Here is a 113,996-nt window from a genome sequence, read left to right as displayed (position 1 = left end):
GTGCTCGGCCAGCAGCTCGCCGGCCGGGCGGACGGCACCGTCCGGTCCTTCCGCCTCTCCCTCGCCCATGAGCGTGAGGGCGCAGTGGGACAGGGGCGCGAGGTCGCCGGAGCAGCCGAGCGAGCCGTACTCGTGCACGACCGGGGTGATCCCGGCGTTGAGCACGTCGGCCATGGTCTGCGCGACCTCGGGCCGCACGCCCGTGTGCCCCGAGCAGACGGTCTTGAGCCGCAGGAACATCAGGGCCCGTACGACTTCCCGCTCCACCCGCGGCCCGAGGCCGGCGGCGTGCGAGCGGACGATGTTGCGCTGCAGCTGAGCGCGGAGTTCCGGGCTGATGTGCCGGGTCGCCAGGGCACCGAAGCCGGTGCTGACGCCGTAGACCGGCTCGGGCTTGGCCGCCAGCGCCTCCACGATCTCCCGGGCGGCGGCAAGGGCCGCCACCGCCTCCGCGGAGAGCTCGACCCGGGCGCCGCCGCGCGCCACGGCGAGAACGTCGGACGCGGTCACCCCGGACGTCCCCACCACCACAGTGTGCATATCCATATTCAGGAGCGTACGCAGTGAAGACGAAGATGTCACTACCGGGTTGCGGGTACGCCCCTTACGCATGGGTCACTTGTAATGCGCCGGCCGGCATCCCTCAGCCCGTCGTGGGGGTCCCCCCGCTCGAGCGAAGCCGAGAGTGGGGGAGTTTGAGGACGAGGCCGTTCGGGCCGATACGGGGGCCTGGGGGCGGAGCCCCCAGCGTCACCCCGGCCGCCCCCGGAACCGCCGCCGCTCCGCGGCAACCTGCGGCGACGGCTCGTCGGCCAACCGCACGACCGGGTCGTCGGGCCCCGCCCGCCCCGCCACCACGGGAGTGCTCGCGCGGAGCGCCTTGGCCCGGTACTGCGCGGCGTCCGCCAGCCGGAACAGCCGCCGGGCGGACCGCACGGGCCCGATGGGATCCTCAGTGGAAGCGACCCCGCAGGCGACCCCGTCGCCGAGCTCCAACTCGGCGGCGCGGCGGCAGAGTTCGTCGGCCGCCTTCACGGCCTCGTCGGCGGACGGGCCGACGGACAGCAGACAGAACTCGTCGCCGCCGAGGCGGGCCGCGAGCGTGCCGGGGAGCATCGCGCCGCACAGGGAGAGGACGGAGCTGAAACGCTCCAGGAGGCGGTCGCCGACGGCGTGCCCCTGGGTGTCGTTGACGCGCTTGAGGCCGTTGAGGTCGCAGACGACGAGGCTGACGACCGTGCCGTCCGCGCGGTGCCGCTCGACGGCCTCGTCCAGCTTCGCATCGACGGCACGGCGGTTGGCGAGGCCGGTGAGAGCGTCGGTGTAGGCGAGCCGCCTCACCTCCTCCAGCCGCTCGGCCTGGGCGATCCCGGCGGCGACGACGGCGGCCAGCACGGTGGCGAAGTCGGCGTCTCCCCGGTCGAAGACGGGAGCACCTGCAGGGCGGGCGACATAGAGCTCGCCCCACGCGCGCCCGTGCAGCACGATCGGGGCGACGACACAGCACCCGCGGCCCCGGCGGCGCAGGGCGGCGACGCGCTGGTGGACGTAACCGGGGCGGCCGCCCGCCGCGGGACCGTGCGCCGTCTCGACCCAGGCGTCGGGCTCGCCGCCGCCGGCCCATCGCTCGTGCAGGAACTCGGTGATCTCGGGGAACTGGTGCACGGGGTACGACTCGTCCTCCGGGAACTCCTCCTCCCCCTCGGTCCGCTCCCCCACGTTCGCGAGGACCCGCAGCCGGCCGAGCTCCCGCTCCCACACCGACAACGCGGCGAAGCTCCCGCCCAGCGCACGGCACCCCCCGGCCGCCGCCGCCCGCCACGCCTCGCGCGAGCCGTGGGCTGCCGCCATGCCCTGCGCCAGCGCGACGACTGCTGCGAGCCGTTTGTCCTCACCCATTACTCCAGGTTAGGGAGGTTTTGGGGGTTTCGGCAGATTGGTGCGGCGGTGGGGTGACCGACCTCTGGGGCTCCGCCCCCAGACGCCCGTGTCGGCCTGGACGGCCTCGTCCTCAAACTCCCCCACTCTCGGCTTCGCTCGAGCGGGGGGACCCCCACGACGGGCTGAAAAACAAAGACCCGACCGGCGCTCACAAGGAGCTACTCCCCCGGCCACTCCGGCTTCCGCTTCTCATTGAACGCCGCCACGCCCTCCGCCCGGTCCCCCGAGAACGCCACCGACCGCCACGCCGCATCCTCGACCTCCAGACCGGCCCGCAGGTCGAGCCCGTGGCCGAGGCGCAGCGCGCGCTTGGCGGCCCGCAGGCCGACCGGCGAGTTCGCGGCGATGCGTGCGGCCAGGTCCAGTGCCGCCTCACGGTCCCGGCCCTCCTCCACCAGCTCGTCCACGAGCCCCAACTCCCGTGCCTCCGCGGCCTGCAGACGCCGTGCGGTGAAGATGAGCTCGGCCGCCCGCGCGGCCCCCACCCGCCGCGGCAGCAGCTGCGTACCGCCGCCGCCCGGGATGACGCCCACGGACACCTCCGGCAGCCCCACCACGGCCGTACGGTCGGCCACGATCAGGTCGCACGACAGCGCCAGCTCGAAGCCCCCGCCCAGGGCGAACCCGTGCACCGCCGCGATCGTCGGCACCGGCAGCTCCAGGACCCCGGTGTACGCGGCCCGGGCGACCGGCCGCTGCCGGAGCAGATCGGCGTCGGTGAAGGAGTTCCGCTCCTTGAGGTCCGCCCCGACGCAGAACGCCCGCTCGTGCGTGGACGTCACCACGACCACCCGTACGTCACGGTCCGCGGCGAGCGCCGTGCAGGCCCCGGCGATCGACCGCGCCATCTCGCTCGACACGGCGTTCATGGCCTTGGGCCGGTCGAGGACGAGCTCCGCGACATGCCCGACATCCCCGTCGCCGTGCCGCCGCACCACCACGAACTCGCCGAACCGCTCCTCGCCCATGACACCCTCCAGTTAACGCGGGTTAACAACCGTCGGCCCGATCATTGCAGGGTTCTGTTCCGTTGTCCCCGTTCGGGTGACATCCCGCCCAACTCCCGCCACACCGCCCACGGGAGCGCATACGGTGCGTCCGCGACGGCGCACAGGGGAGCGCGGGCGCAAGGGGGAGGGGACATGATGACGGTGACGGCGGAGACATCGGTGAGGCGCGGCCGCCATCGCAGGCCCCGCCCGCGCAAGGTGCTGTTCGCGGTGGGCGGGCTGGCGCTGGCCGCCGGCGCGCTGAGCCTCGTACGGATGGCACCCGATTCAGGCAGCAGCGGGGTCGGCACCGCGGAGGCCGAGGCACGTCAGGACCCTGGCACCGATACCACCGCCGACGCATCGGACCATGCCGTCGCCGCCGTCGCGGCCGCACCCCGGGTGAGCCCGTCATCGACCTCCGCAATGGGCGGGGAAAGCACGACACCGGCCCTACTTACGAGCCCCGTCCCCCTGCACACCGCAACCACGTCGCCGGGCCTCCCGACCACCCCCGGCACCACGACCATCCCGGTCGCCCCGAATACCCCGGCGCCCGCGGCCACCAACCAGCCGCCCACACCGACGGCCTCCACCCCCCGACCGACTCCGACCACACCCTCACCCGCCCCGAAGCCGAGCGAGACCGAACTGTGCGTACCGGCAATCGGCCTGTGCGTGGACCCACTCACCACCGGCTGAGAGCCGCGCCCCAAAGGGGCGCGGGTCTGTATCGATATGCGGCTCCGCCGCGTGGGCGCGACCAGCCACAACGAATCCGCAGCCGAAAGATGCGCCTACCGCCCCCGCGGCGGAGGCCGCAGAACGGCATACCCGGCGGGGCGCTAACCCCGCCGCGTGAGGAGCCACGGCTCCACCACACCAAGCCCCCGCACCGGCCGCTGCCACATCGGCTGCAGAGCAAACCGGTACACCGGAGGCTCCTCGCCCTCCTTCTCCGCCGCCGCGGCGGCTTCGGCCGCCTCGGCCTCGGAGGCCGGTGCCTCCCCGGTGCGAATGAGCTCCTGCGCGAAGTCGGTGTCGACGAGGACGGCATCGCGAGGAGCTATGGACGTCAGCCGGGAGGCGAGGTTCACCGTCGTACCGAAGACATCGCCCATACGAGTGGTCACCGTGCCGAAGGCGATGCCGACGCGCAGTTCCGGCATCGTCTCGTCGTGCGCCATGGTCTCTATGAGACGCAGCGCGATCTCGGCGGCGATCCCGGCGTCGTCGGCCGCGTAGAGCACTTCGTCGCCCAGCGTCTTGACCAGCCGGCCGCCGTGCGCGGCGACCAGGTCGGCGGCGGTGGTCTCGAAGGCCTCGACGAGTTCGCCGAGTTCCTCCTCCTCCATACGGCGGGTGAGGCGGGTGAAGCCGACCAGGTCCGCGAAGCCGACGGCCAGGCGCCGGTCGACCATCTCCTCGTCGTCGGCGGCCTGCACGACCCGCCCGGCCGAGGCGGCGAGCTGGCGCCGCCAGACGTAGACGAGGAACTCCTCCAGCTCGGGCAGGAGCAGTTCGACGATCGGGTACGTCACCTCGGTGCGCGTCATCCCGGGTTCCGGGGGCTCGGTCAGGCCCTCCAGGAAGGAGTCGATCTGCCACTCGGCGAGGCGGGCCGTGGTCTGGCCGGTGGAGCGGGCCACCTGCACCGCCATCGCCTCGCTCAGCAGCCCGGCCTCGACGAGGCCGGACAGGCGGCGCAGCGCGAGTACGTCGGCCTCGGTGAGCGCCTTGGCCTGCCCGATGTCGGCGAAGCCCATGGCCCGCCAGAAGCGGGTGGCCAGCTCCACCGAGACGCCCGCACTGCGAGCCGCCTGAAAGGGGGTGTAGCGTCGCTCCGCGCCGAGGATCAGGTGTTCCAGACGCAGGGCGAGCGGGTCCTCGCCGGGATCGGCGGCATGGGGGTCCACCCGGCCGTCCGCGCCCGTGCCGGAGCCCGTGTCGTCGACGGTCACGCCTGCTGCCCTTCCGATCTGCCACGGTCAGGTATCGACCGGCCTCAACTGTACGGCAGGTGTGCCCTAGCTCACTCCCGGGAGTCGTGCACAGCTGCAGGCAGCCGTGCATCCACCCTCGGTCAGAGGGGCCTCAGGTGCACGATGTCCCCGGCACCCACCGGCTCCTGAACCCCGTCCTCCGTCGCGATCACCAGCCTTCCGTCGCCGTCGACCGCCACCGCCTCCCCGGTGATCGACCGGTCCCCCGGCAGCTCCGCCCGCACCGTCCTGCCCAGCGTCGCGCAGCCCGCCGCGTACGTCTCCTGCAGGTCGCTCGCCGACGGATCGCCGCCCGCCTCGCGCCAGCGGCCGTACCACTCCTCCAGGGAGCGCAGCACAGCCCTGAGCAGGGGATCGCGGTCCGTGCTCACCGCCCCCGCCAGCGCCAGCGAACCGGCCGTCGGCACCGGCAGTTCACCCTCCCGCAGCGTGACATTGATGCCCACTCCGATGACGACCCCGTCGTCCCCGGCCCGCTCGGCGAGGATGCCGCCGGCCTTGCGTTCCTCGCCGCCGATGGAAACAAGCAGGTCGTTGGGCCACTTGAGTGCCGTGTCGACGCCCGCCGAGCGGGACAGTCCGGTCGCCACGGCGACCCCGGTGAGCAGCGGCAGCCAGCCCCAGCGGGCGACCGGCACCTCGGCCGGTTTCAGCAGCACGGAGAAGAAGAGGCCGGAACGGGCCGGTGCCGTCCACTGGCGGTCCAGGCGGCCCCGCCCGGAGGTCTGCTCCTCGGCCACGAGGACGTACCCCTCGCCCGCCTTGCCCGCGCCCGCCAGGGCGACCAGGTCGGAGTTGGTGGAGCCGGTGCTCTGCACCACCTCCACCTCGCGCCACAGCCCGCTCTCCTGCACGAGCCCGCGACGCAGCGCGGCGGCGTTGAGCGGAGGCCGGTCCAGGTCGGACCAGCGGCTGTCGTCTGAAGCATCTCGCGGCGTCATGCAAGCCACCCTAGGTGTGTGAAACGCCGCACTGCTGATTCGTAGCGCCCCCACTACTCTACGGATGAGTAACCGTCCCCCCTTTTGAGCAGGCAGGGAGCCGCGATCCCGATGTCCGAGCCGGAAGAGATCGATATCCACACCACCGCGGGCAAGCTCGCGGATCTCCAGCGTCGTATCGAGGAAGCGACGCACGCCGGCTCCGCACGCGCCGTCGAAAAACAGCACGCCAAGGGCAAGTTGACGGCCCGTGAGCGGATCGAGCTGCTGCTCGACGAGGGTTCCTTCGTCGAGCTGGACGAGTTCGCCCGGCACCGGTCGACGAACTTCGGGCTTGAGCAGAACCGCCCGTACGGGGATGGCGTGGTGACCGGTTACGGCACCGTCGACGGCCGCCCCGTCGCGGTCTTCTCCCAGGATTTCACCGTCTTCGGCGGCGCGCTGGGCGAGGTCTACGGCCAGAAGATCGTCAAGGTCATGGACTTCGCGCTGAAGACCGGCTGTCCGGTCATCGGCATCAACGACTCCGGCGGCGCCCGCATCCAGGAAGGCGTCGCCTCGCTCGGCGCCTACGGCGAGATCTTCCGCCGCAACACGCACGCGAGCGGTGTCATCCCGCAGATCTCCCTGGTCGTCGGCCCCTGCGCGGGCGGCGCGGTCTACTCCCCCGCGATCACCGACTTCACGGTCATGGTCGACCAGACCTCGCACATGTTCATCACCGGCCCGGACGTCATCAAGACGGTCACCGGCGAGGACGTCGGCTTCGAGGAGCTGGGCGGCGCCCGCACCCACAACTCCGCGTCCGGCGTGGCCCATCACATGGCCGGCGACGAGAAGGACGCCATCGAGTACGTCAAGCAGCTGCTGTCGTACCTGCCGTCCAACAACCTCTCCGAGGCCCCGGTCTTCGCCGAGGAGGCGGACCTGGCGGTCACCGCCGAGGACCTCGAGCTGGACACGATCGTGCCGGACAGCGCGAACCAGCCGTACGACATGCACACGGTGATCGAACACGTCCTGGACGACGCCGAGTTCTTCGAGACGCAGCCGCTGTTCGCGCCGAACATCCTCACCGGGTTCGGGCGGGTGGAGGGCCACCCGGTCGGCATCGTCGCCAACCAGCCCATGCAGTTCGCGGGCTGCCTCGACATCGACGCGAGCGAGAAGGCGGCGCGCTTCGTGCGTACCTGCGACGCCTTCAACATCCCGGTGATCACATTCGTCGACGTGCCGGGCTTCCTCCCGGGCGTCGACCAGGAGCACACCGGCATCATCCGCCGCGGCGCCAAGCTGATCTACGCCTACGCCGAGGCGACCGTCCCGCTGATCACGGTGATCACCCGCAAGGCCTTCGGCGGTGCCTACGACGTCATGGGCTCCAAGCACCTCGGCGCGGACATCAACCTCGCCTGGCCGACCGCCCAGATCGCCGTCATGGGCGCCCAGGGCGCGGTCAACATCCTGCACCGCCGCACCATCGCGGAGGCGGAGGCCGCCGGAGACGTGGAGGCCACTCGCGCCCGTCTGATCCAGGAGTACGAGGACGCCCTCCTCAACCCCTACATCGCGGCCGAGCGCGGCTACATCGACTCGGTGATCATGCCGTCCGAGACGCGCCGGCACGTCGTCCGCGGCCTGCGTCAGCTGCGCACCAAGCGGGAATCCCTGCCTCCGAAGAAGCACGGCAACATCCCCCTCTAGGAGCCGCCATGACGATCAAGGTCGTACGGGGCAACCCGACCCCGGAGGAGCTGGCCGCCGCCCTGGCGGTGGTCCGCGCCCGCGCCGCGGCGGAAGCCTCCATCCCGCCGGGCGCGAAACGAGACAGGGACTCCTGGTCCGACCCGGCCAGGATCGCCTCCCACCGCCTGCCCCAGCCAGGCCCGACGGCATGGACCCGCACCTACTGGCCGGGCTGAGCAGAGCTCTTCAGGGGCGCGAGAAACCGCGCATCTTCAGGGGCGCCGGGCCGCCCGCCTTCAGGGGCGCGGGGAACTGCGCGTTCAGGGGCGCGGGGCTGTATCGATTTGCGGCTCCGCCGCGTGGGCGCGACAAGCCCCCACCGGGCCCGCAGCCAAAACCGAACCGCTGCGGGCCCCAAACCTGAGTACCCGTACTCAGGCGCACGCCTCCAGCCCAGCGCACGCTGGACGTATGTTGTGGTCCGACCCTGAGAACGAGCCGCCCAAAGAACTCCGCGACATGCAGGAGATGCTGCGGCGGCTCGGCCTCCTCATGGCGTTGGCCATGATCCTCGCGATGATCGTGATCGGCCTGAGGTGATCCCCGCCGCTGCATCGATCTGCGGCTCCGCCACGTGGCGCTCGCGGCTACCCTGACCGCATGACAGACGCGCCCCGCCGCCGCCTCATCCTCGCCTCCCAGTCCCCCGCCCGGCTGAACCTCCTGCGCCAGGCAGGCCTCACACCGGAGGTGATCGTCAGCGGTGTGGACGAGGACGCCGTGACCGCCCCCACCCCGTCCGAACTCGCCCTCGCCCTGGCGGAGGCCAAGGCTTCCGTCGTCGCCGCCAGGCCGGAGGCACACGGCGCTCTGGTGATCGGCTGCGACTCCGTCCTGGAGCTGGACGGTGAGGCCCTGGGCAAGCCCGCGGACGCCGAGGAGGCGACGGCCCGCTGGAAGTCGATGCGCGGCCGGGCGGGCATCCTGCAGACGGGGCACTGCGTCTGGGACACGGCCAACAAGCGGTACGCGTCCGGCACCGCCTCCACCGTCGTCCGCTTCGGCGACCCCACGGACGAGGAGATCGCCGCCTACGTCGCCTCGGGCGAACCCCTCCACGTCGCGGGCGCGTTCACGCTCGACGGCCGCAGCGCGCCGTTCATCGAGGGAATCGACGGCGACCACGGCAATGTGATCGGCATCAGCCTGCCCCTGGTCCGCCGGCTGCTCGCCCAGCTGGGCGTCGGCATCACGGAGTTGTGGGCGCCGGCGGAGATGTGACGGGGGAACCCCCTTCGTCCTTGCTGCCGCCGTCCCTGCCCCCGTCGTCAGTGCCGCCGTCGTTCTCGGGACCGGGTGCCGCGGGCGGGACCGCGTCGGTGGGTTCGGCCGGGCTGTCGTACGTCATCAGAAGCAGCACGATGAGGGCGAGCACGACCACCATGAACAGGAACGCGGTCCAGCCCACCAGCCCCCACACGAACGCCCCCAGCAGCCCGTGCACGACCGCGGCGCTGATCAGCAGGATGCGCCCGAAGCCGGCCGGCGGGCGGTTGCGGACCGCCACGAGGAGCGCGACGAGGCCGCACAGGGCGTAGTAGAGGCCGAAGACGATGCCGCCGATCTTCGACGACGCCGACATCGTGTCGGGGTCGAGGCCCGCCAGCGACATGTCCTGCCGGCCGACGACGATCCCCAGGAACCAGTTCAGCGCCGCGACGCCGAACGCCTCCACGAAGAGCACGACCGCCACGACCCACGCCACCGGTCTGCGCACCACCGGTCCCCACCCACTCTCGACTGCCGCCCGAGCGGGTCGGCCAAGGATGCTGCTGTCTCGACTGCGTACTAGACATCGCGAACGCTACTAACGGGTAAACCCCGGGACAAGGGTTCTGCGGGCGGCAAAGATTCGTTGGGCCATTCGTAGGGACTCCACAAAGAAACCGAGTGGCCCGCAGCACGCTCTCACAGAGACCTTGACCACATGGGAGAGCTAGGGTTTCCGGGAGGAGTCCTGCGTACCGAGGTGCGACAAGGGATTTCGCGGGTCGAGCAAGCCTCGCATCACGCTCCGTGTGGGCAAGCTCACCACTGGGGACGGGTCGTAGTGCCGTGTAGCCAGTCCCTAAACTCGGCTTGTTTCAAGGAGGGAGCCTCAATCGTGCGCAAGGTGCTCATCGCCAACCGTGGCGAAATCGCTGTCCGCGTGGCCCGGGCCTGCCGGGACGCCGGGATCGCGAGCGTGGCCGTCTACGCGGACCCGGACCGCGACGCTCTGCATGTCCGCGCCGCGGACGAGGCGTTCGCCCTGGGCGGTGACACCCCGGCGACCAGTTACCTGGTGATCGACAAGATCCTGAACGCGGCGAGCGAATCCGGCGCGGACGCCATCCACCCCGGATACGGCTTCCTCTCCGAGAACGCCGACTTCGCGCAGGCGGTCCTGGACGCCGGGCTGATCTGGATCGGCCCGCCGCCGCAGGCCATCCGCGACCTGGGTGACAAGGTCGCCGCCCGGCACATCGCCCAGCGGGCCGGCGCCCCGCTGGTGGCCGGCACGCCCGACCCGGTTTCCGGTGCGGACGAGGTCGTCGCCTTCGCCGAGGAGCACGGCCTGCCGATCGCCATCAAGGCCGCCTTCGGCGGTGGCGGCCGCGGCCTGAAGGTCGCCCGCACCCTCGAAGAGGTGCCCGAGCTCTACGAGTCCGCGGTCCGTGAGGCCGTGGCCGCCTTCGGCCGCGGCGAGTGCTTCGTCGAGCGCTACCTGGACAAGCCGCGGCACGTGGAGACCCAGTGCCTGGCCGACCAGCACGGCAACGTGGTCGTCGTCTCCACCCGTGACTGCTCGCTGCAGCGCCGCCACCAGAAGCTGGTCGAGGAGGCCCCGGCGCCGTTCCTCTCGGACGCGCAGGTCGAGGAGCTGTACTCCTCCTCCAAGGCCATCCTCAAGGAGGCCGGCTACGTCGGCGCCGGCACCGTGGAGTTCCTCGTCGGCGTCGACGGGACGATCTCCTTCCTCGAGGTCAACACCCGCCTCCAGGTCGAGCACCCGGTCACCGAGGAGGTCGCCGGCATCGACCTGGTCCGCGAGATGTTCCGCATCGCCGACGGCGAGGAACTCGGCTACGGCGACCCCGAACTGCGTGGCCATTCCTTCGAGTTCCGCATCAACGGCGAGGATCCGGGCCGCAACTTCCTCCCGGCCCCCGGCACCGTCACCACCTTCGCCCCGCCGTCCGGCCCGGGCGTCCGCCTGGACGCGGGCGTCGAGTCCGGCTCGGTGATCGGCCCGGCCTGGGACTCCCTGCTCGCCAAGCTGATCGTCACGGGCGCCACCCGTGAGCAGGCCCTGCAGCGTGCCGCCCGCGCGCTGGAGGAGTTCCAGGTCGAGGGCATGGCGACCGCGATCCCGTTCCACCGCGCGGTGGTCAAGGACCCGGCCTTCGCCCCCGAACTCACCGGCAGCGCCGAGCCGTTCACGGTCCACACCCGCTGGATCGAGACCGAGTTCGTCAACGAGATCCCCGCCTTCGCCGCCCCGGCCGAGGCCGAGGCCGAGGAGGACGCGGACCGCGAGACGATCGTCGTCGAGGTCGGCGGCAAGCGCCTCGAGGTCTCCCTGCCGTCCTCGCTGGGCATGTCCCTGGCCCGCACCGGCCTCGCGGCCGGCGCCAAGCCGAAGCGCCGCGCCGCCAAGAAGTCCGGCCCGGTGGCCTCCGGCGACACCCTCGCCTCGCCGATGCAGGGCACGATCGTCAAGGTCGCCGTCGAGGAGGGCCAGGAGGTCAAGGAGGGCGACCTGGTCGTCGTCCTCGAGGCGATGAAGATGGAACAGCCGCTGAACGCCCACAAGTCCGGCACCATCAAGGGCCTGGGCGCGGAGGTCGGCGCGTCCATCAGCTCCGGCGCCGCGATCTGCGAGATCAAGGACTGACCGGGAGCAAGCGCTGACCGAGATGTAGCACTGACACGGCACGGTCGTCCCGTACGACATCCCGAGGCGCCCGGCGGACTGGAGCAGTCAGTCCGCCGGGCGCCTCGTTTTTCGCCCGTTCCCCGGCTCCCGCGTCGGTGGGCCACGGCCCGCGGACGGTCCGGTCCGCCCGGTCGCGCATCCTCGATGGCATGCTGGAGCCAGACGGGGGCGCGCGCGAGGGCAGGTGGGAGGCATGGTGGGCACGACATCGGCGGGGACTGCGGCGAACGGCGGCTCAGAGGTGACGCCGGCGCCCCCGCGCGTCATGCGTGCCGACGCCCGCCGCAACTACGAACGGCTGCTCACCGAGGCCCGCGCCGCCTTCGCCGCGCACGGCACGGACGCGTCCCTGGAGGACGTGGCCCGGCGCGCGGGCGTCGGGATCGGCACCCTGTACCGCCACTTCCCCAACCGTCATGCCCTGTTGAGCGCCGTCTTCGAGGAAGCGGTGAGCGACCTCCTGGACCGCTCCCACGAACTCCTGGGCGCCCCCGAGCCGTGCACGGCCCTGGTGACCTGGCTCCGCGAGATCGTCACCCACGCCGGCGAGTACCGCGGCCTGGCCCTGGCCCTCATGTCCGTCTCCTCCGACAACACCTCACCGCTGGCCAACTGCAGCGGCCCGATGCGCGAGGCGGGCGCCGCCCTGCTCGACCGCGCTCAACAGTCAGGCAAGGTCCGCAAGGACGTCACCATCACCGACCTCCTCCAACTGACCAACGCAATCGCCCTGGCAGCGGAGGAATCACCAGCAGACCCACAACTGGCAGACCGCTTGCTGACCCTCACCCTTCGGGGCCTGAAGACCGGTTGAGAGATATACCCGCCCTCAGGGCAGCGCCCCTCTAGGGGCGCGGGGCTGTATCGATATGCGGCTCCGCCGCGTGGGCGCGACAAGCCACAACGAACCCGCAGTCGCCCGACAATGCGAACCCCTACGGCGAACAGGCAATGAGCCTAACGCCGCCGCAAATCCGCCACCCGAGCCCGCTCCCGCTCAACCCCGGAGGAATCAAGCACGGCCGCCGTCCGAAGGCCGGACCCCGGCTGCCCGCGCCGCGGCCCCGGCAGGGCGACGTCCCGACGCGGCCCCCTCGGGGGGACGGATTCACCGCCCGAATTCCCCGAGGCCCCGGCCACGGCAATCTGCACGCCCTGATCGGCAAGAGCCTGCAACTCGGTGCCGGCCCGGTCGTCATGCGCCGGCGGCTCATCGGTCACCAGCCGGGTGATCACATCCGTCGGCACGGTCTGGAACATCGTGTCCGTACCGAGCTTGGTGTGATCGGCGAGCACGACGACCTCCGCGGCCGCCTGCACCAGCGCCCGGTCGACGGACGCCGACAGCATGTTGGACGTGGACAGCCCGCGCTCGGCGGTGAGCCCGCTCCCGGACAGGAAGGCACGGGACACCCGCAACCCCTGCAGGGACTGCTCGGCGCCACTGCCCACCAGGGCGTAGTTGGAGCCGCGCAAAGTGCCGCCGGTCATCACGACCTCCACGCGGTTGGCATGGGCCAACGCCTGGGCGACCAGCAGGGAGTTGGTGACGACGGTCAGTCCGGGGATTCGCGCGAGCCGACGGGCCAGCTCCTGTGTGGTGGTACCCGCCCCGACCACGATGGCCTCGCCCTCTTCCACGAAGTTGGCAGCGAGGTCGGCGATGGCCGTCTTCTCGGCGGTCGCGAGATGTGACTTCTGCGGAAAGCCGGACTCCCGCGTGAACCCGCCCGGCAGTACCGCACCGCCATGCCGGCGGTCGAGGAGTCCTTCTGCCTCCAGTGCGCGCACGTCCCGCCGTACGGTCACTTCGGAGGTCTGGACGACGCGGGCGAGCTCACGGAGCGACACGGCCCCGTTCGCTCGCACCATTTCGAGGATCAATTGGCGACGTTCTGCAGCGAACACGAAACTGACAGTAACCCCAACGACCGTCTGCTTTCAGCTGTTTGCGCCGAATAGCAGAAGTTGTTCGCACAGAAGCGCGGGAAGTGGTATAGGGCCTACTCGCCCCGCCTATGCCGTACGCATGCTCGACAACTCCCTGTGACCAGCGAGGAGTCGGTTTCGGCCGTCAGACTTCGCCGCCGGTCTTGCGCGTGTGGAGCTGCCGGGCGACCTCCGCGATCGACCCCGAAAGGGAGGGATACACGGTGAACGCGTTCGCGATCTGTTCGACCGTCAGATTGTTGTCGACGGCGATCGAGATCGGATGGATCAGTTCCGAGGCGCGCGGGGACACGACCACACCGCCGACCACAATGCCCGTACCGGGGCGGCAGAAGAGCTTCACGAAGCCGTCGCGGATGCCCTGCATCTTGGCGCGCGGGTTGCGCAGGAGCGGGAGTTTGACCACTCGGGCGTCGATCTTGCCCCCGTCGACGTCGGCCTGCGTGTAGCCGACGGTGGCGATCTCCGGGTCGGTGAAGACGTTGGACGAGACGGTCTTCAGATTCAGCGGGGCCACCGCGTCGCCGAGGAAGTGGTACATGGCGATACGTCCCTGCATGGCGGCCACGGAGGCGAGGGCGAAGACGCCCGTCACGTCACCGGCGGCGTACACACCGGGAGCGGTCGTCCGCGAGACCTTGTCGGTCCAGATGTGCCCGGACTCGCGCAGCTTGACGCCGGCCTCCTCCAGGCCCATGCCCTCGCTGTTGGGGATGGCGCCGACCGCCATCAGGCAGTGCGTGCCCGTGATGACACGGCCGTCGGAGAGGGTGACCTCGACGCGGTCGCCGACCCGCTTGGCGGCGGCGGCGCGGGAGCGGGCCATGACGTTCATGCCGCGGCGGCGGAAGACGTCCTCGAGGACGGCGGCGGCATCCGGGTCCTCGCCCGGCAGCACGCGGTCCCGGGAGGAGACCAGGGTGACCTTCGACCCCAGGGCCTGGTAGGCACCGGCGAACTCGGCGCCGGTCACACCCGACCCGACCACGATGAGCTCCTCGGGGAGCTCGTTCAGGTCGTACACCTGCGTCCAGTTGAGGATCCGCTCGCCGTCGGGCTGGGCGTCGGGCACCTCGCGCGGGTGGCCGCCGGTGGCGATCAGTACGGCGTCGGCGATGAGGGTCTCCTCGGTGCCGTCGGCGGCGGAGACGATCACCTTGCGGGAGCCGTCGAGGGCCTGCATTCCCTCCAGCCGTCCGCGGCCGCGCATGACCCGGGCGCCGGCGCGGGTGACTGAGGCGGTGATGTCGTGCGACTGGGCGAGGGCGAGCCGCTTCACACGGCGGTTGACCTTGCCCAGGTCCACGCCGACCACCCGGGCCGCCTGCTCCAGCGGCGGGGTGTCGTCGGCGACGATGATGCCGAGCTCCTCGTACGACGAGTCGAAGGTGGTCATCACCTCGGCCGTGGCGATAAGGGTCTTCGACGGTACGCAGTCGGTCAGCACCGACGCCCCGCCCAGACCGTCGCAGTCGACGACGGTCACCTCCGCGCCGAGCTGGGCGGCCACCAGGGCCGCCTCGTATCCGCCGGGTCCGCCACCGATGATCACGATCCGAGTCACGTACCCCATTGTCCCGCACCGCTCAAGGTGCTACTGCCCGGGGGGCGGGGCAATGGGTCGGCAAGGGCCTCCCGTCGGATTCCCGTCGTCCGCCCGGAGGGCGGGCATGGCGGCGTCCGGCGCCTTGCGAGCGCACGCACCAGGCGTCGCCAGGCAGGCGGGAATCCGACGGCAGGGCCTCCGGGGCCGCTGATACGTCAGGGGTGCGTGGGTCGGCTGCCGTACTCTCGACCCATGTCGCTCTACGCCGCGTACGCCGGCAACCTCGACGCGCGGCTGATGACCCGCCGCGCCCCGCACTCGCCGATGCGCGCCACGGGCTGGCTGAACGAGTGGCGGCTGACGTTCGGCGGCGAGCACATGGGCTGGGAGGGGGCGCTGGCGACGATCGTCGAGGACCCGTTCTCGCAGGTCTTCGTCGCGCTGTACGACATCGCGCCGCCGGACGAGGAGTCCATGGACCGCTGGGAGGGCGTCGGCCTGGGCGTCTACCGCCGGATGCGGGTGCGGGTGCACACGCTGGAGGGCGAGGAGTCGGCGTGGACGTACGTCCTCGACGGGTACGAGGGCGGTCTGCCGTCGGCCCGGTATCTCGGCGAGATCGCCGATGCCGCAGAGTCCGCGGGCGCGCCGCACGACTATGTGATGGAGCTGCGGAAACGGCCCTGCTGAGGCACGTCAGGTTCACAGTTGGACCACAGGGGTCGCAAAGGTCCCGTTGTGTCACGGCGTTCGTTGGAAACGACAAGACAACGATCGCCATCCCGTGAGCTCTGCCATCTACGCGCGTAGGCATTGAGCGGCTACCCTCGACGCGTGAACGCATCTCTTCTTCCGGACGACATCCAGGGCGACCCGCACGCCGCCGCCGACGCCGCCGCCGCGCGTCTGCGCGAACTGACCGGCGCCGAGACCCACGACGTCGCCCTCGTGATGGGCTCCGGCTGGGCACCGGCCGTGGACGCCCTCGGCGCACCCGACGCCGAGCTCCACGTCACCGAGCTGCCCGGTTTCCCGCCGCCGGCGGTGGAGGGTCACGGCGGCAAGATCCGCTCGTACAAGATCGGCGAGAAGCGGGCCCTGGTCTTCCTGGGCCGTACGCACTTCTACGAGGGCCGCGGTGTCGCCGCCGTCGCGCACGGCGTCCGCACCGCCGTCGCCGCCGGCTGCAAGACCGTGGTGCTGACCAACGGCTGCGGCGGGCTGCGCGAGGGCATGCGGCCCGGGCAGCCGGTGCTGATCAGCGACCACATCAACCTGACGGCGACCTCGCCGATCGTCGGCGCGAACTTCGTCGACCTGACGGACCTGTACTCCCCGCGGCTGCGCGCCCTGTGCAAGGAGATCGACCCCAGCCTGGAGGAGGGCGTCTACGCCCAGTTCCCCGGCCCGCACTACGAGACGCCGGCCGAGATCCGGATGGCCCGGGTGATCGGGGCGGACCTGGTGGGCATGTCGACGGTCCTGGAAGCCATCGCGGCGCGGGAGGCGGGGGCCGAGGTGCTGGGTATTTCCCTCGTGACGAACCTGGCTGCCGGGATGACGGGTGAGCCGTTGAACCACGAGGAGGTTCTGCAGGCGGGGCGGGACTCGGCGACTCGGATGGGGTCGTTGATCGCTCAGGTGCTCGGCCGGCTGTAGGCGCCGTTGCTGGGGGCTGCCGCCCCCAGACCCCCGCTTCGGCCTGAACGGCCTCGCCCTCAAACGCCGGACGGGCTGAGACTGCCGACCGGCGCTGGAAAGCACAGCCCCGGAATCCCCCGGACCACAACGAGAGGCTGACCGACCGTGCACGACGATCTCATCGCCCGGGCCTCGACCTGGCTCGCCGAGGACCCCGACCCCGAGACCCGCGACGAGCTCGCCAAGCTCATCGAGGCCGGTGACGTCGCGGAGCTCGAAGAGCGATTCAGCGGCACCCTCCAGTTCGGCACCGCAGGTCTGCGCGGTGAGCTCGGTGCCGGCCCGATGCGGATGAACCGTGCGGTCGTCATCCGTGCCGCCGCCGGTCTGGCCGCGTATCTCAACGCCAAGGGAGAGCGCGGCGGGCTCGTCGTCATCGGCTACGACGCCCGGCACAAGTCCGCCGACTTCGCGCGCGACACGGCGGCCGTGATGACGGGCGCGGGCTTGCGGGCCGCGGTGCTCCCCCGCCCGCTGCCCACCCCCGTGCTCGCCTACGCGATAAGGCACCTCGGCGCGGTCGCGGGCGTGGAGGTCACGGCCAGCCACAACCCGCCCCGTGACAACGGCTACAAGGTCTATCTCGGCGACGGTTCGCAGATCGTGCCGCCGGCCGACGCGGAGATCGCCGCCGAGATCGACGCGATCGTCTCCCTGGACGACGTACCGCGTCCCGAAGCCGGCTGGGAGACCCTCGACGACAGCGTCCTGAACTCCTATCTGGCCCGCACGGACGCGGTGCTCGCCACTGGCTCCCCGCGCACCGCGCGCACCGTCTACACGGCCATGCACGGCGTCGGCAAGGACGTCCTGCTCGCCGCGTTCGCGCGCGCCGGTTTCCCGGAGCCCGTCCTCGTCGCCGAGCAGGCCGAGCCCGACCCGGACTTCCCGACCGTCGCCTTCCCCAACCCGGAAGAGCCGGGCGCCATGGACCTCGCCTTCGCACAGGCCCGTGCGACCGACCCGGACCTGATCATCGCCAACGACCCCGACGCCGACCGCTGCGCCGTGGCGGTCAAGGACGGCGGCGACTGGCGGATGCTGCGCGGCGACGAGGTCGGCGCGCTGCTCGCCGCCCACCTGGTCAGGCGCGGCGCCCAGGGCACCTTCGCCGAGTCGATCGTCTCCTCCTCCCTCCTCGGCCGTATCGCCGAGAAGGCGGGTCTGCCGTACGAGGAGACCCTGACCGGCTTCAAGTGGATCGCCCGCGTCGAGGGGCTGCGCTACGGCTACGAGGAGGCCCTCGGCTACTGCGTGGACCCGGACGGGGTGCGCGACAAGGACGGCATCACCGCCGCGCTGCTGATCACCGAGCTGGCCTCCGAGCTCAAGGAGGAGGGGCGGACCCTGCCGGACCTCCTCGACGACCTCGCCGTGGAGCACGGTCTGCACGCCACCGACCAGCTCTCGGTCCGGGTGGAGGACCTGTCGGTCATCGCGCGCGCCATGCAGCAGCTGCGGGAGCAGCCGCCGACCGAGCTTGCGGGCCTCGCCATCACCAGGGCCGAGGACCTCACCCGGGGCACCGACAAGCTGCCCCCCACCGACGGGCTGCGGTACACGCTCGACGGCGCCCGCGTCATCGTCCGCCCGAGCGGCACGGAGCCCAAGCTGAAGTGCTACCTGGAGGTCGTGGTCCCCGTCGCCACGCACGCCGGCCTCCCGGCTGCCCACGCCACCGCGGGCGGCCTCCTCGCGGCGATCAAGCGGGACCTGTCGGCGGCGGCCGGCATCTGAGCCGTACCGCTCACTGCGCTTTCCCGGGGGCAACCCCCGGACCCCGTGCAGAAAGGCAGGTAGGCCGGGATGACCGGTGCGGCCATCACGAGGCAATCCCGAGTCAACCTGCCGTACCGCTCGAACTTGAAGGGGTGCCCCCGGCCACCGCCCGGGGCTCCCCTTCGAGTGTTTTACCCAGGGCTGTTGACCCGGCCGCACCACCCCGCCCGGACGCCCGGACACCGGTGGACCGGAAGCGCACCGCCGAGCCGGTCCCGGAGCCCCCTGTCCACGACCGTATTCCGGCCGACACCCGGAGCGACGACCGCGCCCGCCGGCCGAGAGCCGCAGCCCCATGGCGTGCGGTCCGCGTCCTGTCGGCGATCGTCCTGGGCAGCGGCGGCGTCTGCTTACGCCGGCACCGAGCGCGAGCGGGGTCGTGTCGTCGGCGGAGGTTCCCGCGCGCCCGCGTCCCCTGCCGGGCTTCCCGCTCCTGCTGCCGGTGGCCCTGCACCTGACCCGCGCCTCCGGCCGCTGCCGCACCCTCTTCTGACGGCTGCCGTGCCCGGCTCGGCGTGCCTCAGCGCGCACAGGGTCCTGCTGTGGCCGAGCGCGCCGGGAGCCGGACCTACGCCAGGATCAGACCCGCGGCCCAGACGAGCGCCACGAGCAGGGCCACCGGCCACAGCAGACGCCTGCGCTCCCGCTCACCGGCCGCGGCGAACGGCCGGTAGGCGGGCTCCCGCCACATCGCCGGCCGCGGTGATCCGTACGATCTCGGGCCGCACCAGCGGCCACACCACGTGCAGCGCGAGGAACGCGTCGGCGAAGGGGTGCACCCGTCAGTCGGCGAGCCCGCAAGCGGCGAGCAGGGCGCACAGGTTCACCAGCAGGATCACGCGCAGGGGCACCCGCACCGGCACCCAGCGAGGCACCGACGCCTGCGTCCAGCGGCGCGTGGACATGCCTTCCCAGGGCGGGCAGCCGTCGGGTATCGCGGCAGCGGGCAGCTGCCGGGGAGGCGCGCTCATGGTTTTCCGGACACTCAGGACCACCGAGGTGGCAGCGGTACTCGGTTCCGTCCGGGTGGGGGGATGGCCGTCGTGGCCGAGGTGTGAGGCGAGCATGCCGAAGAAAGCGGTGAAGCGGTAGCCCTGAGATCACGGCCAGGCCTGCCCGGCGGCGCAGGTGCAGGTCAGCCCGTCGCCACCAGAATCGCCAGCAGCACCGCCCCGGCCAGCGCCGGACCCGCGATCTCGTACGCCCAGCGCACCGTCACCTCGCCCTGCGCCGTCTCCACCTGCTCATGGGCCTCGAGCAGCGCGCGCAGGTCGTCCATGACCTTGTCGCTCTCGGCGCGCACGGGCCCCTCGGGGACGGCGGCGCCGGTCGGGAGCCCGCCGCGCCCGAAGACACCGCTCAGACGGCCCCCCGCGGCCACGCGGCTCGCCCCGCCGGACCGGTCCATCGCCCCCCTGGCCTCCTGCCGTGCCGCCTTCTTCCGCGCCCGCAGCGAGACGGGGACGGCCCACAGCTGGTACTTGCCGCCGGACTTCACGACCACCTCGTTGGAGTAGCCGGACCGCAGCAGGAGGACCTCCCCCCAGGGCACGACGACGATGCGGAAGGGGTTGCGGATGCGCAGCCGCTCCTCGTTGGCGTGGACGGCGGGGCGGAGTGTGAAGGCCACGATCAGCGGCGCGACGAGGATCATTGTGGCGAGCGCCAGCCAGGGGGTGCGGCCGTGCCCCGAGACGATCGCGTCGATGCCCAGCCAGCCCGCGATGGCAAGCAGCAGGACGCCGCCGGCGATACCCCCGGACGACCGGTAGGCCCGGTCCTTGAACTCGGAGGCCGGTGGCTGCGGTGCTGGGGACTCGTGGTCCGGGGTCGTCATGGTGCCGATTCTGCCTCAGCCTGCCGGCGGGAGCGGATGCGCCTGAGCGCCGTGGGGGATCTGTCCGTCTGCGGGTGCTGGTCGTGGGTGGCTTGTCGCGCCCACGCGGCGGAGCCGCATATTGATACAGCCTCGCGTCCCTCGAGGTCGGATTCGTCCCCTGCGGTTCACAGAGCCGCTCTTCCGGGGTGTACAGCCGCTACGCGCGTAGATATGCTCGTCTGGTGACCATGCCCACCACTGCACCCACAGCACACGCTCTCGCTGACGTCGCCGCGTCCGACAGCACGCTGCGCCGCTTCCTCCACGGGCTGCCCGGCGTCGACGCGGTCGGCCTGGAGGCGCGCGCCGCCTCGCTCGGCACCCGTTCCATCAAGACGACCGCGAAGGCGTACGCCATCGACCTCGCCATCTCGATGGTCGACCTGACGACGCTGGAAGGCGCGGACACCCCGGGCAAGGTCCGGGCGCTCGGCGCCAAGGCGGTCCACCCCGACCCCACGGACCCTGCGACCCCCGCGACCGCGGCCGTCTGCGTCTACCCCGACATGGTGCCCGCCGCGAAGGAGGCCGTCGCCGGCTCCTCCGTGAAGGTCGCCTCGGTCGCCACCGCCTTCCCGGCGGGCCGCGCGCCGATCGCCGTGAAGCTGGCCGACGTGCGCGAGGCCGTGTCCGCGGGCGCCGACGAGATCGACATGGTCATCGACCGCGGGGCGTTCCTCGCGGGCAACTTCATGAAGGTGTACGACGAGATCGTCGCCGTGAAGGAGGCCTGCGGGACGTCGGCCCGCCTCAAGGTCATCTTCGAGACCGGCGAGCTGTCGACGTACGACAACATCCGCCGCGCGAGCTGGCTCGGCATGCTGGCGGGGGCGGACTTCATCAAGACGTCCACCGGCAAGGTCGCGGTCAACGCCACCCCCGCCAACACCCTGTTGATGCTGGAGGCCGTGCGCGACTTCCGCGCGCAGACCGGCATCCAGGTCGGCGTGAAGCCCGCCGGCGGTATCCGCACCTCCAAGGACGCCATCAAGTTTCTCGTCCTGGTCAACGAGACCGCGGGCGAGGACTGGCTGGACAACCACTGGTTCCGCTTCGGCGCCTCCTCGCTCCTGAACGACCTGCTGATGCAGCGTCAGAAGCTGGCCACCGGCCGCTACTCCGGCCCCGACTACGTGACGGTGGACTGATCACCATGGCATCCGCATTCGAATACGCCCCGGCACCCGAGTCCCGCTCGATCGTCGACATCGCGCCGTCCTACGGCCTGTTCATCGACGGCGAGTTCACGGACGCGGCCGACGGCAAGGTCTTCAAGACGGTCTCCCCGAGCACCGAGGAGGTGCTGTCGGAGGTCGCCCAGGCCGGTTCAGAGGACGTCGACCGCGCGGTGAAGGCCGCCCGCAAGGCGTTCGAGAAGTGGTCGGCGCTGCCCGGCGCCGAGCGCGCCAAGTACCTGTTCCGCATCGCCCGGATCATCCAGGAGCGCAGCCGTGAGCTGGCGGTCCTGGAGACGCTGGACAACGGCAAGCCGATCAAGGAGACCCGCGACGCCGACCTCCCTCTGGTCGCCGCGCACTTCTTCTACTACGCGGGCTGGGCCGACAAGCTCGACCACGCCGGGTTCGGAGCGAACCCGCGACCGCTGGGCGTCGCCGGCCAGGTCATCCCCTGGAACTTCCCGCTCCTGATGCTGGCGTGGAAGATCGCGCCCGCGCTGGCGACGGGCAACACGGTGGTGCTGAAGCCGGCCGAGACCACCCCGCTGTCGGCGTTGTTCTTCGCGGACATCTGCCGCCAGGCCGGCCTCCCCAAGGGCGTCGTCAACATCCTTCCCGGCTACGGCGACACGGGCGCCGCGCTCGTCGCGCACCCTGACGTCAACAAGGTCGCGTTCACGGGGTCGACGGCGGTCGGCAAGGAGATCGCCCGCACGGTGGCGGGCTCGCGCAAGAAGCTCACCCTCGAACTGGGCGGCAAGGGCGCCAACATCGTCTTCGACGACGCCCCGATCGACCAGGCCGTCGAGGGCATCGTCAACGGCATCTTCTTCAACCAGGGCCAGGTCTGCTGCGCGGGCAGCCGCCTCCTCGTCCAGGAGTCGATCCAGGACGAGCTCCTGGATTCGCTCAAGCGCCGCCTCTCCACCCTCCGGCTCGGCGACCCGCTCGACAAGAACACGGACATCGGCGCGATCAACTCCGAGGAGCAGCTCTCCCGCATCACCACCCTCGTCGAACAGGGCGAGGCGGAAGGCGCCGAGCGCTGGTCCCCGGCCTGCGAAATCCCGTCCTCCGGCTACTGGTTCGCCCCGACGCTCTTCACGAACGTCACCCAGGCGCACCGGATCGCCCGCGACGAGATCTTCGGCCCGGTGCTGTCCGTCCTCACCTTCCGCACCCCGGACGAGGCGGTCGCGAAGGCCAACAACACCCCGTACGGCCTGTCGGCGGGCATCTGGACGGAGAAGGGTTCGCGGATCCTCGCCGTCGCGAACAAGCTCCGTGCGGGCGTCGTCTGGTCCAACACGTTCAACAAGTTCGACCCGACCTCGCCGTTCGGCGGCTACAAGGAGTCGGGCTTCGGCCGCGAGGGCGGCCGCCACGGCCTGGAGGCGTACCTCGATGTCTGAGAAGACCGAAAAGACCGAGCGTTTCGACCGTCTGTCGGTCTTCAAGACCTACAAGCTGTACGTCGGCGGGAAGTTCCCGCGTTCCGAGAGCGGCCGGGTGTACGAGGTGACGGACTCCAAGGACAACTGGCTGGCCAACGTGCCCCTTTCCTCCCGCAAGGACGCCCGTGACGCCGTGGTCGCCGCGCGCAAGGCGTTCGGCGCGTGGTCGGGCGCGACGGCGTACAACCGCGGTCAGATCCTCTACCGCATCGCCGAGATGCTGGAGGGCCGTCGCGAGCAGTTCGTGCGTGAAGTGGCCGACTCGGAGGGCCTGTCGAAGTCGAAGGCGGCCGCTGTCGTCGACGCGGCGATCGACCGCTGGGTCTGGTACGCGGGCTGGACCGACAAGATCGCCCAGGTCGTCGGCGGCGGAAACCCGGTCGCGGGCCCGTACTTCAACCTGTCCTCCCCCGAGCCGACGGGCGTGGTCGCGGTCCTGGCCCCCCAGGAGTCGTCGTTCCTCGGCCTGGTCTCGGTGATCGCCCCGGTGATCGCGACGGGCAACACGGCGGTCGTGGTGGCCTCCGAGCAGTCCCCGCTCCCCGCGCTGTCCCTGGGCGAGGTCCTGGCCACCTCCGACCTTCCCGGCGGCGTCGTCAACGTCCTCTCCGGCCGTACGGCGGAGATCGCGGCACCGCTGGCCGCGCACCAGGACGTCAACGCGATCGACCTCGCCGGCGCCGACGACGTACAGGCGAAGGAACTGGAGATCGCGGCGGCGGACAACCTGAAGCGGGTTCTCCGTCCACAGCCTGTGGATGAAGCCGACTGGTCGGCGACTCCGGGCACCGAGCGCATGACGGCGTTCCTGGAGACGAAGACGGTCTGGCACCCGACGGGTTCGCTGGGCGCGTCGGGCTCGGCGTACTGAGCCCACTGCAAAGCCGAGAGCCGCGTCCTCCCTCCGTCCGGGGAAGACGCGGCTCTCTCATGCGCGGGCCGGGTTCAGACCAGGCGGGGTCCGCCCAGCAGCATGGCGGCCGTCGTCAGCGCCGCCGGAACCGTACCGACCGGGCTCGTCTCGGCGAGGTAGCTCAGCCCGGAGAGCGGGCCGGCGATGTGGTTGTCCGTCGGGTTGACGGTGTTACGGGTGAGGGCGCCCCGCTTGAGGCCCTGGACGGAGCCGGTGACGGACCGCACCTGGCCGGTCGGCGCCTGCAGGCTCTTCTGCGGGTCGAGCTTGCCGAGCGCGTTGGCCGCGGTGGCCGGCGACAACGGCACCTTCACGGCGGCCGTGGAGTCCGCGGACGCCGTCGCCGCGCTCGCACCCAGGGCCGCCGAGACGGTCGCGAGGGCGATCAGGACGCGCCGGGCGTGGGGCTTGGAGGGGGAAGCGTGTCGTGCCATGGCAGTAGTCACCTTGTATTCACTGGATTCGCTGAGTAATCAGGTCGACACGAAGGGTAGTTGAGATGTGATGCGCACTCCAAAGCCGACCCGCGGGGTCGGCAGCGCGTACGGAATACGTCAAACTGGTGTCCCGTGAGCATCCATCTCCCCTCCCCCGCCCGCGTCGTGCTGCTCTGCGGCCCCTCGGGCTCGGGCAAGTCCCTTGTCGCCGCCCGCTCGGGCCTCCCCGTACTGCGCCTCGACGACTTCTACAAGGAGGGCGAGGACCCGACGCTGCCGCTGGTGACGGGAAGCTCCGACATCGACTGGGACCACCCGGACTCCTGGGACGCGGACACGGCCGTCGCCGCGATCGCGGAGCTGTGCCGCACCGGCCGTACGAAGATCCCCGTCTACGACATCTCCCGCTCCGCCCGCACCGGCGAGGAGACCGTCGACATAGGGCGGACCCCGCTGTTCATCGCGGAGGGCATCTTCGCGGCCGAGATAGTCGAGCGCTGCCGGGAGTTGGGGCTGCTGGCCGACGCCCTGTGCCTGAACCGCGGCGCGGTCCGCACGTTCCGCCGCCGCTTCCTGCGCGATCTCAAGGAGGGCCGCAAGTCGGTCCCGTTCCTGCTGCGCCGCGGCTGGCGCCTGATGCGCCAGGAACGCTCGATCATCGCCCGCCAGACGGCCCTCGGCGCCCACGCCTGCGACCGGGACGAGGCCCTGGGCCGGCTGGCCGCGGCCGCGGTGGGCCGGCGCCCGGCGGCGACCCCCACACGCTGACCGCACACACAAAAGCGGGAGCACACAAAAGCGGGAGCACAAGCAAAAGCGGGACTGGACGGACCCCCCGGCCCTCCAGTCCCGCTTCCCCCGTTCCCCCGTGGTGCTTCCCCCATGAACCCCGTTGGTCCCCCGTGGGTCCCCCCGGTTACTGCTCCCCCGTACTTCCCCCGTTACTTACTGTTCCCCCCAACCCTCAGGCGACGAGCTCCCCGAAGGCGTCCTCCTCGTCACGGCCGAAGCTGAGGACCTCGTCCTCGCGCAGCCGGCGGAGCGACCGCCAGATGCTGGACTTCACCGTGCCGACACTGATGTCGAGGATCTCCGCGATCTCCGGGTCCGTGCGGCCCTCGTAGTAGCGCAGGACCAGCATGGTGCGCTGGAGTTCGGGGAGGCGGGCGAGCGCCTGCCACAGGACCGCACGCAGCTCCGTGCCGCGCATCGCGTCCGTGTCGCCGGGCGTCTCCGGCAGTTCCTCGGTCGGGTATTCGTTCAGCTTGCGGCGGCGCCACGCGCTGATGTGCAGGTTCGTCATGGTGCGGCGGAGGTAGCCCCCGACCGCGGCCTTGTCGCTGATCCGGTCCCAGGCCTTGTACGTCGAGAACAGCGCGCTCTGCAGCAGGTCCTCGGCCTCGAAGCGGTCACCGGTCAGGTGGTAGGCGGTGGCGTACAGGGAGGCGCGGCGCTCCTGGACGTAGGCGGTGAACTCCGCCTCCGACAGCGACCGACGCTCCCCCGTGTCCTCCCTGTACGCGCTTCCCCCGTGCGTTTCCCCCGTGAAGGTGTCAACCACCGTCATGTACGCGGTGTGCTGACGCCCGGCGCCGCGAGCGCACCCCCGCCCGCTCACGGCACCGGACTTCTCGGAACCCCGGCCCCCGTTCACGTCGTGCAGGCGCGTGATCACTGCGCTGGTGCTGGTGCTGTGCAGCATGTTCATCTCGCGCCCCCCGTCGTGGACTTCCGGTGTTCGGCTTGCTCAGGCGGTGGATCTCTGCGGTGCTTCCTTGCCTGTGCCGAGAAGCTTGCCCTCGCACCTTCATGGCCGTGTCCGCCGACTGTCACAGACCTGTCACAGGGGTCGGCCGCAGGGAAGGCACAGCACGGTCACAGAGAAGAGCGGTACGGGCACGCAGGCGTACAGGTCCGCAGCAGGAGTCGAAACCCCGCCCCACCATGGGCCAGAATGAGCGCGTGCCTACCCTGTTGCTGATCGAGGATGACGACGCCATCCGTACGGCCCTGGAGCTGTCCCTTACGCGCCAGGGTCACCGGGTTGCCACCGCTGCCACCGGTGAGGACGGTCTGAAGCTCCTGCGCGAGCAGCGGCCGGACCTGATCGTGCTGGATGTGATGCTGCCCGGCATCGACGGGTTCGAGGTGTGCCGGCGCATCCGGCGCACGGACCAGCTGCCGATCATTCTGCTCACCGCGCGCAGTGACGACATCGATGTGGTCGTGGGCCTGGAGTCCGGCGCGGACGACTATGTGGTCAAGCCGATCCAGGGGCGGGTGCTCGACGCCCGGATCCGGGCCGTGCTGCGGCGCGGGGATCGCGAGTCGACCGACGCGGCGAGCTTCGGCAGCCTGGTCATCGACCGCGCGGCCATGACCGTGACCAAGAACGGCGAGGACCTGCAGCTCACGCCGACCGAGCTCAGGCTGCTCCTGGAGCTGAGCCGGCGGCCCGGCCAGGCGCTGTCCCGGCAGCAGTTGCTGCGGCTGGTGTGGGAACACGACTATCTGGGCGACTCCCGGCTGGTGGACGCGTGCGTCCAGCGGCTGCGTGCCAAGGTCGAGGACGTGCCGTCGTCCCCGACGCTGATCCGTACCGTGCGGGGCGTGGGCTACCGGCTGGACACGCCTCAGTGACCGAAGCGCAAGGGGGGGTTCGCGGCTGGGCCGCGACCCGCAAGGGACATCTTTCACGGCTGCGCTTCACCAGTCTCCGGCTCCGCCTGGTCGTCGTGTTCGGCCTGGTGGCGCTCACCGCGGCCGTCTCCGCGTCCGGGATCGCGTACTGGCTCAACCGCGAGGCCGTGCTCACCCGCACCCAGGACGCGGTGCTCGGCGACTTCCGGCAGGCGATGCAGACCCGGGCGGGCACCCTGACCGCGCACCCCTCGCAGGACGAACTGCAGCACACCGCGGGGCAGATGGCGAACAGCAGCCAGCGCTTCAGCGTGCTGCTCGTCGCGCAGGACGCCGACGGCAAGACGGTCTACGGCAGTTCGGGCGGCCTGGACGGCTTCTCGCTGCAGGACGTGCCCAAGTCGCTGCGCGCGGCCGTGACCAGGAAGCAGCAGGTCGACTCCGACAACAAGTACGCCTACCACCTGTACTGGCAGCGTGTCGTCGACCACGGCACGCCGTACCTGGTGGCGGGCACGAGGGTGATCAACGGCGGGGCGACCGGCTACATGCTCAAGTCTCTGGAGCCGGAGGCCAAGGACCTCAACTCCCTGGCCTGGTCGCTGGGGATCGCCACCGGGCTCGCGCTGGTCGGCTCGGCGCTGCTCGCGCAGGCCGCCGCCTCGACCGTGCTCAAGCCCGTGCAGCGGCTCGGGGTCGCCGCGCGCAGACTCGGCGAGGGCAAGCTGGACACCCGGCTCAGGGTGTCGGGGACCGACGAACTCGCCGATCTGTCACGGACGTTCAACTACGCGGCCGAGGCGCTGGAGAAGCGGGTCGAGGACATGGCCGCGCGGGACGATGCGTCCCGGCGGTTCGTCGCCGACATGAGTCATGAGCTCCGTACTCCGCTCACCGCGATCACCGCCGTGACGGAGATCCTGGAGGAGGAGCTGGAGGCCGAGTCCGGGTCGATGGACCCGATGATCGAGCCTGCCGTACGGCTCGTCGTCAGCGAGACCCGGCGGCTCAACGACCTCGTCGAGAACCTCATGGAGGTCACCCGCTTCGACGCGGGCACCGCCCGGCTGGTCCTGGACGACGTCGACCTCGCCGACCAGATCACGGCGTGCATCGACGCCCGGGCCTGGCTGGACGCGGTGGACCTGGACGCCGAGCGCGGCCTCCACGCCCGTCTCGACCCGCGCCGCCTGGACGTGATACTCGCCAACCTGATCGGCAACGCGCTCAAGCACGGCGGGTCGCCGGTGCGGGTCTCGGTACGGCCCGAGGACGACCGGATCGTCATCGCGGTGCGCGACCACGGGCCCGGCATCCCCGAGGACGTCCTGCCGCACGTCTTCGACCGCTTCTACAAGGCGAGCGCCTCCCGCCCGCGCTCCGAGGGCAGCGGACTCGGACTGTCCATCGCCCTGGAGAACGCCCACATCCACGGCGGTGAGATCACCGCCGCCAACTCCCCCGACGGAGGTGCGGTGTTCACGCTGCGGCTGCCGCGGGACGCGTCGGCGCTGACGGAGGAGGCCGAGAAGGACACGGGGAAGAACGGGAACGCCTCATGACCGTACGACGCCGCCTGCCGGCGCTCCCCGTCCTCGCCGCCCTGGCCGCTCTGCTCACCGGCTGCGGCATCCGGCCCACCGAGGTGCCCACGGACTTCGGGGCGGCGCCCTCCCAGGTGCAGTGCTCGCCGGCCCAGCCGCAGGTCTCGACCCAGGCCTCGCGCGGGCTGCCCGTGCAGGTGTTCCTGCTGTGCGGCTCCTCGCTGGTCGCCGTGGACCGGACGGTACGGGTCCCGGACGGCTCCCCGGACTCGAAGCGGCGGGTGCTGGTGGCGCAGGGACTCCTCGACCAGCTCGCGGCGACGCCGTCGCCCGCCGAGAAGGAGGCCGGGTACACCACGGACGTCCGTGGCGGCATGACCGTGAGCGGCCCCCGCTCCGGTGACCCCGACGACACGCTCCGGCTGAGCAACCCGCCCGGCGACCTCACGTCCTTCGCGCTCGCCCAGGTCGTCTGCACGTTCTCCGACTCGGCGGCGGCCGAGGGCGACGGCTCGGTCATCCTCGGGGGCCCCGGCAAGGAGCCGCTGCGCCGCTACGAGTGCACGGACGAGGTCCGCTCCCGCCCGGGCACCGAGCAGCCGCCGTCGAGCGAGGTTACGGGCGGCTGACATACGGGTGTGGTGGAGGCCTCATACAGGTACCTGCGGACGACCCGGAACCGATCCCGCCGCAGGCGGCGTCTAGGGGGGCGTGCAGCATCAAGGCGGGACCGGTGAGACCCGGTGGACTACCGCGCCCCCCAGGGGGCGCGGGGAACTGCGCGACCAGCCACAACCGACCCGCGGATTGGAGACCGGCCTCCGCGCGGAGCGCTTCCGCATCCGTGTGACAGGGGGTGTCCTCCTCGTCGCGCACCTCGCGTTCGTCGCCTGGCTCACGCTGCGCCCGCTGGATGTGCCCTGGGTGATGCCCCCCAACCTGCATCCGTTCGCCGGCATACGCGCCGACCTGGCCCTGGGCCGGCCGGCGGCGGCCCGCCGCATCGGCGAGGGCGTCGGCCTCCTCGCGCCGCTCGGCGTACTGCTCCCGATGGCACACGGCAGGCTGTGGGCCTTCCCGTTCGCCTCGTTCGTCCGTACGGTCGCCGCGGGCGCGCTGGTCTCCCTGGGCATCCTGCTGCTGCAGACCGGGGTCCCGGGCCGCGTCCCGGACGTGGACTCGGTACTCATGAACACCGTGGGCGTGGCCCTCGCCCACCTCGCGATCGTCCCCGCGGCCCGCTCCTGGCTCCGCCGCAGGTCCGAGCGGGAGGAACGGGCGGCCGTCCGCCAGGAGGAAGCGGTTCAGGGTCGAACCCCGACGTTTCCCAGGGTCGGGATCGCACCGTAGAGCGACGCTTTGCCCCCTTCGTCTCCGTAGCGTTGAAGACAGATGAGGAAGCCGCCAAGAGGCCCTCACCCCGACGCTCACGAAGGAGCCGCACATGTCCGCCCTCGTCCGCCCCACCCACGGCCGCATGATCGGCGGCGTGTGCGCCGGTCTGGCGCGGCGCTTCGGCACCTCCGCGACCACCATGCGCGTGATCTTCCTGCTCTCCTGCCTGCTGCCGGGCCCGCAGTTCCTGCTCTACATAGCGCTGTGGATCCTGCTGCCCTCGGAGGAGAAGGCGGCCCGCACCGCCTGGTGAGCCCCTTCTCGCAGGTACGCCGATGGGGCGCACCCCGTGCCCGGGGGTGCGCCCCATCGGCGCGTTCAGAGGCGGGTCAGCCGATCGGCAGACCGTTCACGGGCAGGCCGTGCGTGGGCAGGCTCGACTGCACCGGCATACCGCCGAGCAGCCCGGCGACCGGCGCGGACGGGCCGTCGGCGAGCGCACGGGCGGACGGCTGCACGGAGGACAGACCGCGTTCGAGGGCGGGCTTGCCCTGGGCCACCGCCGCCTGGGCACCCGGCAGCGCCTGGGAGACGTTCTGCGCCGGGAGCGCGCTGGTGACGGACCCCAGCGTGCCGGTGGCGTCCGGGACCGCCGGGGCCGCGTTCGCGGCGCCCGCGCCCGTGGCGGCGAAGGCGGCACCGAGAGCGGCGACACCGAGGGTCTTGGCAGCAGACTGCTTCATGAAATGCGTCCTCGAAATGGGGTTGGGGAAATGTGAGCGGTGTCCACGACCGTAAACACGGGCACCCGCTTGCCGCAAACATCGAAATGCGAACGGGTTGTGAATACCCGTCCCCATTCCACACACCCCAATATCCCCAGTCACCCCTCCGAGGGCACAGAACCGCTGGTGGAAGCGGTCTGCTGGAACAGCCATTCGGACTTCAGCTCGGCATATCCGGGCTTGATCACGTCATTGATCATCGCCAGTCGTTCATCGAAAGGAATGAACGCTGATTTCATCGCATTGACGGAGAACCACTGCATGTCGTCGAGCGAATAACCGAAGGCGTCGACAAGGTGCTCGAATTCCCGGCTCATACTCGTGCCGGACATGAGTCGATTGTCCGTATTCACGGTCGCACGGAAGTGCAGTCGCCGCAGCAGCCCGATCGGGTGTTCGGCGTACGACTCCGCCGCCCCGGTCTGGAGGTTGGAGCTGGGGCACAGTTCGAGCGGGATGCGCTTGTCCCGTACGTACGAGGCGAGCCGCCCGAGCTTCACCGAGCCGTCGGCGTGCACCTGGATGTCGTCGATGATGCGCACTCCGTGCCCGAGCCGGTCGGCGCCGCACCACTGCAGGGCCTGCCAGATGGACGGCAGCCCGAAGGCCTCACCGGCGTGGATGGTGAAGTGGTTGTTCTCGCGCTTCAGATACTCGAAGGCGTCGAGGTGCCGGGTGGGCGGGTAACCGGCCTCGGCACCCGCGATGTCGAAGCCCACCACACCCAGGTCCCGGTAACGGTTGGCGAGTTCGGCGATCTCCAGGGCGCGCGCGGCGTGCCGCATGGCGGTGAGCAGGGCGCCGACGCGGATCCGGTGACCGCTCTGGCGCGCGAGCCGCTCCCCTTCCCGGAAGCCCTCGTTGACGGCCTCGACGACCTCCTCGAGGCTGAGCCCGCCCTCCAGATGTTGCTCGGGGGCGTACCGCACCTCGGCGTACACGACCCCGTCCTCGGCGAGATCCTCGGCACACTCGCGCGCGACCCGCACCAGCGCGTCCCGGGTCTGCATCACGCCGACGGTGTGGGAGAAGGTCTCCAGGTACCGCTCCAGAGAACCGGAGTCGGCGGCCTCCCGGAACCAGACGCCGAGCTTGTCGGAGTCGGTCTCGGGGAGGCGGTCATAGCCCGCGTCGCGGGCGAGTTCGACGATCGTCCCCGGGCGGAGACCGCCGTCGAGGTGGTCGTGCAGCAGAACCTTCGGCGCCCGGCGGATCTGCTCCGGCGTCGGGGTGTTCGAGATGGTCTGGCTCGTCATTTCCGCACTCTACCTCCTACGCGCGTAGATCGCGCCTTGTACAACTCCGTCGATACGTAACGGTGACCGCAAGGACGGGACACGTACACCCGCGCTTCTGACACTGTTCTGTCATGGCACACCAAGCGACGCCGGTTCGACGGGCCCGACTGGGGAGGGCACTCGGCCCGGAGCCGACGGCGGTGAGCGGAGTGGTTCTGCTGCTCCCCGGCGGCGACGAGGAGTCGGCCCGCAGACCGTCCCCCATGCTGGCGACCGCCTCCGTACGCGCACTGGGCCGCCGCCTGGCCCGCGCGGGGCGGCAGGAGGGCCTGGCCACGCATGTCGTCCACTACCGCTACCGCGGCTGGAACGGCAGCGAGGCACATCTGGCACGGGACGCCTCCTGGGCCGCGGACGAAGCCGTACGGCGCTACGGGGACGTCCCCGTCTGCCTCGCCGGCCTCGGCATGGGCGGCCGCGCCGCACTGCGCGCGGGCGGGCACGAGGCCGTCAACTCCGTACTGGCGATGGCGCCTTGGCTGCCCGAGGAGGACGTCGCGGCTTCGCCTGAACCGGTGAAGCAGCTCGCCGGGCGGCGTGTGCTGATTGTTCATGGCACGAATGACGACGTCTCCGACCCGGAGCTCTCCTTCCGGCTGGCGGCGCGGGCGAAGAAGGCGAACCGGGACGTGTGCCGGTTCGAAGTGCACTCCGACGGTCATGGGTTGCACCAGTACCGGAGTGAAGTGCAGGCGCTGGCCGAGGACTTCGTGATGGGGGCGTTGTTCGGGCGGTCGTTCTCGCGGCCGGTGGAGGATGCACTGGCGGCTCCGCCTCCTTTGGGGTTGCGGATGCCCTTGGCTGCGGGGTTTGGTAAGTCTCTGCGCCGGTGAGAGCTCGGGGGTTCGGGTTCGTTGCGGGGTGCGGGGTGCGTGTGCTTGCTCGCGCCCACGCGGCGGAGCCGCATATCGGCTGTGACATCAGCCGCTGCCGCGGCGGGGTCCCGCGCCCCTTGAGGGGCGCTGCCCGCTCAGGTCGGCAGCAAGTTGCCCCTTCTTGAGAGCAGGAACTTCTTGAAGGCGGCCACGGGGGGTGTGTCCGGGTGGCCGTCCAGCCAGGCGACGCCGATTTCGCGGGCCGCTCTTGGGGCTGTGACCGTGAGTTCCACAACTCCTGGACGGGGAAAGGCGGGTGGGGGCAGGAGGGCCACCCCGAGGCCTGCTGCCACCAGGCCGCGCAGGGTCTCCGCCTCCTCGCCCTCGAAGGCGATGCGGGGCTTGAAGCCCGCTTCCTTGCAGAGGTCGTCCGTGATGAGGCGCATGCCGTAGCCCGGTTCGAGGGTCACGAAGGTCTCGTCGGCAGCTTCTGCCAGGCGGATGCGGCGGCGGGACGCGAGGGGGTGGTCGGCGGGGACGACCAGGCGGAGTTTCTGTTCGTCGAGGCGGCGGGCCACCAGGTCTGGGGCGTCGGGGACCGGGGAGGTCAGACAGAGGTCGAGTTCGCCCGCGCGCAGCTTCTCCAGCATCGCCTCGCCGTAGTTCTGGACGAGGCTGAAGCGGACGCGGGGATGGTCGACGCGGAAGGCCTGGATGAGACCCGGGACCGTCTCCGCGCCCATGGTGTGCAGGAAGCCGAAGGCGACCTTGCCGGTGGCCGGGTCGGCATCGGCTCGGACCTCCTCGGCGGCGCGCTCGATCTCGGCGAGGGCGCGTTCGACGGAGCCGAGGAAGGTACGGCCGGCCGGGGTGAGGGAGACGGTGCGGCCGCGGCGGGCGAACAGGTCGACGCCCAGGTCCTGTTCGAGGCGGACCATGGCCCTGGAGAGGGTGGACTGCGGGACCTGCATCTCCTGGGCGGCGCGCGTGACGTGCTCGGTGCGGGCGACGCCGGCGAAGTGGGCGAGGCGCGGGGCGAGCAGCGAGACGATGTCCTCGGTGTCTTTTGTGTCACTGGACGGTGACAGGCGAGCTTGTGACCTCTGCTGATGCACCATGGGAACGATTATGGCGATTCCATGCATTGGACGGATGAGCGGGGTCGTACGTAGCTTCGAGGCATGTCTCCCGCCAGTACCGGGGCGTCCACCATCGTGGGCGCCGAATCCGTTGTCCCCGTCGTCCCCGTCGTCCCTGTCGTCGATTCCCGTATGACGCCGGGTGGGCCCGGCTACCGCCGCATGAGCTTCGCGCTCTTCCTCGCCGGGGTCGCGACCTTCGCGCTGCTGTACTCCACTCAGGCCCTGCTGCCGCTGATCTCGGGCGAGTTCGGGGTGGCGGCGAGTGAGGCGAGCTGGACGGTGGCGGCGGCGACCGGTGGTCTGGCGGTGTTCGTCCTTCCGATGAGTGCGCTGTCGGAGCGGTTCGGGCGTCGTACGGTGATGACGGGCTCGCTGGCGGTCGCGGTGACGGTGGGGCTCCTGGTCCCGTTCGCGCCGTCGCTGGGCGTACTGGTCGTGCTGCGGGCACTGCAGGGTGCGGCGCTGGCCGGACTGCCTGCCTCGGCGACCGCGTATCTCGCGGAGGAGGTCCGCCCGAAGGCGCTGGTCACGGCGATCGGGCTGTTCGTCGCGGGCAACAGCGTCGGCGGGATGAGCGGCCGGGTCATCACGGGGTGGGTCGCGCAGGAGTGGGGCTGGCGGGCCGCGGTCGGTGTGATCGGGGCGATCGCGGTGGTGTGTGCGGTGGCATTCCGGTTGCTGCTGCCCGCTCCGCGCCATTTCAGGGCGGGCTCGCTGCGGCCACGGGTCCTGGCCGGGACGGTGCGCGACCACCTGTCGAACCCGCTGCTGCGCCGGCTGTACGCGATCGGTGCGCTGTTCATGACGGTGTTCGGCGGGGTGTACACGGTGATCGGTTACCGCCTGACGGAGGCGCCGTTCTCGCTCCCGCAGGGCGTCATCGGGTCGATCTTCCTGGTGTACCTGGTGGGTACGGTGTCCGCCTCGACCGCGGGCCGGTTGGTGGGGCGGCTGGGCCGCCGCGGAGCCCTTTATCTGGCGGGCGGTACGACGGCGACGGGCCTGGCCCTGACCCTCGCGGGGTCGCTGGTGCCGGTGCTGCTGGGGCTGGTGCTGATCACCGCGGGGTTCTTCGCCGGGCATGCGGTCGCGTCGTCGGCCGTGAGCAAGACGGCGACGGCGGGGCGGGCGCAGGCCTCCGCCCTGTACCAGTCGGCGTACTACATCGGGTCCAGCGCAGGCAGCACGATCGGGGCCATGGCGTTCCACGCCGGCGGCTGGTCCGGGACAGTGGGGGTCGGGCTGCTGGCGGTGCTGGGGGTCGTGACGATCACGGTGTTCGGGTCGCGGGCGGCACGGGTCGCTGCGCGGCGGGCCCCGGTGCCGGTGCACTGAACTTCCTCGCCCCCGCCGCCCCTACCCGTCCGGACCCGGGGGCCAGCCCCCGGACCCCCGCTCCTCAAACGCCGGAGGGGCTGGATTTGGCTCAGCCAATCTCAGCCCGTCCGGCGTTTGAGGACGAGGCCGTTCAGGCCGAAGCGGGGGTCTGGGGGCGCAGCCCCCAGGTACGGGACGGGTAGGGGCGGCGGGGGGGACAACCTTCTGACCTGCACCTTCCTCCACTCCGGACGCCATTGTCAGTGCCCTGCGCTAGCTTCGGACGTGCTGGGCGCAAAGGCGCGCGACAGGAATGCCACAGGGGTGGGTGGACCATGAGCGACGGTACGGCGACGACGACAACAGACCTCGACGTCAGGCTGGAAAAGCACCGCGTCGAGCTGACCGGCTACTGCTACCGCATGCTCGGCTCCTCCTTCGAGGCCGAGGACGCGGTACAGGACACGATGGTCCGCGCCTGGCGCAGTTACGAGAAGTTCGAGGGCCGCTCCAGCCTCCGCTCCTGGCTCTACCGCATCGCGACGAACGTCTGCCTGGACATGCTGACCGCCGGCAACAAGCGCGCCCGCCCGATGGACCTGAGCGAGTCGACGCCCCTCGCCCGGGCCGCCCTCTCCCCCCGCCCGGACAACACCTGGCTGGAGCCGATGCCGGACGCCCGCGTGCTGCCGACCGTCGAGGACCCGGCGGAAGCCGCCGTCGCCAAGGAGTCCGTGCGGCTCGCCTTCATGGCGGCCCTGCAGCAACTGCCGCCCAAGCAGCGGGCGGTGCTGATCCTCCGCGAGGTCCTGGCCTGGAAGGCGAGCGAGGTCGCCGAGCTGCTCGGCACCTCGGTCGCGTCCGTCAACAGCGCCCTGCAGCGGGCGCGGGCGACGCTCGCCGAGCGCGAGCAGGGCGACAAGGCGGCAGCCGCGGCCGTCTCCGACCCTCTCGACGAGGAGCAGCGCAAGCTCCTGGACCGCTATGTGGCGGCCTTCGAGGGGTACGACATGACCGCACTGACGGCGTTGCTGCACGAGGACGCCGTGATGACGATGCCGCCGTTCGACCTGTGGCTGACGGGCCACGACGACATCACGGGCTTCATGACGACCCTGGGCTCCGCCTGCGAGGGCTCCCGGCTGCTTCCGGTCCAGGTCAACGGCCTGCCGGGGTTCGCCCAGTACAAGCCGGACCCGGAGAAGGGCGGCTTCACCCCGTGGGCGGTGCAGGTGCTGGAGATATCAGACGGCGGGCTCTCCGGGTTCCACTTCTTCCTCGACACGGAGCGCTGGTTCCCGCTGTTCGGCCTGCCCCTCCACCTCGAAGCGGAGCCCGACCAGGTCGAGGAGGGCGTGTAGGGACGGGGCGGGATCGCGCAGCCGTATCCGGCCCCCGGCCCGCCGGGCGGCCAGCTCCAGCCGCGCCAGCAGATCCACGGCACCCAGCCCCGGCGGCCCGATCGCGGCGACGTCGACGACCACGACCGCGGCCCCGGTGGACCCCAGCAGCGCGCGCACGTCCTCGCACAGCCCGGCCGCCTCGTCACGGGTGACGGGGCCGGGCAGCACGAGTACGGCGGGTGTCATTTCGTCCACGAGCGGTAGACCGGGCGGGCGGGCAGAACTCATCGGCGGCGCCCGCCTACGCGGCGTGTCCGCCGACCGGGATCACATTGACCCGGTGGCCTCGTGCCCCAGAGGGTTGGGTGTATGCCCCAAGCATCAGCACCGCCCTGGATACCCGACGGTCTCCTCCCCGCCGAGGGGGCGTCGTGCAGGGAGTGCTGACGGGCTTCGCGGTCATCGCGGTCGTCATCGGGGTGGGCTACGTCATCGGACGGCAGGGCCACCTCGGCGAGCACGGACGCGAGGTGCTGACCAAGCTGGCCTTCCACGTGGCGTCCCCGGCCCTCCTGTTCACCACGCTCGCCCGGGCCGACCTGTCGGTGATCTTCTCCAGCCGGCTGCTGGTGACGGCGATGAGCACGGCAGCGGCGGCGGGCGTCTTCGTCGCGATGGGTGTCGTACGGGGCTGGGGCGTGGGGCGTACGACGATCGGCGCCCTGTGCTCCAGTTACGTCAACTCGGGCAACCTCGGCATCCCGATCGCGGTGTATGTGCTGGGCGACGCCTCGCTGGTGGCGCCGGTGCTGCTGTTCCAGATCATCGCGGTCACGCCGATCGCCCTGACGATCCTGGACCTGTCGGGGAAGGGCGAGAAGGGTCCGCTGTGGCTTCGGCTGCTCACGCCCCTGCGCAACCCGATCGCGGTCGGTTCACTGGCCGGCGTCGCGGTGGCCGCGACCGGCGTTCATGTCCCGGGCCCGGTCATGGACCCGGTGACCCTGATCGGCAACATGTCGGTGCCCGCGGTCCTGCTGGCTTTCGGCATCTCCCTGTGCGGCAGCACGATGCCGGGGCGGGGCGCTGACCGGTTCCCCGTGTTCCTGTCGGTCGCACTGAAGGCGGTGGGCCAGCCGGTGGCCGCGTGGGCCTTGGCGGTGGGGGTGTTCGGGCTGCACGGCCACCAGCTCCTCGACGTGGTGGTGACGTCGGCGCTGCCGGCCGCACAGAACCTGTACACGTACGCGAGCCGTTATCGGGTGGCGGAGGGGCTGGCGAGGGACTCGATCCTGTTGTCGACGGTGTTGTCGGTGCCGGTGCTCGTGGTGGTGGCGGCGTTGCTGGGCTGAGGATCTCAGTTCAGCGGGAAGATGCCGGTGTCCAGAACCAACTTGAAGGGTGCGGGCAGCGTCAGCTCCTCGCCGTATTCCACCGAAGTGAGGACTCGATATGTGCCGCTCTGCGGTTCTCCGTAGAGCGTCGCCGTGGGACGCCCCGACTGCCAGGCGTCCAAGAGAAGGTAGAGCGGCACACCCGCCACGGCGTAGCCATGGGCCTTCTTGATGCGATCGTGGTTCGCATTGCTCTGGGATGTGACCTCGACGACCAGTTCCGCCTCGCCGGCGTGCACGCGCGTTCCGCGGCGCAAGGCAGCTCTCGGTACCACGCACAGGTCGGGAACGAAGAGGCTGCCGGTCTCTGGGCACGTCAGCCCGAGCGTCTGATAGATACCCCACTCGCAGCCGGCAGGTCGTGCGCCGTACAGGAGCTCGTGAAGCAGCTCAGCAGTGTCGTTGTGCTCTTCGGACGGCGGCGGCGGCACGGTGACGACCCCTTCGATGATCTCCACCTTGCTGCCCTCGGGAGCGTCCGTCTCTTCCCAGACACGGACGATCTCGTCCCAGCCCGTTCCCCTGGGGGACCCGGACTCGGCGGCGAGTGCGCTCATGGCGGTCTCCAATCGGTCGTCACCGCTCCCAGCATGCCGAACGGGACCGGCGGCGGTCCACCGATCCCGTTCACCCGAACGAGGAAACCCCCAGGTCAGGCGATTCGTTCCAGCACGATGGGCGAAGCCGTGAAGGCCGTAGCTTCCACCCCGATGTCGTAAGACCCCTCCACCGCCTGCAGCGCGTACTCGAAGCGCTCGGGGGTGTCCGTGTGCAGGGTCAGCAGGGGCTGGCCCTCCGTCACCGTGTCGCCCGGCTTGGCGTGCATCTCGACGCCCGCGCCCGCCTGCACCGGGTCCTCCTTGCGGGCGCGGCCCGCGCCGAGGCGCCAGGCGGCGACGCCGATGTCGTAGGCGTCGAGGCGGGTCAGGACGCCGGACGACGGCGCCTTGATGACGTGCTGCTCCTTCGACGTGGGGAGGGTCGCGTCCGGGTCGCCGCCCTGGGCCGCGATCATGCGGCGCCAGACGTCCATCGCGGACCCGTCGGCCAGGGCCTTCGCCGGGTCGGCGTCCTTCACACCGGCCGCGTCCAGCATTTCGCGGGCGAGGGCGATGGTCAGTTCCACGACGTCCGAGGGGCCGCCGCCCGCCAGGACCTCGACCGACTCGCGGACCTCCAGCGCGTTGCCGGCGGTGAGGCCGAGCGGGGTCGACATGTCCGTCAGCAGCGCGACCGTCTTCACGCCGTGGTCCGTACCCAGGCCCACCATGGTGGACGCCAGCTCCCGCGCGTCCTCGATGGTCTTCATGAAGGCGCCCGTGCCCACCTTCACGTCCAGGACCAGGGAGCCGGTGCCCTCGGCGATCTTCTTGGACATGATCGAGGAGGCGATCAGCGGGATCGCCTCGACCGTGCCGGTCACGTCCCGCAGCGCGTAGAGCTTCTTGTCCGCGGGGGCCAGGCCGTCGCCCGCCGCGCAGATCACCGCGCCGGTCGTGTCGAGGACGTTCAGCATCTCCTCGTTCGACAGCAGCGCGCGCCAGCCGGGGATCGACTCCAGCTTGTCCAGGGTGCCGCCGGTGTGGCCGAGGCCGCGTCCCGACAGCTGCGGAACGGCCGCTCCGCAGGCCGCGACCAGGGGCGCCAGCGGGAGGGTGATCTTGTCGCCGACGCCGCCCGTCGAGTGCTTGTCGGCCGTCGGGCGGGACAGGGACGAGAAGTCCATGCGCTCGCCGGAGGCGATCATCGCGGCGGTCCAGCGGGCGATCTCACGGCGGTTCATGCCGTTGAGGAGGATGGCCATGGCGAGCGCGGACATCTGCTCGTCGGCGACCTCCCCGCGGGTGTACGCGTCGATGACCCAGTCGATCTGCTCGTCGCTGAGCTCACCGCGGTTCCGCTTGGTGCGGATGACGGAGATGGCGTCCATGGCCATGGGGTGGGTTCCTTCCGAGGTTCATGGAAGTGTGCGGCCCCTCCGCTCGAAGGGTTCAAGCCGGAGGGGCCGCACGGGAGTTACTTGGCGAGATGGCCCGGCCCGAAGGCCTGCGGCAGCATCTCCGAGAGGGGGAGGATTCCCGCCGGGGTCTCCACCAGGAGGTCCGGGCCCCCGAACTCGTACAGCAGCTGACGGCAGCGGCCGCACGGGACGAGGATCTCGCCCCGCCCGTCCACACATGTGAAGTGCGTCAGCCGGCCGCCGCCCGTGCGCTGCAGCTCCGAGACCAGCCCGCATTCGGCGCACAGGCCGAGGCCGTAGGAGGCGTTCTCGACGTTGCAGCCGGAGACCGTACGGCCGTCGTCGACCAGGGCGGCCACTCCGACCGGGAAGCCCGAGTAGGGGGCGTACGCGTGGGACATGGCCTCGCGGGCCAGGTCCCGGAGCGCCTCCCAGTCGACGGCGGCCGGCGGGGTCACTTGCCCTGGCCCTTCCGGTAACGCATACCGTCCGCCTTGGGCATCCTGAGGCGCTGCGCGGACAGCGACAGCACCAGCAGGGTGACGACGTACGGGGTGGCGCCCACGAAGTCGCTCGGGACCTCGTCGGTGACCAGGTACCAGACCAGGACACCCGCGCCCACCATGAGGCTGATGCCGCCCTGCCAGAGCGCCTTCTTGTACAGCTTCCAGCCCGCCATCGCCGCCAGCAGCACCACCAGCAGGAGCAGCAGCGCGTGGACGGTCGCACCGCCGTTGCGCAGCTGCAGCGCGTCGGAGTAGCCGAACAGGCCCGCGCCCATGGCGAGGCCGCCGACTCGCCAGTTGCCGAAGATCATGGCCGCGAGACCGATGAAGCCGCGCCCGCCGGTCTGGGCCTCCAGGTAGGTGTGCGAGGTGACCAGCGCGAGGAAGGCGCCGCCGAGGCCCGCGAGACCGCCGGAGACGGCGACGGCCGCGTACTTGTACTTGTAGACGTTGACGCCGAGGGACTCCGCGGCGATCGGGTTCTCACCGCAGGAGCGCAGCCGCAGACCGAACGGCGTGCGCCACAGCAGCCACCAGCTGCCGACGAACAGCAGGATGGCGAAGATCGTCACCACGGACAGGTCGGTGACCAGGCCGCCGAGGATGCCGGCGATGTCGGAGATCAGGAACCAGTGGTGGTTCTCGAGGGACTTCAGACCGTCCGACAGGCCCGGCACGTCGATGTTGGGCAGCGAGTCCACCGGCGGGGACTGCTTGGGGTTGCCGCCCGCGTCGGCCGCCTTGCCGTCGGCGAAGAAGATCTTGGCGAGGTACTGGGTGGTGCCCAGCGCGAGGAGGTTGACCGCGACACCGGAGACGATGTGGTCGACGCCGAAGGTGATGGTCGCCACCGCGTGCACCAGGCCGCCGAGGACACCGAAGCCGATGCCGCACAGCAGGCCGAGCCACGGGTTGGACTGCCAGCCGATCCAGCCGGCGCCGAAGGTGCCGAGGATCATCATGCCCTCGAGGCCGATGTTGACCACGCCGGACCGCTCGGACCACAGGCCGGCGAGACCCGCGAGGCCGATGGGCACGGCGAGGCTGAGCGCGGCGGAGACCTGGCCCTCGGAGGTGAGCTGGTCCGAGCCGGAGATGACGCGGACCGCGGCGACGAGCAGCAGCGCACCGGCGACGATCATCAGGATCTGGCCGAGCGAGCGGCCCGAGCGGCCGCGTTGGGTGTCCGCCTTGGGAGCCGCGGGGGGCGGCGTGTCGGTCATCGTGGCAGTCATCACGCCACCTCCTGCTTCTTCGTCGTGGCGGCGGCCTGGGCGGCGAGCTCGGCGCCCACCCGCTGCTGCTGGCGCCTCAGGCCGTAGCGGCGTACGAGCTCGTAGGCGATGACGACGCACAGGACGATGACGCCCTGGATGACGCCGAGGATCTCCTTGTCGTAGCCCTCGAACTCGAGGTGGTTGGTGGTGCGCTCCAGGAAGCCCCACAGGAGCGCGCCGAGCGCGATGCCGACCGGGTTGTTGCGGCCGAGCAGGGCGATGGCGATGCCGGTGAAGCCGATGCCCGTCGGGAAGTCGTTGCTGAACTGGTGGCTGTCGTTGAGCAGGGTCGGCATGCCGATCAGACCGGCCACCGCGCCCGAGATGACCATGCTGGTGGCGATCATCTTCTTGACGGAGACACCGCTCGCGGCGGCCGCGCTCTCGGACTGGCCGACGGTGCGCAGGTCGAAGCCGAAGCGGGTGCGCCCGAGCACGAACCAGTAGGCGACGCCGACGACCACGGCGATGACGATGAAGCCCCACAGCTCGCCCGCCGCGCCGGTGTCGATCTGGAAGAAGTACGAGGACTGGGGCAGCGGCTTGGTGGAGATCACCGTGCCGCCGCTCTGGAGCTCGGCGAGCTTCCCCGGCTGCAGCAGATAGGCGATGATCGCGGTGGCGATCGAGTTCAGCATGATCGTCGAGATGACCTCGCTGACACCCCGGGTCACCTTGAGGACGCCCGCGATGGCCGCCCACAGGGCACCGGTCGCCATGGCGCACAGGATGATCAGCGGGATGGAGATCCAGCCGGGCGTGGTCAGCGCGCCGCCGAGGACCGCGGCGAAGAACGCGGCGATCCGGTACTGGCCGTCGACGCCGATGTTGAACAGGTTCATCCGGAAGCCGATGGCCACCGAGACGCCCGCCAGGTAGTACGTCGTCGCCTTGTTGAGGATGTAGACCTGGCTGTCGCTGGCGGTGCCGTAGCTCACCATGTCGCTGAAGGCGGAGCCCGGGTTCTTGCCGGTGGCGAGGATGACCAGGGCGGTGACGACGAGCGCGGCAACGATCGCCAGCAGCGGCGCCGCGATGCCGAGGAGCAGCCGCTCCTTGTCGATGCGTTTGGTCAGCTTGTTCATCGGGCGTCGTCCTCGTGGTCCTCGGCGGAGTCCTCTGTGTGCTCCAGGTGGCCGGTGGCCGCACCCGTCATGGCGGAGCCCAGCTCCTCGGGGGTGATCGTGGCGGGGTCGGCGTCGGCGACCAGGCGGCCGCGGTACATCACCCGCAGGGTGTCGGACAGGCCGATGAGCTCGTCCAGGTCGGCGGAGATCAGCAGCACGGCCAGGCCCTCGCGGCGGGCCTCGCGGATGTGGTCCCAGATCGCTGCCTGCGCGCCGACGTCCACACCGCGGGTGGGGTGGGCGGCGATCAGCAGCTTGGGCGCGTGGCTCATCTCGCGGCCGACGATCAGCTTCTGCTGGTTGCCGCCGGAGAGGGAGGCGGCGGTGACGTCGATGCCCGGGGTGCGGACGTCGTACGCCTGGATGATGCGCTGGGTGTCGGTGCGGGCGGCCTTGATGTCGAGCAGCTGGCCGCGGGAGTTGGGCCGCTCGCTGACATGGCCGAGGATGCGGTTCTCCCACAGCGGCGCCTCGAGGAGCAGGCCGTGGCGGTGGCGGTCCTCGGGGATGTAGCCGACGCCGGCCTCGCGGCGGTCGCGCGTCGGGGCGTGGGAGATGTCGGTGCCGTCGAGGGTGATGACGCCCGCGTCGGGGTCGCGGATGCCCATGATCGCCTCGACCAGCTCGGACTGGCCGTTGCCCTCCACGCCGGCGATGCCGAGGACCTCGCCCTTGTGGATGGTGAAGGAGATGTCGTCGAGGATGACCCGCTCGATGCCGTCGAGGTCGGTCTGGGCCAGGCGCAGGCCGTCCAGCTTCAGCAGCGGGACGTCCGTGACCGTGGACTCCTCGGTCTCCGGCGTGGGCAGTTCGCTGCCGACCATCAGCTCGGCGAGCTGCTTGGGGGTGGTACCGGCGGGCTCGACCGTGCCGACGGTGGTGCCGCGGCGGATCACGGTGATCTCGTCGGCCACGGAGAGGACTTCGCCCAGCTTGTGGGAGATGAAGATGACCGTGAGGCCCTCGGCCTTCAGCTCGCGCAGGTTGTCGAAGAGGGCGTCGACCTCCTGCGGCACGAGCACGGCGGTGGGCTCGTCGAGGATGAGGGTCTTGGCGCCGCGGTAGAGGACCTTGAGGATCTCCACGCGCTGGCGGTCGGCGACGCCGAGCTCCTCCAGGAGGACGTCCGGCCGCACGTTCAGGCCGTAGGCGTCGGAGATCTCCTTGATCTTCGTACGGGCCTTGGCGCCGATCCCGTGGAGCTTCTCCGCGCCCAGGACGACGTTCTCCAGGACGGTGAGGTTGTCGGCGAGCATGAAGTGCTGGTGCACCATGCCGATGCCGCGGGCGATGGCGTCGGCGGGGTTGTTGAAGGTGACCGTCTCGCCGTTCACCGTGATGGTGCCCTCGTCCGGCTGCTGCATGCCGTAGAGGATCTTCATCAGGGTGGACTTGCCGGCGCCGTTCTCACCGCACAGGGCGTGGACGGTGCCCGTACGGACGGTGATGTCGATGTCCTTGTTGGCCACGACACCGGGGAATCGCTTGGTGATGCCGCGCAGTTCGACGGCAGCGGGAGGGCTGGACGCGTTGATGGCGCACTCTCCTCGGGGGACAAAGGGGCTGAGGGGGAGGGCAGGCGTCGGCGACGCTAGCGCGGCAACTCCATGCTACACGCGTAGAGTTGACACATTGTTATGGCTCGGCGAGGGGCTGTGGGAACCAGCCCTCGCCGAGCCGGGGTTCGGCGGGAACCGTCAGGTCACGGGGCGGTCTTGACCTTGACGGTGCCGTCGACGATCTTCTTCTTCGCGGCGTCCAGCTGGGCCTTGATGTCGTCGATGAAGCCACCGCTGGTGGCCAGGCCGACACCGTCCTTGGCGAGCGAGTAGGACTGGTTGCCGGTCAGCGGCTTGCCGTCGTGCACGGACTTGATGAAGTCGTAGACACCGACGTCCACGTTCTTGACCATCGAGGTCAGGATCGAGCTCTTGTACTTGGCCAGACCCGGGATGTTGTACTGGTCCGAGTCCACGCCGATGGCCCAGGCGCCCTTGACGCCGTTGACGGCCTCGATCGAGCCGTTGCCGGAGGAGCCGGCCGCGGCGTAGACCACGTCGGCGCCGTTGTCGAGCATGCCGGACGCGGCCTCCTTGCCCTTGTCGGGGCTGGAGAAGCCGGACAGGTCCGAGCCGTGGGTCAGGTACTGGACGTCGACCTTGACGCTCGGCTTGGTGTCCTTGACGCCCTGGACGTAGCCCGCCTCGAACTTCTTGATCAGCGGGGTGTCGACACCGCCGATGAAGCCGACGTGGTTCTTCTTGGTCTTCAGCGCCGCGGCGACACCGGCCAGGTAGGAGCCCTGCTCCTCGGTGAACGTGATGCTGTCGACGTTCTTGGCGGTCGCGACCGAGTCGATGAGGCCGAAGTTGACCTTCGGGTACTTCGCGGCGACCTTGTCGACCGAGGTGGCGTAGGAGAAGCCGACAGCCACGATCGGGTTGTAGCCGGCGTCCGCCAGGTCGGTGAGGCGCTGCTCGCGGTCGGCCTCGGTGTCGGAGTTCTTGGCGGTCAGCTCCTTGATCGAGCCACCGAACTCGTCCTTGGCCTTGTCGGCACCGCGCGCGGCGGAGTCGTTGAAGGAACGGTCACCACGGCCGCCGACGTCGTAGGCGAGACCGATCTTGATGCCCTTGCCGCCGCCGGAGGAAGCGGAGGAGGACGAGTTGTCCTTCTCGGACGAGGTGCTGCCACAGGCTGTGGCAGTCAGTGCAAGAGCTGCGGTGGCGATACACGCAGCGGAAAGCTTGGCTACCCGGCGCACGGGAGGCTCCTTCACCTGACCTGAGCGCCATGTCGGCGCTTCATGTGAGCACCTTGCCAGTGCTCGGGCCCGGACGCCCCTGCGGCGTCGGCTTCGCGGCATCGTAACGCGCGTAGATGTCAGAAAAACACCCCTCCCGAAGCCGTTATCGATTCGAGGCAAACGCTGTCTGAACTCAGGCTCTTACGCCGTCGCACACCCTGATTTCGATGCGTGCACGATTGGCTTACGAGCATGTTGCGCCGGTCGGCGGAACGGCCCCCGAGGGGGCCGCCCGGCACGCTCGGATCACTCAGCCGCGTCCAGCAGGGCTGCCGCCGTGAACAGTTCGACACCGACCGTGATCGCCGACTCGTCGGCGTCGAAGTCGCCCTGGTGCAGGTCGCGCACCGTGCGCTCGCCCGGGGTGCGGACACCGAGGCGGGCCATGGAGCCGGGGACGTGCTCCAGGTACCAGGAGAAGTCCTCGCCTCCGAGGCTCTGGTCGGTGTCCTCGACGGAGTGGGCGCCGCGGCGGGCGGTCATGGCGTCGCGCAGCAGGTCGGTCACGTCCGCGTCGTTGACCACGGGCGGGACGCCGCGCACGTAGTTGATTTCCGACTTGGCGCCGTGCAGGTTGGCGACCTCGTCGATGGCGGCGACCACGAGGTCCGGCGCCTGCCGCCAGGCATCGAGGTCGAGGCAGCGGACGGTTCCGGAGAGCTCGGCGTGCTGCGGGATGACGTTCGGGGCGTGCCCCGACTCGATGCGGCCCCAGGTGATGGCGAGCCCGCTGCGGGTGTCCATGCGCCGGCCGGCCAGGGCGGGCACGTCGATGGCGACGCGGGCGGCGGCGGTGACCAGGTCGGTGGTGAGGTGCGGGCGGGCGGTGTGCCCGCCGGGACCGTCCAGGGCGACCTCGAGCCGGTCGCAGGCGGAGGTGATGGCGCCCTGCCTGAGGCCGATGCGCCCGGCGTCCACCCGGGGGTCGCAGTGCACGGCGATCATCCGTCCCACCCCGTCGAGCACCCCGCACTCGATGGCGTCGGCGGCGCCGCCGGGCAGTACCTCCTCGGCCGGCTGGAAGACCAGCCGCACGGGCCGCGGAAGCTTGCCCTGCTTGTGCAGCTCGGCCAGGACCAGGCCGGCGCCGAGCACCACGGTCGTGTGCACGTCGTGACCGCAGGCGTGCGCACGGTCGGGCACGGTCGAGCGGTACGCGCACTCACTCTTCGTGTCCGGGATGGGCAGGCCGTCGATGTCGGCGCGCATGCCGAGCATGGGCCGCCCGCCGTCCCACTCCCCGATGTCACAGACGAGCCCGGTACCGGTGGCGAGCACACGGGGCCGCAGGCCTGCCGCCTCGAGCCGCTCCTTGATCGCCGCGGTGGTACGGAACTCCTGGTTGCCGAGCTCGGGGTGCATGTGCAAGTCGCGCCGGAAGGCCACGAGTTCGGCACGCAGCGCCTCGGGCAGCGTGCCGGGGAGCACGGCTGCCCCGGGATGATCGACCTCGGACTCTGGTGACATCAGTTGCTTCACCCTCTAAAGCGTAGGACGCCGGGGTGGCCGACCGCCCCTCGATCAACAAAAATTCAACCCGTCAGGGGGAGAAAACCTGGCCGCTCGACGCATGGGCAAGGGTTGAGATGGGTATACCTTGCTTTTCTCTACGCATACCACGCCCCGCGCCTGTCGGGTGGTTCCGTTCCACCTGTCGGGACCGCACTGTGGGAGATACCGGCCGGGATCCCGGAATCATCACCACCGCGCGACGTTTCCGCCACGCAGCGCACACGGCGGGTGGGCCGCGGGCATCCTGCGCCCATGGAGGCGTGCGGCTGCGGTGAGGAACACATCCCCTGGATGCTGGCGAAATTCGGTCTGCTCGGCGCGGCCGGCCTGTTCCTGGGCCTGCTGGTCGCGATGATCCTGGCGGGCTGGCTGCTGGTGCTGGCGGTCTCGCTGTACCGGCGGTGGCGGTACCCGCCGTTGTCGGAAGAGGTCGGCGAGACATCCGGGGAGGGCCTCGGGGAGAGGTCCGGGGAAAGGTTCGAGCAGTCGTCGCAGGACTCTCTCGGCGGTTTCACCTGGACGACGGACGACCGCTAGTAGGGTGCGGGCCCGTGAGCTCCGCGATACCGGGCAGCCCGGATTTCCTGCATGCCACCCGAACCTCGTACGACGCGATCGCCCGCCCGTACAGCGAGCAGTTCGCCGACCATCTGAGCGGCAGACCGCTGGACCTGGCCCTGGTCACCGCCTTCGCCGAGCTCGTCCGTGCGGCCGGTACGGCCCCTGTCGCCGATGTCGGCAGCGGGCCCGGTCATGTCACCGCCCGGCTCGACGCGCTCGGGGTGCCGGCCTTCGGGGTCGACGTGTCGCCCGGCATGGTGGCGCTGGCCCGGCAGGCGCATCCCGGGCTGCGGTTCCACGTGGGTTCGATGACCTCGCTGGACCTGCCGGACGAGACGCTGGGCGGTGTGCTCGCCCTCTACTCGATCATCCACGTCCCGGACGACCACTTGCCGGCCGTCTTCGACGAGTTCCGGCGCGTGCTGGTGCCCGGGGGGCATGTGCTGCTGTGCTTCCAGAGCGGTGAGGAGGACGGGCGTCTGCACCTGGACGAGCGCTTCGGGCACGAGATCTCGCTGGACTACTACTTCCGTACGGCGGACGCCGTGGCCGAGCAGCTGGTCAAGGCGGGCCTGCGGCTGCACGCACGCGTCCTGCGGGAGCCGGACGGCGAGGAGACGCGGCCGCGGGCGTTTCTGCTGGCGCGGAAGCGCTCCGCCGGGGAGTGCGGCGATTAGGAAGTGCCGCGATATGCCGTCGATCGTCTGCCGGGCCGTCGTGGCTTGTCGCGCCCGCGCGGCGGAGCCGCAAATGGACACAGCCCCGCGCCCCTGAAGGGGCGCGGCCGAACCCCGCGGGTTACGCCGCCGTGACTGCCGACAGGCGGGTTACGTCCCGTGCCGTTCCCGTTACCCCCGACAGGAAGCCCTGCGCTCGCGGTGAGGCGTTCCGGGTCAGCCAGGCCGGGTCGATGTCGCAGACGGCGACTCGGACCTCGGTGCCTATCAGGGCGAGGGGGAGGGTGTGGACGACGGTGGAGGGGAAGCTCAGGATGGTGCGGCCGATGGGGCCGCGGCGGGCGATCAGCTCCAGGGGGAGGTCGGGGCGGACGATCTCCAGGCCCGTCTCGGCGGCCAGCCGGTGGAGCTTGTCCGTGCTCTCGCGGCGGTGGGCGAAGTAGCGGGCGGCGCCGTGCGTCTTCGCCAGGCTGCGGACGGCCTCCAGGTAGCGGTCGCCGTCCACCACGCCGGTCTCCACCAGCGAGGTGCCCACCATGTCGGCGCCCTTGGTGATGCGGGGCGGGCCGAAGCGGGCCCGGGTCCAGGCGAAGTCGTTCGCCGTCACCGTCACGCCGTCCGGCCTCTCGTCCATCGGCATGGAGGAGAAGATCTCCACGTGCCGCTTTGCACTGGGGGTGAGCCGGCGGCGGGCCGAGGAGGAGACCGGGGCGAAGATCAGGTCCCGGGCGCCGGGGCGGCCGCCCTTGCGGTGCCAGCGGACGAGGCGTTCGCCGCGGGCCAGCTGGGCGACGAACTCCATGGTCGCCGTGCCGTCGTCCACGACGACGAGATCACGGGCCTTGGTGATCGTCAGCAGGAGTTGTACGTAGCGGGAGAAAGGATCGCCCATCACGACCCGGCGGGCCCTGCGCAGCAGCGGGGTGAGGCCGCCGATGGTGTGGAAGGGGGCGCCCGGACCGCCGCGCGCCTCCTCCCAGCGGACCTCGTACCCCTCGTCCCGGGCCAGCTCGGCCATCCGGCGCAGCTGGCCGCGGGTCATGGGGTCGTTCGGGGACAGGACGACGAGGGTGAGTCCCCCTCCGGGTGCCTCCGGGTCCCTGAGGGCATGGAGGTGCGCCCACTCCAGCACGTTCAGCAGCTGTACCGGGCTCTCGACGAACGCGAGAGTGTGGGAGCCGGCTGACCCGGCGCGGGGGCTCATCCTACGTACGACCGTCCCGTCGTAGAGCGTTACAGGTGTGAGGCGTTACAGGGGTGCGGATCGTTCGGATCAGACCGAGACCGGCTCGCCCGCAGCCGCGGCGATCTCCGCCTCGGCGACGACGCCCGCGACGCGGCGCAGCTTCTTCATGGGGCCGAGCTCGGACTCGTAGACCTTCTTGACGCCGTCGCCGAGGGAGGCCTCGATGGTGCGGATGTCGCGGACGAGGCGGGTCAGGCCCTGCGGCTCGACGGAGGCGGCCTGGTCGGAGCCCCACATCGCGCGGTCCAGGGTGATGTGGCGCTCGACGAAGGTGGCGCCGAGGGCGACCGCGGCGAGGGTGGTCTGCAGGCCGGTCTCGTGGCCGGAGTAGCCGATCGGGACGTTCGGGTACTCGGCCTGCAGGGTGTTGATGACGCGGAGGTTGAGCTCCTCGGCCTTCGCCGGGTACGTCGAAGTGGCGTGGCAGAGCAGGATGTTGTCCGAGCCGAGGACCTCGACGGCGTGACGGATCTGCTTCGGCGTCGACATGCCGGTGGAGAGGATGACCGTGCGGCCGGTGGCGCGCAGGGAGCGCAGCAGCTCGTCGTCGGTGAGGGAGGCGGAGGCCACCTTGTGGGCCGGGACGTCGAACTTCTCCAGGAAGGCGACGGCCTCGGTGTCCCACGGGGAGGCGAACCAGGCGATGCCCTTCTCCTTGGAGTACTCGTCGATCTGGCGGTACTCGTCCTCGCCGAACTCCACGCGGTGGCGGTAGTCGATGTACGTCATCCGGCCCCAGGGGGTGTCGCGCTCGATGTCCCACTGGTCGCGCGGGGTGCAGATCTCGGGGGTGCGCTTCTGGAACTTGACCGCGTCGCAGCCGGCCTCGGCGGCGGCGTCGATCAGCTTGAAGGCGTTCTCGAGCTCGCCGTTGTGGTTGATGCCGATCTCGCCGACGACATAGACGGGCTGACCCGGGCCGGCGGTCTTCGAACCGAACGTGCGCAGACGGGAGTTGGTGCTCATGGCAGGAACTGTCCTTACTTGGTTAGGGAATCGAGAGAGGGGCCGAGGATCCAGCTGGCGATCTCTCGGATCGCGCCGTCGCCACCGGGGACGGTGGTGACCGCACGGGCGGCGCCGCGTACCACGTCGTGGGCGCTCGCGACCGCCACGGGCCAGCCCACGAGGGCGAAGCACGGGAGGTCGTTGACGTCGTTGCCGACGTAGAGCACGCGCTCGGGCGCGATGCCCTGCTCCTCGCACCACTGCTTCAGCGCGAGGTCCTTCCGGTCGATGCCGTGCAGGACCGGGATCTGCAGCTTCCGGGCCCGGGCGGCGACGACCGGGTTCTGCTCCGTGGAGAGGATCAGCATCTTCAGGCTGCTCTTGCGCAGCGCGGCGATGCCGAGCCCGTCTCCGCGGTGCACGGAGACGAACTCCTTTCCATCGGCGTCGATCAGCACCCTGTCGTCGGTCTGGGTGCCGTCGAAGTCGAGTACGACCGCGTCGATGTCGTCCGCGGTCGGCAGCGAACCGGGGCGGTCCGCGTCGAAGAGGGGGGCCAGCGCCCGGGCGCGGGCCAGGTCGTGCGGGTCGTCGATCTCCAGGACCCGGGCGGGGTCGGTGCGGACGAGCTCCGTACGGCCGAAGAAGCGGTGCTGGTGCTTGCGGAAGCCGGGGGCGTCCATCGCGTAGGCGGCGCCGGTCTCCAGGAGGTCCTGGGGGCGGTCCTGGCGGCGGGGTCGGAAGGACTTGTCGTGGTTGACGCCGTAGCCGCCGCCGGTGGCCGCGTCGCCCTCGGCGACGGTGCCCGCGGCGACCTCGTCCTCGGCGTCCCGCCAGATGAAGCCGTGGAAGGGAGCCACGGTGACGGCGGTGTCGGCGCCGTTCTCGGCGACCGCGGCCGCCACTCCGTCGATGTCCTCGCGGATGATGAACGGGCTGGTGCACTGCACGAACACCACGACGTCGACGGCCGCGCCGTGCAGGGCCTCGTGGGCGTCCATGGCGTGCAGGACGGCGGCCTCCGAGGTCGCGGTGTCCCCGGCGATGGCGGCGGGGCGCAGCACTACCTCGGCGCCGGCCTCGCGGGCGGCGGCTGCGATGGCCTGGTCGTCGGTGGACACGACGACGTCCGTCACCAGCCGGGTGGCGAGACACTCGCGCACGGCACGGGCCACCAGCGGGACACCACCGACGGGGGCGAGGTTCTTCGCGGGCACGCCCTTGGAGCCGCCGCGCGCGGGAATCACCGCGAGCACACGGCGCACCGAAGCGCCTTGGCCTGCTTCCGGGTTGGACATGGGGACTACTCCTTGGGCTCCTTGCGGAGTTATCGGGGCGAACGCGGCGGGGCGCTCCGCGGGCTGGGCCGATGTGCGGCTCGGCCGCGGGGCCGCGCTGGGACGTCGGTCGTCTGCGGCGCCGTCGTGGTTGGTCGCGCCCGGCGGCGGAGCCGCATCTCGATACGGCCCGGCGCCCCTTCGGGGCGCGGCCGAACCGGAGCGGACTTCGCCGGGCCTGCTTGGCGTGCCTGAGATGTCCGGGGCGGGCACCGCTCGCGCCGCAGCGTGTGCGGCAGGCACGACCCGCCCTCCCTCCTTGCGGGCGGCGGACACTGCTCGCGCGACCGCCGCCTCCGCGGCCCCTGCGGCCTGCACGCCGGTCGTCCGGTGGGTGCTCACAGCTCCCCCATCCGCCGGATCACCGGAGCCACCCGCTGCACCCCGTGCCGATAGGCACCGCGCGCGGCGCGGCGCACGATCTGCCGGACCGGGCCCGGCTCCCTGTCGGCGGCCGGGGCGCCGGGCAGCGGAGTGCCGTCAGGACCGAGGTGGTGGCGGGCGAGGATGCCGGGCAGGTAGCCGGGGGCGGTCGCCGGTGTGTAGTACGGGGTGAGGGGGGCCGGGCCGCGGTCGAGCAGCTTGGCGATGCGTTCGCGGGCCGCGTCGAAGGCGGTGGCGTAGGAGCCGTCCGCGACGACGCCCTGCCGGGCCACCCACTCCTCGTCGGCGGTCGGCCGGTGCCCGGCGTCCAGCTGGTCCCAGGAGGCGAGGCATCCGGAGCCCACGAAGTGGTGGTTGCCGAGCACCTCGCGCACACCCAGGTCGGTCAGGACGACCGTCGGGATCCGTCGGTGCAGCGACTCCAGTGCGGCTGTCGAGCTGATGGTGACCAGCAGGTCGGTGCGGTCGAGGACCTCGCCCATGTTCCCGTACACCAGGCGGAAGTTGGCCGGCGGATCGAGCCGCTGTACCAGCTTCTGGTAGGGCTGCTCCTCGATGTGCGTGGTGTGCTCGCCCGGCTTGGAGCGCAGCTTCAGCAGCACCTCGCGCTCGGGGTGCAGCCGGGCATGCTGGATCAGCCGGTTGAGCAGGTAGGTGCGGTCCTTGCGGCTGTCCGGGACGGACGGCTGGACGGCGAACACCACGGTGTAGGGGTCGTGTTCACCTTCGTAGGCCGCTCCGCCGAGGAACGGGAGTGCCACCTCGGTCACCGACGAGGCGTCGGCGCCCACCCCCTCGTACACGGCCCGGAAACGCTCCGCGTCCTGGCGGGAGTTGGCGAGGACGAGGTCCGCGCCGTGCCGCAGCAGGAGGCCGTCGGCGAGCTTCTCGTAGACGACGCCGACATATCCGGTGACGACGACGGGACGCCGCTCGCGGCCCTCCCACAACCGCCGCAGCCCGTGCAGCATCGCCTGGACGCCGCCGCCGACGAGGGCGAGCACGACGACGTCGTACTCCTCCTCGCCCATGGCGCGCAGGAACTCGACGGCCGTGACCTCCCGGAGGGAGTCGGCGCGCACACCGACCTCCGCCAGCTGGCGGGGGGTCGGGGTCGCCCGCCCGCGCAGCAGGAATCCGCTCAGCTCGAGACCGACTTGCGCGTCCTCGCGGGGTGCGGCTTCCATGGACGGGCCCGGGGCGATACGAGCCGCGGTCAGCGCACCCCATTTCCAGCGGGTGTCGGAGTCCGCGAGTACGGCGATTCGCGTGGGCTTCGAGGTACTTGGTGGCACGACGAAGACGCTAGGAAGCAATTCCGAGGCGCGGCCCAACCGCACCTCAACAAAAAGTTAACAACACCCCGCCGACAGCCGAACTGGCCCGCCAAATCCCCGGAGCTACAGTCGATGCACCGTTCCGACACATTGAGTTCACCCTCTGTACGGGCACCGGAAAGTTACGCCGCCGGACCGCCTCCTACGATTTCTCGTGTGCCAAAGCTTTCCGTGATCGTGCCGTTCTACAACGTGCAGCAATACGCCCCGGACACCCTCAAAAGCCTTCGCTTGAACGCGCAACGGGATTTCGAGTTCGTACTGGTCGACGACCACTCGAAGGACGAAACCCCGGCGATTCTCGAACGCGCGGCCGAGGAGCTCTCCGACGTGGCGCAGGTGCGGTATATCCGCCATGAGAAGAACGGGGGACTCGCCACCGCCCGCAACACCGGCCTGGACGCGGCGCAGGGCGAGTACCTGACGTTCCTGGACGGCGACGACTGGCTGGCTCCCGGCTACTTCGCCGAACTGGTCGCGGCCATCGAGGGGTTGGGCGTCGACTTCGTGCGCACCGACCATGTGCAGGCGACCGCCCGCGCGCGCAGCGTGAGCAGGGTCCCCATCGGGCGCCGCTGGGAGGCACTGAACCCGCGCGAGGCGATCCTACCCGCCGACCGTTCGACCTCCGTGGACTACGCCTTCGCGTGGGCCGGCGCCTACCACCGCCGGCTCCTCGACAAGGGCCTGCTGCACTTCACCGACGGGCTGCGCACGGCCGAGGACCGGCCGTGGATCTGGAAGCTGCACCGCGAGGCGGAGTCGTTCGCCGTGGTGAGCCTGCTCGGCGTCTTCTACCGGCGCGGGGTGGCGTCCTCCCTGACGCAGATCGGCGACGTCCGCCAGCTCGACTTCATCCGCGCCTTCGACCAGGTCATCGAGGAGACGGCGAAGGACCCGGACGCGGACCGGCTGCTGCCGAAGGCGGTGCGCACGTACTGCGCGATCATCGCCCACCACGTCTCGGACGAGGACAAGTGGGAGCCGTCGGTGTACCGGCAGCTGCGCGCGAGGAGCGCGGCGGCCATCCAGCGCCTGCCGCAGGACATGCTCGGCGACGTGCTCGAAACGATGGACATGCACCGTTCCTCCAAGCTGCGGCGGCTGCGGCGCAGGATCACGACAGCGAAGGCGGCTGCCTGATGCCCCGTACCACCCGCATCTACTGCGTCTCGACCCTGTACGGCGCCGCCACCCTGGCCGCCGCGCTGGACTCGGACTGCTTCGAGGACGAGGACCGCAGTCTGCTGCTGGTCTTCAACAACTCGGCGACCCCGGAGACGACGCCGCCCGTCGACGAGATGCCGGGCTTCGAGCCGCTGCGCGACCACTTCGACGAGGTCCTGTCCTGGAACGAGGCCATCCGCCCCTTCCATCCCGGTGCCTGGACCCCGCGCCAGGACGACATCCCGCTCTTCGAGCGCTATCTGCGGCTGCTCTGGGGCCTGGGCGACGACCGGGTGGAGCTGGTCGTGGAGTCCATCCAGGTCGCCCCGGCGCTGACGGTGGCCCAGCTGTTCACCGACGCGCCCGTGCACGTCTACGCCGACGGCCTGATGAGCTACGGCCCCACCCGCAACAAGATCGACCCGCTGGTCGGCACGCGCGTGCGGCGCCTGCTCCACCTCGACCTGGTGCCGGGCCTGACCCCGCGCCTGCTGACCGAGTTCGACGTCCCGGCGGAGCTCGTACCGACCGAGGCGTTCCTGAAGGTGATGGGCGAACTCACCTCCTCCGTCCAGGACTTGCCGGTGCTGCCCGACAACTCGGCGCTGCTGCTCGGCCAGTACCTGTCCGCGCTGGGCATCCTCTCCCCCGAGGAGGAGGAGGACCTGCACGTGCGGATGATGCGCGGAGCGGTCGAGCGCGGGCACCGCTCGATCGTCTTCAAACCGCACCCCACCGCGCCGGCCCGCTACAGCCGCGCCCTGGAGACCGAGGCCGGGAAGCTGGGCGTGGAGCTCACCGTCCTCGACCTGCCCGTCCTCGCCGAGGTGCTGTTCGAGCAGTCGCGGCCCGCCCTGGTCGTGGGCTGCTTCTCCACGGCGCTCTTCACGGCGTCCGCGTTCTACGGCCTCCCGGTCGCCCGCATCGGTACGGCACCGCTGCTGGACGGGCTCACGCCGTTCCAGAACAGCAACCGGGTACCGGTGGTTCTCGCCGACGCCCTGCTGCCGGACCTGGAGGGCGGCAAGGGCGAGACGACGCTGCCCGCGAGCACCCTGGACGGTCTGCTCGACACGCTCAGCTACACGATGCAGCCGCAGATCTACCCGTCCCTGCGTACGGCTGCGGAACGCCATCTCTCCAAGCATCTCTCCCCGCGCACGAAGCGGTACTTCAGGCGCAAGCGCCTCACCGCGCTGGGACTGCCGGGCGGCCTCCCGGAGCGCCTGGCGTTCCTGCCCCGCAACGCCACCGCGCGCCGGGTGGTGCGCCGAGCGCGGGCGCTGAAGAAGGCCGTGGCGCGATAAAGGAGGGCGGGTCCCCGCCGGTGTGGGGACCCGCCGTTCTGGGCCAGGAACCCGGCGCAGCCATCGCGTGCGCCATGGGGGGATTCCGGGCATGCCCAGGAAGTTAAAACGACATTCAGATGAACTTGCCGGGACCGTACGGCAAATGGTCGGCCTGCACATCAAGGCAACCCTGTGATTCGGACTAATGTGCTGTGACACGCCCATGAGAGTGAGTGCAGCGAGGGGAATCCAGTGACCAGCACGACCGTCCGACCGGTGCCCGACACGCCGGCGAACGCGCCGGTAAACCATCGGCCGATACGGACGGCACCCCGGGAAACCCGGCTGCGCGCCCTGGACGGACTGCGGCTGATCGCCGCGCTGATGGTGGCGGCTTATCACTACGGCGGCCGCGGCGGCGAGGTCACCAGGGCCTGGGGAAGCTCCGCCAAGGACCAGTTCCCCACGCTGCACGGCTATTTCTCCTACGGCTGCCTCGGCGTCCAGGTCTTTTTCGTGATCAGCGGATTCGTGATCTGCATGAGCGGCTGGGGCCGGCCCCTGAAGTCGTTCTTCGCCTCCCGCGCCTCCCGTCTGCTTCCGGCCTACTGGGCGGCGATCCTCATCGTGTCGGCGGTGTTCGCGCTGCCGATGGTCGTCTACAAGGCCGTGTCACCGAGCGACACTCTGGTGAACCTGACGATGCTTCAGCAACCACTGGGCGTGGACCGGGTGCTCGGGGTGTGCTGGACGCTGTGGGCGGAGATCCGCTTCTACGCGCTGTTCGCGCTGTGCGTCGTGCTGCCCGGGGCGAACCGTCGCCGCGTGATCCTGTTCTGCGCGGGCTGGACGCTGGCGGCGGCGATCGCGCAGGGCGCGAAGATGCCACTGCTCGACATCGTGCTGATGCCCGAGTACGCGCCCTTCTTCATCGGCGGCGTCGGCCTCTACCTCGTCCACCGCGACCGGCGTGACGTCTACGCCTGGGGCATCGTGGCCGTGAGCTTCCTGATAGGCCAGCACTACGCGGTGCGCAGCCTGTGGAACGCGTCGGACCCGAACGCCTTCGCCCACCGCTCCTCGCTCGGCATCACCCTCATCGTCGCGTTCGGCTTCATCGCGGTCGCCGTGATCGCTCTGGGCTGGCTGCACTGGGCGAACTGGCGCTGGCTGACCGTGGCCGGGGCGCTGACGTATCCGTTCTACCTGGTCCACGAGCACCTCGGCTGGGTGGTGATCCACGCCCTGCACCGCAGCCTCGGCCTGCCGTCGGCGGCGACCTTCGCCCTGACGGTCGCGTCGATGCTGCTGCTGGCCTGGCTGCTGAACCGCTACGTCGAGAATCAGCTGACGCCGAGGCTGCGGGCGGCACTGTCCGGACCTCGCCAGGAACAGGCCCCCTCAGGCCCCTCCACCCGACGTCGAGGCGACGCTCAGGTGCTGCCGTAGCGGGCCTCGACACCCGCGACGATCAGCGCCAGGCCCTGCTCGAAGTGCTGGTCGTAGTCCTCGAAGATCTCCGTGCCGGCCGCGGCCGAGAGCGGGAACTCGGCCAGTCGGCGCGCCCGTTCCTCCACCTCATAGCCCTCGCGGCGTTCGCCGGGCAGCGGCCGGACGCCCTGTTCCTCGGTGACGAAGCCGATCGTGTACGAGTACGCGGTCTGGTTGGCCCGGACGGCGTCGGCGAGGGCGAACCCCGCGGCCGTGAACAGGCGTAGGTTCTCCTCCATCTCCCGGGCGTGGTCCGTGCCGGTGAAGCGCGCGCCGCTGTAGACCTTGGCGCCGTCGCGGTAGCCGAGCAGGGCGTCCCGCAGTCCGCGGTACGTCTTGGTCATCCGCTCCTGCCAGGTGTCGTCCGGGTCGAGGGCGGTCCCGGCGACCATCCGCCGGTACATCTCCGTCGCCATCTCGTCGAGCAGCGCCTGCTTGTCCTTGAAGTGCCAGTACAGGGCGGGCGCCTTGACGTCCAGTTCCCTGGCGATGGTCCGCAGGGACAGGCCGTCCAGGCCCACCTCGTTCAGGAGCTTCAGGGCGGTGTCCGCGACCCGCTTGCGATCGAGGGGCGCGCGTCGTTCCGTACTCACGCTTGACAGCTTAACAGCGTTAAGGGCACGCTCGGAGCCAAGGGAACTTAATAGCGTTAAGGAGTGATGGATCATGAGTCGTGCTTCGGATGCCGTGATCGATGTCGTGATCGTGGGGGCGGGCCCGACCGGTCTGGCCCTCGGCGTCGACCTCGCCCGGCGGGGCGTGGACGCACTGGTCGTGGAGAAGGCGGACGGGCTGTTCCCGGGCTCTCGCGGCAAGGGTCTGCAGCCGCGCACCTTGGAGGTCCTGGAGGATCTCGGGGTGCTGGACGCGATCTTCGCGGCGGGCGGGCGCTACCCGGTCGGGATGATCTGGCAGGACGGCGAGCGGGTCGGCGAGCACCGGATGTTCGACGCGGACGAGGTGAAGGAGGCGGCCGGCGACTCGGCGTTCACCGAGCCGTGGATGGTGCCGCAGTGGCGGACCCAGGAGATCCTGTTCGCGCGGCTGGAAGAACTGGGCGGACGGGTGGAGTTCGGCCGGGAGGTGGTCGGGTTCGACCAGGACGAGGACGGCGTGAGCGTGCGCTTCGCGTCCGGGCCCGGCCTTCGCGCCCGGTACGTCGTCGCCGCCGACGGCGGACGCTCGGCCGTACGGCGCGCTCTCGGCATCGGCATGACCGGGGAGACGGTCGACCCGAAGCCGGTGCTGGTGTCCGACGTCCGGATCACCGGCCTGGACCGCGACAACTGGCACGTCTTCCCGCCGCGCGGGGACGGCGACGGGTATATGGCCATCTGCCCGCTCGCCGGTACGGAGGACTTCCAGCTGGTCGCCCAGTTCCCCGAGGGGACCGCGGTGGACGTCTCCCTGGACGGCATCCGCAAGGTCGCCGCCGCGCGCTCGCACCTCGCCCCCGAGGACGTGACGGAGGTCCGCTGGGCCTCGGAGTTCCGCCCGCGCGCGGCCCTCGCCGACCGCTTCCGGAGCGGGCGCGTCTTCCTCGCCGGTGACGCGGCGCACGTGCACTCCCCCGCCGGCGGCCAGGGCCTCAACACCAGCGTCCAGGACGCCTACAACCTGGGCTGGAAGCTGGGCGCGGTGCTGTCGGGCGGGGCTCCGGCCGCGCTCCTCGACACGTACGAGGAGGAGCGGCGGCCCATCGCCTCCCAGATGCTGGGCATCTCCACGGGCGTGCACCGCGGGGAGGTCAAGCGGGGTGCGGCGACCGTCCAACTCGGGCTCGGCTACCGGGAGTCGTCGCTGACGGCGGAGACGCGGACGGACGCGGGGACGATCCGGGCGGGCGACCGCGCGCCGGACACGACCGTTGGGGACGTACGCCTCTTCGATGCGCTGCGCGGGCCGCACTGGACGCTGGTCGCGGTGGGAGTGGCACCCCCGGAGCTGCCGGAATCGGTACACGTGGTCAGCGGCGAGGCCCAGCCGACGCTCGGGACGGGCCTGTTCCTGGTACGCCCGGACGGTTACGTGGGCTGGGCCGGCGAAACGGACGGTGGCCTCTTGGAGTACGTGACACGGCTCGCCCTGTAGGGGCGGGTACCAAGCTCAGAAGTCGAGGGAGAAGGCGTCGCCCGGATCATCCGGCTCGCGTACCGCCTCCAGCGGTGTTTCGAAGGGCCGGTCAAAGGAGGTCAGATCGGGATCGTCGGGCAGCAACGACGGCCCGTGGACGATCTCGGCGGTCTTCGCGTACCGGAGCCACTCCGCGAGCTCCTGCGTCGCCAAGAAGTCCTTGGCCTCGGTGATCTCCTTCAGCTCGGTCTTCGCGTTGATGCCCCGCACCGCCTCGGCGAGCATCGTGATGGCGCTGCCGATCACCGACGTCGGCATCAGGTGGATGAGGAAGCCGCGGATCACACACCGGGCCGCCCCCGCCACCAGGCTGTCGTCGCCCTTGAGCCCCGCGTGGACCATCTGCAGGGCGGCCGCTTCGGCATGGCCGTGCAGTGCGGTGATGGCCGCCGACGCCACGTCGTAGCCCGTGGGTCCCTCGGGCTCCAGGGGATACGCCACGGCGATGGGCGACCGGCCGGCCCTGCCGAATCGGTGGAACGTGATCGCGAGGTCCTCGACCTGCTCGTTGACCTCCTTGAGCGTCAGCGGGGTCTTGATGGCCTCGAGCCGGGAGTGCGCCTTCTCGAGGGCCTTCTTCGCGTCGGCGAGTGGGCCCACCTCGAAGGCCGCCACTTCGAAGTTCGATCGTGGCTTCCGTTCGATCGGGAGGCGGGACTCGGGGCCTCGATACAGCTCCGCGCCCCCGGGCGCATGCGGGTCCGGCTCGATTTTCGGCTGCCGTACGTCTTCCCTCGACCGCGGGAACCTCTCGCGCGGCCTCTCCCCGAACCTCATCCGAGCCTCCCCGAGACAGCGGGCCATGTGTCTCCGAAAGACGCCTCGGCCCGCTCCCCGGTTCCTTGAAAATCCCAGCTCAGAAGGCGTCCGAGGGCACGTACGTCCCCCAGACCTCGCGCAGCGCGTTGCACACCTCGCCCACCGTCGCCCGGGCCCGCAGCGCGTCCTTCATCGGGTACAGGACGTTGTCCTCGCCCTCCGCCGCCTTCTTCAGGGCCGCCAGGGCGGCGTCGACCGCCGGCTGGTCCCGCTCCGCGCGCAGCTTGGCCAGGCGCTCCGCCTGCTGGGCCTCGATGGCCGGGTCGACGCGGAGCGGCTCGTAGGGCTCCTCCTCGTCCAGCTGGAAGCGGTTGACGCCGACCACGACCCGCTCGCCGGAGTCGGTCTCCTGGGCGATGCGGTAGGCGCTGCGCTCGATCTCGGACTTCTGGAAGCCGTGCTCGATCGCGTTGACCGCGCCGCCCAGCTCCTCCACCTTGGCCATCAGCTCTACGGCGGCCGTCTCCACGTCGTCCGTCATCTTCTCGATGACGTACGAGCCCGCGAAGGGGTCGACGGTCGCCGTCACGTCCGTCTCGTAGGCCAGCACCTGCTGGGTACGCAGGGCCAGACGCGCCGACTTGTCGGTCGGCAGCGCGATCGCCTCGTCGAAGGAGTTCGTGTGCAGCGACTGCGTGCCGCCGAGGACCGCGGCCAGGCCCTGGACGGCGACCCGGACCAGGTTCACCTCCGGCTGCTGGGCCGTCAGCTGGACGCCCGCGGTCTGCGTGTGGAAGCGCAGCATCAGCGACTTAGGGTTCTTCGCGCCGAACTCCTCCTTCATCACGCGGGCCCAAATACGCCTGGCCGCACGGAACTTGGCGACCTCTTCGAGGATCGTCGTACGGGCCACGAAGAAGAAGGAGAGCCGGGGCGCGAAGTCGTCGACGTCCATGCCGGCGGCGACCGCCGTGCGGACGTACTCGATGCCGTCGGCCAGGGTGAAGGCGATCTCCTGCGCGGGGGAGGCGCCCGCCTCGGCCATGTGGTAGCCGGAGATCGAGATCGTGTTCCACTTCGGGATCTCGGCCTTGCAGTACTTGAAGATGTCGGCGATCAGCCGGAGGGAGGGCTTCGGCGGGAAGATGTACGTTCCCCGCGCGATGTACTCCTTCAGCACGTCGTTCTGGATCGTGCCGGTGAGCTGGGAGGCCGGGACGCCCTGCTCCTCGCCGACCAGCTGGTACATGAGCAGCAGCAGGGCCGCCGGGGCGTTGATCGTCATCGACGTCGAGACCTTGTCCAGCGGGATGCCGCCGAACAGCACCCGCATGTCCTCGACGGAGTCGATCGCCACGCCGACCTTGCCGACCTCGCCGTGCGCGATGGGAGCGTCGGAGTCGTGGCCCATCTGGGTCGGCAGGTCGAAGGCGACCGACAGACCCATCGTGCCGTTGGCGATGAGCTGCTTGTAGCGGGCGTTGGACTCGGTCGCCGTGCCGAAACCGGCGTACTGGCGCATGGTCCAGGGGCGTCCCGTGTACATCGACGGGTAGACACCGCGGGTGAAGGGGTACCGGCCGGGCTCGCCCAGCTTCCCGGCCGGGTCCCAGCCCGCAAGGTCCTCGGGGCCGTAGACCGGTTCGATGGGCAGTCCACTCTCAGTAGATCGAGCACTGCCCGACTCGCGCGCCATGGTGTGATGCCTCCCGCTGAGTTACTGGCCAGTACGGACCGACCCTCCTGCGGACTGTAGCGGGGCGCGTGCAGCCGGTGGAGGGGAGCACGCTGGGAGCTTCCTCACAGCGCTTTTGCGGTCTCCGTCACAACCATGCCCCGCCGTTCGCAACCAGTCATCCGCGGGCAGCATCTCAGGTGACGCGCGGGTCTGACGGTTCCATCGGTGAGGACGACGGGGGTCGCAAGTGCGTATTACAGGCAGGGGGAGGTCGATCGCCGCTGGAGCGGCACTCGCGGCCCTGGTCAGCGTGTGCGGCTGCACCGTGCAGGGCACGGACGGCAAGGGTCACTCGCCCGTGCACATCCAGCTGCCGAGCAGCAAGGCTCCCTCCAGCGGGCCTGGCTCGGGCTCCGGCTCTGGCTCCGGAGACAAGCCGAGCGCGTCCCCTTCGGCCGCCGGCCCGGCCGTGCTGTGGTCCCGCGGCGACTCCGGGGACGGCGTGCGTGAACTCCAGGCCCGGCTGCGTCAGGTCGCCTGGCTCTACGACGGTCCGACCGGGACGTACGACGACCTGACCGAGGACGCGGTCAGGGGGTTCCAGGACAAGCGCGGGCTGCCGAGGACCGGGGAGACGGACACCGTCACCTGGCAGCGGCTGCTGAGGATGACGCACGAACCCGGGAAGTGGGAGCTGTACCTGATGGGCGGTCAGCCCGCCGGTCCTGCCGATCCGCGGTGTCTGACCGGGCGGGTGCTGTGCATCGACAAGACGACCCGCACCCTGCGCTGGATGATCGACGGGCGGACGGTGTCGACCATGTCGGTCCGCTTCGGCGCGACGGGTACGCCCACCCGCGAGGGCGTCTTCCAGGTGTACTGGAAGTCCCGCCACCACTGGTCGACGCTCTACGACTCGTCCATGCCGTACGCGATGTTCTTCAGCGGCGGTCAGGCCGTGCACTACTCGTACGACTTCGCGGCCCGCGGTTACGCCGGCGCCTCGCACGGCTGCGTCAACGTCCGGGACGAGACGGCGATCGCGGATCTGTATGCGCAGGTGACCGACGGCGACAAGGTCGTCGTGTACCGGTGAGTCCCTGAGCCGGGAGATGAGGAGAGTGGGGCGCGGGCGGAACCGGGGGAACGTGTCCCGCCCGCGCCGATGCACGAGCCGTAGGTACGGGGGGAACCCCGGCTCTGTGCGACGGCCGATGACCAGTCGGCTCACTCAGTACTGCGCGGGTGGGGCCGAAAACGTTACTGGCAGGCCAAAGAAAATTTTGCGAGCTGCAAAACCGCAGGTCAGAGCGCGCTGTACGGCGGCTTCGGCGACGGGGTCGGCGTGGTCACCAGCTGCCTCGGCAGAAGAGGCGGGAGAGGGGAGGGCGTGACGGTGGGGCTGCCGGGGGCTATGTGATGGCCGTCGCCGTCACCACCCTGGTCCCCCTGGTCGCCGCCCTTGCCGTTCTGATGGCCCTGGTCGCCCTGTCCGCCCTTGCCCTTGCCGTCCTTGTCGTCGCCGCCGCGGGACGCGCCGTCGGTGCCGGCGAGGACGTTCTTGCAGTACTTCCAGACGCGGGCCGCGCCGGAGCCGCCCGCCGCGCCCTCCAGGGCCCGCCTGCGGTCGGCGGTGAGTTCCCTGCCGTCGCGCACGTCGCGGCAGGCCGACGGGGCCCCGAGCCACCAGCCGCCGCCGGTGGCCCGCCCGTCGTCGGAGCCGGAGCCGGGCTTGGCCGAGGAGCCGCCGTCCGCACGGCCGTGCGGGGTCGTCGGGCCGGCGGAAGGGGAGCTGGAGCCGTCGGGGGTGGGGTCGCCCAAGGCGCTGTTCTGCGAGGGCGACACCAGCGGACGGTCGGGGCTCGCGCCGACCGAGACGGAGGCCACGGGATGGGGCTCGTCGTGGCCGAACGGCGTCGGGAGCACTCCGGTCGTCGCCGCGAACGCGACACCGCCGACCATGCCGGCGGCCAGTACGGCCGTCAGCCCGAAGCGCGCGGGCCGGCCCCAGCGGGAGCGCCGGGGGTCCGGGGCCAAGCCGCCGATGCGCACGAGCCCGGCATCGGGGGTCCGGGGACGGGCACGGTGGGGGCCGGCGGCGGCCTGCTCGGGGAGCGCGCCGGACCGGGCCGCTCGGAAGGCGGCCAGCGCGGCGGCCTCGCCGGGGAGTTCCGCGCTGCTCAGAGGGGGCTCGACGATCAGCCCTTCGAGGGTCTTCGCGAGCCGTTCGGCCTGGTCGCGGGCGGCGGCATCGACAGTTTCGAGTGACTCTCCGCGCAGCAGGAGCTCCGCTGTTTCGCGGTCCAGCCACCGGGCGGGGGCCGGGTCCGCGGCGAAGCCGTCGGCGGACTCCGAATCCCCCGGAAAGGCACAGCGCTCGTCGGCCATCACATGTCCTTCTGCGTCCGCGCAACGCTTTGCGTCACACTCGCGGACGTCACCGCGCGGCCGCGCGGTTCCCTCTGGGGCGGCAGCCCGTCCAGGCCACCGCTCGATTCCGGATCCTCGCCGAGCAGTTCCGCGAGCCGCTTCAGACCGCGGTGCGCCGCCGTGCGTACGGCCCCCGGACGCTTGCCGAGCGTCTCGGCGGCAGTCTTGGCGTCGAGGCCCACGACCACGCGCAGCACGACGGCCTCGGCCTGGTCCTGCGGCAGCCGGGCGATCAGCGAGAGGGTGTGGTCGGTGGCCAGGGACTCCATGGCCTCACCGGCGGTGTCGGACTCGGCGGCCCTGCCGGTCAGTTCCGTTTCGTCGCCGCCGATCGCGGGGCGGCGGCCGCGCATCCGTATGTGGTCCAGCGCGCGGTTGCGGGCTATCCGGGCGGCCCAGCCGCGGAAGCGGTCCGCGTCGCCGCTGAACCGGTCGAGATCACGGGCGATCTGCAGCCAGGCCTCGGACGCGACGTCCTCGGCGTCCGGGTCGCCGACGAGCGTGCGGACGTACCCGAGCAGCCGCGGATGCACGGATCGGTACACAGTCCGGAACGCGGTCTCGTTCCCGTCCTGTGCCGCAAGCACCGCGGCGGTCAGCTCCGCGTCGTCCCCCAGCAACAGTCGTTCCTCGTTAGATGGTCACGGCGTCGAGGCCGCCGATCGCTGTGATGAGCATCCGTCGTCATGGTCATCCGTCTTCCGCGCCCGGCGCGAAAGGCACGTTACGACCTGAAACCGCTGCTCGTCCATGTCCGTACAACATGCAACCACCTTGATGAGGGTGCGTTGTACCCGGGGTGTGACAGAAACCGCACTCACGGCGCTGTAGAGAGTACGGGCCGCCGCGCGGCCCGACCGCGCGACGGCCGGGGCCTCTCCTGTGGGGGGTGGCGGCCCCGGCCGTCTCGTGCGAGACCTGCTCCGCCGGGTCGGGACGGCGCGGTCAGCGCCCGGGGCCGGCGAGGTCGCCCCCGACCCACTGAGCGGGCGATGATGTGGTCGATGTCACGCTCGGTGATCACCTGGAACCGTCCCGTTCGGGAATGGCCGGCACCTCCACGATCGCCCGGTGGGCCGCAGTCGTCGCACGGAGCCCTGCGTTGGCCGGCATCCTGACGGCGACGGTCACCGCGGCGATGGCCGGCGAAGTCCACGACGGCTGCGCGGCGAGCCGGATCAGCCCCGCCGCCAGGAGGAAGTCGGTCAGCAGAGCGACCGTGGGCTGGACGCGACGCAGACGGAGGCCGACGCAGGATGACGGGACCGCCCCAGTCGCGGCGGGCCGCTCGCCCAGCACCCGTTCGGCCTCCTGGCGCTCCTCCTCGTCGACTCCGGGAGCCGATGCCCGTCCACCGCGCATCAGCGCCAGTAATTGTTCGCAGCTGCGATGGTGGCGAACTCAGGCGCCACAACCTGTCCGATTGCGATCAGTGAGTCCGGATTCTCGGCGTACACCGGGCGCAGCCTGCCGCGCGCCCACGGGGAGGGAGTGACCGCCTTCCTCTTCCCCGACGTGCTGGCCTACCGCATCGGCAGCCCGGCCGGGTACGGCTTCGCCGGATGCACCGGCCGGACACTGGTCCTTGGTCAGGCCGCGCTCCGGCTGTCCGCGGGCTGGGGGGAAGTGCCTGCTCATAGGCCGGCTCATAGGCCTTTTGCAGCGCCGACGGGCCGGGGCGGCCACGGCCGTGTTGCCGTCGGCGGCCGTGCAGGGTCAGTTGCCCTTGCCGCCCGTGGCGTTGCCGGCGTTCCCCTGGTCATTGGCCGAGCCGCCGTTCGCGCCACCCGCGCCCTCGCCGGAGTTGCCCGCATCATCAGGCTTCTTCGTGCTGCCGGAACGGGCCGGCTTGCTCCCGGAACCCGCCTGCGCGAGTTGCTCGGCGCAGTATGCGGCGACCTTCTGCTCGCCGCCCGCGGCCTCGATCAGCCGCTGCCAGACCGTCGCGTCCATCGCCTTGCCGTGGCCCTTGACCGCCTGGTAGGCCCTGCAGTGCGCCTCGGTGTCCTGCGCGGTGGACGGGCGGTCGGACGGGTCGGCGCGGCCGGGTGTGCCGGAGGCCCCCTGGGACGCCTGCCCGGCGGAGGTGTCCGGCGCGGTGGCCGACGGGCCGGGCTGCTGACGGTTGTCGTGGTCCTCGTCCGAGGAGTGCACCGAGCCGATCGCCGCGACCGCGACGCCGCCCAGAGTGAGGCTCGCCAGAGCCATCGTCAGGGTGGCCTTCAGCGAGCGGCGCGTGCGCCGTTGCTCGCGCGGCCGCCAGTCGTCCCGGCGCCTGGTCCGTGCCTGGTGCACCCCGGCGTCACGGGCGGCGCGGAAGGCGGCCACCGCCCGCTGCTCGCCCTCGGCGTCGAGAGCGGTCTCGCGTATGGCGGCGGCGAGCAGGAGCTCCAGCGCCGGACCGGCCGGACCGCTCTCGGCGCCGACCGCCATGCCGTCGGGGTGCACGCGCCGACGGCCGCGGGCACTGCCGTCGCTCTGCCGCTCACCCATGTCCGTATCCATCCCTGTCCGACGGCCGGCCGTCGTGACCGTTTCTGCCGCCCTTGACGTTCATGCCGCCGTTGTCGTTCATTTCGACTCCCCCAGCGTCCGGGGATCCTCATTCGTCACACCTGCGACACCGAGCCGCCGGGCGAGGCCCTTCAGCCCCCGGTGCGCCGCGGTACGCACCGCACCCGGGCGCTTGCCGAGGACGCGGGCGGCGGCGGGGCCGTCGAGGCCGACGACGACGCGCAGCAGCACGGCCTCGGCCTGGTCGCGGGGCAGGCTGCGGACCAGTTCCAGGGCGCGCTGCGTGGAGAGCGCCTCCAGCGCCTGTTCGTGGGTGCTGTGCGCGCCGGGCAGTTCCAGTACGTCCTGTTCGAGCGCCGACGACCGGGGCCGTACCTTCTGGCGGCGCAGATGGTCCAGGGCCCGGTGCCGGGCGATGGTCGCCGTCCAGCCGCGGAAGCCGGACCCGTCGCCCCTGAACCGCCCCAGATCCCGGGAGATCTCCAGCCAGGCGTCCGACGCCACGTCCTCGGCGTCGTTGCCCACGATCCCGCGCAGATAGCCGAGCAGCCCGGGCTGCACGAGTCGGTACACGACTGAGAAGGCCACCTCGTCGCCTTCCTGGGCCCGCGCGACGGCCGCGCCCAGCTCCCCGTCGAACGCCTGCCCGCGGCGGGGTTCCCGTCCCTGGCCCAACACTGTCCTCGTTCGTGCGAATGCGAAGCGGGCCGTACCGAACCCGCACTGCGCGACACGTCCGGCCGTGTGCACGCCCCCACGATCTTCAGCGTCTGCCGTCACGGAAGTGTCACAGTCCGCCGGATGCGGCGGGTGTGCGGTGTGTGCCACGCCCCTCAGCCGATCGCGATGCGCGGATGGGCGCCGGGTTTGATCCAGGCCATGATCTGCTCCATCGTCGCCCGCGGCACGGACACACAACCGGCCGTCGCGCCCTGCCCGTTGATGTGAAGAAAGATCCCGGCACCGCGGCCGGGCGTGGCGGGCCACCGGTTGAAGTTGATGACGAGCGCCTTGGCGTACTGCACCGGATGATCGACCAGGTGCTCACTGCCACGATCGCCGCTCTCGGTGAGCGGGAAGTCGGCACCGGCGGCGGTGTGCATCGAGTTGTAGAACTTCGACTCCGGGTCCTCCACCCACCAGTGGCTGGAGTTCACCACCGTGTACGGCATGCTCGTCCCGCCCGCCTCGACCCCGAACCCCTCGGTGAGCGTGTACGTCCCGGACGGCGTGGTGTACGTGTTCTGCCGCCGGGTCGCCCCGTCGACGACACCGTTGGACCCGACCCGCCCGGCCGCCGTGCTGAACTGCGCCTTCCAGCCGGCGGACCCCTTGGCCCAGGCGGTGACGGTGGCGTAGGAGCCGCTGGACTTGACGGTGATGAGCTGAGTGGCATCGCCGGGGTAGGCGGGGACGGGGAAGTCGGGGGTGCTGGAGGCGGACGGCGCCCGGGTCTCCTGCCGGGCGCTCGCCGAGGCCGTGGCGGCGGGTGAGGGGGTGGCGCTCTTCCTCGCCTTCGCCGACGGGGAGGCGGAGGCCGACGGGGAGCCCGTACCGGATGCACTCGGCGTCGCGGATGCGGCGGCCGACGACGCCTCTGCCACCGGGCGGCCTTCCTCGGCCTGCGCCGCCTCTCCGCCGCCCTGCCCTTGATGCCCGCAGGCCGATGCGAGCAGCAGGGTGCCGGTGGCGGCCAGCGCGACAGCGCACGTACGGATACGGATACGGGAACGGGAACGGGAACGGGAAGAGGGCAGCACGAAGTAACCCTTCGATGGGTGAAGTCAGTTGGAGATGGGCGAAAAAGAGTGTGAAAGCGGACTATGTGTGACCGGCCGTCAGGCCACGACCCTCCGGGCCCGCCCGTGCAGCATCAGATAGAACCGCTGCAGGGAGTCCTCGGGACCGCCCGCTTCGAAGCGGTTGAGGACCTTGCCGAGGGGGTTCCACACCCGCCCGTCCGGCATCCGTACGCCAACCGGCTGGCCGAAGTAGGCGCGCTGGTCGGCGTCGAAGTCCACCCACACCGCTCCCGCTCGGCGCACCAGCACCTCACCGAGGTACGCCCCGAGCCCGTACAACGTCTCCCGCGCCCGCTCCCGGTCGGCCCCGCCCTTGCGAAGCCCGTCGATCAGGAAGTCGACGACCCGCAGGCTGCGCTCGGAGTAGTCCAGCGGCAGCCGGTTGCGGGCGGTGACGCGCGCGACGAGGGCCGCGGCGTACGACCGCATCTCGTCCGCGCTCGGCACGCGTCTGTCCATGTCCCCCATGAGCCTGTTCCCCCTTCACTCGGATCCGCTCGGATCAGGGAGAACACGGAGCCGATTCCCCCCGTTGACCAAGCGCGTACCGGCTCTTGAACATCACGGGTGAGAGGAGTGCGGAATGCCACACACGAAGGTCACAGGAGGCGTACAACCTTCCTGCCTCGCCGTGCGTCGCAGAGGTCACTGCGCACCGGACGGCAGGGCCACGCTCCCGTTGAACACCCCACGGTTGTCGGCCCGGACCTCCTGACTCACCGTGATGTCCCCACCCTGGAACGGCACGAGGAACGTGAACGCGTACCGGTGCGAGGCGGGCAGATACCCGTGCTCCGCATCCAGCTCCCACGTCTCGGTGAAGCTCTTGAGCGTGATCTGACCGTCGGTCGCCGTCACCCCGGCCTTGCGCAACTGAGCCAGCGTGGGCCCCACCTCCCGCACCGCCCGCTTCAGCGCGGGACGGCTCCGGGCCGCCGACAACTGCCAGCCAGAGGCGGCGACTTGAAGGCGTATGTCGCCGCCGCCCGTCCCCGTACGGCTCACCGTCGCACTCTTGGCGTACGCCCCGAACGCGTCCAGCTCGGCCACGGGATCCTCGACGTCGTCAGCGATGTCGGGGTCGGAGAGCGGCCCCTTCTTCCACGCCTCGGCGCCCTCCTTGACGTAGCAGGTGCCGCCGACGACGTACACGACCTCGGGCTTGCGCTCGCCCTTACTGGTGGTGATCGTGCCGTTCTGCTGGAGCGCCGCGGGGGCGGTGGTCCGGTGCACGGTCGCGGCGTACGTGGCGGAGGAGGGTGCCTGACCCTGCATCACGGCGGACTCGCTGCCGCGCAGGGCGAATGTCCACCCCTTCTCGGCACCCACGGCCTGCCGCGCCCGCGCGACGAACTGCGCGGCGGTCCTCGGCGGTGGAACGGGCTTCGGCGTGGGGCGTGACGTACGCGTCGACTCGGATCGCGCCGCCCCGGCCTTCGCGGTAGCAGACCGCTCGGCAGACGCCCCCTTCCCGTCGTGCGGGGAGCATCCCGACACGGCCACGGCAGCCGCGGCCAGCACGGCACCGAGGGCGTGGAGCCCACTCGGGCGGAGGGGTCTTCGGGTTCCGGACAGCACAGGGTCACCCTCCGAAAGGGAACGGGGATTCGAGAGCGGCCCGTTATACAACGGCCTCGAATGCCACCGCGAGCGCGCGGACGAACGGAAGCAAACCCAATCAGCTTGTCCCGTACGGGCATTCACCCGGCCAGGATTCGAGGTATTTGCCCGGAATGCCATTCGAATAGACGCACGATTATCTGCCGTGTTAGCTTCGCGCGCCTTCGTCGGACGACACCCCAACTGCCGTCCCTCGCACACCACTTGGAGGTCCGCATGCCGAAACGACACCTGCTCCTGCCCACCGCGCTGGCCGTACTCACCCTCGCCGCCGGAACCGTGGTCACCATCGCCCCTGAGGCGCGTGCCGCGCGCGTGTCGGCCTCCTCGCAGACCACCGATGCAGTGCAGTACGTACAGGACTCCCTCTACACCGCCGGGAACGCGGGCTATGTGCACCGCCGCGCGAACACCGACGGCTCGGCCGGGCCGTCCACCTGGCGCGGTTACGACGGGAGCGAGCGGACGCTCGACGGCTACAGCGGCGCGCTCCCGGGACAGTACGGGTACTACGGCAGCGGCAGCGACACCGTCCTCACCTCCCAGCAGTACGCCGGCAGCCAGGCCCGGCTGCAGAACCAGGCGACGGGCGCGACGACCGACGTCACCGTGCCCGACGGGCAGTACGTCGCCGCCGCCTTCGACTCCACGCTGATCACGCAGGAGTACAACGATGTGTGGCAGGCCGTCCGCCTCCACATCCTCCATGTGTCGGACGCCGGGGCGATCACCAGCGACATCGCGGTGGACCCGCCCGAGGGCCAGTTCTTCGAGAAGCAGCAGACGGTACTGGCAGGTGACGGCACGTCAGCGCTCATCCGGTTCCGGCACGCGACCACGATCGGCCTGCTCGACCTCGCCACCGGCGCGTTCACCACGATCAGCACCCACGCGACCGACGACGACCCGCTCTATCTCCAGGCGGCGCTGTCCCCGACGCACATCGCCGTGTACCACGAGGGCGCGAGCCAGGCCCGGGTCGTACGCCGCGACGACGCGGCCGGCGCGCAGACCGCGGTGACGGTCCCGCAGTACGGCACGAGCACCGCCTTCGTCGGCCTCGTCGGTGACTGGCTGCTCACCTCCTATCGCCCGCCGTACGGCACGGCGCCGGGTCCCGGCGGACCGCTGCTGGCCACCCCGCTGGCCGGCGGCGCCGCCCAGACGCTGCTGCCCGCCGCGGAGCCGCAGATCGCCCAAATCCCGGCGGGCGGCGCCATCGCCGTCGGCGAGACGAAGGACGGCGCCTGGACCGCCCACCGCATCACCACGAGCCCGAGCGGAAAGCCCTGGGTTCAGGGCCTGTGACGAGAAGCAGCCCGGGGAGACCGGGCCGGCGCGGGGCCCGTCGGGCGTATGACCGGCGGGCCCTGGCATCGCGGCGGTGCAACTACCAGAGCCGGCGGCCGAGAAAGCCTCTACGATCCGGCTGATCACCGACTTGGGGAAGGGACATGGCCGAGGGCCTGGAAACGGACGCGGTCGCCGAAAGACCGGTGGAGCCGGCCTGCCGGCCGACCGTCGGCGAATCGGCGTCCGCACTGCGGGCACGCGCGCGGAGCACCGGCGCGGGACGCTTGCAGCGCAGGGCGCTGATCCGGACGCTGTCGGTCGCGGCCGTCGGCGCCCTGCTGTCGTCGACCGGCTCCGGCCACCGGGACACACCATGGCCGATGTATGCGGGGTTGGTGGTCTTCGTCGCCCTCAAGACCGCGGTGCCGCGGTTGCAGGCGCGCCGCTTCCACCGGCTCGCCGAACGGCAGGGGGACATCCGCGGGACGGTCGACGACACCGGGCTCCGGCTGACCACCGCGCACAGCTCGGCCAGCCACGACTGGCACTTCTACTCGCGCCATGTCGAGACGCCGGAGCTGTTCGTGCTTCTGAGCGCCGACAAGTCCGCCGTCGGCTTCGCCGTCCGCCCAAGGAGGCCGTGGCGGACCCGGAGGAAGTGGACCGGCTTCGGGCGGTCCTCGACCGGCGGCTCGTGCGCGCGGACGATGCCGGGGCGCCCGGAAGCCCGCGGAGCCGGGGCCGGGCCGTCGGCCGCGGGGTCGGCTCGGCCGGACTGTTGCTGCTGGGGCTGCTGGTGTTCTTCTTCGCCTTCGCCGCCGTCCAGCACGCCACGCACCCGGACCGCTTTCCCGGGATCCAGAACAACACCGCCCCGATAGCGGCCGTCATGCTGGGGCTGGGGGCGCTTGCGGTCGCCGGGGCCTGGTGGCTCGTACGGCGGATGACGGCCATGCGCATCGTGACCGCCGGGCTCGCCGTCCTTGTCCTGCTGGCCGGCGGCGCGTCCCTGTACCGCGTCGGGCCGATGCTCCACTGCTGGAGCTCGGACCGGATCGCCCGCGGGCCGACGGCGCCTACTCCTGCTACGACTTCTGAGCGGGCTGCCGTCTCCGAGCAACCGTGTCACCGATCCTGCGGGGTCATCCCGTGCCCGATGGGGGGCGCCGGCTCATTGCCTTGGACATCCGCGGCCGTGTTGGTGTTCCCGGTCGCGGGCGGGGGTGCTGGAGGGGAAACATCAGACGACTTCCAGGCGGCGGATTCCAGCAGTCGCTCAACTCACACAGCGGTGCCTTTCAAGGGGTTGAGCGGCGGCAGAGATTCCGCTGCCCGCTACATCATTCGTACGTCTCGAAGAACGGACGCTCCACCTTTCCCGCAGTGGAGAACGGGCGGAAGTCGCGATCTGTCAGAACGCGGTAGATGAATTCCGTGGTCGAGATGTCGAAACGGTGCCAGTCCTCCAACGGATCGGTTCGGGCCACGATCGGCCATTGCTCGGGGGATGCTGAAGTGTTGGCGAGCCAGTAGTACTGGTCCTCCGTGAGGGAGTTCCCCCAGAGGATGAGTCCGCTGCCGCCTGCGTCGAACACGTCGTAGGGGTCGAAGAGCGTGCTGAGCTGACCGCTCTCGCGGCGCCTCCGTTGCGACTTCCATCGCCCCAGCAGCCCGTAGGAGTCGACGGCATTCGGGGGCAGCAACTCCAGGTACCCACTGAAGGCGCCGTGACGAAACGCCTCACAGAGCTTCTTGTAGTCCGCCGGGAGTTGCGTCCCGAATTGCTCCTCGAGGTCATCCCAGTCCACATCTCGCTGTGACGCCTCCCAGCGAGTGGCGGAGATGATCTCGTCAACTCTGTCCATGGTGTCTCTTCTCTTCCCTTCGCCTACTGCCCGGCCACATAGCCCCAGGGATAGACAGCCGCGCCGGATGAGGCGGCCAACACTTGCGGTGAGGGGACGGTGCTGTCGCCTAGATTTCGTACTACAAGGCCGAACGGCCCGTGCCAGAAGATCCAACGGATCGTCATGAAATACCGAGGCCAGTACGACGCACTGCCCTCACGGTCATTCACTGACCCGTTGTTACTGCGTGACCACTGACGCCGGCCGGTCCCTGCGGGCAGCGGTGCGCCCGACGGGCCAAAGGCGGACCGGTCTACCGACCAGCGACTTCGACCCCGGTCACATGCAGAGGTTCGGCAGTGCAATCCACCCGGGGCTCGCCGCCGAGATCAACCGACCCGGCTTCGGGCGAGCCGGGCAAACGCCGGGGCCCTGCCGTCACAGGGTGTAGCCAGGTTCGAATGTCGCTCCAAGGGCGTGTTGGGCAATCCCGAAGGGGCGGAAGTCGGCGTCCGTCAGGACACGATACAAGAATTCCGAGGTTGACATGTCAAAGGTGTGCCACTGATCGATATCACCGGACCGCGCGAGGATCGGCCATTTACCCGATTCCGAAGAATCAATGAGCCAGAAGTATTCGTCGCCCCATTCCGTGGATCCCCACGAAATGAGCCCCTCACCGCCCGGCTCGTAAATCCTGTACGGAGTGACGGCGGACACGTCGCCGAGGTCCGGGTCCCGGTCGGAGGCGAGAGCGGCCCGCCATTGCGTCACCAGGTCGAACACCTGACCCTCGTCGCGCGCCAGAAAGGTCACCGTGTCACTGAAGAGGCCGCCCCCGAAAGCCTCGTAGAGCTCTTTGTAGTCCGGGGGCAGTGGAGCACCGATTTCCCTTTCGGTCGCCTCCCAGTCGACAGGGATGCCAGCAGGCTCCCGTCCGACGAATTCCAGAAGCCGCTGAACCCACACATCAAGGCCTTTCGTGCGTAAGAGGAGAGCAGAAGCGGGAGGTACGGGCGGGCGGTGAGCAATGCGCCGCCCGCCCGTGACCTCCCTACGGTAGGCGACGGGTCAGGGCTTGACGCCCGTCGGGGTGTTCCAGATGGTTATCGGCCCACCCGAGCTTGCTCCTGTGGTCAGGTTCGACCAGGTGATGCTCAGATAGTCGGGAGCTCCATTTCCTCCCGTGTAATGAGCACTGACCTGGTAGTACACGGTCTGACCGGCAGCCACCATACGGGCCACATTGTTCTCCACCTTCTTCATCTGGGAGTTGTTGGGCGTGGCCCACAGGGAGACCAGGTTCCTTCTGTCCGTACCGGTTCCACCCAGCTGGTTGGCCAGGAGGTGCGCACGGTTCATCCCCTTTCGGAAGCCGGGGGGGTCAAGCTCTGGGTAATCCCGCTGTGGCCGCGGTACCGGGCTGCCGACAATCGCCGAGTCATTGCTCAACTCCCCAGTCTTCTGAGTCCACTCATCGACGTAGGTGAAATCTCCGTCGTTGAGACAGGCCTGAACGCCCTGCGCCCTGCCCTTGTCGTCGAGAGGACTGTAGTAGACGAAGGTGTTGCCTTTTCCGCAGTCGTCCTGGGTCCGGGGGTAAAGATCGGCCCCCGGCTGCCACTCGTTCTCCTCCTCCGGCGTGACGAACAGGCCCTTGCTGTAGTCGGGCTTGGCGCCGGGCTTTGACAGATAGCCCCCGGGCGCGGTCGCCGTGGGCTTGGATGCATACGCGAAGACGGATGCCGCGATGCCCCAAGGACTCAGCCGGCTCAGCAGGCTGCCCGCACTCCCCGCAGTACTCGCCGCAGCCTCAGCGGTGCCCGACAGGGCGCCTTCCAACGCTTCAACACCGCTCTCGAGCGCGCTGCCGATGTCGCTGATCGCGCCCCCGATGGAAAGATGGCCGTCGAGCTCGACCATGCTGGTGGGGTTGCCACCGCCGAAGGCGTAGCGGTTGCCGGTGTAGGGGTCGGCGCCGAGGTTCATGTCGGCGAGGGCACCGTTGTACATGTCCCGGCTGGTGAAGCGGTTCAGACCGGGGCTGTAATCACGGAAACCCATGTCGTACGTGCCTGACTGGGCGTCCCAGCGCTTGGCGTTGAACCGATATGGGTTGTAGGCCTCCTTCGTCGGGTCGGCCGCGTCCGGCTTGTCGATGCCGGTGAAGTCGGAGGCGTCGTCGGAGCCGTAAGCCGTGTAGCCGTACGTCGCCTGCGTGTCACCGTTCTTGTCCGTGAGCGTCTCGACGTCGGAGTGGCTGTTGTAGCCGTAGTAGCCATCTTCGGTCGTGCCGTCACTGTTGTGCTTGATCTGCGACAGGCGCTCGCCCCACGGGCTGTACTGGTACGACTTGGTCAGTGTGCCGGCGACCTTCTCGTCCAGGACGTCGGAGGACAGGCCCAGGTACTCGAAGTCCGTCGTCTTGCCGTTGGCGGTCTTCGAGGTGGTGCGGTCCAGCGGGTCGAAGGCGTACGTGGTCGACTTCATCGCACCCGTGTCGTCCCGCTTCTGGGATTCCACGACGTGGTCGAAGCCGTCGTACACGCTCCGCTCGATGATCTGGCCGCCCGAGGTGACCGATTCCTGGCGGCCGAACGGGTCGTAGTTGTAGTTCGCCGTGCTGCCCGATGTCGTCGCGGTGAGCAGCCGGTTGCGGTCGTAGTTGTAGGCGGTTGGGGTGCCCTTGACGGTCTGGCTGATGACGTTGGCGTTGGCGTCGTGGACGTATGTCTCCGTCCCGGCGCCGTTGCCACTCTTGGTCGACTGCTTGAGCCGGTCGGCGGGGTCGTAGGTGTAGTCCGTGGTGGAGTCGAGGTACGCCGAGTGGTTGTCGGCGTTCATCTTCTTCGCCACGTCCTGCGACTTGTTCCCGTTGGGGTCGTAGGCGTAGGTGTGCGAGTCGACGAGCGTGCCGTTGGGCTTCTTCTCCGTCGTCGACTTCAGCGCTGCGTCCAGGTAATACGTGTAGTCGACCGTGTTGCCGTTGGCCTTGGTCTCCTGGAGCTTCTGACCACGGTCGGTGTACGTGTACGACGCCACCTTCGGCGACGCGTCCGTGGGCGTCTTGCCGACCGACACCGTCTTCACCAGGTCACGCAGGTCGTACGTGTACTTGGAGAACTGGTCCGAGTGCGTGATCGTGTCTGACAGGCCGTTGGCGTCGTACGTGTACGACGTGGCCTTCTTCTCTGCGCCGACCAGGTTCTCGGTGACCTTCTGAACCTGGTTGAGGCCCGTGTAGGTGAGCGTGTAGTTGTCGATCTTCGCGGTCGACGAGGTGTCGTCGATCGATGTCAGGTTGCCGTTGAGGTCGTAGGAGTAGGCGAAGTTGTCCTTCTCCGTGTCGGCGGGGTCGCCGCTGGTGTCACGGACGAGCTTGACAGCATCGGCCACGACAGTGCCGCCGCTGTTCTGGAACAGCTGGAGCTTGGCCGCGTTGCCCTGCTTGAAGGCGTAGGAGCCCAGCGAGACCCAGGTGCCCTGGTTCGCGGTCGCGTTCTGGTCGATCGTCTTGTCGACCGTGCCACCGTCGTAGGTCAGGGTGTACTTGGCCGTGGTCGCGGCGCCCGTCACCTTGGGGAACTTCACGTACGCGGCGTACGTGCCGTCCTTGGGGATGTTGAGCGTCCACGTGTAGGCGTCCGCGCCGGTGCCGGCCGCGTGGGTTTCATGGTTGTAGCCCTGCTGGCCGGTGACGTCTCCCTTCGTCCAGGTGCCGGTCTTGGAGGTGTTCTGGGTGTCGGAGTTGTCCACCAGGACGACCGACTTGCCGACTGGGACGCCGTCGTCCGCACGGGACTTGAGCGAACCGTCGGGGTAGTAGTCCCGGGTCATCGTGCGGTCGGAGGAGCCGCCCGCCGAGGTGAGGGTCCGCTTGGTCTGCTGGCCCAGCGCGTTGTAGTCGTAGGTGGTGGTGATGTCCCACGGGTCGGTGGACGACTTCGCCCAGCCGTTGTCGAAGTAGGTGTAGGTGGTGTCGTTGCGGACCGTCTCACCGTCCGACGGGGGCAGGGAGGTCTTGGCGACCTGGCCCACCTTGTCGTACGTCGTCTCGGTGTAGACGTTCGGGTCGTTGTAGCGGGAGTCCGCCGGGTCGTAGGGCTGGTACTGCTTGACCGGGCGGTTCAACTCGTCGTACTCGGTACGCGCCGTGAACGCCGTGGTCGTGCCCGCGGCGATCGCCCTCGGGGTGATCACCTTGGTGGTGTTGCCGACCTGGTCGTACTCGTACTTCGTCGACCGGGTCGTGGTGCCCTCGTGCGGGACCTTGACCTCGGTCTGCTTGCCGCGCTCGTCGTAGGTGACGGTGGTGGTGTTGTTCTCGGCGTCGGTGGTCGAGGTGACCAGACCGTCCTTGTCGTAGCCCTTCTTGGTGGTCTTGCCGGCCGCATCCGTGACGACCGTGACCCGGTGATCCAGGTCGTAGTCGGTCTTGGCGGTGTAGTCGGCCGTGTCGGTAGTCGCGTTCTTCTTCGGGTCGATGACCTTGGTGACGTTGCCGACGTTGTCGTACTCGTACGAGACCTTGTCACCGTTCGCGTTGACCACGGACGTGAGCTGGTAGATCTCGTCGTAGTTGTTCGTCGTGACGTAGTCGGTCGCATCCGTCGTCGTCGCCGTGCCCTTGGGCTCGGTCGTCGTCTTCAGGTTGCCGACCTTGTCGTAGATGTACGTCGAAGTGCGCGGGGCGGTCAGGTTGTTCGCCGGCCCGGTCGCCGACGTGATCTGGTCCGCGCTGTCGTACACCGCCGTGGACACCGCGCCGTTGGGTGCCGTCGACGTGGTGACGTTGTCGTTGGCGTCGTACACCGGTGCGGGCGTCGTGATCAGAGTGCCCGCCGCCTGGTCCTTCGGCACCGTGTTGACCAGCGGACGCCCGTACGTGTCGTACGTCTGCGTGGTCGTCTTGCCAAGCGCGTCGGTGACGGAGGTGACCTGGCCGCGCTCGTCATATACGAACGTCGTCGCGTTGGACTTGGCGTCCGTGATAGTCGTCGGGTAACCGGTGGGTCCGAAGCCGCTGTACGTCGTGGCGTGGCTGTTGGCGTCGGTGGCCTTGGTCAGTTCGCCGTAGGAGTCGTAGTTGTACGACGTGGTGTAGTCACCCGTCGTCGTGGTCGCGACGCCCTTCGGGTCGGTGACCGTCTTGACGTTGCCGAAGCTGTCGTAGCCGAACTGCCAGGCGCGGCCCTCCGGGGAGGTCTTGCGGAACAGGTCCGCCGAGAAGCCGTCTGCCCGCGTCTGGTACTCGAACTTCGCCGCGTTCGCCGGCCACTTGGTGGTGTCGGAGACGCAGGTGGTCGTCTGGTCCGGTACGCCCGTCTTATTGTTCTCCGCGTCGCGCTGCCAGAGCGGGTAGCCCGTCTTCTGGTCGTAGCAGTACGCGGTCTTCGCCCCGTTGTCCTCCTCCACGTAGGTGACGTTGTTGTCTGCGTCCCAGCTCATCTTCGTGGTCTGGGACTTGGCGTTGGTCGTCTGGACCGGCCGGAAGAAGTCGTCCGTCACGTACTTCGCGGCGTGCGTCTCGGCGTCCGTGACCGTGGTGTCCGTGAACTTGGTGTTCGCGGTGTCGGCCGCGTACGCGAAGCCGGTGCCACCGTTCAGACGGTCCGTGATCGTCTTCGTCCACCAGTGGTACTTCGGATCGTCACCGGTCTGCGGGGCGTAGTACGCCAGCTGCGTGGCGTGACCGCGCGGGTCGGTCGCCTTGACCAGCTTGACGTTCTTGTTGCCCTGGGTGGCGTCGTAGGTGAACTTGAAGACCTTCGGCTGGGTGGAGCCGTCACCGTCGGTGAACTGACCCAGCAGGCCCTTCGTCGTGTAGAAGAAGGAGATCTTGCGGCCCGAGATGTCAGTGATCGACTTCACGTGGTCGTAGATCTTCGAGTTGGTCAGGTTCGTGCCGGCGACCTTGGCGCCCGTGTCGTCGATGTAGTCGTACGACGCGTCGCCCTTCTTGTAGTAGTCGACCGTCAGCGACTGCCGGCCGGCCGGGTCGGTGATGTAGGTGAGGAACTTGGTCGGCTTGTTGTTGGACTTGCGTTCCTCGTACGTGTAGGTCTGCGTGTTGCCGTTCTTGTCGACCGCGGAGGTCAGGTAGCCGTCGCAGCCGAACAGGAACCGGGTGCCGTCCGGGCGCAGCAGCGTCCACGCGTCCGGGACCGGGTCCTTGTCCGGGGTGCAGTCCAGGCCCGACTTCATCGTGACCTTGTAGTGGACGCCCGCCGGGGCCTTCCACGTACCGTCCGCCTGCTTGGTGAAGACGTGCGTGGTGCCGTCGCCGTCCGGCAGGCGGATCTCCGTCGCGTTGGCGACGGGGTTGGGGTGGAAGTCCAGCGGCGCGCCGAGACGGATGGGCCCGGCCAGCTGTGCGGACCAACCCGCACCCGAGACCGTGTCGGACGTGTCGAGGGAGTTGTAGGCGAAGCGCGCGAAGGTCGTCAGACCGCGGCCCGGGTTCGTGAACGCGTTGTACGACCACACGCTGTTGCCCGATGCCAGGTTGTTCATGACCGTCGAGCCGGCACCCGTTTTCTTCCCGGTGTAGGAGTAGAACTTCTCCAGGCCCAGCGAGTCGGACGTCGGGTCCTCGACCGCCACGTTCTGCTTCAGCGGCTGGATGGTGGTGTTGGTGGCCGACAGCCAGCTGCCGTCGGAGACCTTCTTGACATCCCAGCCGAGCACGTAGTTGGTGCGTTTGCTGCCGGAGTCCGAGTTGATCGGCGTGTTGACCGTGGCCTTGACGGTCGCCGACGCGCCCGGCGCCAGCGCCGGGATGGCGGTGGAGGCCTGGTTGCCGCCGGTCGTCACGTCCGTGCCGTCCGGGAGCTTCCAGGTGTACGACAGCACCCGCTCACCGCTCGCCCATGACGCGCTGGTGGTGTTGGTGACCGTGAAGTCCACCGTGTAGGTGGAGTTGGGGGTCATGCGGGCCGGGGTCTGCGGCGCGTAGTACGTGTCGTCGGTCGTCGAGTCCACGTAGATGACGCGCAGCAGCGGGCCCAGCTGGTAGTCGGAGGCCTCCGAGGCCAGGAACAGGGTGCGCTCCTGCGGGCCCGTGCTCGTCTCGTCCTTCAGCTTGACCAGCGCACCGTGGTTGGACGTCGGCGTCTTGGTCCAGCCCTGGGTGAGCGAGGTGGCGTCCCAGTAGTGGCGGCCGACCTCGGAGACAGAGGGAACGGTGTCCGAGACGGTCGAGGAGAAGTCGCCGCCCGCGGTCGTCCACGCCGTGGTGGACGTGGCGTTGTTCCAGGTGGCCGACGTCTCCGCGAAGTCCTTGGTCAGGCCGTGGAGTTCGTAGATGGCGCCGTTGGTGCCGGTGGTCGTCTCCGCACCCCACAGGAACATGGTGCTGTTCAGCACGGTCGCCGTGGTCGGGATGGCGGCGGTGTCGAACTTCATCGCCGCGCGGGCCTTGCCGTAGGTGGTGGAGTTGTTGCCGACCTCCAGCCACTTCTGGCCCACGCCGAAGGAGGCGATGGTGTCCTCGTTCGTGGTCGGCTGCCCGGAGGACAGGGTCGTGTCCGTCACGCCGGTCGTGCCCTGGATCAGCCGCATGGTGCGGCCGGCCTTGGGGACGCCCACGATGCGGGTCGGCGAGCCCAGCAGCTGGCCGTCCTTGGTCTTCACCGCCAGCTGGTAGTAGTAGGACTTGCCGATCTCGCCGGCCGTGTAGCTGTCCGGGGTCGGAGTGGCGGTGGTGTCCGTATAGGTGGTCGCCGCCTTGTCGATCGGCGCCACCAGGGTGGCCGCGGACGGCGTGAACGCCTGCTGCGTGGAGCGGTGCAGCTGGTACTCGGCGATGTCCAGGTTCGGGTCACCCGTGGTGTTCGAGTACGCCTTCCAGGACAGCTCCGGACCCGTGCCATGGATCACGGTCGGCGAGTTCAGCGTGGTGCCGACCTTGCCGTAGGTGACCGTCAGCCGCGGAATCGTCGCCGTCTCGCCGCCGTAGTCGCCGTCACCGGACTCGTAGCGCGGACCGCCGGTCGGGGCCGTCGACGACTCGTCCGTGGCCTTCAGGATGAAGCCGTTGTTGGCCGAGGTGCCGCTGACCCACTGCTGCACGGTGTCCGTCACCGGGAACTTGTGCCACTGGTTGTACTCGCCGGCGTTCTTCACGATCGTCGCCGGGTTCACCCAGCGCACCGCGTCCGCGATCACCGACGTCGACGTCGAGGCCGGGCCGTCCTTCAGGACGACCTTGCCCGTCGTACCGGCGGAGAAGTCGATCTGCGAGCCGCCGTTCAGCGACGCCCACACACCGCCCGTGCCGGACTGCTGGTTGACCGTGTACGTGGTGGAGCCGCCGCTGCCGGTCACCGTGTACGGGGCGTTGGTGGCCCGGTCGGTGCCCGCCACGTAGTGCGCGTCCACCCGGTACGAGGCGGTCTCCGGGAGCTTCGGCTGCCAGGTGTAGGTGTCCCCCGCCACCGAGTCCTTGTTGGAGCGGTAGTCGGAGCCGATCCCGGACGAGGACGACGTCGACGGCCAGGTGCCGGTCGCCGCCGTGGTGCCCGTGTCCCCGTCGTCCACCTGGACGCTGGTGCCGGACAGCTCACCGACGTACGAACTGGTGCTGTTCCATGTCGCCGACGTCTCGTCCCACGCCCCGGTCGCCCGGTAGGCGCCGATGGTGACGTCGTTGGCGTTGGTGGTGTGCGCCTGGTCGAAGTACATCTCCAGACGAGCCGAGTCGATCTTCGTGCCGGACGGGATCTCGCTCAGCGGGAACTTGATCAGCGAGCGGGCGATGCCCGTGTCGGTCTTGCCCGCCGACAGCTTCCAGGTCGTGTTGAAGTTCGTCGTCGCCTGGTCCGACAGGACCATGGTGTCCTGGGAGTCGGTGGGCGAGGGCGCGATGGTGATCGTCGGGTCGATGACGACCGGGTACTGGCGTTCCCTGGCCGCCAGCCACTTCGCGTCCGGAGTGACCGTCAGCTTCCAGGACGTGCCGTCCCGGGTGAGCTTCTGGGTGACCCTGGTGCTGTAGGTCTTCCCGAAGACCGACCTGTCGGCCTTCCTCGCGTCCGTCATGTACGGCGCGGGGATGACGAGTTCGGGCGTGTGCGGCAGTTCGCCGTACAGCGCGATCGAGCCGTCCTTGCGGGCCTTCGGGGTGAGGCCCTGGGTGTCCAGCGTGAAGGTGAACTTCAGCGGGGCGTCGGGGCGCTTCGAGAGGGTGATGTTCTCCTTCACCCGGCCCGGGCCGACGGCGTACTGCAGGTCGGCGCCCTGTGTCGCGTTCTTGTACGTGACGGTGGAGCCCTTGGCCGTCGGCTTCAGCCCGCGGCTCGCGCCGTCCAGGCCGAGGGAGACCGAGCGTCCGTCGGGCGACTGGAAGCGGACCAGCCGGTTGCTGTCTCCGCCGAACCAACTGCGGCCGTTGTTCGTCGTGTTGGCGAACTCGTAGCCCTTGGCCCTCGACTCACGGACCGCCGTGTCGATGGACTTCCAGGACGCCTTCCTGCCCGTTCCGGAACGGTAGGAGGTCGGCACCGCGGACAGCTCCGCCTCGACACGGCCGTCGGACAACTGCCAGAAGCGGGCGGTCGAAGTGCGCCTGCTCTTCAGCTCCTTGACCCGGTGGGCCTTGGGCGCCTTCTTCCCTCTCGGCAGCTTCTGCCGGTCGGCCACGTCCAGTTCGTCGTGGGACGGCGGCTCGGCAAGCTTGTCGTCATCGTCGTCGCCGAACCATCCCTTGACGGTGTCGACCATGCCCTTGCCGTGGCCGCCGGATCCGGAACCGGACTCGGGTACGGCATAGGCGATCTGCGGTAGGGCGGTACTCACCACCGCAGACACGACAAGGCAGGAGATCGCTCTCCCATATCGGACTTTCACGCCCAACGCCCTTTCGTATGCGGCGTCCCGAATTCGGGCACGCCGAACTTCCGGACCGGATTCCCCGGACCGGATTCTGTGAAATAGCTGTATGGCGGCCCGAGTTGTAATCAGCCGGGTGATCGCCTGTCAATTGCCGAAGCAAAAGGGGCAGTTGACCCCAGAGGCGGTCGGATCCGGGACTTCCCGGCAAGCAGTTTCGCCCGTTTCATCCGCTCGCTGGCCTGTGGCTTTGCTGTGCGCTATAACCCCCGCTCATGGCAGAGACGGACACAGAGACGGATACAGAGAAGGACGCAGAAACGGACCGGGAATCGACGAGGGACTGGCGCCCTCTCGTCGTCGCCGGGGCGCTGGTCGCCGCGTGCGGCGGACTCGTGCTGTACGGCGTGCTCGACACCGAGGACAAGCCGGCCAAGCCCCCTGTGCCGACCGCCGCCGTGACATACGAGGTGACCGGCAAGGGCACCGCCGACATCACCTACGAGTCGGCCGGCGGGCGTGCCTCGGTGGCCCGTGCGGCACAGCTGCCCTGGAAGAAGACGGTGCGGGTGCCCCTCGGCCGCTCGCCCCTCGTCGCCATCACGCTCGGCGAGAAGGGCGGCCGGGCCGGCTGCTCCCTCGCCGTCGAGGGCAGACACGTACAGGCCGCCTCCGCCTACGGGCGGTTCGGACGCGCCACCTGCCAGGCCGAGACGGCCTCGCCGCAGGACACGGCAGCCACCGAGTGACGTTTGGCCAGAGCCGAACGCTGTGTGTAAGTGCCACCTGCTCTGTGACAGGTGTGGCAGTCATGGTCTTTTTTCTAGGGGTGGGGTAAGTGAGTCCTCGCGGTACGCGTGCGTACAGACCGCTGAGCATGAAGCGACGGGCGTGGATCACGCTCGGCGCGGTGGTACTGGGCGGCGGGGGTGTGGCGACGTACGCCGTCGCCGGGCCGTCCTCCGGGCACGGCCAGGCGAAGCGGCCGGTGAAGGTCTACGACCTGGCGCTGAAGGGCACCGCGAGCGGCAAGCAGGAACTGCCGCGCACGGAGACCAAGCAGTTCTCGATGCTCGGTGTCTCCTGGAAGGACGCCGGCAAGCGGCTGCACGGCACGGCGCAGGTGCGCACCCGCAGCCTGAAGTCCGGCGAGTGGACCGCGTGGAAGGGCCTCGACGCGAACGTCGACCCGCTGGAGGACCCCGAGGCCGGCGCCGACGCGCGCGGTGCGACCGAGGCGATCTGGGTCGGCCCCTCCGACGGAGTCCAGGTCCAGGTCGTCCACAAGGACGGCTCCACCTCCGCCCTGCCCAAGGGCCTCGAGGTCAGCCTGATCGACCCGGGGGTGGCGACCGACGCCGAGCAGAAGGCCGAGCCGGCCGCGTACGTGGCGGATGTGACGCCCACGGACTCCGCGTCACCGACGGACTCCGCCGCGCCGACCGACTCCGTGTCTCCGACCGACTCCGCATCGCCGACGGACTCCGCCTCCCCGAGCGACAGCGCATCGGCGACTCCGAGCGACTCCGCGTCCCCCTCGACGAGCACATCCCCCTCGACGAGCACGTCCCCTTCGGCGAGCACCTCCCCGAGCCCCACGGCCACCACGCCCACCGCTCCGCCGTCGACCGTGCCCGAGCCGCCGATCGTCTCGCGGGCCGACTGGGGCGCGGACGAGTCGCTCAGCCCCGACCCGTCGGAGTACAACGCCGATGTGAAGGCCGTCTTCGTGCACCACACGGACGGCACGAACGACTACTCGTGCGCCGACTCGGCGGCGATCGTCCGGGGCATCTACGCGTACCACACGCAGACCAACGGCTGGAACGACATCGGCTACAACTTCCTGGTCGACAAGTGCGGCACGATCTTCGAGGGCCGCAAGGGCGGCGTCGACCTCCCGGTGCTCGGCGCGCACACCTACGGCTGGAACCGCGAGTCGGCCGGCATCGCGGTGCTCGGTGACTACACCACCACCGGCGCCACGAACGCGGCCCTGACCTCGATCGCCCGTATCGCGGCCTGGAAGCTCGGCCAGTACAAGGCCGACCCCGCCACCACCGTGCAGCTCAAGGCGGGCGCGACCCAGACGAACTACTTCGGGACCGGCTTCACCGCGGGCAGCTCGTACACCTTCAACCGGATCTCCGGCCACCGGGACGGCTACAACACCCAGTGCCCGGGCAGCTCCCTCTACGCCCAGCTGCCGACCATCCGCTCGTGGGCGTCCGGCCCGGTGCAGGGACTGAAGGTCACCTCGCTGTCCGGCGCGGGTCTGTCCGGCTCGACGTACTACACCAAGGGCGCCATCACGGCGAAGTGGTCGACGACCACGCCGGGTTCGCTGATCTCCAGGTTCGAGCTGCTGGTGGACGGCAAGGTCGCCGCGACCGCCTCGGGTACGTCCACCTCGGTGGGCGCGACCCTCGCCCTGGGCACCCACACCGTCGCCGTGCGGGCCGTGCACCAGTCCGGCAAGACCACGACGACCGCCGCGCTGAACGTCGTCGCGGAGACGACCGCACCGACGTTCACCACCGCCCCGAAGCTCTCCCTGCGCACCGGCACGGTCAACACCAGCGCCGTCCCGGTCACCCTCGGCTGGAAGGCGACCGACAACGCCGCCCTGAAGTCGGTGAGCCTGCTGACCCCGACGACGGCGACCTTCGGCCCGACCACCACCAGCTCCAGCCGCACCGCCGCGTCCGGCACCGCGAGCACCTGGTCGATGAAGGCGTACGACTACGCGGACAACACCCGTACGGCGTCCGCGTCCTTCACCCCGGTGATCCTTCAGGAGACCTCGGCCACCAAGTCCGGCAGCTGGACGGCCCGTTCGTCCACCAGCTACCTCGGCGGCAAGTCGTACTCCAGCGGTTCCAAGGGCGCGAGCCTGAGCTGGACCTTCACCGGCCGCTCCGCCTCCTGGGTGGTCAGCCGTGCCTCCACCTCCGGTCAGGCGTACGTCTACGTGGACGGCGTGAAGGTCAGCACCGTCGACCTGATGTCCTCGACCACCCTGTACCGCCAGGCGATCTGGACGAAGACCTGGTCGTCCAGCGCCAAGCACACGGTGAAGATCGTGGTGGTCGGCACCAGCGGCCGCCCGACGATCACGACGGACGGCCTGGTCTACATCAAGTAGTCGCTCACGCCGTAAGTCACGTTCCCGGACCTCCCGCTGCGCCGCCCCCACCTCCTCCTTCGGGGACGGTGCGGCGGGAGACCGAAGTCGGCCGGGGCCCCGCCACGCCCGGGGCCCCGGCCGCTTCACGTCCGCGCGTCCACCGGCTCCGGCTCCGCTGCCGCCGCCTGCGGGGTGGGCGCCCGGTCCGCGTTCACGACCAGGCCCGCGATCGTCGCGGCCAACAGCAGCGACCCCATCGCCCACCAGGTGGCTGCGTTGAACCCGTGCACGGTCGCCTCCGCCTGCAGCGAGCGCGGGTTGACCCCGGGCCCCGCATGCGCCGTCAGGTATCGCGCCGTCACCGTCGCGGCGATCGTGTTCAACAGCGCCGTACCGATCGAGCCCCCCACCTGCCGGGCGGCGTTGAAGGTGGCGGAGGCCGCTCCCGAGTCACGCGGCGCGACGCTCCCGGTGGCCGGCGAGACGGACGTCGTCATCGCCGTACCCATGCCGAGCCCGAGCATCAGCATGCCGGGCAGGATGTGCGAGGCGTAGGCCGGTTCGGTCCCCACCTGCGCGATGATCGCGAGCGCGCCCGCCGCCACCAGCAGCCCCGGCACCATCAGCATGCGCGGCGGCACCTTGTTGAGTCCCCGGGCCGCGATCTGGGTCGAGCCGACGATCATCCAGGCGGTGATGGGCAGATGGGCGACACCCGTCTTGACCGGCGAGTATCCGAGCACGCCCTGCATGTAGTACGTCAGGAACAGGAACACGCCGAACATGCCGATGGTCACGAGCAGCGTCGTCAGGAAGGCGCCGACCCGCTGACGGTCCTTCACCACCGACATCGGCAGCAACGGCACCCGCGCCCGCGTCTGCCACAGCCCGAACGCCGCGAGGAGCACGACCCCGGCCGCGAGCAGTGTCAGTACCAGCCCGTCGTGCCAACTCCTCGACTCCGCCTCGGAGAAGCCGTGGACGAGGGAGAGCATTCCGGCCGAGCCGAGCAGCGCGCCGGGCACGTAGAGGCGGGCGTCGGGGTGGCGTTCGCCGGGTGCGAGCAGGGCCGGCGCGCCGAAGAACGCGACCAGCGCGACGGGGATGTTGACGTACAGGCACCAGCGCCAGTTCAGGTACTGGGTGAGGAAGCCGCCCGCGAGCAGGCCGACCGCGGCGCCCGCCCCGATGATCGCGCCGAAGATGCCGAAGGCCTTCCCGCGGTCCTTCGGATCGGTGAACGTGGTCGCGAGCAGCGACAGCGCGGACGGGTTACGGCGATTCTGCCGCCGCGGTCACCTTCGGACGCCGTCGGTCGCATCCCGGCACAGCAGCCGCAGCGAGCCGTCGCCGTTCCAGCAGCGCCGGGCCTCGTCGAAGGGATCCCACATCCGACCGTCCGGGGTGCGTATCCAGTGGTCGCCGCCGGTGGTCCACCACTCGGCGCCCACCTGACGGACGATCACTTCACCGGCGTACGCCCCGAAACCGCGCAACACGCTCTCCACCGCGGCGTACGGCGCCCCTTCCTGCCGTATCCCCTCGATCATCCGGTCGACGCGCCACAGGCTCTGCGCCGAGTAGTCGAGGCGCAGCCGTGCGCCCTCACGCATCGCCGCGACCGCGTCCGCCGCCCACCGCACGGGCTTCGTCGCCGCGCTCGGCCTGGTCTCGTGGAAGGTAGTCACATAGACAGGAGCGGGGTCGGCGGGCCATCCGTCACGCGATTTCCGGGGAGTTCCCGATACCGGCGCAGTACCGCCCCACTGCCACCGCAGGACTGTCACAGGACTCCCTCAGGTGGGAGTTCTGCCCGGGAGTGACGCTTCGCCCCTTCCGTGCGCTCCTCTCACTGATGAGCCTGTACTTCCATCTCCGCGCGGTGCCGCCCTCGGCCCTGCGCAACAGCGCGAACTGGCTGCAACGGCTGTTCGAGGACGACTGGGACACCGTGCGCCGACGGATCGACCGCCACCGGGAGGAGATGCTGGACCACCACTACGTCGACCACGACACCCTCTACGCGGGAGCACCCCCGCACCGCACCAAGGAGGGCCCGGGGGGCCACGTGATCCTGGGCGGCCGCCCGGTCCCCCACCACGACCCCGAAGAACCACCCTTCCTGCTCCTGACCGCGGCGCAGGTGGCCCAGGTGGCCGTGTTCCTCATTTCGGCCGACATCGAGGCCCTGTGGCGCGGGGTCCGTGACGACCTGCTCCCCCGCTACGGCGGCCCCCAGACGGAACAGGAGACCCACGCCCTCTTCACCGCGACCCACCGCGACCTGACGGCGTTCTACACCCAGACGGCCGAGTACGGCGACGCGGTGGTGAAGTGCCTACTGCGCTGAGACGTCCGGGTCTATTCAGGGGCGCGGGGCTGTGACATGTGCGGCTCCGCCGCGCGGGCGCGACCAGCCACAACGAACCCGCAGCCGCCCGACGACCTACACCGCCTTACCCGCGACGCGCCCTCCGGGACACCACCGCCTGCAAGACCCGCCGCCCCTCGACGGACACCTCCAACGCCCGCCGCAACCCACCCGCTCCATGCCCGGCAAGCAGTTCCAGTACGGCGATCTGTCGCCGCAACTCCGCAGCGACGAGCGGCGACATCCCCTCAGTACGCCCCTCCCGCCGGGAGTCCACCGAGGACGCCTCGTCCTCCAGCGGATCAAGCATCCGGTGTATCTGAAGCGCAGCGACCGAACACGCATCGGCCCACACCCGCACCTGAGCCCCGGACCACTCTGCCGGCGCAGCCTCCAGCATCCGGCGGGCCAGCAGCGCAGCCTCGCCCTCGCCCGGCTCCTCGGGACCGCCGAGCCTCCCGCGCGCCTGCTCCAGCCGCTCGCCCCAGTCACCGACGTCACCGGAGTCCGCAAGGCTGGCCCACAGCGGCCGCAGGATCTCGTCGTCACCGCCCAGCAGCGGCACACACCGATCCAAACAAGCCAACCCGCTGGCGGCCAGTCCGCGTTCGTCGGCCTGAGCGATCAGTTCCACCAGGCTCATCCACGCCTCCTTCTGCGGGTCCCGTACCGGGCCCAGCAGGGCTCTTCCCTTACGGAGCCCGCACTTCCCCTTACTGCGTGCGACGGCCCGGGAGTGTCACAGCGGTACCACACCGAGCCGGTCGAGCAACTGGAAAAAGAGGTTTTCGGCCAACGGATCGGCGTCGGCGGTCAGAACGTCCAGCAACGGCCCGGTGTCCACGTCGTGCCCCGCCTCGGCTGCCCAGGCGACCGCCCGGTCGGCCGCGTCACGGGGTTCCAGGAAGTAGTCCTCGATCGTGAGCCCCTCGCTCGCGGCGCCGAGGTACCCGGCCATCGCGGCCCGCGCGAGACACGTGGTCCATGCCCCGCTCTCGGGCGCCGCCGCCTCCACGACCACCGAGGCGCTGTCCATGACGTACCCGAAGAGGGCGGGCGCCCCGGTCTCGGCGGCGAGGGCATTCATGTTCCCGACCTCGCCGTCCCCACTCGGGTACTCCCAGACCTGCCAGCCACCGGCCGCCGACGACCGCTGCACCATGCCCTCCGCCCCGGCGAGCGCGTCGAGCTCCGCAAGCGGCCGCTCGCTGCGGCCCACGACGAAATACCCCCAGTAGCCCATCCCGGCCCCCCACGGCTGTGTCACCTTCGGCTCGCGCCGAATACACCACAGTCGTACGACAGTTCGCAGCTGTATGGGCCAAGAACGCCCCGGGCGCCGGGCGCGCTCAGCCCAGCCGGCCTGCCAGCGCCTTGAACTGCGTCCACGAGAGTCCCGGCCGCCCCGGATCCCACAGCTTCTGCACCGTCGCCCGCAGCGGCATCCGGATCCCGGCCGCGACCTGGTTCTGCGTCTGCGAGTTCGCCAGGTCGCACCAGACGGCGAAGGACCCGCCGAGGATCTGCCCGTCGTACCTAGACGGGACGGCCGTAGTGCCACGCACCACGCGCGGCGTCCACTGCTCGTAGATCCGCTGCCCGGTCGGATAGAAGAACCTGTTCGGCTGCCCGAGGACGTAGTACAGGAACTCGTCGTTGTAGTTGATCAGCTTCCGCCCGGCGCTCAGATACTCCACGGGCTGCCGGGCGCCGATCTCCTTGCCCGTCCAGTAGGCGACCTGCAGATCCTTCGCGGGCTGCACGGACGTCCCCCGGAAGAACCCGTCGTTCCACACCCGCATGGTCCGGTCGTGGGCCCGGATCGTGTCGGCCCGGTCGTTGAGCCACCCCGTGGTCAGATCGGAGACGGTGCCACCGGCCCCGTACTTGTTCACCGCGGCGGCGGCCAGCTGCGGATAGGAGGCGGCCGGGTTGGACGCCATCAGCGCCAGGTACTCGTCGCCGCCGAGATGCCACCGACTGCCGGGAAAGAGACCGGCGTACTCGTTGAGGAGATCATCGACGATCTTGGCGGCGGCCGGCTTCGAGATGTCGACGGCCCCCTTCGCCGCCACGCCCCGCACGTTGCGCAGCTGCAGATCGGGATGAGCGGCGATGACGGCTCCCAGATGCCCGGGCGAGTCGATCTCGGGCACCACGGTGATGTGCCGGCCGGCGGCAAGATCGATGATCCGCTTCACCTCGGCCTTCGTCAGATGCTGCTGCGAGACGATCTCGGGATGCGTGTCGGACTCGATCCGGAACCCCTGGTCGTCGGAGAAGTGCAGCCCCAGCTGGTTGAACTTCAGGTCCCCGAGCTCCCGCACCCGGTCCTCGATCCAGCCCGCGGTGAAGTGCTTGCGCGCGATGTCCAGCATGAACCCGCGCACCGCCTTGGCCGGCCGGTCGTTCACGACCCCCTCGGGCGCCGTGCCCCCGCCGTGCACCTCCTGCTTGAGCGTCCGCGTGCCGTAGAACACCCCGGCATCCGTCGGCCCGCTGATGTTCACCCGCCCACCGCGCACGGTCATCGCATACGACTCCGGGTTCGCACCCCCGTCCTCGTTCAGCGCCAGCCGTACGTCCCCGGCCTGCACGTCGTCCTTCTCACCCGCGTACGTCAGCCCCAGCTCACCGGCGATCAGACGCCCCTCGTCGGCCAGATCGGCATCGTTCACGACGACGCGCTCACCCCGCACCGGACGCCAGCCGGGCCCACGCGCCGCGGTGTGGGAGCGCACGGCGGGGATGGTCTGAGGAGCCTTCGACAGGGGGTACGAACGGGTCGGGCGAGGCGCCGGACTCCGGCCGCCCGAGGCGCTGGGCGCCGCTGCGGATCTGCCGGCGGACGCCGACTGCTGCTGCGCGGACCCGGCCGGCCCGCTGTCGTCGCCGGAGGCCCAGAACCCCAGGCCGATCCCGAGCGCGACGGTCCCGGCGAACGCACCCGCGATGATCATGCGCCGCCGCTGCTTCACGTTCTGCGCCGGGGACCGGCGCCTGTGCTGGCTCACAGCGTCAACCTAAAGCCCACTGACAACACGGCGCGTCCACCACGCGTGCCGAAACTCTCTCTTGCGGGTGAAATTCGGGCATCCGTCGGACACGTCACACCCATTCTCGATAACGTAAGACCACATCTCTCGCAGCTCTCACAGCATCCTCTGCCGAAACACACGTGACGCCCACACACCTTCCTGGCCGAGTCGCCGCCATACCGACGCTGCCCACCATCCTGGACGCCTTCAACATCGCGCCCGCGGAAGAGGCCCGCAACCTCCTCCTGGACTGCCTCCGCAGCCTCCGCTGGGCCCATCGGGTGGCAGACCACCGCCCCTACCCGGACATCGACTCCCTACTCGCCGCATCGGACGAGGCGGCGTACGACCTGTCCCCGGCGGATCTTTCGGAGGCCCTGGCAGCAGAGACATTGCCGACGTTGCCGGACGAAACCTACGTAGTCGCCTATACCGCCCTGAGGGCGGCGCATGCGGCATATGAGGCAAAGTTCGGCCACGCCTTCGTCATCTGCCTGGACGGCCTCTCCCCGGACGAGACGCTGGACCACGCCCTGGCAGGAATCCGCTCACGCCTGACAAACGACCCGGAGGAAGAACGGGTAGTTGCGGCAGAGGAGCTCCGTCGCCTGGCAAGAGGACGTTTGGTCCACCTCCTCAGGGGCGCGGGGCTGTGACATTTTGCGGCTACCGCCGCGTGGGCGCGACAAGCCCCCACGGCGCCGCACCCGGCCAATAAACCAGGACACCCCTCCCCAGAAGCCGCAAACACTGAGCCAAACGCGTGCCACATTGATCACACCGGTAGGCCCCCTGTAAGCGCCAAGCCAGCGGCTGGCTACGATGCTGGGGGCCGGTGGACCGTACCCGGCCGGGCCCGACCGACAGGCAAAGCCGGCGCGGCCCCAATCCCCGCTCCCGGAGGGACTTCCGTGCCGGCTGGAACGCTGTACCGCGGCCGGGAAGGAATGTGGTCCTGGGTGGCTCACCGAGTCACCGGCGTCCTCATCTTCTTCTTCCTGTTCGTTCATGTGCTGGACACCGCTCTCGTCCGTGTCTCCCCCGAGGACTACGACAAGGTCGTAGCCACGTACAAGACCCCGATCGTCGCTGTGCTGGAGTACGGCCTCGTCGCCGCCATCCTCTTCCACGCACTGAACGGCCTGCGCGTCATCGCCGTCGACTTCTGGTCGAAGGGCCCGCGCTACCAGAAGCAGATGCTCTGGTCCGTCGTGGGCCTGTGGGTCGTGCTGATGCTCGGGGCGATCTACCCCGTCCTCGGTCACGCCGCTCGTGAACTGTTCGGGAGCTGACACCGATGGCCACCACTGAAACCACCGCGTCCGGGATCGGCCCCGTCGAGGGCGGCTCCGTGCACAACGTCGACAACCCGGCGCCCCTCATCGAGGCCCCGCGCAAGCGCACCAAGAAGTCCCCGAAGTCGACCCGGGGCAACTTCGAGATGTACGGCTGGCTCTTCATGCGCCTGTCCGGCATCGTGCTGGTCGTTCTGGTCCTCGGCCACCTGCTGATCCAGCTCGTGCTGGACGGCGGCGTGTCGAAGATCGGCTTCGCCTTCGTGGCGGGCCGCTGGGCGAGCCCGTTCTGGCAGGTCTGGGACCTGCTCATGCTGTGGCTCGCGATGCTGCACGGCGCCAACGGCCTGCGCACGGTCATCAACGACTACGCGGAGCGCGCGAACACCCGGCTGTGGCTGAAGGGCCTGCTCTACACCGCCACGGTGTTCACCATCCTGCTGGGCACGCTGGTGATCTTCACCTTCGACCCGAACATCCGCTAGGCACGGGGCTGAGGCAACCACCATGAAGATCCACAAGTACGACACCGTCATCGTCGGCGCCGGTGGCGCGGGCATGCGCGCGGCCATCGAGTCCACGAAGCGCAGCCGCACCGCCGTGCTGACCAAGCTCTACCCCACCCGCTCCCACACGGGCGCCGCGCAGGGCGGCATGGCCGCCGCGCTGGCCAACGTGGAGGAGGACAACTGGGAGTGGCACACCTTCGACACGGTCAAGGGCGGTGACTACCTGGTCGACCAGGACGCCGCCGAGATCCTGGCGAAGGAGGCCATCGACTCGGTCCTCGACCTGGAGAAGATGGGCCTGCCGTTCAACCGCACCCCGAACGGCACGATCGACCAGCGCCGCTTCGGCGGTCACAGCCGCAACCACGGCGAGGCCCCGGTCCGCCGGTCCTGCTACGCGGCCGACCGCACCGGCCACATGATCCTCCAGACGCTGTACCAGAACTGCGTGAAGGAGGGCGTGGAGTTCTTCAACGAGTTCTACGTCCTCGACCAGCTGATCACCGAGGTCGACGGCGTCAAGAAGTCGGCCGGTGTCGTGGCGTACGAGCTGGCGACCGGTGAGATCCACGTCTTCCAGGCGAAGGCCGTGATCTACGCGTCCGGCGGCTGCGGCAAGTTCTTCAAGGTGACGTCGAACGCGCACACGCTGACCGGTGACGGCCAGGCGGCCGTGTACCGGCGCGGGCTGCCGCTGGAGGACATGGAGTTCTTCCAGTTCCACCCGACCGGCATCTGGCGCATGGGCATCCTGCTGACGGAGGGCGCCCGTGGTGAGGGCGGCATCCTGCGCAACAAGGACGGCGAGCGCTTCATGGAGAAGTACGCGCCGGTCATGAAGGACCTCGCGTCCCGTGACGTCGTCTCCCGCTCCATTTACACGGAGATCCGTGAGGGCCGCGGCTGCGGCCCCGAGGGCGACCACGTCTACCTCGACCTCACGCACCTCCCGCCGGAGCAGCTGGACGCCAAGCTCCCGGACATCACCGAGTTCGCGCGGACCTACCTCGGCATCGAGCCCTACACGGACCCGATCCCGATCCAGCCCACCGCGCATTACGCCATGGGCGGCATCCCGACGAACGTCGAGGGTGAGGTCCTCAGCGACAACACCACGGTCGTCCCGGGCCTGTACGCGGCCGGCGAGGTCGCCTGTGTGTCGGTGCACGGCGCCAACCGCCTCGGCACCAACTCCCTGCTGGACATCAACGTGTTCGGCCGCCGGGCCGGCATCGCGGCGGCGGAGTACAGCCAGACGGCGGAGTTCGTCGAGCTCCCGGAGAACCCGGCGGAGCTCGTCGTCTCGCAGGTCGAGCAGCTGCGTACGTCCACAGGCACCGAGCGCGTGTCGGTCCTGCGCCGCGAGCTGCAGGAGACCATGGACGCGAACGTCATGGTGTTCCGCACCGAGCAGACGATCAAGACCGCGGTCGAGAAGATCGCCGAGCTGCGCGAGCGCTACAAGAACGTGTCGATCCAGGACAAGGGCAAGCGGTTCAACACCGACCTGCTGGAGGCCGTCGAGCTGGGCAACCTGCTCGACCTGGCCGAGGTCATGGCGGTGTCGGCGCTGGCCCGCAAGGAGTCCCGCGGCGGTCACTACCGCGAGGACTACCCGAACCGCGACGACGTCAACTTCATGCGCCACACCATGGCGTACCGCGAGGTGGGCGACGACGGCACCGAGTCCATCCGTCTCGACTACAAGCCGGTCGTCCAGACCCGCTACCAGCCGATGGAGCGTAAGTACTGATGGCAACCCCGACCCTGGAAAAGGCGGACGCGGCCGGCCGGCCCGAGCCCGGCTTCGCCGACTCCCCGTACATCACCGTCACCTTCCGCGTCCGCCGGTTCAACCCGGAGGTCTCGGCCGAGGCGACCTGGGAAGACTTCCAGCTGGAGATCGACCCCAAGGAGCGCGTCCTCGACGGTCTCCACAAGATCAAGTGGGACGTCGACGGCACGCTGACCTTCCGCCGTTCCTGCGCCCACGGCATCTGCGGCTCGGACGCGATGAGGATCAACGGCAAGAACCGTCTTGCCTGCAAGACCCTCATCAAGGACATCAACCCCGAGAAGCCGATCACGGTCGAGCCCATCAAGGGCCTGACGGTCCTCAAGGACCTCGTGGTCGACATGGAGCCGTTCTTCCAGGCGTACCGGGACGTCATGCCCTTCCTCATCACGAAGGACACGAACGAGCCCACGCGTGAGCGGCTGCAGACGGCCGAGGACCGCGAGCGCTTCGACGACACCACGAAGTGCATCCTGTGCGCCGCGTGCACCTCGTCCTGCCCGGTCTTCTGGAACGACGGCCAGTACTTCGGCCCGGCGGCCATCGTCAACGCGCACCGCTTCATCTTCGACTCGCGCGACGAGGCCGGTGAGCAGCGTCTGGAGATCCTCAACGACCGCGACGGCGTGTGGCGCTGCCGCACGACCTTCAACTGCACGGACGCCTGCCCGCGCGGTATCGAGGTCACGAAGGCGATCCAGGAAGTGAAGCGGGCACTGATCACGCGCCGCTTCTGACCTTCGCTTCCGCACGACGCCGCGGGCCCCGTTCCTCCTGGGAACGGGGCCCGCGGCGCTTTCCCGTTCCTGGTCCCACGATCGTCGCTGCTTTTACAATTGTCGTCGGATGCGGCGGGTACGGAGGGGGCGTGCGGGGTGTCAACTCTCTGGTCACCAGAGGCAGTTGCCGCATACGTCGGAGCGATCGGCGCATCCTTCGTGGGCGCTGTCGCGTACGCGCAGACGCGGAGCACCTCACGTGACGGCCGCGATCACGACCAACGCCAGGCGAACCTGCGGGAGTTGCGAGCGGCGACGGACACCGTCACCTCGCTGAAGACATTCATCGTGCCCGAGCTGCGCACGCTGGAGTACTACGTCGACCGGGCCCGCTCCGGGGACACGCTGCCGCCGCTCCGGGTGGCGCTGTCGTCCCGGCTGGAGGCGACGTACGGTGAGCGGATGCGCTCGCTGCCCTCGGTGTTCGAGCATGTGCAGGCGGCGTACGAGGGCACGATCGGGCAGGTCCTGCGCATCGACGAGATCCTTGACGAGTACACGGCCTCGGGCGTACTGCCGAGCGGGTCCACCGTCGCCGATCACCTGTTCACGCTGCGCAGCCGGGTGGACAGTCTCGACGGGCTGATCGAGGCCGCGCGTTACGACTTCAGCAGAGTCACCCCCCTTCCGGTCGGCTGGGACGCCTCGTTCACCGTGCCGCCCGGACGCGCGAGGACACAGCGACGCCACGGGCGCTGAGACCGAGTTCATGGCCCTACTCGCCCGGGCGAGTGACCTCGCACGGCCGGTCCCCACTGGACGCGCACCATCGCTCCTATTCTGACGGTATGTCAGATGACCAGTCGTACGAACTGCTCGGATTCGACAACGTGCTGCTGCCCGTCGGGGACCTCGCCGTGGCGATCGACTTCTACCAGCGCGCCGGGTTCACGGTGGGCTTCCGGTTCGACGAGGCCGGGATCGCCCTGCTGAAGGTCGGGGGCGAGACACCGGGGATCCTGCTGCGGCAGGAGGACGAACTGGGGCACCGGTCGCCGCCGTGGCCCTCACCCCGCGTGTGGATCGAGGTGGCCGACGCACGGAAAGCCGCCGGCTCCCTCGCCGCGGCGGGCATCCCGCTCCTCGACGACCCCTTCTCCGTCGCCACCGGCTGGACCGCGGAGATCGCCGACCCGTGGGGCAACATCATCGGATTCACCGACTACAGCAAGCGCCCGGAGCTCGGCCGCCGCCCCTGAGGCCGCACCCCACTGCGAGATCTCGCTTGAACGCGTTCAAAAACAGGTCTACAGTCATCCCTGTCAGCGTTTTGAACGCGTTCAAGAAGGGGTGGGGCATGGACCGCACGGTCATCGCCTACGTCATCTACCTGCTGGTCAGCATCGCGCTGACCATCTGGGTGGCCCGCACGCTCAGCCGCAACGGACGGATCTTCCTCGCCGACGTGCTGAAGGGGAACGAGAAGCTCGCCGAGGCGGTCAACCACCTCCTGGTGGTGGGCTTCTACCTCGTCAACCTCGGCTTCGTCGCCCTGTACCTGAGCGGTGACGAGACCATCGAGGACACCCGGGGGATCTTCGAGGCCCTGTCGACCAAGCTCGGCGTGGTGCTGCTGGTGCTCGGTGTGATGCACCTGGGCAACGTGTACGTCCTCAACAGGATCCGGCGGCGCGGGATGCTGGAGCGGGAGCAGGTGCCACCGGTCGCGCCGCAGGACTGGGTCCGGGCGTGAGCGAGGTGAGTGCCACGAAGGCGGACCGGGTCCCGGTCCGCCGGCTCACCGTCCTGTACGACGCCGAGTGCGCGCTCTGCGCCTTCCTGCGCGACTGGCTCGTACGGCAGCCGCAGCTCGTGCCACTGGAGTTCGTGCCCGCGGCATCCGAAGCGGCCCGGCGGCGCTTCCCCGGCCTCGACCACGGCGCCACCCTCGACGAGATCACCGTCGTCGGCGACGCCGGCCAGGTCTACCGGTCCGCCGCCGCCTGGATCGTCACCCTGTGGGCGCTGCGCGAGCATCGGCCGCTGGCCCACCGGCTCAGCACGCCGGCGGGGGCGAGGCTCGCCAGAGGCGCGGTCCTCGCGGCGGCGAAGTGGCGGGGCGCGCAGTGGGGCGGGCAGGTGTACCGCCGCGCGGACGGGTGGGCCTACCACCCGGGCCAGGGCTGGACGTACAGCGCACCGGGCTGCGACGACGGCTCCTGCGCCACCCCGTAGGCTCGTTCCGTGCCTGCGAAGAACGACGGCCCCGACGAGGGCGGCAACCCCAGCAAGTCCGAGCAGACCCGTGCGCTGATCCTGGAGACCGCGATGCGGCTGTTCCAGGAGCGGGGCTACGAGAAGACGACGATGCGGGCCATCGCCCAGGAGGCCGGGGTCTCCGTCGGCAACGCCTACTACTACTTCGCCGGCAAGGAACACCTGATCCAGGGCTTCTACGACCGGCTCGCCGCCGAGCACCGGGTGGCGATCCGGGGGGTCCTGGACCGGGAGACCGATCTGGAGGCGCGGCTCGCGGGCGTCCTGAAGGTGTGGCTGGACATCGCCACGCCGTACCACGAGTTCGCGGTGCAGTTCTTCAAGAACGCCGCCGACCCGGACAGCCCGCTCAGCCCGTTCTCCGAGGAGTCGGAGCACGCGCGCGTGGAGGCCATTTCGGTCCACCGGGAGGTCCTGGCGGGCGCGACGAAGACCAAGGTCCCGGAGGAACTCCGCGATGTCCTGCCCGAGTTGATGTGGCTTTCCCAGATGGGGCTGGTCCTGTACTGGATCTTCGACCGGACGGAGGGGCGGGAGCGGAGCTACCGGCTGGCCGAGCGGGGGGCGCGGCTGACGGCCCGCGGTGTGTCGCTGGCGCGGTTCCGGGTGCTGCGGCCGCTGGTGCGGGAGGTGCACGAGCTGTTCACGGACTTCCTGCCGGGGATGACGAAGGTGCTGCCGACCCCCGGCAAGTCGTCCTGAGGCCCGGGACGCGGTCAGTTCACCGCGTCCACCTCCCCCTCGGCCAGCTCCACGTCGTACACCAGCGGCCCGTCCGTCACCACGACCTGTGCCGCCCGTGAGCCGTGCGAGGAGGCCGTGGTCGCCAGCAGATACGTCCCCGGGGCCGGTACCGACACGATGTACGAACCGTCCGCGAGCGACGTCACCCGGTCCAGCTGACGTCCGCCCTTCGACAGCAGCGTCACCGAGGCACCGTCCACCGGTTCGCCGTCGGCGGTGCGGATGAAGCCGTGCACCGCCGAGGCCGGGCCGTCCGTGGCAGGCTCCTCGACCGCCTCCTCCTTCGGCTCCACCGCCAGGTGCGGAAGCCGCTTCTCCAGCCAGGCCGGCAGCCACCAGTTGGAGTTGCCCAGCAGATGCATCGCGGCCGGCACCAGTGCCGTACGGAGGATGAACGCGTCCAGGGCCACCGCGGCAGCCAGGCCGACGCCCGCCATCGCCGCCCCCGAGTCGCCGCTCAGGACGAACGCCAGGAACACGCAGACCATGATCAGAGCCGCGGAGTTGATGACCCGGCTGGTCTCCGCCAGACCGACGCGGACCGCGCGGGCGTTGTCGCGCGTGTGCACCCACTCCTCGTGCATCCGGCTCACCAGGAAGACCTGGTAGTCCATCGAGAGACCGAAGAGCAGGGACAGCATGATGACGGGCAGGAAGGCGTTGATCGGGCCCTCCTTGCCGAGGCCCAGCAGGTCCAGGCCCCAGCCCCACTGGAAGACCGCGACGAGGACGCCGAAGGAGGCGGCCGCGGCGATCAGGTTCATCAGGGCGGCCGTCAGCGGCACGACCAGGGAGCGGAAGGCGATCAGCAGGAGCAGGAAGCCGAGGCCGATGATCGTCGCGATGAACAGCGGCAGACGGTCGCCGGTGACGGATGCGAAGTCCTTGGACACCGCGGTCACGCCGCCGACGTGGGCCTCGGCCCCGGCCTTCGGGATCACCTGGTCCCGCAGTGTGTCGATCAGGTCGTCCGTCTCCTTGGACTGGGGTGACGTCTTCGGTACGACCTGAATGACCGTCACGCCCTGCGCGGGCGGCAGGGCGGCGACGCGGGCCACGCCGGGGGTCGACTCGAGGCCCTTGACCAGCGCGGTTGTGTCGCCGGTCTGGGTGACCACCTGGAGCGGGCCGTTGAAGCCGGGGCCGAAGCCCTCGGCGAGCAGGTCGTACGCCTTCCTGGTCGTCGTCGACGCGTCGTCGTTGCCCTGGTCGGTGGCGCCGAGGCGGAGCGACAGCACGGGGATGGCGAGGACAGCCATGACGACCAGGGCGAGTGCGGCGATCCTGCGGGGACGCTTCTCGACGTTGGTCGACCAGCGGGCCGCGAGGCCGCTCGCCCGCTCCGGCTCGGGGCCGTCGGCGGCCAGCTTGCGGCGCTGACGGCGGCTGAGCACCCGCGGGCCCAGGAAGCCGAGCAGGGCCGGGAGCAGGGTGGTGGCGGCCATGACGCTGAGCACCACCGTCAGCGAGGTGCCGATGACCACGCCGTCCAGGAAGCGCAGTTGCGTCACGAGCATGCCGGCGAGCGCGATGCAGACCGTGCCGCCCGCGAACAGCACCGCCCGGCCGGAGGTGTTGAGGGCCGTGACCACCGACTCCTCGGGGTCCATGCCCCGCAGGATGCCGCGCCGGTGCCGGGTGACGATGAACAGCGCGTAGTCGATGCCGACACCGAGACCGATCAGGGAGGCGAGCAGCGGGGCGATGTCGGGGATGTCGGTGGTGTGGCTGAGCAGCTGGGTGGAGAACAGGCCCATGCCGACACCGAAGACCGCGATGGCGATCGGCAGCATCATCGCGAAGAACGAGCCGAAGGCCAGGAACAGCACGACGGCCGCCGCGACGATGCCGACCATCTCCGACAGGCCCTGCGGCGGCTCCTGGACACGCTGGATGGCCTGGCCGCCCAACTCGACGTGCAGGCCGCTCCTTTCAGCTGCCTGCGCGGTGTCGAGGACGTTCTGGACGAGGTCCTTGGGCACCTCGTTCGCGCGCTTGGCGAAGGTCAGCTGGGCGTACGCGATCCTGCCGTCGCCGCTGATCTGCGCGGCGCCCTGCTTGCCGGCGTACGGGCTGGTCACCGCGCCGACGCCCGGCATCTTCGCGATCTTGTCGAGGGCGGGCGTGATCCGGGACCGGACCGCCTGGTCCTTCACGGAGCCCTGGTCGACCTTCCACACGACCGTGTCGGTGTCGCCCGAGGTGTTCGGGAAGGCCTTCTCCATCAGGTCGTACGCGCTCTTGGAGTCCGTGTCCGGGAGGGAGAAGACGTTCGCGTAGTTCGTGCCCGCCGTCGAGGCCGAGAAGCCCAGGCCGAACAACGCCCCCACCCACAGCAACAGGACCACCAGCCGGTGCCGATAGCACCACCGTGCCAATGCCGCCACGATTCAACGCTCCTTGTCGGTCGTCGGTCGGTCCCCCAGGTCCTGGGCAACAGGATTGGGGGCGCGGCTCGCGCGAGGGTGGGCTACGCCATGACTCTCAAGGAACTCCAAAGACGGATCCGGCCCCCACTGTCAGTGGCCCGCCCGATACTGGGGTCATGACGACGGCTCCAGGCACCGTGCTGGTGGTGGAGGACGAGCCGAGCATCGCGGACGTCCTCGCCATCGCCCTGCGCTACCACCGGTTCGAGGTGATGATCGCGGGCACCGTCCGCGAGGCCCTCGCGCTCGCCGAGCGCACCCGGCCCGACGCGGCGCTGCTCGACGTCATGCTCCCGGACGGGGACGGGCGGGCGCTGGGGCGCGAACTGCGCGCCAAGCGGCCCGACCTGGCGCTGGTCTTCCTCACCGCGCGGGACTCGCCCGCCGAGATAGTCGGCGCCCTCGGCTTCGGCGACGACTACATCACCAAGCCGTTCAACATCGACGAGGTCGTCGCCCGCATCACCGCGGTCCTGCGGCGCACCCGCACGGCGGACGTCCTGCCGCAGCGGCCCCCGCTGCGCTACGGCGACCTGGAGCTGGACGAGACGACGTACAGCGTCCACCGCGCCGGCCGCTCCGTCGAGCTCACCCCCACCGAGTACGCGCTGCTGCGCTTCCTGGTGCGCAACGGCGGCCGGATCGTGCCCAAGGAGCAACTCCTGCGCCATGTATGGCAGTACGAGCACACACCGCCCGAGTCGACCGTCGTGGAGACCTACATCAGCTATCTGCGGCGCAAGCTGGACGCGCTCGGCCCGCCGGTGATCACCACGCGGCGTGGTGTGGGATACGGGCTGGCATGAGGATCCGGTGGCCGCACTGCGAGCGCGGCATGCATTCGCTGCGCGCCAAGCTGACGCTGGCGAACGTCGCGCTGCTGGCCCTGGGCATCGTCGCGGCGACCGCGGTCAGCCTGATGGGCATGCGGTACTACCTGCTGAACCAGGTGGACGCCGAACTGAACAAGACCCGGCAGTCGCTGGGCGGTTCGCTCACGATGGACCAGATCGACGCGCTGGGCGCGCTGGCGATCGTCCGCGACCGGTTCATGCCGCAGCACGACGAACAGGCCCGGCCGGACTCGATCCTCACCGCCGTCGACGCGCACGGCAAGCCGGTCTCCCTGGCCCGTTTCGCACCGACGGACACCCAGCGCGCCCTCGCGAGCGCGGTGGACGATCCCCGCGCCCTCGCCGCGGCCGCCGACCCGCACGACATCAGGGTGCACGGCGCGCGCTACCGGGCGACCGCGACCCGCCTCGCCGACGGCACGTACATCCTGTTCGCCACCTCCACCGACGCCCTCCACCAGGGCATGCTCAAGGCCCTCAAGCTCGACCTCACCATCGGCACCCTGCTGCTGGCGCTGCTGGCCTGTCTCACGATGATGAGCGTCAGCCGCCGGATGCGGCCGCTGGAGGACATGGTGGAGACGTCGACGGCGATAGCCGAGGGCGACCTGACGCGGCGTGTGCCGTCCAGCCACCATCCGACCCAGGAGGTCGAACAGCTGCGGCTCGCCCTCAACTCCATGCTCCACCAGGTCGAGTCGGCGTACCGCACGCGCGAGCACAGCGCGGCCCAGCTGCGCCGCTTCGTCGCCGACGCCTCGCACGAGCTGCGCACCCCGCTGTCGGCGATACGCGGTTACCTCCAGCTCTACGACAAGGGGATGCTCTCCGACCCGGACGAGCGCAAGCGGGCCTGGGAGCGGGTGCTGGCGGAGACGGACCGCATGGGGCGGCTCGTCGACGAACTGCTCACCCTGGCCCGGCTCGACCAGCAGCCCGAACTGCGCTTCCGGAACGTCGACGTGAGCCGTCTGGTGCGGGACGCGGCCGAGGATCTGCGGGTGCAGCAGCCGGAGCGGCCCATCAAGGTCGCCGCCGACGGCGCCGTGCTCGTGCACGCCGACGAGTCGGGGCTCAGACAGGTGCTGGGCAACCTGGTGGGCAACGTACGCACGCACACGCCCGAGGACGTGGCGGTGCGGCTGGGTGTGGAGCGGGAGGAGGGGGTGGTACGGCTGTGTGTCGCGGACGAGGGTCCGGGGCTGTGCGAGCAGGACGCGGCGCGGGTCTTCGACCGCTTCTTCCGGGCCGGCGGCGGCGCGGGCAGCGGGCTGGGCCTGGCGATCGTCCAAGGGGTGGTGCAGGCGCACGGCGGGGAGGTCGCGGTGTGCACATCGCCGGGCGAGGGTCTGGCCGTGACGGTCACGCTGCCGTCCCGGACGGCCGTACGGCCATGACTACCGGGCGGTGCTCAGGTGTTGGCCATGACGAGGGCCCACACCGTCTTGCCGTGGTGCCCTCTGCTCCACACCCCCCAGGCCGCCGCGACGGTCTCCACCAGATGCAGGCCGCGGCCGCTCTCCTCCCACTCGCCGACCAGCCGTAACCGGGGCTCCAGCCGGCCCTCGTCGGAGACCTCTATGAGACAGGAGCCGTCGGCGAGCGCGGTCACGGCCACCTCGAACTCGCGCTCCAGGAGCGGTCCGTGGCGCACGACGTTGGTCGCCAGCTCGGACACCAGCAGCACCGCGTCCGCCAGCGCCGGATCGTCCGCCCCGTGCCCCCAGTCGGCCAGATGGTCCCGCACCCGGCGCCGGGCCAGACCGACGGATGCCGGATGCCGGGGCAACCGGAAGGAGTTGCGTCTCAACACGTTTGCTCCTCACCCCGCGCACACCTCCGTCACAAGGTCCCGCGTCAGGTGAGCGTCCGACGTCACGGGGGCGAATGTCAACGCCGCGAGTCGCGTCAGATCCAGTTGAGGCTCCAGAGCCGGAACACACCGGTGCCGTCGTCGAGATACTGGCTGCCGCCGACGTCCTCGGTGCTGAGGACGTACTCCTTGCCCTGCCACAGCGGGATGACCGGCACGTCGTGGGCGACGTCCCGCTGCAGCGTGCTGAAGTCGGAGGCGGCGTCGCCGCGGTCGGCGTACCGCTGGCTGGCCTGGATGAGCTGATCGACGGCCTTGCTGCTGTAGCCGGTGTTCATGGTTCCCTTGGTGCCGACGAGCGGGGCGCCGAAGGTGTCCGGGTCCGGGTAGTCGGCGACCCAGCCGACGGCGTACGCGTCCAGCTTGCCGGTGGCCCAGGCCTCCTGGAAGGAGGTCCACGCGTAGCCCTTGAGGGTCACCTTGAACAGACCGCTCGCCTCCAGCTGCTTCTTGATGGCCTCCGCCTCCGCCTCGGAGGAGCCGCGGTTCTTGGCGTAGCCGTAGGTGAAGCGGACCGGCGTCGTCACGCCGGCCTCGGTGAGCAGGGTCTTCGCCTTCTTGGCGTCCTGCTTGGGGTAGGCGTCGAAGAACGAGGTGGTATGGCCGGTGATGCCCGTCGGGATGAGCGAGTACAGCGGGTCGACGGTCCCCTCGTACACCGTGGCGGCGAGCTCCTCGCGGTCGATCAGCCACGCCATGGCCTGCCGGATCCTGGTGTCGTGCAGAGGCGCGTCGGCGCGGGTGTTGAGGTAGAGGTTGCGGGTCTCGGAGCTGTCGGACTCGGCCAGGCGCTGGTGGGGGTCGCTCGCCGAGAGCCCGGACAGGACCTTGGGCGGCAGCTGGCGGGTGGCGACGTCGATCTGCTTCGCGTTCCAGGCCTTGTCGAGGGCGTCCGAGTCGACGTAGTAGCGCAGGTCGACAGGGCGGCCGGTCTTCTGGATGGCGCCCCTGTAGTCGGTGTTCGGCGTGAGAGCCGCCTTCTTGCCCTTTGTATACGCCGTCAGCTGGTACGGACCGGTGCCGTCGGCGCCAGGGTCGGTGCGCAGGCCCTTCTTGGGGTACTTGTGGCTGTCGACGATCGAGCCTGCCCCGGTGGCCACCTTGAACGGGAAGGTGGCGTCGGGCGAGGACAGATGGAAGGTGACCGTCAGGCCGTCGGCGTCGACCGAGCCGAGCGTGCTCAGCAGCGAGGACGGGCCGACCTCGGACTTGATCGCCTTGACCCGGTCGAAGGAGTACTTGACGTCCTCGGCGGTCATCGTGCGGCCGCTGGGGAAGGCGAGCCCCGTGCGCAACGTGCAGCGGTAGGTGGTCAGTTGACTGCCCACGAAGCCGCAGCTCCGGGCCGCGTCGGGCACCGGTGAGGCGCCGCCCGGCTCGAAGGTCAGCAGTGACTGGAAAACGTTGCTGAACAAAGCCCAGGACCCCGCGTCGTAGGCGCCGGCCGGGTCGAGCGAGGTGACCTCGTCCGTCGTGCCGACCTCGATCGTCCTGTCGGTGTTCTCCTGCGACGGCAGCAACTGCCAGCCGCCGACTCCCACGCCCGCCAGTACCAGCAGTGTCGCGAGAATCCGCATGCGAACCGAGCGCATCGGTTGCCCTCCCCGGCCCTGACGGGCCCCCACCCCATATGCCACTCCCCTAGTGGCGCGGCTCACCTAATCACAGGTTTTTCACCTGGGGGAAGAGGGGTTTGTCGAGTTGAGAAAGAAGTTACCGCAAGGGGTTTCCATCAGATTTCACAGGCCCCCCACAGGGTTCCGGCGCATGGTTTCGGCCAGCGGTTTCCATCCGGCTCCCGGGCCGGATCACACCTGCGTCGACGCCAGTTCGATCACGGTGATGTCCGACGGTGCGCCCACGCGCGTGGGCGGCCCCCAGGCGCCCGCGCCCCGGCTGACGTAGAGCTGTGTGTCGCCGTAGCGCTCCAGGCCCGCGACGGTCGGGTTCGCGGCGGCCGCGATGAAGTTGCCGGGCCAGAGCTGGCCGCCGTGGGTGTGGCCGGAGAGCTGGAGGTCGACGCCGTGCCTGACCGCGTCGTGGATCTGAACGGGCTGGTGGGCGAGGAGCACGCACGCGCGTGCCGTGTCCCGGTCGCCGAGCGCCTTGCCGAAGTCGGGGCCCTGGCCCTCGCTCTCGCCCGCGATGTCGTTGACGCCGGCGAGGTCGAACCAGGGCAGTTCGGTGCGGGCGTTCTCCAGCGGGTGCAGGCCCAGCCGCCGTACCTCCTCGACCCACTGCTCGGCGCCGGAGAAGTACTCGTGGTTGCCGGTGACGAAGTAGGAGGGCGCCTTCAGCTGCGACAGCGGTGCCGCCGCCGGGCCGAGGTTCTTCACGCTGCCGTCCACCAGGTCGCCGACGACCGCCACGATGTCCGGCTGGGTCGCGTTGATCGTGTCGACGACCTTCTGCGCGAAGCCCCGGCCGAGGATCGGGCCCAGGTGGATGTCGCTGACCACGGCGATGCGGTAACCGTGCGCCGCGCGCGGGAGTTTGGCCAGCGGCACGGTGACGCGCTTCACACCGGGGCCGCGCAGGACGCCGTAGGTGCCGTAGCCGACCGTTCCCACGGCGGCAGCGGCCGCGGCTCCTGCGACCACGCGTGAGACGAAGAGGCGGCGCGACGGCTCCGGGAGCGGTGCGGGCCCGGGCTCGGCCTCCGGCGCCTTCGGAGGTACGGATCCCGCAGGTACCGGCTGCTCCTGCCGTTCGGCCACCGTGGCGCGCGCCCGCCGCGCCGGCAGGCGGCGCAGCAGGGACCGTACGACCTCGCCCGCCACCACGGCCAGCAGCAGATAGACCGACAGCGCGAGCCACAGGAAGCCCGGCCAGGCCAGGGCCTGCTGGAGCCAGAAGGGCGCGCCGGCGCGCTCGCCCACGACGGCCCCGACCGCCAGCACCCAGCCACCCGCGATGGCCACCGCACCGGCGCGGCGCGCGAGTCCCGGGCCCCGGGTCGTGTCGCGGAACAGACGGCGCCACAGGTACCAGTTGCCCGCGACGAGGACGCCGAGCGCCAACAGGGCGAAGACGATGACCACCGTGCCGTGACCCCCGTTGCCGGTCTGCCGTTTGTGTGTATTTGCCGCTGTTATGAGGCCTGGCGCAAAGCGCGCAGTCCGCGCAACCCGATGCCCCCGATGACCGTCCCCAATACGAAGGAGACGACGGCGAGCGTCAGATGCACCCAGAAGTACGCCGTCGGGTGACCGTCGTCGAACGCGAGCCCGCTGCCGTCCTTGATGAGATTTTTAACGAAAGTGACCCAGATGACCCAGGACCACACCCCGAAGGCGAGCAGGAACCAGGAGACCGGGCGGCTGAGCTTCATGCGTTCAGTATCGCCGCCGCCTCTTTCGTTCCGTGTCCGGGGTGGGGTGGGAGGCGGGACTTCACGGCCCGTGGCATGTACTTTCTCGTCCGTGTCCGCTCCCCAGAAGACCGTCAGGCGATCCCTGCTGGTCACCTCCGCCGTCCTGTCCTCGATCGCGCTCACCGCGCCCGTCACCTTCGCGGCCCCGAGTCCGTCGCCGAGTCCGACGGCCACTCCCCCGGCGGACATGTCGTCCGTGGGCGGCGCCCGTCTCGGGCAGCCGGGCACACAGGTCGATCTGGGCAGCGGCGCCCCCGTACTCCCCAAGGACATCACCGCGCGCTCGTGGATCGTCGCCGACGCCGAGTCGGGCGAGGTGCTCGCCGCGCACAACGCGCACTGGCGGCTGCCCCCGGCGAGCACGATGAAGATGCTGTTCGCGGACACGGTGCTGCCGAAGTTCCCGAGCACCCAGAAGCACGAGGTGGCGCCCTCCGACCTGGCGGGCATGGGCGCCGGTTCCAGCATGGTCGGGATAAAGGAGGGCGAGACGTACACCGTGCGCGACCTGTGGCTCGGCGTCTTCCTGCGCTCGGGCAACGACGCGGTGCACGTGCTGTCGGCGATGAACGGCGGCGTCGACACCACCGTCGAGGAGATGAACGAGCACGCCGAGGAGCTCCAGGCCCTCGACACACACGTGGTCACGCCCGACGGGTACGACGCCCCGGGGCAGGTCTCGTCCGCGTACGACCTGACGCTGTTCGCCCGCTCCGGGCTGCAGAAGAAGGACTTCCGCGAGTACTGCTCGACGGTGCGCGCGAACTTCCCGGGCGACACGAAGGAGAAGAAGGGCAAGTCGGTCCGTGAGTCCTTCGAGATCCAGAACACCAACCGGCTGCTGACCGGCGACTCCGACGTCTCCGTCTACCAGGGCATCGCGGGCGTCAAGAACGGCAACACGACGAACGCGGGCGCGACCTTCACCGGTGTCGCCGAGCGGAACGGCAGGGTGCTGCTCGTCACCGCCATGAACCCGCAGAAGAGCGAGCACAACGAGGTCTACAAGGAGACCGCCAAGCTCTTCGACTGGGGCTTCGCGGCGGCCGGGAAGGCGCGGCCCGTGGGCGAGCTGGTGGCGCCGAAGAGCGCCGCGCAGTCGGGCGGCCAGTCCGGTGGGAACGCGTCGGCGGGCCAGGCGGGCGGGGCCGCCGGCAAGGCGTCGGGTTCGCCGGTGGCGAGCGCCTCGGCCGCGGGCCGCTCCGGCGGCATGGGGGTCGCCTTCGCCATAAGCGGTGGGGTGCTGGTGCTGCTCGCGGCGGCCGCGTTCCTGGTCAACCGCCGCTGGCCGCTGCCCGATCTGGTACGTCGCCGGTCGTCCCGTCCGTGAGGTCTTCCCCGCCGTCCTGCGCGTCTCCCTGATCGGGTTCGTTCTGCTCGTGCGGCTCGTCCTGCTCGCTCTGCGTCGCCGTCCACGCGGCGCAGAACAGGACCAGCTTCGCCGTGAAGTTGATCCACAGCAGCAGGGCCACGGGCACGCCGAAGGCGCCGTACATGCTTTTCGCTGCCACGCCCTGCATATAGCCGCTCAGCAGCGTCTTCAGCAGTTCGAAGCCGACGGCGCCGGTCAGCGCCGCGACGATCAGGCGGCGGCGCCGCGGTTCGACGCCGGGCAGCAGTGTGAGGACGTACAGGAGCAGCAGGAAGTCGGCGAACACGGCGACGGCGAACGCGGCGATGTACAGCAGGACCCCGCCCCAGCCGCCTTTGTCGATGCCGAGCTGCCGGATGATCCAGCCGACCATCGCGGAGGCGACGGTGGAGGCGGCGAGCGTGACGAGGACGGCGCCGCCGAGGCCGACGAGGATGCCCAGGTCCTTGGCCTTGCGCAGGAAGGGGTTCTCCTCCTCGTCGGGCAGCTCCCACACCGCGCGCAGGCACTCGCGCATCGAGCCGGCCCAGCCGATGCCGGTGAACAGCAGGGCCGCGCCCGCGATGAGGCCGATGGTGCCGGCGTTCTGGACCAGGTTCTGGATGTCGAGCTGGTCGGAGATGCCGGGCACCTGCTGGGCGATCTTGTGCTGCAGGTCGCTCTGCTGTTCCGTGCTGAGCGTGGCCGCGGCGATCGCGGCGGCCACGGTGAGCAGCGGAAACAGCGCGACGAAGCTGGTGAACGTCATCGCGGCGGCCAGCCGGGTCCACTTCACCCTGTCCAGACGTTCGAACGACCGCCACGCATGCGTGAGCATGAGGCGCGCCAGCAGCGGCCCGACGACGGGGAGCTTCTTCAGCCAGTCCATGATCAGACTCTCCCCCAGGTATGGAAGACCAATGTGCGAGTACCCCGAAAACCCGGCACAGTGCCGCGCGGAGGTCGGCACGAGCACTCCCGAGGGCGCCTCATTTCACTATTGAGTGACATCCCATTAATCACCCATTTCGGGTAGAAACGTCACGTTTCACTGCTGACCGGTTGAATAGGGGCGATACGGTCACCGACATGTCTGCCGACACCGCTCCGGTCACCGTCACCGGCTGGGGCCGCACCGCTCCCACCGCGGCCCGTGTGATCCGCCCACGGACGTACGAGGAGGCCGCGGCCGCCGTCCGGGACTGCGGGGCCCGCGGAGGCATTCCCAGGGGCCTCGGACGGGCGTACGGGGACGCGGCGCAGAACGCCGGCGGTGCGGTGCTCGACATGACGGGCGTGGACCGCATCCACGCGATCGACGCCGACGGCGGCACCGTGCTGTGCGACGCGGGTGTCTCCCTGCACCGGCTGATGGAGGTGCTGCTGCCGCTGGGCTGGTTCGTGCCGGTGATGCCCGGCACGCGCCATGTGACGGTCGGCGGCGCGATCGGCGCGGACCTCCACGGCAGGAACCACCACGTCTCCGGCTCCTTCTCCCGGCACGTCCTGTCGCTGGAACTCCTCACCGCCGACGGCGGGATCCGCACCGTGAGCCGCGGCACGCCCCTGTTCGACGCCACCACCGGCGGCATGGGCCTGACCGGCGTGATCCTCACGGCCACCATCCGGCTCCTGCCGGTCGAGACCTCCCTGATGTCGGTGGACACGGAGCGCGCCGCGGACCTCGACGACCTGATGGCGCGCCTGACGGCCACCGACCACCGCCACCGCTACTCGGTCGCATGGATCGACCTGCTGGCCCGCGGCGCGGCGACGGGACGCGCGGTCCTCACGCGCGCCGACCACGCCCCGCTCGACGCGCTGCCTGCACGCGCGCGTAGAGCGCCACTGGCGTTCCGCACCCGGCAGTTCCCCCCTGCCCCCGCCCACCTCCCGGAGGGCCTGCTCAGCCGCACCACCGTGGGCCTCGTCAACGAGCTCCGGTACCGGAGCGCGCCACGCGCGCGTACCGGCCGGCTGCAGCGGATCTCCACCTTCTTCCACCCCCTGGACGGCGTGCCGCACTGGAACCGCATCTACGGCCGCGGCGGCTTCGTGCAGTACCAGTTGGTCGTCGGACGCGGCCAGGAGGACGCCCTGCGCCGGATCGTGCGGCGCATCTCCGAGCAGCGCTGCCCGTCCTTCCTGGCCGTCCTCAAGCGCTTCGGAGAGGCCGCCCCGGGGTGGCTCTCGTTCCCCGTGCCCGGCTGGACGCTCGCCCTGGACCTCCCAGCGGGCCTGCCCGGCCTCGGCGCCTTCCTCGACGGACTCGACGAGGAGGTCGCCACGGCCGGCGGCCGCGTCTGCCTCGCCAAGGACTCCCGCCTGCGCCCCGAACTCCTCGCCGCGATGTACCCACGCCTCGACGACTTCCGGGCCCTGCGCACGGAACTCGACCCGCGCGCGGTGTTCACGTCAGACCTGTCCCGCCGTCTCGCCCTCTGACGATGCGCTGCGTCGGCCGGGGGCCCGTGGGTTGGCCCCCGGGAGACGCAGCACGTCCGATCCATCCCGCCGTCCCGCCCTCTGGGCACCCATAGGAGCTGCTGTCGTGAAGGACGCCTTCGGCCTCCCCCAGTCCCTGCTCGTCCTCGGCGGTACGTCCGAGATCGCGCTCGCCACGGCCCGCCGCCTCATCGCGCGCCGCACCCGCACGGTGTGGCTCGCGGGACGCCCCTCGCCCGCTCTGGAGCAGGCCGCGGTGCAACTGCGCGGCCACGGTGCCGACGTGCACACCGTCGCCTTCGACGCACTCGACCCCGACGCCCACGAGACCGCCCTGGGCAAGGTCTTCGCGGAGAGCGACGTCGACATGGTGCTGCTCGCCTTCGGGATCCTCGGCGACCAGGCGCGCGACGAGCGCGAGCCGGCCTGGGCGGTGCGCGTCGCACAGACCAACTACACGGGCGCGGTGTCGGCGGCCCTGGTGAGCGCACGCGCGCTGCAGACACAGGGCCACGGCTCGCTGGTGGTGCTCTCCTCGGTCGCCGGCGAGCGGGCCCGCCGCAACAACTTCATCTACGGCTCCAGCAAGGCCGGCCTGGACGTCTTCACACAGGGCCTGGGTGACGCGCTGTACGGCACGGGCGTGCACGTCATGGTCGTACGCCCCGGGTTCGTACGGTCGAAGATGACCGCCGGCCTGGAGGAGACACCGCTTGCGACGACCCCGGAGGCGGTCGCGACGGCCGTCGAACTGGGGCTGCGGCGGCGCTCGGAGACGGTGTGGGTGCCCGGCACGCTGCGCGTGGTGATGTCGGCGCTGCGGCATGTGCCGCGAGGTCTGTTCCGCCGGCTGCCCCTGTAGTCACCGGGCCCGGTGGCTACCGGGTCGGCAGCGAGCCCCGCTCCACGTGCCCGGCCTGCGGCGGCACCACCAAGCCGCCGAAGGTGTACTCCCGCAGCTTGCGCCACACGCCGTCCGCGCCCTGCTCGTAGAGGGCGAAGCCGGTGCACGGCCAGCCGGCCTCGTAGCCCGCGAGCTCCTCGAAGGCGCGGTCCATCGCCTCGTCGTCGATGCCGTGCGCCACCGTGACATGCGGGTGGTACGGGAACTGAAGTTCGCGCGGGACGGGCCCGGAGGGGTCGCGCAGCTGCTTCTGCAGCTGGGTGCAGGCCTCGGCGCCCTCGGCGATCCGCACGTAGACGACGGGCGACAGGGGCCGGAAGGTGCCGGTGCCGGACAGCCGCATCGGGAACGGCCGGCCGCTCGCGGCGACCTCGGTCAGGTGCGCCTCGACGGCCGGCAGGGCGCTGCTGTCGACCTCGGTCGGCGGAAGCAGGGTGACGTGCGTGGGGATGCCGTGAGCAGCGGCGTCGCCGAAGCCCGCGCGCAGCTGTTGGAGCAGGCTGCCGTGAGGCTCCGGGACCGCGATCGACACGCCGATCGTTACGGTCCCCACGTCGTCTCCTGTCGTCGTGACGGTTTTGTTCTCGGCCGTCGGCTATCGACTGTACGGCCACGGCTGTGTCGCGGGCAGGCGCAACCGTAGTGATGTGCAGCGCTCTGCCGAGTGGTACGTGCGTGCGCTGGTGTGCGTCAGTGCTTGGCGGGCAGGAAGCCCACCTTGTCGTACGCCTGGGAGAGGGTCTCCGCGGCGACGGCGCGCGCCTTCTCCGCGCCCTTGGCCAGGATCGAGTCCAGCGTCTCCGAGTCGTCCAGGTACTGCTGTGTGCGCTCCCGGAAGGGCGTCACGAACTCGACCATGACCTCGGCGAGGTCCGTCTTGAGCGCGCCGTACATCTTGCCCTCGTACTCCTGTTCCAGCTCGGTGACCGACTTGCCGGTGAGGGTGGAGTAGATGGTGAGCAGGTTGCTGACGCCGGGCTTGTTCTCGGCGTCGTAGCGGATGACGGTGTCGGTGTCGGTGACGGCGCTCTTGACCTTCTTGGCGGTGGCCTTGGGGTCGTCGAGGAGGTTGATGAGGCCCTTCGGCGTGGACGCCGACTTGCTCATCTTGATCGACGGGTCCTGCAGGTCGTAGATCTTCGCCGTCTCCTTGAGGATGTACGGCTTCGGGATGGTGAAGGTCTCGCCGAAGCGGCCGTTGAAGCGCGTGGCGAGGTCGCGGGTGAGCTCGACGTGCTGGCGCTGGTCCTCGCCGACCGGGACCTCGTTGGCCTGGTAGAGCAGGATGTCGGCGACCTGGAGGATCGGGTACGTGAACAGGCCGACGGACGCGCGGTCGGCGCCCTGCCTGGCGGACTTGTCCTTGAACTGGGT

At 70.2% G+C, this 113,996-nt stretch carries 106 protein-coding genes and 1 pseudogene (2 of these 107 cut by a window edge); 50 read left to right on the top strand and 57 right to left on the bottom strand.

The annotated features are described in order from the left end of the window. The 3 genes from hutH to EDD92_RS29545 all read right to left on the bottom strand — a co-directional run. Positions 1–540 carry the beginning of a histidine ammonia-lyase gene (hutH, locus tag EDD92_RS29555; protein ID WP_123970608.1) on the bottom strand. Its footprint begins 999 nt before the window's first position, so the window shows 540 of its 1,539 coding nt (coding positions 1–540); its start codon is at positions 538–540; its stop codon lies beyond the left edge, outside the window. A gap of 210 nt (positions 541–750) precedes the next feature. After that, positions 751–1,899: a GGDEF domain-containing protein gene (locus EDD92_RS29550; RefSeq protein ID WP_123967146.1), complete on the bottom strand. Its 1,149-nt coding sequence runs from the start codon at positions 1,897–1,899 to the stop codon at positions 751–753. 200 nt (positions 1,900–2,099) lie between these two features. Further along, the gene (locus EDD92_RS29545; RefSeq protein ID WP_123967145.1) at positions 2,100–2,909 is read right to left on the bottom strand and encodes an enoyl-CoA hydratase/isomerase family protein; all 810 of its coding nucleotides are present in this window, start codon (positions 2,907–2,909) and stop codon (positions 2,100–2,102) included. A 174-nt stretch (positions 2,910–3,083) separates the two neighbouring features. On the opposite strand from EDD92_RS29545, the gene EDD92_RS29540 reads away from it, so the two are divergent. Continuing rightward, positions 3,084–3,632 carry a hypothetical protein gene (locus EDD92_RS29540; RefSeq protein ID WP_260326827.1) on the top strand — a complete coding sequence of 183 codons (549 nt, stop codon included), beginning with the start codon at positions 3,084–3,086 and terminating at the stop codon, positions 3,630–3,632. 143 nt (positions 3,633–3,775) lie between these two features. Here EDD92_RS29540 and EDD92_RS29535 read toward each other — a convergent pair whose 3' ends face one another. Together EDD92_RS29535 and EDD92_RS29530 are read right to left on the bottom strand one after the other, a co-directional pair. Beyond that, entirely contained in the window at positions 3,776–4,891 is a 1,116-nt protein-coding gene (locus tag EDD92_RS29535; protein ID WP_123967144.1) for an adenylate/guanylate cyclase domain-containing protein, read from the bottom strand. A 122-nt stretch (positions 4,892–5,013) separates the two neighbouring features. Then, on the bottom strand, positions 5,014–5,874 hold the full coding sequence (locus tag EDD92_RS29530) for a biotin--[acetyl-CoA-carboxylase] ligase (protein ID WP_123967143.1): 861 nt from the start codon (positions 5,872–5,874) through the stop codon (positions 5,014–5,016). 111 nt (positions 5,875–5,985) lie between these two features. Here EDD92_RS29530 and EDD92_RS29525 point away from each other — a divergent pair, with 111 nt between their 5' ends. The 4 genes from EDD92_RS29525 to EDD92_RS29515 all read left to right on the top strand — a co-directional run bounded on the left by EDD92_RS29525 (position 5,986) and on the right by EDD92_RS29515 (position 8,841). Next, complete coding sequence (locus EDD92_RS29525) at positions 5,986–7,578, top strand: acyl-CoA carboxylase subunit beta (protein WP_123967142.1); 1,593 nt, start codon at positions 5,986–5,988, stop codon at positions 7,576–7,578. An 8-nt stretch (positions 7,579–7,586) separates the two neighbouring features. Next, positions 7,587–7,796, top strand: coding sequence for an acyl-CoA carboxylase subunit epsilon (locus tag EDD92_RS29520; protein ID WP_123967141.1), 210 nt, complete (start codon positions 7,587–7,589; stop codon positions 7,794–7,796). A gap of 235 nt (positions 7,797–8,031) precedes the next feature. After that, positions 8,032–8,160 carry a morphogenic membrane protein MmpB gene (mmpB, locus tag EDD92_RS51395; RefSeq protein ID WP_099930981.1) on the top strand — a complete coding sequence of 43 codons (129 nt, stop codon included), beginning with the start codon at positions 8,032–8,034 and terminating at the stop codon, positions 8,158–8,160. Between the two features lie 60 nt (positions 8,161–8,220). After that, on the top strand, positions 8,221–8,841 hold the full coding sequence (locus tag EDD92_RS29515; protein WP_123967140.1) for a nucleoside triphosphate pyrophosphatase: 621 nt from the start codon (positions 8,221–8,223) through the stop codon (positions 8,839–8,841). Here EDD92_RS29515 and EDD92_RS29510 read toward each other — a convergent pair. Beyond that, positions 8,810–9,340 (bottom strand): hypothetical protein, encoded by a 531-nt coding sequence (locus EDD92_RS29510; protein WP_123967139.1) that lies wholly within the window; start codon positions 9,338–9,340, stop codon positions 8,810–8,812. The genes EDD92_RS29515 and EDD92_RS29510 overlap by 32 nt on opposite strands. Before the next feature lie 384 nt (positions 9,341–9,724). Between EDD92_RS29510 and EDD92_RS29505 the strand changes: the two genes are divergently transcribed. Continuing rightward, positions 9,725–11,497, top strand: a complete 1,773-nt coding sequence (locus tag EDD92_RS29505; RefSeq protein WP_123967138.1) for a biotin carboxylase N-terminal domain-containing protein — start codon at positions 9,725–9,727, stop codon at positions 11,495–11,497. A gap of 235 nt (positions 11,498–11,732) precedes the next feature. Next, positions 11,733–12,353 (top strand): TetR/AcrR family transcriptional regulator, encoded by a 621-nt coding sequence (locus EDD92_RS29500; protein WP_123967137.1) that lies wholly within the window; start codon positions 11,733–11,735, stop codon positions 12,351–12,353. Positions 12,354–12,496: 143 nt separating this feature from the next. Here the strand turns inward: EDD92_RS29500 and EDD92_RS29495 are convergent, their stop codons facing one another. Together EDD92_RS29495 and EDD92_RS29490 are read right to left on the bottom strand one after the other, a co-directional pair. After that, positions 12,497–13,447, bottom strand: a complete 951-nt coding sequence (locus tag EDD92_RS29495) for a DeoR/GlpR family DNA-binding transcription regulator (protein WP_123967136.1) — start codon at positions 13,445–13,447, stop codon at positions 12,497–12,499. A 166-nt stretch (positions 13,448–13,613) separates the two neighbouring features. After that, positions 13,614–15,062, bottom strand: a complete 1,449-nt coding sequence (locus tag EDD92_RS29490; RefSeq protein WP_123967135.1) for an NAD(P)H-quinone dehydrogenase — start codon at positions 15,060–15,062, stop codon at positions 13,614–13,616. A 225-nt stretch (positions 15,063–15,287) separates the two neighbouring features. Here EDD92_RS29490 and EDD92_RS29485 point away from each other — a divergent pair, with 225 nt between their 5' ends. From EDD92_RS29485 to EDD92_RS29475, 3 genes are all read left to right on the top strand, one after another. Further along, entirely contained in the window at positions 15,288–15,725 is a 438-nt protein-coding gene (locus EDD92_RS29485; protein ID WP_030929904.1) for a gamma-glutamylcyclotransferase, read from the top strand. A 144-nt stretch (positions 15,726–15,869) separates the two neighbouring features. After that, positions 15,870–16,694, top strand: coding sequence for a purine-nucleoside phosphorylase (locus EDD92_RS29480; RefSeq protein WP_123967134.1), 825 nt, complete (start codon positions 15,870–15,872; stop codon positions 16,692–16,694). Positions 16,695–16,841: 147 nt separating this feature from the next. Then, complete coding sequence (locus EDD92_RS29475; RefSeq protein WP_123967133.1) at positions 16,842–18,473, top strand: phospho-sugar mutase; 1,632 nt, start codon at positions 16,842–16,844, stop codon at positions 18,471–18,473. 610 nt (positions 18,474–19,083) lie between these two features. On the opposite strand, the gene EDD92_RS51390 is transcribed toward EDD92_RS29475, so the two are convergent. The 3 genes from EDD92_RS51390 to EDD92_RS29465 all read right to left on the bottom strand — a co-directional run bounded on the left by EDD92_RS51390 (position 19,084) and on the right by EDD92_RS29465 (position 20,352). Next, entirely contained in the window at positions 19,084–19,206 is a 123-nt protein-coding gene (locus tag EDD92_RS51390; RefSeq protein ID WP_260326825.1) for a hypothetical protein, read from the bottom strand. 91 nt (positions 19,207–19,297) lie between these two features. Next, positions 19,298–19,486: a hypothetical protein gene (locus tag EDD92_RS29470; RefSeq protein ID WP_123967132.1), complete on the bottom strand. Its 189-nt coding sequence runs from the start codon at positions 19,484–19,486 to the stop codon at positions 19,298–19,300. Between the two features lie 164 nt (positions 19,487–19,650). After that, positions 19,651–20,352: a PH domain-containing protein gene (locus tag EDD92_RS29465; protein ID WP_123967131.1), complete on the bottom strand. Its 702-nt coding sequence runs from the start codon at positions 20,350–20,352 to the stop codon at positions 19,651–19,653. A 230-nt stretch (positions 20,353–20,582) separates the two neighbouring features. Between EDD92_RS29465 and deoC the strand changes: the two genes are divergently transcribed. Genes deoC through EDD92_RS29450 form a run of 3 tightly spaced genes read left to right on the top strand, consistent with a single transcriptional unit; the run spans position 20,583 to position 23,897 of the window. After that, positions 20,583–21,542: a deoxyribose-phosphate aldolase gene (gene deoC / locus EDD92_RS29460; protein ID WP_123967130.1), complete on the top strand. Its 960-nt coding sequence runs from the start codon at positions 20,583–20,585 to the stop codon at positions 21,540–21,542. A 5-nt stretch (positions 21,543–21,547) separates the two neighbouring features. Further along, positions 21,548–22,984, top strand: coding sequence for an aldehyde dehydrogenase family protein (locus EDD92_RS29455; protein WP_123967129.1), 1,437 nt, complete (start codon positions 21,548–21,550; stop codon positions 22,982–22,984). Continuing rightward, complete coding sequence (locus EDD92_RS29450; protein ID WP_123967128.1) at positions 22,977–23,897, top strand: aldehyde dehydrogenase family protein; 921 nt, start codon at positions 22,977–22,979, stop codon at positions 23,895–23,897. The genes EDD92_RS29455 and EDD92_RS29450 overlap by 8 nt, the downstream gene beginning before the upstream one ends. Before the next feature lie 74 nt (positions 23,898–23,971). Here EDD92_RS29450 and EDD92_RS29445 read toward each other — a convergent pair whose 3' ends face one another. Continuing rightward, a complete protein-coding gene (locus tag EDD92_RS29445; protein WP_123967127.1) occupies positions 23,972–24,373 on the bottom strand; it encodes a hypothetical protein in 402 nt (133 codons plus the stop codon). Positions 24,374–24,508: 135 nt separating this feature from the next. On the opposite strand from EDD92_RS29445, the gene EDD92_RS29440 reads away from it, so the two are divergent. Beyond that, on the top strand, positions 24,509–25,144 hold the full coding sequence (locus EDD92_RS29440) for a uridine kinase (RefSeq protein WP_123967126.1): 636 nt from the start codon (positions 24,509–24,511) through the stop codon (positions 25,142–25,144). Positions 25,145–25,340: 196 nt separating this feature from the next. Here EDD92_RS29440 and EDD92_RS29435 read toward each other — a convergent pair whose 3' ends face one another. Further along, a complete protein-coding gene (locus tag EDD92_RS29435) occupies positions 25,341–26,084 on the bottom strand; it encodes a SigE family RNA polymerase sigma factor (RefSeq protein ID WP_030929932.1) in 744 nt (247 codons plus the stop codon). A gap of 254 nt (positions 26,085–26,338) precedes the next feature. On the opposite strand from EDD92_RS29435, the gene afsQ1 reads away from it, so the two are divergent. The 5 genes from afsQ1 (at position 26,339) to EDD92_RS29410 (ending at position 30,208) form a co-directional block, all read left to right on the top strand. After that, positions 26,339–27,016 (top strand): two-component system response regulator AfsQ1, encoded by a 678-nt coding sequence (gene afsQ1 / locus EDD92_RS29430; protein WP_030929935.1) that lies wholly within the window; start codon positions 26,339–26,341, stop codon positions 27,014–27,016. After that, positions 27,013–28,578, top strand: a complete 1,566-nt coding sequence (locus tag EDD92_RS29425; protein ID WP_123967125.1) for a HAMP domain-containing sensor histidine kinase — start codon at positions 27,013–27,015, stop codon at positions 28,576–28,578. The genes afsQ1 and EDD92_RS29425 overlap by 4 nt, the downstream gene beginning before the upstream one ends. Then, complete coding sequence (locus EDD92_RS29420; protein WP_123967124.1) at positions 28,575–29,189, top strand: hypothetical protein; 615 nt, start codon at positions 28,575–28,577, stop codon at positions 29,187–29,189. The genes EDD92_RS29425 and EDD92_RS29420 overlap by 4 nt, the downstream gene beginning before the upstream one ends. Before the next feature lie 178 nt (positions 29,190–29,367). Further along, a complete protein-coding gene (locus tag EDD92_RS29415; RefSeq protein ID WP_123967123.1) occupies positions 29,368–29,910 on the top strand; it encodes a VanZ family protein in 543 nt (180 codons plus the stop codon). A 94-nt stretch (positions 29,911–30,004) separates the two neighbouring features. Next, positions 30,005–30,208 (top strand): PspC domain-containing protein, encoded by a 204-nt coding sequence (locus EDD92_RS29410; protein ID WP_030929945.1) that lies wholly within the window; start codon positions 30,005–30,007, stop codon positions 30,206–30,208. Positions 30,209–30,284: 76 nt separating this feature from the next. Here the strand turns inward: EDD92_RS29410 and EDD92_RS29405 are convergent, their stop codons facing one another. After that, on the bottom strand, positions 30,285–30,638 hold the full coding sequence (locus tag EDD92_RS29405) for an ATP-binding protein (protein WP_123967122.1): 354 nt from the start codon (positions 30,636–30,638) through the stop codon (positions 30,285–30,287). Between the two features lie 140 nt (positions 30,639–30,778). Further along, complete coding sequence (locus EDD92_RS29400; protein WP_123967121.1) at positions 30,779–31,936, bottom strand: adenosine deaminase; 1,158 nt, start codon at positions 31,934–31,936, stop codon at positions 30,779–30,781. 113 nt (positions 31,937–32,049) lie between these two features. On the opposite strand from EDD92_RS29400, the gene EDD92_RS29395 reads away from it, so the two are divergent. Continuing rightward, entirely contained in the window at positions 32,050–32,811 is a 762-nt protein-coding gene (locus tag EDD92_RS29395; RefSeq protein WP_123967120.1) for an alpha/beta hydrolase, read from the top strand. 137 nt (positions 32,812–32,948) lie between these two features. On the opposite strand, the gene EDD92_RS29390 is transcribed toward EDD92_RS29395, so the two are convergent. Continuing rightward, positions 32,949–33,911 (bottom strand): LysR family transcriptional regulator, encoded by a 963-nt coding sequence (locus EDD92_RS29390; RefSeq protein WP_185124156.1) that lies wholly within the window; start codon positions 33,909–33,911, stop codon positions 32,949–32,951. Between the two features lie 63 nt (positions 33,912–33,974). Between EDD92_RS29390 and EDD92_RS29385 the strand changes: the two genes are divergently transcribed. Continuing rightward, entirely contained in the window at positions 33,975–35,270 is a 1,296-nt protein-coding gene (locus tag EDD92_RS29385; RefSeq protein WP_185124155.1) for an MFS transporter, read from the top strand. Between the two features lie 317 nt (positions 35,271–35,587). Continuing rightward, on the top strand, positions 35,588–36,613 hold the full coding sequence (locus tag EDD92_RS29375; RefSeq protein ID WP_123967118.1) for a sigma-70 family RNA polymerase sigma factor: 1,026 nt from the start codon (positions 35,588–35,590) through the stop codon (positions 36,611–36,613). Here the strand turns inward: EDD92_RS29375 and EDD92_RS29370 are convergent. Continuing rightward, complete coding sequence (locus tag EDD92_RS29370; protein WP_123967117.1) at positions 36,497–36,883, bottom strand: STAS domain-containing protein; 387 nt, start codon at positions 36,881–36,883, stop codon at positions 36,497–36,499. The genes EDD92_RS29375 and EDD92_RS29370 overlap by 117 nt on opposite strands. Positions 36,884–37,026: 143 nt before the next feature. Between EDD92_RS29370 and EDD92_RS29365 the strand changes: the two genes are divergently transcribed. Further along, positions 37,027–37,947, top strand: coding sequence for an AEC family transporter (locus EDD92_RS29365; RefSeq protein ID WP_123967116.1), 921 nt, complete (start codon positions 37,027–37,029; stop codon positions 37,945–37,947). A gap of 5 nt (positions 37,948–37,952) precedes the next feature. On the opposite strand, the gene EDD92_RS29360 is transcribed toward EDD92_RS29365, so the two are convergent. The 8 genes from EDD92_RS29360 to EDD92_RS29325 all read right to left on the bottom strand — a co-directional run bounded on the left by EDD92_RS29360 (position 37,953) and on the right by EDD92_RS29325 (position 47,132). Then, the gene (locus EDD92_RS29360; protein WP_123967115.1) at positions 37,953–38,546 is read right to left on the bottom strand and encodes a Uma2 family endonuclease; all 594 of its coding nucleotides are present in this window, start codon (positions 38,544–38,546) and stop codon (positions 37,953–37,955) included. Between the two features lie 95 nt (positions 38,547–38,641). After that, positions 38,642–39,919: a thymidine phosphorylase gene (locus tag EDD92_RS29355; protein WP_185124449.1), complete on the bottom strand. Its 1,278-nt coding sequence runs from the start codon at positions 39,917–39,919 to the stop codon at positions 38,642–38,644. A gap of 86 nt (positions 39,920–40,005) precedes the next feature. Then, a complete protein-coding gene (locus tag EDD92_RS29350) occupies positions 40,006–40,407 on the bottom strand; it encodes a cytidine deaminase (protein ID WP_123967113.1) in 402 nt (133 codons plus the stop codon). Then, the gene (locus EDD92_RS29345; protein WP_123967112.1) at positions 40,404–41,690 is read right to left on the bottom strand and encodes an ABC transporter permease; all 1,287 of its coding nucleotides are present in this window, start codon (positions 41,688–41,690) and stop codon (positions 40,404–40,406) included. The genes EDD92_RS29350 and EDD92_RS29345 overlap by 4 nt, the downstream gene beginning before the upstream one ends. Further along, on the bottom strand, positions 41,690–42,817 hold the full coding sequence (locus EDD92_RS29340; RefSeq protein WP_123967111.1) for an ABC transporter permease: 1,128 nt from the start codon (positions 42,815–42,817) through the stop codon (positions 41,690–41,692). Before EDD92_RS29340 ends, EDD92_RS29345 begins: the two co-directional genes overlap by 1 nt. Next, positions 42,814–44,328, bottom strand: a complete 1,515-nt coding sequence (locus EDD92_RS29335) for an ABC transporter ATP-binding protein (RefSeq protein ID WP_185124154.1) — start codon at positions 44,326–44,328, stop codon at positions 42,814–42,816. Before EDD92_RS29335 ends, EDD92_RS29340 begins: the two co-directional genes overlap by 4 nt. A 233-nt stretch (positions 44,329–44,561) precedes the next feature. Next, the gene (locus EDD92_RS29330; protein WP_123967109.1) at positions 44,562–45,623 is read right to left on the bottom strand and encodes a BMP family protein; all 1,062 of its coding nucleotides are present in this window, start codon (positions 45,621–45,623) and stop codon (positions 44,562–44,564) included. 288 nt (positions 45,624–45,911) lie between these two features. Next, the gene (locus EDD92_RS29325) at positions 45,912–47,132 is read right to left on the bottom strand and encodes an amidohydrolase (protein ID WP_123970604.1); all 1,221 of its coding nucleotides are present in this window, start codon (positions 47,130–47,132) and stop codon (positions 45,912–45,914) included. A gap of 297 nt (positions 47,133–47,429) precedes the next feature. On the opposite strand from EDD92_RS29325, the gene EDD92_RS29320 reads away from it, so the two are divergent. After that, entirely contained in the window at positions 47,430–47,714 is a 285-nt protein-coding gene (locus tag EDD92_RS29320; RefSeq protein WP_123967108.1) for a hypothetical protein, read from the top strand. Positions 47,715–47,728: 14 nt separating this feature from the next. Beyond that, the gene (locus EDD92_RS29315) at positions 47,729–48,415 is read left to right on the top strand and encodes a class I SAM-dependent methyltransferase (protein ID WP_123967107.1); all 687 of its coding nucleotides are present in this window, start codon (positions 47,729–47,731) and stop codon (positions 48,413–48,415) included. Positions 48,416–48,536: 121 nt separating this feature from the next. On the opposite strand, the gene EDD92_RS29310 is transcribed toward EDD92_RS29315, so the two are convergent. From EDD92_RS29310 to EDD92_RS29295, 4 genes are all read right to left on the bottom strand, one after another. Further along, positions 48,537–49,619, bottom strand: coding sequence for a hypothetical protein (locus EDD92_RS29310; RefSeq protein WP_123967106.1), 1,083 nt, complete (start codon positions 49,617–49,619; stop codon positions 48,537–48,539). A gap of 69 nt (positions 49,620–49,688) precedes the next feature. Further along, positions 49,689–50,627, bottom strand: coding sequence for an N-acetylneuraminate synthase family protein (locus EDD92_RS29305; protein WP_030930014.1), 939 nt, complete (start codon positions 50,625–50,627; stop codon positions 49,689–49,691). Positions 50,628–50,641: 14 nt separating this feature from the next. Beyond that, a complete protein-coding gene (locus tag EDD92_RS29300; protein WP_123967105.1) occupies positions 50,642–51,907 on the bottom strand; it encodes an acylneuraminate cytidylyltransferase in 1,266 nt (421 codons plus the stop codon). 377 nt (positions 51,908–52,284) lie between these two features. After that, on the bottom strand, positions 52,285–53,625 hold the full coding sequence (locus EDD92_RS29295; RefSeq protein WP_123967104.1) for a DUF6716 putative glycosyltransferase: 1,341 nt from the start codon (positions 53,623–53,625) through the stop codon (positions 52,285–52,287). A 198-nt stretch (positions 53,626–53,823) separates the two neighbouring features. Here EDD92_RS29295 and EDD92_RS29290 point away from each other — a divergent pair, with 198 nt between their 5' ends. From EDD92_RS29290 to EDD92_RS29280, 3 genes are all read left to right on the top strand, one after another. Beyond that, positions 53,824–54,810: a glycosyltransferase family 2 protein gene (locus EDD92_RS29290; RefSeq protein WP_123967103.1), complete on the top strand. Its 987-nt coding sequence runs from the start codon at positions 53,824–53,826 to the stop codon at positions 54,808–54,810. Beyond that, positions 54,810–56,141: an alpha-2,8-polysialyltransferase family protein gene (locus EDD92_RS29285; protein WP_123967102.1), complete on the top strand. Its 1,332-nt coding sequence runs from the start codon at positions 54,810–54,812 to the stop codon at positions 56,139–56,141. Before EDD92_RS29290 ends, EDD92_RS29285 begins: the two co-directional genes overlap by 1 nt. A 234-nt stretch (positions 56,142–56,375) precedes the next feature. After that, positions 56,376–57,572 carry an acyltransferase gene (locus EDD92_RS29280; RefSeq protein ID WP_123967101.1) on the top strand — a complete coding sequence of 399 codons (1,197 nt, stop codon included), beginning with the start codon at positions 56,376–56,378 and terminating at the stop codon, positions 57,570–57,572. On the opposite strand, the gene EDD92_RS29275 is transcribed toward EDD92_RS29280, so the two are convergent. Next, the gene (locus EDD92_RS29275) at positions 57,557–58,207 is read right to left on the bottom strand and encodes a TetR/AcrR family transcriptional regulator C-terminal domain-containing protein (protein WP_123967100.1); all 651 of its coding nucleotides are present in this window, start codon (positions 58,205–58,207) and stop codon (positions 57,557–57,559) included. The two genes, EDD92_RS29280 and EDD92_RS29275, sit on opposite strands and share 16 nt — an antisense overlap. A gap of 73 nt (positions 58,208–58,280) precedes the next feature. Between EDD92_RS29275 and EDD92_RS29270 the strand changes: the two genes are divergently transcribed. After that, positions 58,281–59,705: an FAD-dependent oxidoreductase gene (locus EDD92_RS29270; protein ID WP_123967099.1), complete on the top strand. Its 1,425-nt coding sequence runs from the start codon at positions 58,281–58,283 to the stop codon at positions 59,703–59,705. Positions 59,706–59,720: 15 nt separating this feature from the next. On the opposite strand, the gene EDD92_RS29265 is transcribed toward EDD92_RS29270, so the two are convergent. Both EDD92_RS29265 and EDD92_RS29260 read right to left on the bottom strand, forming a co-directional pair. Beyond that, on the bottom strand, positions 59,721–60,362 hold the full coding sequence (locus EDD92_RS29265) for a hypothetical protein (RefSeq protein WP_185124153.1): 642 nt from the start codon (positions 60,360–60,362) through the stop codon (positions 59,721–59,723). 241 nt (positions 60,363–60,603) lie between these two features. Further along, positions 60,604–62,202: a methylmalonyl-CoA mutase gene (locus EDD92_RS29260; protein ID WP_123967097.1), complete on the bottom strand. Its 1,599-nt coding sequence runs from the start codon at positions 62,200–62,202 to the stop codon at positions 60,604–60,606. 229 nt (positions 62,203–62,431) lie between these two features. Between EDD92_RS29260 and EDD92_RS29255 the strand changes: the two genes are divergently transcribed. Beyond that, a complete protein-coding gene (locus tag EDD92_RS29255) occupies positions 62,432–63,280 on the top strand; it encodes a L,D-transpeptidase family protein (protein ID WP_123967096.1) in 849 nt (282 codons plus the stop codon). A 209-nt stretch (positions 63,281–63,489) separates the two neighbouring features. Here the strand turns inward: EDD92_RS29255 and EDD92_RS29250 are convergent, their stop codons facing one another. The 9 genes and pseudogenes from EDD92_RS29250 to EDD92_RS29210 all read right to left on the bottom strand — a co-directional run bounded on the left by EDD92_RS29250 (position 63,490) and on the right by EDD92_RS29210 (position 70,508). Next, positions 63,490–64,572, bottom strand: a complete 1,083-nt coding sequence (locus EDD92_RS29250; RefSeq protein ID WP_260326822.1) for a hypothetical protein — start codon at positions 64,570–64,572, stop codon at positions 63,490–63,492. Then, a complete protein-coding gene (locus EDD92_RS29245) occupies positions 64,572–65,234 on the bottom strand; it encodes an RNA polymerase sigma factor (protein WP_123967095.1) in 663 nt (220 codons plus the stop codon). The genes EDD92_RS29250 and EDD92_RS29245 overlap by 1 nt, the downstream gene beginning before the upstream one ends. Positions 65,235–65,634: 400 nt before the next feature. Beyond that, on the bottom strand, positions 65,635–65,976 hold the full coding sequence (locus tag EDD92_RS29240) for a hypothetical protein (protein WP_123967094.1): 342 nt from the start codon (positions 65,974–65,976) through the stop codon (positions 65,635–65,637). Continuing rightward, positions 65,976–66,104, bottom strand: a pseudogene (locus tag EDD92_RS29235) (hexameric tyrosine-coordinated heme protein); the annotation flags it as partial. The pseudogene EDD92_RS29235 and the gene EDD92_RS29240, both read right to left, overlap by 1 nt. 226 nt (positions 66,105–66,330) lie before the next feature. Beyond that, entirely contained in the window at positions 66,331–67,107 is a 777-nt protein-coding gene (locus tag EDD92_RS29230; RefSeq protein ID WP_123967093.1) for a hypothetical protein, read from the bottom strand. Between the two features lie 78 nt (positions 67,108–67,185). After that, positions 67,186–67,803 carry an RNA polymerase sigma factor gene (locus EDD92_RS29225; RefSeq protein ID WP_123967092.1) on the bottom strand — a complete coding sequence of 206 codons (618 nt, stop codon included), beginning with the start codon at positions 67,801–67,803 and terminating at the stop codon, positions 67,186–67,188. A 158-nt stretch (positions 67,804–67,961) separates the two neighbouring features. Continuing rightward, on the bottom strand, positions 67,962–68,888 hold the full coding sequence (locus EDD92_RS29220; protein WP_260326821.1) for a L,D-transpeptidase family protein: 927 nt from the start codon (positions 68,886–68,888) through the stop codon (positions 67,962–67,964). A 78-nt stretch (positions 68,889–68,966) separates the two neighbouring features. Beyond that, a complete protein-coding gene (locus EDD92_RS29215) occupies positions 68,967–69,389 on the bottom strand; it encodes a hypothetical protein (protein WP_260326820.1) in 423 nt (140 codons plus the stop codon). 186 nt (positions 69,390–69,575) lie between these two features. Then, positions 69,576–70,508, bottom strand: coding sequence for a hypothetical protein (locus tag EDD92_RS29210; RefSeq protein ID WP_123967090.1), 933 nt, complete (start codon positions 70,506–70,508; stop codon positions 69,576–69,578). A gap of 258 nt (positions 70,509–70,766) precedes the next feature. Here EDD92_RS29210 and EDD92_RS29205 point away from each other — a divergent pair, with 258 nt between their 5' ends. Further along, a complete protein-coding gene (locus EDD92_RS29205; protein WP_123967089.1) occupies positions 70,767–71,858 on the top strand; it encodes a hypothetical protein in 1,092 nt (363 codons plus the stop codon). Positions 71,859–72,004: 146 nt separating this feature from the next. Further along, on the top strand, positions 72,005–72,724 hold the full coding sequence (locus tag EDD92_RS29200) for a hypothetical protein (protein ID WP_123967088.1): 720 nt from the start codon (positions 72,005–72,007) through the stop codon (positions 72,722–72,724). A 459-nt stretch (positions 72,725–73,183) separates the two neighbouring features. On the opposite strand, the gene EDD92_RS29195 is transcribed toward EDD92_RS29200, so the two are convergent. The 3 genes from EDD92_RS29195 to EDD92_RS29185 form a co-directional block, all read right to left on the bottom strand. Further along, entirely contained in the window at positions 73,184–73,708 is a 525-nt protein-coding gene (locus tag EDD92_RS29195; RefSeq protein WP_123967087.1) for a hypothetical protein, read from the bottom strand. A gap of 420 nt (positions 73,709–74,128) precedes the next feature. Then, on the bottom strand, positions 74,129–74,659 hold the full coding sequence (locus EDD92_RS29190; protein ID WP_185124152.1) for an SMI1/KNR4 family protein: 531 nt from the start codon (positions 74,657–74,659) through the stop codon (positions 74,129–74,131). Between the two features lie 102 nt (positions 74,660–74,761). Then, positions 74,762–82,522 carry a DNRLRE domain-containing protein gene (locus EDD92_RS29185; protein WP_399185473.1) on the bottom strand — a complete coding sequence of 2,587 codons (7,761 nt, stop codon included), beginning with the start codon at positions 82,520–82,522 and terminating at the stop codon, positions 74,762–74,764. 1,271 nt (positions 82,523–83,793) lie between these two features. Here EDD92_RS29185 and EDD92_RS29180 point away from each other — a divergent pair. Both EDD92_RS29180 and EDD92_RS29175 read left to right on the top strand, forming a co-directional pair. Next, positions 83,794–84,267, top strand: a complete 474-nt coding sequence (locus EDD92_RS29180) for an MmpS family protein (RefSeq protein WP_260326818.1) — start codon at positions 83,794–83,796, stop codon at positions 84,265–84,267. Positions 84,268–84,395: 128 nt separating this feature from the next. After that, positions 84,396–86,663: a peptidoglycan recognition protein gene (locus EDD92_RS29175; protein ID WP_123967085.1), complete on the top strand. Its 2,268-nt coding sequence runs from the start codon at positions 84,396–84,398 to the stop codon at positions 86,661–86,663. 125 nt (positions 86,664–86,788) lie between these two features. Here the strand turns inward: EDD92_RS29175 and EDD92_RS29170 are convergent, their stop codons facing one another. Both EDD92_RS29170 and EDD92_RS29165 read right to left on the bottom strand, forming a co-directional pair. After that, entirely contained in the window at positions 86,789–87,907 is a 1,119-nt protein-coding gene (locus tag EDD92_RS29170) for an MFS transporter (RefSeq protein ID WP_399185471.1), read from the bottom strand. A gap of 33 nt (positions 87,908–87,940) precedes the next feature. Continuing rightward, a complete protein-coding gene (locus tag EDD92_RS29165; protein WP_123967084.1) occupies positions 87,941–88,333 on the bottom strand; it encodes a hypothetical protein in 393 nt (130 codons plus the stop codon). Between the two features lie 167 nt (positions 88,334–88,500). Here EDD92_RS29165 and EDD92_RS29160 point away from each other — a divergent pair, with 167 nt between their 5' ends. Then, positions 88,501–88,995, top strand: coding sequence for a DUF1877 family protein (locus EDD92_RS29160; protein ID WP_123967083.1), 495 nt, complete (start codon positions 88,501–88,503; stop codon positions 88,993–88,995). 106 nt (positions 88,996–89,101) lie between these two features. On the opposite strand, the gene EDD92_RS29155 is transcribed toward EDD92_RS29160, so the two are convergent. The 3 genes from EDD92_RS29155 to EDD92_RS29145 form a co-directional block, all read right to left on the bottom strand. Further along, positions 89,102–89,659: a hypothetical protein gene (locus EDD92_RS29155; protein WP_123967082.1), complete on the bottom strand. Its 558-nt coding sequence runs from the start codon at positions 89,657–89,659 to the stop codon at positions 89,102–89,104. A 96-nt stretch (positions 89,660–89,755) separates the two neighbouring features. Continuing rightward, a complete protein-coding gene (locus EDD92_RS29150; RefSeq protein ID WP_123970598.1) occupies positions 89,756–90,259 on the bottom strand; it encodes a hypothetical protein in 504 nt (167 codons plus the stop codon). Between the two features lie 106 nt (positions 90,260–90,365). After that, complete coding sequence (locus tag EDD92_RS29145; RefSeq protein ID WP_123970597.1) at positions 90,366–91,976, bottom strand: glycoside hydrolase family 20 protein; 1,611 nt, start codon at positions 91,974–91,976, stop codon at positions 90,366–90,368. Between the two features lie 218 nt (positions 91,977–92,194). On the opposite strand from EDD92_RS29145, the gene EDD92_RS29140 reads away from it, so the two are divergent. The 10 genes from EDD92_RS29140 (at position 92,195) to EDD92_RS29095 (ending at position 99,351) form a co-directional block, all read left to right on the top strand. Next, the gene (locus EDD92_RS29140; RefSeq protein ID WP_123967081.1) at positions 92,195–92,710 is read left to right on the top strand and encodes a 2-oxo-4-hydroxy-4-carboxy-5-ureidoimidazoline decarboxylase; all 516 of its coding nucleotides are present in this window, start codon (positions 92,195–92,197) and stop codon (positions 92,708–92,710) included. A 255-nt stretch (positions 92,711–92,965) separates the two neighbouring features. After that, entirely contained in the window at positions 92,966–93,346 is a 381-nt protein-coding gene (sdhC, locus tag EDD92_RS29135) for a succinate dehydrogenase, cytochrome b556 subunit (RefSeq protein ID WP_037884595.1), read from the top strand. Positions 93,347–93,351: 5 nt separating this feature from the next. Continuing rightward, complete coding sequence (locus EDD92_RS29130; RefSeq protein ID WP_123967080.1) at positions 93,352–93,834, top strand: succinate dehydrogenase hydrophobic membrane anchor subunit; 483 nt, start codon at positions 93,352–93,354, stop codon at positions 93,832–93,834. Positions 93,835–93,856: 22 nt separating this feature from the next. Further along, a complete protein-coding gene (gene sdhA / locus EDD92_RS29125; RefSeq protein ID WP_123967079.1) occupies positions 93,857–95,611 on the top strand; it encodes a succinate dehydrogenase flavoprotein subunit in 1,755 nt (584 codons plus the stop codon). Continuing rightward, a complete protein-coding gene (locus EDD92_RS29120; RefSeq protein WP_123967078.1) occupies positions 95,611–96,390 on the top strand; it encodes a succinate dehydrogenase iron-sulfur subunit in 780 nt (259 codons plus the stop codon). The genes sdhA and EDD92_RS29120 overlap by 1 nt, the downstream gene beginning before the upstream one ends. Positions 96,391–96,528: 138 nt before the next feature. Continuing rightward, complete coding sequence (locus EDD92_RS29115) at positions 96,529–97,131, top strand: hypothetical protein (protein ID WP_123967077.1); 603 nt, start codon at positions 96,529–96,531, stop codon at positions 97,129–97,131. Between the two features lie 89 nt (positions 97,132–97,220). Further along, positions 97,221–97,631, top strand: a complete 411-nt coding sequence (locus EDD92_RS29110) for a VOC family protein (RefSeq protein ID WP_123967076.1) — start codon at positions 97,221–97,223, stop codon at positions 97,629–97,631. 98 nt (positions 97,632–97,729) lie between these two features. Then, positions 97,730–98,125, top strand: a complete 396-nt coding sequence (locus EDD92_RS29105) for a hypothetical protein (RefSeq protein WP_123967075.1) — start codon at positions 97,730–97,732, stop codon at positions 98,123–98,125. Continuing rightward, on the top strand, positions 98,122–98,607 hold the full coding sequence (locus EDD92_RS29100; RefSeq protein WP_123967074.1) for a thiol-disulfide oxidoreductase DCC family protein: 486 nt from the start codon (positions 98,122–98,124) through the stop codon (positions 98,605–98,607). The genes EDD92_RS29105 and EDD92_RS29100 overlap by 4 nt, the downstream gene beginning before the upstream one ends. Positions 98,608–98,616: 9 nt before the next feature. Continuing rightward, a complete protein-coding gene (locus EDD92_RS29095) occupies positions 98,617–99,351 on the top strand; it encodes a TetR/AcrR family transcriptional regulator (protein ID WP_030930108.1) in 735 nt (244 codons plus the stop codon). A gap of 14 nt (positions 99,352–99,365) precedes the next feature. Here the strand turns inward: EDD92_RS29095 and EDD92_RS29090 are convergent, their stop codons facing one another. Further along, entirely contained in the window at positions 99,366–101,771 is a 2,406-nt protein-coding gene (locus tag EDD92_RS29090) for an MMPL family transporter (RefSeq protein WP_123970596.1), read from the bottom strand. Positions 101,772–101,938: 167 nt separating this feature from the next. On the opposite strand from EDD92_RS29090, the gene EDD92_RS29085 reads away from it, so the two are divergent. Both EDD92_RS29085 and EDD92_RS29080 read left to right on the top strand, forming a co-directional pair. Next, positions 101,939–102,628, top strand: a complete 690-nt coding sequence (locus tag EDD92_RS29085; RefSeq protein ID WP_123967073.1) for a response regulator transcription factor — start codon at positions 101,939–101,941, stop codon at positions 102,626–102,628. After that, positions 102,625–104,073 carry a cell wall metabolism sensor histidine kinase WalK gene (locus EDD92_RS29080; protein WP_123967072.1) on the top strand — a complete coding sequence of 483 codons (1,449 nt, stop codon included), beginning with the start codon at positions 102,625–102,627 and terminating at the stop codon, positions 104,071–104,073. The genes EDD92_RS29085 and EDD92_RS29080 overlap by 4 nt, the downstream gene beginning before the upstream one ends. A gap of 14 nt (positions 104,074–104,087) precedes the next feature. Here the strand turns inward: EDD92_RS29080 and EDD92_RS29075 are convergent, their stop codons facing one another. The 4 genes from EDD92_RS29075 to EDD92_RS29060 form a co-directional block, all read right to left on the bottom strand. After that, complete coding sequence (locus EDD92_RS29075) at positions 104,088–104,489, bottom strand: ATP-binding protein (RefSeq protein WP_123967071.1); 402 nt, start codon at positions 104,487–104,489, stop codon at positions 104,088–104,090. Between the two features lie 95 nt (positions 104,490–104,584). Beyond that, positions 104,585–106,141 (bottom strand): ABC transporter substrate-binding protein, encoded by a 1,557-nt coding sequence (locus tag EDD92_RS29070; RefSeq protein WP_123967070.1) that lies wholly within the window; start codon positions 106,139–106,141, stop codon positions 104,585–104,587. Positions 106,142–106,357: 216 nt separating this feature from the next. Continuing rightward, positions 106,358–107,590 carry a metallophosphoesterase gene (locus tag EDD92_RS29065; protein WP_123967069.1) on the bottom strand — a complete coding sequence of 411 codons (1,233 nt, stop codon included), beginning with the start codon at positions 107,588–107,590 and terminating at the stop codon, positions 106,358–106,360. A 50-nt stretch (positions 107,591–107,640) separates the two neighbouring features. Next, positions 107,641–107,880 carry an SCO4848 family membrane protein gene (locus tag EDD92_RS29060; RefSeq protein WP_123967068.1) on the bottom strand — a complete coding sequence of 80 codons (240 nt, stop codon included), beginning with the start codon at positions 107,878–107,880 and terminating at the stop codon, positions 107,641–107,643. A gap of 91 nt (positions 107,881–107,971) precedes the next feature. Between EDD92_RS29060 and EDD92_RS29055 the strand changes: the two genes are divergently transcribed. Next, entirely contained in the window at positions 107,972–109,252 is a 1,281-nt protein-coding gene (locus EDD92_RS29055) for a D-alanyl-D-alanine carboxypeptidase family protein (protein WP_260326815.1), read from the top strand. On the opposite strand, the gene EDD92_RS29050 is transcribed toward EDD92_RS29055, so the two are convergent. Continuing rightward, positions 109,197–110,162 carry a YihY/virulence factor BrkB family protein gene (locus EDD92_RS29050; protein WP_123967066.1) on the bottom strand — a complete coding sequence of 322 codons (966 nt, stop codon included), beginning with the start codon at positions 110,160–110,162 and terminating at the stop codon, positions 109,197–109,199. The two genes, EDD92_RS29055 and EDD92_RS29050, sit on opposite strands and share 56 nt — an antisense overlap. Before the next feature lie 200 nt (positions 110,163–110,362). Between EDD92_RS29050 and EDD92_RS29045 the strand changes: the two genes are divergently transcribed. Then, positions 110,363–111,718, top strand: coding sequence for an FAD-binding oxidoreductase (locus EDD92_RS29045; protein ID WP_123967065.1), 1,356 nt, complete (start codon positions 110,363–110,365; stop codon positions 111,716–111,718). 106 nt (positions 111,719–111,824) lie between these two features. Continuing rightward, positions 111,825–112,580: a decaprenylphospho-beta-D-erythro-pentofuranosid-2-ulose 2-reductase gene (locus tag EDD92_RS29040; RefSeq protein ID WP_123967064.1), complete on the top strand. Its 756-nt coding sequence runs from the start codon at positions 111,825–111,827 to the stop codon at positions 112,578–112,580. A 16-nt stretch (positions 112,581–112,596) separates the two neighbouring features. On the opposite strand, the gene EDD92_RS29035 is transcribed toward EDD92_RS29040, so the two are convergent. Both EDD92_RS29035 and trpS read right to left on the bottom strand, forming a co-directional pair. Beyond that, a complete protein-coding gene (locus EDD92_RS29035; protein WP_123967063.1) occupies positions 112,597–113,175 on the bottom strand; it encodes a 2'-5' RNA ligase family protein in 579 nt (192 codons plus the stop codon). Between the two features lie 137 nt (positions 113,176–113,312). Next, positions 113,313–113,996 carry the 3' portion of a tryptophan--tRNA ligase gene (trpS, locus tag EDD92_RS29030; protein WP_123967062.1) on the bottom strand. Its footprint extends 330 nt past the window's final position, so 684 of the gene's 1,014 nt are visible here — the last part of the coding sequence; the start codon falls outside the window, past its right edge; its stop codon occupies positions 113,313–113,315.

The organism is Streptomyces sp. TLI_185, assembly GCF_003814765.1.
Classification (GTDB): Bacteria; Actinomycetota; Actinomycetes; order Streptomycetales; family Streptomycetaceae; genus Streptomyces.
This window is presented reverse-complemented; position numbering and strand designations above follow the sequence as displayed.

Excerpts from the sequence above, each read along its gene's own strand:
- EDD92_RS29550 (WP_123967146.1), bottom strand. The coding sequence starts at position 1,899 with ATGGGTGAGGACAAACGGCTCGCAGCAGTCGTCGCGCTGGCGCAGGGC.
- EDD92_RS29545 (WP_123967145.1), bottom strand. The coding sequence starts at position 2,909 with ATGGGCGAGGAGCGGTTCGGCGAGTTCGTGGTGGTGCGGCGGCACGGC.
- EDD92_RS29540 (WP_260326827.1), top strand. The coding sequence starts at position 3,084 with ATGATGACGGTGACGGCGGAGACATCGGTGAGGCGCGGCCGCCATCGC.
- EDD92_RS29530 (WP_123967143.1), bottom strand. The coding sequence starts at position 5,874 with ATGACGCCGCGAGATGCTTCAGACGACAGCCGCTGGTCCGACCTGGAC.
- EDD92_RS29525 (WP_123967142.1), top strand. The coding sequence starts at position 5,986 with ATGTCCGAGCCGGAAGAGATCGATATCCACACCACCGCGGGCAAGCTC.
- EDD92_RS29520 (WP_123967141.1), top strand. The coding sequence starts at position 7,587 with ATGACGATCAAGGTCGTACGGGGCAACCCGACCCCGGAGGAGCTGGCC.
- mmpB (WP_099930981.1), top strand. The coding sequence starts at position 8,032 with ATGTTGTGGTCCGACCCTGAGAACGAGCCGCCCAAAGAACTCCGCGAC.
- EDD92_RS29515 (WP_123967140.1), top strand. The coding sequence starts at position 8,221 with ATGACAGACGCGCCCCGCCGCCGCCTCATCCTCGCCTCCCAGTCCCCC.
- EDD92_RS29500 (WP_123967137.1), top strand. The coding sequence starts at position 11,733 with ATGGTGGGCACGACATCGGCGGGGACTGCGGCGAACGGCGGCTCAGAG.
- EDD92_RS29490 (WP_123967135.1), bottom strand. The coding sequence starts at position 15,062 with ATGGGGTACGTGACTCGGATCGTGATCATCGGTGGCGGACCCGGCGGA.
- EDD92_RS29485 (WP_030929904.1), top strand. The coding sequence starts at position 15,288 with ATGTCGCTCTACGCCGCGTACGCCGGCAACCTCGACGCGCGGCTGATG.
- EDD92_RS51390 (WP_260326825.1), bottom strand. The coding sequence starts at position 19,206 with ATGTGGCGGGAGCCCGCCTACCGGCCGTTCGCCGCGGCCGGTGAGCGG.
- EDD92_RS29470 (WP_123967132.1), bottom strand. The coding sequence starts at position 19,486 with ATGAGCGCGCCTCCCCGGCAGCTGCCCGCTGCCGCGATACCCGACGGC.
- EDD92_RS29465 (WP_123967131.1), bottom strand. The coding sequence starts at position 20,352 with ATGACGACCCCGGACCACGAGTCCCCAGCACCGCAGCCACCGGCCTCC.
- deoC (WP_123967130.1), top strand. The coding sequence starts at position 20,583 with ATGCCCACCACTGCACCCACAGCACACGCTCTCGCTGACGTCGCCGCG.
- EDD92_RS29455 (WP_123967129.1), top strand. The coding sequence starts at position 21,548 with ATGGCATCCGCATTCGAATACGCCCCGGCACCCGAGTCCCGCTCGATC.
- EDD92_RS29450 (WP_123967128.1), top strand. The coding sequence starts at position 22,977 with ATGTCTGAGAAGACCGAAAAGACCGAGCGTTTCGACCGTCTGTCGGTC.
- EDD92_RS29445 (WP_123967127.1), bottom strand. The coding sequence starts at position 24,373 with ATGGCACGACACGCTTCCCCCTCCAAGCCCCACGCCCGGCGCGTCCTG.
- EDD92_RS29435 (WP_030929932.1), bottom strand. The coding sequence starts at position 26,084 with ATGAACATGCTGCACAGCACCAGCACCAGCGCAGTGATCACGCGCCTG.
- EDD92_RS29420 (WP_123967124.1), top strand. The coding sequence starts at position 28,575 with ATGACCGTACGACGCCGCCTGCCGGCGCTCCCCGTCCTCGCCGCCCTG.
- EDD92_RS29410 (WP_030929945.1), top strand. The coding sequence starts at position 30,005 with ATGTCCGCCCTCGTCCGCCCCACCCACGGCCGCATGATCGGCGGCGTG.
- EDD92_RS29405 (WP_123967122.1), bottom strand. The coding sequence starts at position 30,638 with ATGAAGCAGTCTGCTGCCAAGACCCTCGGTGTCGCCGCTCTCGGTGCC.
- EDD92_RS29400 (WP_123967121.1), bottom strand. The coding sequence starts at position 31,936 with ATGACGAGCCAGACCATCTCGAACACCCCGACGCCGGAGCAGATCCGC.
- EDD92_RS29395 (WP_123967120.1), top strand. The coding sequence starts at position 32,050 with ATGGCACACCAAGCGACGCCGGTTCGACGGGCCCGACTGGGGAGGGCA.
- EDD92_RS29390 (WP_185124156.1), bottom strand. The coding sequence starts at position 33,911 with ATGGTGCATCAGCAGAGGTCACAAGCTCGCCTGTCACCGTCCAGTGAC.
- EDD92_RS29385 (WP_185124155.1), top strand. The coding sequence starts at position 33,975 with ATGTCTCCCGCCAGTACCGGGGCGTCCACCATCGTGGGCGCCGAATCC.
- EDD92_RS29375 (WP_123967118.1), top strand. The coding sequence starts at position 35,588 with ATGAGCGACGGTACGGCGACGACGACAACAGACCTCGACGTCAGGCTG.
- EDD92_RS29370 (WP_123967117.1), bottom strand. The coding sequence starts at position 36,883 with ATGAGTTCTGCCCGCCCGCCCGGTCTACCGCTCGTGGACGAAATGACA.
- EDD92_RS29360 (WP_123967115.1), bottom strand. The coding sequence starts at position 38,546 with ATGAGCGCACTCGCCGCCGAGTCCGGGTCCCCCAGGGGAACGGGCTGG.
- EDD92_RS29355 (WP_185124449.1), bottom strand. The coding sequence starts at position 39,919 with ATGGACGCCATCTCCGTCATCCGCACCAAGCGGAACCGCGGTGAGCTC.
- EDD92_RS29345 (WP_123967112.1), bottom strand. The coding sequence starts at position 41,690 with ATGACTGCCACGATGACCGACACGCCGCCCCCCGCGGCTCCCAAGGCG.
- EDD92_RS29340 (WP_123967111.1), bottom strand. The coding sequence starts at position 42,817 with ATGAACAAGCTGACCAAACGCATCGACAAGGAGCGGCTGCTCCTCGGC.
- EDD92_RS29325 (WP_123970604.1), bottom strand. The coding sequence starts at position 47,132 with ATGTCACCAGAGTCCGAGGTCGATCATCCCGGGGCAGCCGTGCTCCCC.
- EDD92_RS29320 (WP_123967108.1), top strand. The coding sequence starts at position 47,430 with ATGGAGGCGTGCGGCTGCGGTGAGGAACACATCCCCTGGATGCTGGCG.
- EDD92_RS29310 (WP_123967106.1), bottom strand. The coding sequence starts at position 49,619 with ATGAGCCCCCGCGCCGGGTCAGCCGGCTCCCACACTCTCGCGTTCGTC.
- EDD92_RS29305 (WP_030930014.1), bottom strand. The coding sequence starts at position 50,627 with ATGAGCACCAACTCCCGTCTGCGCACGTTCGGTTCGAAGACCGCCGGC.
- EDD92_RS29300 (WP_123967105.1), bottom strand. The coding sequence starts at position 51,907 with ATGTCCAACCCGGAAGCAGGCCAAGGCGCTTCGGTGCGCCGTGTGCTC.
- EDD92_RS29285 (WP_123967102.1), top strand. The coding sequence starts at position 54,810 with ATGCCCCGTACCACCCGCATCTACTGCGTCTCGACCCTGTACGGCGCC.
- EDD92_RS29270 (WP_123967099.1), top strand. The coding sequence starts at position 58,281 with ATGAGTCGTGCTTCGGATGCCGTGATCGATGTCGTGATCGTGGGGGCG.
- EDD92_RS29260 (WP_123967097.1), bottom strand. The coding sequence starts at position 62,202 with ATGGCGCGCGAGTCGGGCAGTGCTCGATCTACTGAGAGTGGACTGCCC.
- EDD92_RS29250 (WP_260326822.1), bottom strand. The coding sequence starts at position 64,572 with ATGGCCGACGAGCGCTGTGCCTTTCCGGGGGATTCGGAGTCCGCCGAC.
- EDD92_RS29240 (WP_123967094.1), bottom strand. The coding sequence starts at position 65,976 with ATGCGCGGTGGACGGGCATCGGCTCCCGGAGTCGACGAGGAGGAGCGC.
- EDD92_RS29230 (WP_123967093.1), bottom strand. The coding sequence starts at position 67,107 with ATGGGTGAGCGGCAGAGCGACGGCAGTGCCCGCGGCCGTCGGCGCGTG.
- EDD92_RS29215 (WP_260326820.1), bottom strand. The coding sequence starts at position 69,389 with ATGGACAGACGCGTGCCGAGCGCGGACGAGATGCGGTCGTACGCCGCG.
- EDD92_RS29205 (WP_123967089.1), top strand. The coding sequence starts at position 70,767 with ATGCCGAAACGACACCTGCTCCTGCCCACCGCGCTGGCCGTACTCACC.
- EDD92_RS29200 (WP_123967088.1), top strand. The coding sequence starts at position 72,005 with ATGGCCGAGGGCCTGGAAACGGACGCGGTCGCCGAAAGACCGGTGGAG.
- EDD92_RS29195 (WP_123967087.1), bottom strand. The coding sequence starts at position 73,708 with ATGGACAGAGTTGACGAGATCATCTCCGCCACTCGCTGGGAGGCGTCA.
- EDD92_RS29185 (WP_399185473.1), bottom strand. The coding sequence starts at position 82,522 with ATGGTCCTGTCGGACCAGGCGACGACGAACTTCAACACGACCTGGAAG.
- EDD92_RS29180 (WP_260326818.1), top strand. The coding sequence starts at position 83,794 with ATGGCAGAGACGGACACAGAGACGGATACAGAGAAGGACGCAGAAACG.
- EDD92_RS29175 (WP_123967085.1), top strand. The coding sequence starts at position 84,396 with ATGAAGCGACGGGCGTGGATCACGCTCGGCGCGGTGGTACTGGGCGGC.
- EDD92_RS29160 (WP_123967083.1), top strand. The coding sequence starts at position 88,501 with ATGAGCCTGTACTTCCATCTCCGCGCGGTGCCGCCCTCGGCCCTGCGC.
- EDD92_RS29155 (WP_123967082.1), bottom strand. The coding sequence starts at position 89,659 with ATGAGCCTGGTGGAACTGATCGCTCAGGCCGACGAACGCGGACTGGCC.
- EDD92_RS29150 (WP_123970598.1), bottom strand. The coding sequence starts at position 90,259 with ATGGGCTACTGGGGGTATTTCGTCGTGGGCCGCAGCGAGCGGCCGCTT.
- EDD92_RS29145 (WP_123970597.1), bottom strand. The coding sequence starts at position 91,976 with ATGATCATCGCGGGTGCGTTCGCCGGGACCGTCGCGCTCGGGATCGGC.
- EDD92_RS29130 (WP_123967080.1), top strand. The coding sequence starts at position 93,352 with ATGGCCACCACTGAAACCACCGCGTCCGGGATCGGCCCCGTCGAGGGC.
- sdhA (WP_123967079.1), top strand. The coding sequence starts at position 93,857 with ATGAAGATCCACAAGTACGACACCGTCATCGTCGGCGCCGGTGGCGCG.
- EDD92_RS29120 (WP_123967078.1), top strand. The coding sequence starts at position 95,611 with ATGGCAACCCCGACCCTGGAAAAGGCGGACGCGGCCGGCCGGCCCGAG.
- EDD92_RS29110 (WP_123967076.1), top strand. The coding sequence starts at position 97,221 with ATGTCAGATGACCAGTCGTACGAACTGCTCGGATTCGACAACGTGCTG.
- EDD92_RS29105 (WP_123967075.1), top strand. The coding sequence starts at position 97,730 with ATGGACCGCACGGTCATCGCCTACGTCATCTACCTGCTGGTCAGCATC.
- EDD92_RS29085 (WP_123967073.1), top strand. The coding sequence starts at position 101,939 with ATGACGACGGCTCCAGGCACCGTGCTGGTGGTGGAGGACGAGCCGAGC.
- EDD92_RS29080 (WP_123967072.1), top strand. The coding sequence starts at position 102,625 with ATGAGGATCCGGTGGCCGCACTGCGAGCGCGGCATGCATTCGCTGCGC.
- EDD92_RS29070 (WP_123967070.1), bottom strand. The coding sequence starts at position 106,141 with ATGCGCTCGGTTCGCATGCGGATTCTCGCGACACTGCTGGTACTGGCG.
- EDD92_RS29060 (WP_123967068.1), bottom strand. The coding sequence starts at position 107,880 with ATGAAGCTCAGCCGCCCGGTCTCCTGGTTCCTGCTCGCCTTCGGGGTG.
- EDD92_RS29050 (WP_123967066.1), bottom strand. The coding sequence starts at position 110,162 with ATGGACTGGCTGAAGAAGCTCCCCGTCGTCGGGCCGCTGCTGGCGCGC.
- EDD92_RS29045 (WP_123967065.1), top strand. The coding sequence starts at position 110,363 with ATGTCTGCCGACACCGCTCCGGTCACCGTCACCGGCTGGGGCCGCACC.